The sequence below is a fragment of the Mucilaginibacter frigoritolerans genome, from assembly GCF_007830615.1.
Taxonomy (GTDB): domain Bacteria; phylum Bacteroidota; class Bacteroidia; order Sphingobacteriales; family Sphingobacteriaceae; genus Mucilaginibacter; species Mucilaginibacter frigoritolerans.
Genome location: NZ_VLLI01000004.1, coordinates 1 through 115,343, shown reverse-complemented (window position 1 = coordinate 115,343; position 115,343 = coordinate 1). Strand labels below are relative to the sequence as shown.

Annotated in this window: 82 protein-coding genes, 1 tRNA gene and 1 riboswitch; of the genes, 39 read left to right on the top strand and 44 right to left on the bottom strand. The window is 39.5% G+C overall.

Translation table 11 applies throughout. The annotated features are described in order from the left end of the window. Positions 1-242: 242 nt before the first annotated feature. From odhB to JN11_RS08105, 4 genes are all read right to left on the bottom strand, one after another. Positions 243-1,838 carry a 2-oxoglutarate dehydrogenase complex dihydrolipoyllysine-residue succinyltransferase gene (odhB, locus tag JN11_RS08120; RefSeq protein WP_144911495.1) on the bottom strand — a complete coding sequence of 532 codons (1,596 nt, stop codon included), beginning with the start codon at positions 1,836-1,838 and terminating at the stop codon, positions 243-245. A gap of 76 nt (positions 1,839-1,914) precedes the next feature. Beyond that, the gene (locus tag JN11_RS08115) at positions 1,915-4,719 is read right to left on the bottom strand and encodes a 2-oxoglutarate dehydrogenase E1 component (RefSeq protein WP_144911493.1); all 2,805 of its coding nucleotides are present in this window, start codon (positions 4,717-4,719) and stop codon (positions 1,915-1,917) included. Between the two features lie 396 nt (positions 4,720-5,115). After that, positions 5,116-6,453 carry a DASH family cryptochrome gene (locus JN11_RS08110; protein WP_144911491.1) on the bottom strand — a complete coding sequence of 446 codons (1,338 nt, stop codon included), beginning with the start codon at positions 6,451-6,453 and terminating at the stop codon, positions 5,116-5,118. 313 nt (positions 6,454-6,766) lie between these two features. Next, entirely contained in the window at positions 6,767-8,368 is a 1,602-nt protein-coding gene (locus tag JN11_RS08105; protein WP_144911489.1) for a glycosyltransferase family 39 protein, read from the bottom strand. Between the two features lie 329 nt (positions 8,369-8,697). Here JN11_RS08105 and JN11_RS08100 point away from each other — a divergent pair, with 329 nt between their 5' ends. The 6 genes from JN11_RS08100 to JN11_RS08075 all read left to right on the top strand — a co-directional run bounded on the left by JN11_RS08100 (position 8,698) and on the right by JN11_RS08075 (position 14,139). Continuing rightward, a complete protein-coding gene (locus JN11_RS08100; protein ID WP_144911487.1) occupies positions 8,698-9,360 on the top strand; it encodes a TetR family transcriptional regulator C-terminal domain-containing protein in 663 nt (220 codons plus the stop codon). Next, entirely contained in the window at positions 9,320-10,012 is a 693-nt protein-coding gene (locus JN11_RS08095) for an HAD family hydrolase (protein WP_144911486.1), read from the top strand. The genes JN11_RS08100 and JN11_RS08095 overlap by 41 nt, the downstream gene beginning before the upstream one ends. Before the next feature lie 7 nt (positions 10,013-10,019). After that, positions 10,020-11,342, top strand: coding sequence for an ABC1 kinase family protein (locus tag JN11_RS08090; RefSeq protein ID WP_144911485.1), 1,323 nt, complete (start codon positions 10,020-10,022; stop codon positions 11,340-11,342). 154 nt (positions 11,343-11,496) lie between these two features. Further along, positions 11,497-11,811, top strand: a complete 315-nt coding sequence (locus tag JN11_RS08085; RefSeq protein WP_144911484.1) for a Dabb family protein — start codon at positions 11,497-11,499, stop codon at positions 11,809-11,811. Positions 11,812-11,906: 95 nt separating this feature from the next. Continuing rightward, entirely contained in the window at positions 11,907-12,839 is a 933-nt protein-coding gene (locus tag JN11_RS08080) for a TIGR01777 family oxidoreductase (RefSeq protein ID WP_246138962.1), read from the top strand. Continuing rightward, positions 12,832-14,139 carry a cryptochrome/photolyase family protein gene (locus tag JN11_RS08075; RefSeq protein WP_144911483.1) on the top strand — a complete coding sequence of 436 codons (1,308 nt, stop codon included), beginning with the start codon at positions 12,832-12,834 and terminating at the stop codon, positions 14,137-14,139. Before JN11_RS08080 ends, JN11_RS08075 begins: the two co-directional genes overlap by 8 nt. Before the next feature lie 66 nt (positions 14,140-14,205). Here JN11_RS08075 and JN11_RS08070 read toward each other — a convergent pair whose 3' ends face one another. The 4 genes from JN11_RS08070 to ggt all read right to left on the bottom strand — a co-directional run bounded on the left by JN11_RS08070 (position 14,206) and on the right by ggt (position 18,346). Then, entirely contained in the window at positions 14,206-15,174 is a 969-nt protein-coding gene (locus tag JN11_RS08070) for an FKBP-type peptidyl-prolyl cis-trans isomerase (RefSeq protein WP_144911482.1), read from the bottom strand. Between the two features lie 80 nt (positions 15,175-15,254). Then, a complete protein-coding gene (locus JN11_RS08065) occupies positions 15,255-15,791 on the bottom strand; it encodes an FKBP-type peptidyl-prolyl cis-trans isomerase (protein WP_144911481.1) in 537 nt (178 codons plus the stop codon). A 283-nt stretch (positions 15,792-16,074) separates the two neighbouring features. Next, positions 16,075-16,521 carry a MarR family winged helix-turn-helix transcriptional regulator gene (locus JN11_RS08060; protein WP_144911480.1) on the bottom strand — a complete coding sequence of 149 codons (447 nt, stop codon included), beginning with the start codon at positions 16,519-16,521 and terminating at the stop codon, positions 16,075-16,077. Between the two features lie 184 nt (positions 16,522-16,705). After that, positions 16,706-18,346, bottom strand: a complete 1,641-nt coding sequence (gene ggt / locus JN11_RS08055; protein ID WP_144911873.1) for a gamma-glutamyltransferase — start codon at positions 18,344-18,346, stop codon at positions 16,706-16,708. Between the two features lie 321 nt (positions 18,347-18,667). Between ggt and JN11_RS08050 the strand changes: the two genes are divergently transcribed. After that, positions 18,668-19,177: a hypothetical protein gene (locus JN11_RS08050; protein WP_144911479.1), complete on the top strand. Its 510-nt coding sequence runs from the start codon at positions 18,668-18,670 to the stop codon at positions 19,175-19,177. Positions 19,178-19,185: 8 nt separating this feature from the next. Here JN11_RS08050 and JN11_RS08045 read toward each other — a convergent pair whose 3' ends face one another. Continuing rightward, on the bottom strand, positions 19,186-22,920 hold the full coding sequence (locus JN11_RS08045) for a S8 family serine peptidase (protein ID WP_170227716.1): 3,735 nt from the start codon (positions 22,918-22,920) through the stop codon (positions 19,186-19,188). A 420-nt stretch (positions 22,921-23,340) separates the two neighbouring features. Between JN11_RS08045 and JN11_RS08040 the strand changes: the two genes are divergently transcribed. The 4 genes from JN11_RS08040 (at position 23,341) to JN11_RS08025 (ending at position 30,583) form a co-directional block, all read left to right on the top strand. Further along, the gene (locus JN11_RS08040) at positions 23,341-26,469 is read left to right on the top strand and encodes a T9SS type A sorting domain-containing protein (RefSeq protein ID WP_144911477.1); all 3,129 of its coding nucleotides are present in this window, start codon (positions 23,341-23,343) and stop codon (positions 26,467-26,469) included. Positions 26,470-26,619: 150 nt separating this feature from the next. Next, positions 26,620-27,489 (top strand): helix-turn-helix domain-containing protein, encoded by an 870-nt coding sequence (locus JN11_RS08035; RefSeq protein ID WP_144911476.1) that lies wholly within the window; start codon positions 26,620-26,622, stop codon positions 27,487-27,489. A gap of 85 nt (positions 27,490-27,574) precedes the next feature. Beyond that, entirely contained in the window at positions 27,575-28,117 is a 543-nt protein-coding gene (locus JN11_RS08030; protein ID WP_144911475.1) for a YbhB/YbcL family Raf kinase inhibitor-like protein, read from the top strand. Between the two features lie 483 nt (positions 28,118-28,600). Then, a complete protein-coding gene (locus tag JN11_RS08025) occupies positions 28,601-30,583 on the top strand; it encodes a KUP/HAK/KT family potassium transporter (RefSeq protein ID WP_144911473.1) in 1,983 nt (660 codons plus the stop codon). A gap of 5 nt (positions 30,584-30,588) precedes the next feature. Here JN11_RS08025 and JN11_RS08020 read toward each other — a convergent pair whose 3' ends face one another. From JN11_RS08020 to JN11_RS07995, 6 genes are all read right to left on the bottom strand, one after another. Next, on the bottom strand, positions 30,589-31,284 hold the full coding sequence (locus JN11_RS08020; RefSeq protein WP_144911472.1) for a DUF5683 domain-containing protein: 696 nt from the start codon (positions 31,282-31,284) through the stop codon (positions 30,589-30,591). A gap of 117 nt (positions 31,285-31,401) precedes the next feature. Further along, positions 31,402-32,040, bottom strand: coding sequence for a response regulator transcription factor (locus tag JN11_RS08015; RefSeq protein ID WP_144911470.1), 639 nt, complete (start codon positions 32,038-32,040; stop codon positions 31,402-31,404). Between the two features lie 3 nt (positions 32,041-32,043). After that, entirely contained in the window at positions 32,044-32,829 is a 786-nt protein-coding gene (locus tag JN11_RS08010; RefSeq protein WP_144911468.1) for a sensor histidine kinase, read from the bottom strand. Continuing rightward, complete coding sequence (locus JN11_RS08005; protein ID WP_144911466.1) at positions 32,796-33,482, bottom strand: hypothetical protein; 687 nt, start codon at positions 33,480-33,482, stop codon at positions 32,796-32,798. Before JN11_RS08005 ends, JN11_RS08010 begins: the two co-directional genes overlap by 34 nt. An 18-nt stretch (positions 33,483-33,500) precedes the next feature. Continuing rightward, positions 33,501-34,400, bottom strand: coding sequence for a hypothetical protein (locus tag JN11_RS08000; protein ID WP_144911465.1), 900 nt, complete (start codon positions 34,398-34,400; stop codon positions 33,501-33,503). A 300-nt stretch (positions 34,401-34,700) separates the two neighbouring features. Further along, on the bottom strand, positions 34,701-36,596 hold the full coding sequence (locus tag JN11_RS07995) for a beta-N-acetylhexosaminidase (RefSeq protein ID WP_144911463.1): 1,896 nt from the start codon (positions 36,594-36,596) through the stop codon (positions 34,701-34,703). Positions 36,597-36,737: 141 nt separating this feature from the next. Between JN11_RS07995 and JN11_RS07990 the strand changes: the two genes are divergently transcribed. After that, positions 36,738-38,306, top strand: a complete 1,569-nt coding sequence (locus JN11_RS07990; RefSeq protein ID WP_211360697.1) for a carboxylesterase/lipase family protein — start codon at positions 36,738-36,740, stop codon at positions 38,304-38,306. Positions 38,307-38,343: 37 nt separating this feature from the next. Here the strand turns inward: JN11_RS07990 and JN11_RS07985 are convergent, their stop codons facing one another. The 3 genes from JN11_RS07985 to JN11_RS07975 form a co-directional block, all read right to left on the bottom strand. Continuing rightward, entirely contained in the window at positions 38,344-38,802 is a 459-nt protein-coding gene (locus JN11_RS07985; RefSeq protein WP_144911461.1) for a MarR family winged helix-turn-helix transcriptional regulator, read from the bottom strand. A gap of 160 nt (positions 38,803-38,962) precedes the next feature. Then, entirely contained in the window at positions 38,963-41,524 is a 2,562-nt protein-coding gene (locus JN11_RS07980) for a DUF5686 and carboxypeptidase-like regulatory domain-containing protein (RefSeq protein ID WP_144911459.1), read from the bottom strand. A gap of 10 nt (positions 41,525-41,534) precedes the next feature. Next, positions 41,535-41,873: a hypothetical protein gene (locus tag JN11_RS07975; RefSeq protein WP_144911457.1), complete on the bottom strand. Its 339-nt coding sequence runs from the start codon at positions 41,871-41,873 to the stop codon at positions 41,535-41,537. Between the two features lie 236 nt (positions 41,874-42,109). Here JN11_RS07975 and JN11_RS07970 point away from each other — a divergent pair, with 236 nt between their 5' ends. Beyond that, entirely contained in the window at positions 42,110-43,411 is a 1,302-nt protein-coding gene (locus JN11_RS07970) for an MFS transporter (protein WP_144911455.1), read from the top strand. A gap of 141 nt (positions 43,412-43,552) precedes the next feature. Next, complete coding sequence (locus JN11_RS07965) at positions 43,553-46,402, top strand: PAS domain-containing sensor histidine kinase (protein ID WP_144911453.1); 2,850 nt, start codon at positions 43,553-43,555, stop codon at positions 46,400-46,402. On the opposite strand, the gene JN11_RS07960 is transcribed toward JN11_RS07965, so the two are convergent. Continuing rightward, entirely contained in the window at positions 46,403-47,212 is an 810-nt protein-coding gene (locus JN11_RS07960; RefSeq protein ID WP_144911451.1) for a S1/P1 nuclease, read from the bottom strand. Positions 47,213-47,348: 136 nt separating this feature from the next. Continuing rightward, entirely contained in the window at positions 47,349-48,848 is a 1,500-nt protein-coding gene (locus JN11_RS07955) for a catalase (protein ID WP_144911450.1), read from the bottom strand. A 311-nt stretch (positions 48,849-49,159) separates the two neighbouring features. On the opposite strand from JN11_RS07955, the gene JN11_RS07950 reads away from it, so the two are divergent. Next, positions 49,160-50,095 carry a hydrogen peroxide-inducible genes activator gene (locus tag JN11_RS07950; RefSeq protein WP_144911448.1) on the top strand — a complete coding sequence of 312 codons (936 nt, stop codon included), beginning with the start codon at positions 49,160-49,162 and terminating at the stop codon, positions 50,093-50,095. On the opposite strand, the gene JN11_RS07945 is transcribed toward JN11_RS07950, so the two are convergent. Continuing rightward, a complete protein-coding gene (locus JN11_RS07945; RefSeq protein ID WP_144911446.1) occupies positions 50,092-50,622 on the bottom strand; it encodes a peroxiredoxin family protein in 531 nt (176 codons plus the stop codon). The two genes, JN11_RS07950 and JN11_RS07945, sit on opposite strands and share 4 nt — an antisense overlap. Positions 50,623-50,777: 155 nt before the next feature. On the opposite strand from JN11_RS07945, the gene JN11_RS07940 reads away from it, so the two are divergent. From JN11_RS07940 to JN11_RS07915, 6 genes are all read left to right on the top strand, one after another. After that, entirely contained in the window at positions 50,778-51,416 is a 639-nt protein-coding gene (locus JN11_RS07940; RefSeq protein ID WP_144911444.1) for an MBL fold metallo-hydrolase, read from the top strand. Positions 51,417-51,551: 135 nt separating this feature from the next. Continuing rightward, positions 51,552-52,727 (top strand): FtsX-like permease family protein, encoded by a 1,176-nt coding sequence (locus JN11_RS07935; protein ID WP_246138961.1) that lies wholly within the window; start codon positions 51,552-51,554, stop codon positions 52,725-52,727. Between the two features lie 12 nt (positions 52,728-52,739). Next, on the top strand, positions 52,740-53,105 hold the full coding sequence (locus tag JN11_RS07930; protein WP_144911440.1) for a hypothetical protein: 366 nt from the start codon (positions 52,740-52,742) through the stop codon (positions 53,103-53,105). Between the two features lie 122 nt (positions 53,106-53,227). Then, positions 53,228-53,599 (top strand): 30S ribosome-binding factor RbfA, encoded by a 372-nt coding sequence (gene rbfA / locus JN11_RS07925; protein ID WP_144911438.1) that lies wholly within the window; start codon positions 53,228-53,230, stop codon positions 53,597-53,599. A 10-nt stretch (positions 53,600-53,609) separates the two neighbouring features. Next, positions 53,610-54,314 carry a peptidoglycan DD-metalloendopeptidase family protein gene (locus JN11_RS07920; protein ID WP_144911436.1) on the top strand — a complete coding sequence of 235 codons (705 nt, stop codon included), beginning with the start codon at positions 53,610-53,612 and terminating at the stop codon, positions 54,312-54,314. A 290-nt stretch (positions 54,315-54,604) separates the two neighbouring features. Then, positions 54,605-56,569, top strand: coding sequence for a glycoside hydrolase family 97 protein (locus JN11_RS07915; RefSeq protein WP_144911434.1), 1,965 nt, complete (start codon positions 54,605-54,607; stop codon positions 56,567-56,569). 94 nt (positions 56,570-56,663) lie between these two features. Here JN11_RS07915 and JN11_RS07910 read toward each other — a convergent pair whose 3' ends face one another. From JN11_RS07910 to JN11_RS07890, 5 genes are all read right to left on the bottom strand, one after another. Next, a complete protein-coding gene (locus JN11_RS07910) occupies positions 56,664-58,052 on the bottom strand; it encodes a Gfo/Idh/MocA family oxidoreductase (protein ID WP_144911433.1) in 1,389 nt (462 codons plus the stop codon). A gap of 48 nt (positions 58,053-58,100) precedes the next feature. Then, positions 58,101-59,312 (bottom strand): DUF2252 domain-containing protein, encoded by a 1,212-nt coding sequence (locus JN11_RS07905; protein ID WP_144911431.1) that lies wholly within the window; start codon positions 59,310-59,312, stop codon positions 58,101-58,103. A gap of 36 nt (positions 59,313-59,348) precedes the next feature. Then, the gene (locus tag JN11_RS07900; RefSeq protein WP_246138960.1) at positions 59,349-60,011 is read right to left on the bottom strand and encodes an MgtC/SapB family protein; all 663 of its coding nucleotides are present in this window, start codon (positions 60,009-60,011) and stop codon (positions 59,349-59,351) included. A gap of 181 nt (positions 60,012-60,192) precedes the next feature. Next, a complete protein-coding gene (locus JN11_RS07895; RefSeq protein ID WP_144911429.1) occupies positions 60,193-60,606 on the bottom strand; it encodes a VOC family protein in 414 nt (137 codons plus the stop codon). A 44-nt stretch (positions 60,607-60,650) separates the two neighbouring features. Then, a complete protein-coding gene (locus JN11_RS07890) occupies positions 60,651-61,898 on the bottom strand; it encodes a Na+/H+ antiporter (RefSeq protein WP_144911427.1) in 1,248 nt (415 codons plus the stop codon). 298 nt (positions 61,899-62,196) lie between these two features. Between JN11_RS07890 and JN11_RS07885 the strand changes: the two genes are divergently transcribed. Both JN11_RS07885 and JN11_RS07880 read left to right on the top strand, forming a co-directional pair. After that, entirely contained in the window at positions 62,197-63,744 is a 1,548-nt protein-coding gene (locus JN11_RS07885) for a DHA2 family efflux MFS transporter permease subunit (protein ID WP_144911425.1), read from the top strand. Positions 63,745-63,799: 55 nt separating this feature from the next. Continuing rightward, the gene (locus tag JN11_RS07880; protein ID WP_170227715.1) at positions 63,800-64,408 is read left to right on the top strand and encodes a TetR/AcrR family transcriptional regulator; all 609 of its coding nucleotides are present in this window, start codon (positions 63,800-63,802) and stop codon (positions 64,406-64,408) included. A gap of 31 nt (positions 64,409-64,439) precedes the next feature. On the opposite strand, the gene JN11_RS07875 is transcribed toward JN11_RS07880, so the two are convergent. Then, positions 64,440-65,849 carry a voltage-gated chloride channel family protein gene (locus tag JN11_RS07875; RefSeq protein WP_144911421.1) on the bottom strand — a complete coding sequence of 470 codons (1,410 nt, stop codon included), beginning with the start codon at positions 65,847-65,849 and terminating at the stop codon, positions 64,440-64,442. Positions 65,850-66,001: 152 nt separating this feature from the next. Continuing rightward, positions 66,002-66,064: riboswitch (Fluoride riboswitch) on the bottom strand. A gap of 144 nt (positions 66,065-66,208) precedes the next feature. Between JN11_RS07875 and JN11_RS07870 the strand changes: the two genes are divergently transcribed. Beyond that, positions 66,209-66,979, top strand: coding sequence for a hypothetical protein (locus tag JN11_RS07870; RefSeq protein WP_144911419.1), 771 nt, complete (start codon positions 66,209-66,211; stop codon positions 66,977-66,979). 2 nt (positions 66,980-66,981) lie between these two features. On the opposite strand, the gene JN11_RS07865 is transcribed toward JN11_RS07870, so the two are convergent. The 3 genes from JN11_RS07865 to JN11_RS07855 all read right to left on the bottom strand — a co-directional run bounded on the left by JN11_RS07865 (position 66,982) and on the right by JN11_RS07855 (position 71,141). Next, positions 66,982-67,743, bottom strand: coding sequence for a class I SAM-dependent methyltransferase (locus JN11_RS07865; RefSeq protein ID WP_144911417.1), 762 nt, complete (start codon positions 67,741-67,743; stop codon positions 66,982-66,984). Positions 67,744-67,754: 11 nt separating this feature from the next. Continuing rightward, entirely contained in the window at positions 67,755-68,621 is an 867-nt protein-coding gene (locus JN11_RS07860) for an aldose 1-epimerase family protein (protein ID WP_144911415.1), read from the bottom strand. 81 nt (positions 68,622-68,702) lie between these two features. Beyond that, positions 68,703-71,141, bottom strand: a complete 2,439-nt coding sequence (locus JN11_RS07855; protein WP_144911413.1) for a bifunctional YncE family protein/alkaline phosphatase family protein — start codon at positions 71,139-71,141, stop codon at positions 68,703-68,705. A gap of 249 nt (positions 71,142-71,390) precedes the next feature. Here JN11_RS07855 and JN11_RS07850 point away from each other — a divergent pair, with 249 nt between their 5' ends. Beyond that, the gene (locus tag JN11_RS07850; RefSeq protein WP_144911411.1) at positions 71,391-76,979 is read left to right on the top strand and encodes an alpha-2-macroglobulin family protein; all 5,589 of its coding nucleotides are present in this window, start codon (positions 71,391-71,393) and stop codon (positions 76,977-76,979) included. Positions 76,980-76,987: 8 nt separating this feature from the next. Then, complete coding sequence (gene pbpC / locus JN11_RS07845; protein ID WP_144911409.1) at positions 76,988-79,381, top strand: penicillin-binding protein 1C; 2,394 nt, start codon at positions 76,988-76,990, stop codon at positions 79,379-79,381. Between the two features lie 86 nt (positions 79,382-79,467). Here the strand turns inward: pbpC and JN11_RS07840 are convergent, their stop codons facing one another. After that, on the bottom strand, positions 79,468-80,955 hold the full coding sequence (locus tag JN11_RS07840) for a hypothetical protein (RefSeq protein ID WP_144911407.1): 1,488 nt from the start codon (positions 80,953-80,955) through the stop codon (positions 79,468-79,470). A 400-nt stretch (positions 80,956-81,355) separates the two neighbouring features. On the opposite strand from JN11_RS07840, the gene JN11_RS07835 reads away from it, so the two are divergent. The 4 genes from JN11_RS07835 to JN11_RS07820 all read left to right on the top strand — a co-directional run bounded on the left by JN11_RS07835 (position 81,356) and on the right by JN11_RS07820 (position 87,609). Then, a complete protein-coding gene (locus JN11_RS07835) occupies positions 81,356-81,640 on the top strand; it encodes a hypothetical protein (RefSeq protein WP_144911406.1) in 285 nt (94 codons plus the stop codon). A 100-nt stretch (positions 81,641-81,740) separates the two neighbouring features. Continuing rightward, positions 81,741-84,473: a porin family protein gene (locus JN11_RS07830; protein WP_144911404.1), complete on the top strand. Its 2,733-nt coding sequence runs from the start codon at positions 81,741-81,743 to the stop codon at positions 84,471-84,473. A gap of 55 nt (positions 84,474-84,528) precedes the next feature. Next, a complete protein-coding gene (locus JN11_RS07825; RefSeq protein ID WP_144911402.1) occupies positions 84,529-85,431 on the top strand; it encodes a hypothetical protein in 903 nt (300 codons plus the stop codon). Positions 85,432-85,875: 444 nt separating this feature from the next. Continuing rightward, positions 85,876-87,609 (top strand): ATP-binding response regulator, encoded by a 1,734-nt coding sequence (locus tag JN11_RS07820; protein ID WP_144911400.1) that lies wholly within the window; start codon positions 85,876-85,878, stop codon positions 87,607-87,609. A gap of 9 nt (positions 87,610-87,618) precedes the next feature. On the opposite strand, the gene JN11_RS07815 is transcribed toward JN11_RS07820, so the two are convergent. From JN11_RS07815 to JN11_RS07805, 3 genes are all read right to left on the bottom strand, one after another. Next, complete coding sequence (locus JN11_RS07815) at positions 87,619-89,484, bottom strand: ATP-binding protein (protein WP_144911398.1); 1,866 nt, start codon at positions 89,482-89,484, stop codon at positions 87,619-87,621. 233 nt (positions 89,485-89,717) lie between these two features. Continuing rightward, a complete protein-coding gene (locus JN11_RS07810) occupies positions 89,718-90,668 on the bottom strand; it encodes a C1 family peptidase (RefSeq protein ID WP_144911397.1) in 951 nt (316 codons plus the stop codon). Between the two features lie 456 nt (positions 90,669-91,124). Next, complete coding sequence (locus JN11_RS07805; RefSeq protein ID WP_144911394.1) at positions 91,125-91,553, bottom strand: protease inhibitor I42 family protein; 429 nt, start codon at positions 91,551-91,553, stop codon at positions 91,125-91,127. A gap of 142 nt (positions 91,554-91,695) precedes the next feature. On the opposite strand from JN11_RS07805, the gene JN11_RS07800 reads away from it, so the two are divergent. From JN11_RS07800 to JN11_RS07790, 3 genes are all read left to right on the top strand, one after another. Further along, a complete protein-coding gene (locus JN11_RS07800) occupies positions 91,696-92,031 on the top strand; it encodes a PadR family transcriptional regulator (RefSeq protein ID WP_144911393.1) in 336 nt (111 codons plus the stop codon). Continuing rightward, a complete protein-coding gene (locus JN11_RS07795; RefSeq protein ID WP_144911391.1) occupies positions 92,028-92,606 on the top strand; it encodes a hypothetical protein in 579 nt (192 codons plus the stop codon). The genes JN11_RS07800 and JN11_RS07795 overlap by 4 nt, the downstream gene beginning before the upstream one ends. A gap of 67 nt (positions 92,607-92,673) precedes the next feature. Next, entirely contained in the window at positions 92,674-93,561 is an 888-nt protein-coding gene (locus JN11_RS07790; RefSeq protein WP_144911389.1) for a CPBP family intramembrane glutamic endopeptidase, read from the top strand. A gap of 12 nt (positions 93,562-93,573) precedes the next feature. Here JN11_RS07790 and JN11_RS07785 read toward each other — a convergent pair whose 3' ends face one another. After that, positions 93,574-94,017 (bottom strand): DUF6702 family protein, encoded by a 444-nt coding sequence (locus JN11_RS07785; RefSeq protein ID WP_144911387.1) that lies wholly within the window; start codon positions 94,015-94,017, stop codon positions 93,574-93,576. Positions 94,018-94,163: 146 nt separating this feature from the next. Here JN11_RS07785 and JN11_RS07780 point away from each other — a divergent pair, with 146 nt between their 5' ends. The 4 genes from JN11_RS07780 to JN11_RS07765 all read left to right on the top strand — a co-directional run bounded on the left by JN11_RS07780 (position 94,164) and on the right by JN11_RS07765 (position 98,975). Further along, entirely contained in the window at positions 94,164-94,742 is a 579-nt protein-coding gene (locus JN11_RS07780) for a HupE/UreJ family protein (protein WP_144911385.1), read from the top strand. A gap of 93 nt (positions 94,743-94,835) precedes the next feature. Further along, complete coding sequence (locus JN11_RS07775; protein ID WP_144911383.1) at positions 94,836-97,238, top strand: M1 family metallopeptidase; 2,403 nt, start codon at positions 94,836-94,838, stop codon at positions 97,236-97,238. Between the two features lie 87 nt (positions 97,239-97,325). Further along, positions 97,326-98,192 carry a helix-turn-helix domain-containing protein gene (locus tag JN11_RS07770; protein WP_144911381.1) on the top strand — a complete coding sequence of 289 codons (867 nt, stop codon included), beginning with the start codon at positions 97,326-97,328 and terminating at the stop codon, positions 98,190-98,192. A gap of 72 nt (positions 98,193-98,264) precedes the next feature. Continuing rightward, a complete protein-coding gene (locus JN11_RS07765; protein WP_144911379.1) occupies positions 98,265-98,975 on the top strand; it encodes an SIP domain-containing protein in 711 nt (236 codons plus the stop codon). A gap of 24 nt (positions 98,976-98,999) precedes the next feature. On the opposite strand, the gene JN11_RS07760 is transcribed toward JN11_RS07765, so the two are convergent. The 5 genes from JN11_RS07760 to tsaD form a co-directional block, all read right to left on the bottom strand. Beyond that, complete coding sequence (locus tag JN11_RS07760; RefSeq protein ID WP_144911377.1) at positions 99,000-100,622, bottom strand: M28 family peptidase; 1,623 nt, start codon at positions 100,620-100,622, stop codon at positions 99,000-99,002. A gap of 88 nt (positions 100,623-100,710) precedes the next feature. Next, positions 100,711-102,525, bottom strand: a complete 1,815-nt coding sequence (locus JN11_RS07755) for a patatin-like phospholipase family protein (RefSeq protein ID WP_144911375.1) — start codon at positions 102,523-102,525, stop codon at positions 100,711-100,713. A gap of 191 nt (positions 102,526-102,716) precedes the next feature. Next, on the bottom strand, positions 102,717-104,912 hold the full coding sequence (locus tag JN11_RS07750; RefSeq protein ID WP_144911373.1) for an alpha-N-acetylglucosaminidase: 2,196 nt from the start codon (positions 104,910-104,912) through the stop codon (positions 102,717-102,719). A 110-nt stretch (positions 104,913-105,022) separates the two neighbouring features. Beyond that, the gene (locus tag JN11_RS24405; RefSeq protein WP_170227714.1) at positions 105,023-105,199 is read right to left on the bottom strand and encodes a hypothetical protein; all 177 of its coding nucleotides are present in this window, start codon (positions 105,197-105,199) and stop codon (positions 105,023-105,025) included. 105 nt (positions 105,200-105,304) lie between these two features. Beyond that, positions 105,305-106,306: a tRNA (adenosine(37)-N6)-threonylcarbamoyltransferase complex transferase subunit TsaD gene (tsaD, locus tag JN11_RS07745; protein ID WP_144911371.1), complete on the bottom strand. Its 1,002-nt coding sequence runs from the start codon at positions 106,304-106,306 to the stop codon at positions 105,305-105,307. Between the two features lie 193 nt (positions 106,307-106,499). Here tsaD and JN11_RS07740 point away from each other — a divergent pair, with 193 nt between their 5' ends. Further along, positions 106,500-110,927 carry a translocation/assembly module TamB domain-containing protein gene (locus tag JN11_RS07740; protein WP_144911369.1) on the top strand — a complete coding sequence of 1,476 codons (4,428 nt, stop codon included), beginning with the start codon at positions 106,500-106,502 and terminating at the stop codon, positions 110,925-110,927. Here JN11_RS07740 and JN11_RS07735 read toward each other — a convergent pair. The 3 genes from JN11_RS07735 to JN11_RS07725 form a co-directional block, all read right to left on the bottom strand. Next, positions 110,921-112,123 (bottom strand): bifunctional 3,4-dihydroxy-2-butanone-4-phosphate synthase/GTP cyclohydrolase II, encoded by a 1,203-nt coding sequence (locus tag JN11_RS07735; RefSeq protein ID WP_144911367.1) that lies wholly within the window; start codon positions 112,121-112,123, stop codon positions 110,921-110,923. The two genes, JN11_RS07740 and JN11_RS07735, sit on opposite strands and share 7 nt — an antisense overlap. A gap of 179 nt (positions 112,124-112,302) precedes the next feature. Beyond that, a complete protein-coding gene (locus JN11_RS07730; RefSeq protein ID WP_144911365.1) occupies positions 112,303-113,727 on the bottom strand; it encodes an LptF/LptG family permease in 1,425 nt (474 codons plus the stop codon). 99 nt (positions 113,728-113,826) lie between these two features. Then, positions 113,827-114,207: an START-like domain-containing protein gene (locus tag JN11_RS07725; RefSeq protein WP_144911363.1), complete on the bottom strand. Its 381-nt coding sequence runs from the start codon at positions 114,205-114,207 to the stop codon at positions 113,827-113,829. Positions 114,208-114,497: 290 nt separating this feature from the next. On the opposite strand from JN11_RS07725, the gene JN11_RS07720 reads away from it, so the two are divergent. Further along, a tRNA-Met gene (locus tag JN11_RS07720) sits at positions 114,498-114,571 on the top strand. A gap of 187 nt (positions 114,572-114,758) precedes the next feature. Here JN11_RS07720 and JN11_RS07715 read toward each other — a convergent pair. After that, positions 114,759-115,343, bottom strand: a 585-nt coding sequence (locus JN11_RS07715) for a transposase (RefSeq protein WP_144911361.1), incomplete at its 5' end; no start/stop codon positions are given.

Sequence of the window (115,343 nt, the reverse complement as noted above, 5' to 3'; positions counted from 1 at the left end):
TATCATATATAAAGAATCGATAGCTTATAGTTAAAATCTATAACAAGTTGTTTTTATTATCATTTTTACCAATATATTAAAAAGCATCTTTTTACAAAAGGAAAATTTAGACGTTTTCAAAAAAGACATGAAAGAATTGTAAAAAAGAAAATGCGGGTTGGTTCAAAAGCATACCTTATTACAAAGAAAGTAGTAACAAAAAACCCGGCTTTAACCGGGTTTTAATATTTAAAATCTTTTGCTTATACACCTAAAAGTAACCTTGCAGGATCTTCCAGTAATTGTTTTACCCTTACCAGAAAGCTAACTGATTCACGTCCATCAATTATACGGTGATCATAAGATAATGCCAAATACATCATCGGGCGGATAACTACTTGTCCGTTTACAGCAACCGGGCGCTCAATAATATTGTGCATTCCTAAAATAGCTGATTGCGGTGAATTTAATATCGGGGTTGACATCATGGAACCAAATACACCTCCATTAGTAATGGTAAAGGTACCGCCTGTCATTTCTTCCAATGTTAGTTTGTTTTCGCGGGCTTTAACAGCTAATGCTGCAACTGCCTTTTCAATATCAGCCAGGCTCATGCTTTCTGCATTTCGGATAACCGGCACAACCAGTCCTTTTGGAGCAGATACCGCGATAGAAATATCAGCAAAGTTGCTGTATACTACTTCTTCACCTTCAATACGTGCGTTAACAGCCGGCCAATCTTTCAATGCCTCACAAACCGCTTTGGTAAAGAATGACATAAAGCCTAAACCTACGCCATGTTTTTCTTTAAATTTATCTTTGTATTTACTACGGATCTCCATAATCGGCGACATATCTACTTCGTTAAAAGTAGTTAGCATCGCTGTTTCATTTTTAACGGCTACCAAACGTTTGGCTACTGTTTTACGCAATGAAGACATTTTTTCGCGACGATCGCCTCTCGGGCCTGTTGATGCAGGGGCCGGTGCAGGGCTTGCAATGCCTGGTTTCGGACTGGAAACCTGCAATTTCTCTGCATCCTTGCTAACCTGTGGATTTTCAGATACTTTTTCAGCAAGCAGCGCATCTTCTTTTGTTATGCGGCCAGCAACACCTGTGCCTGATACAGATTTGGTATCGACACCTTTTTCTGCCAATATTTTAGCAGCAGCAGGTGATGGGGTACCTGAAGCGTAAGTTGCTTGTTTTGTTGTTTCGGTAGTTGCAGTTGGTGCAGCTACAGGAGCGGCAGCTTTAACAGCCCCGGCACCTTCAATAGTACAAACTACAGCGCCAATTGGCAATACATCGCCTTCTTTGGCAATAGTTTTTAAAGTTCCCGCTTTTTCGGCAGTTAATTCAAATGTAGCTTTATCTGATTCCAGTTCGGCAATAGCTTCATCCATAGCAACGCTATCACCATCCTTTTTTATCCAGCGGGATAAAGTAACTTCGGTAATTGATTCGCCTACGGTTGGAACTTTCACCTGTAAAGAACCGCCTGCAGCTGGTGCAGGAGTAGCATTTACTGGTGTACCCCCAACTGGTGCAGGAGCCGGTGCATTTGCAACAACTTCTGGTTGAGGCTGTGCGGCAGGCTTAGCATCGCTTGCTGAGGCTGCGCCGCCTTCTTCAATCGTGGCAACAACAGCACCAATAGGTAAGGTATCACCTTCTTTAGCTACAGTTTTTAAAATTCCGGCTTTTTCAGCGGTAAGCTCAAAGGTTGCTTTATCTGATTCTAACTCGGCAATTACTTCATCCATTTTAACTGCATCGCCATCTTTTTTAATCCAGCTTGACAGGGTTACTTCCGTAATTGATTCGCCAACCGGCGGAACTTTGATAGTTAAACTCATATTTGAATTTTTGTATGTATTAGATAGCGACGCAATGTATTGCGCCGCTACAATGAAAATCTAATTAATTATCAAATCAATCGGCTCCAACATTAGCCATTTTTTCGGCTGTTTGTTTTACAGCAGCTTTTACCGCCTTGCCTGCAGGTGCTTCAAAGGCTTTTGAAACAATGTGCAATTGCTGCGCAGCATGTTGTTTAGCAAAACCTGTTGCGGTACTGCTACCCTCATGGCGAGAAATCACATTCAGGTTAATTACTTTATCGTTATGGAACTTGCGGCAAATATATGGCCATGCCCCCATGTTTTCAGGTTCTTCCTGTACCCAGAAAAACTCAGTGGCTTTGTTATATTTTGCTTTTATCTTTAATATCTGCACTACTGGTGTTGGATATAATTGCTCAATTCTTACTATGGCTACATCCTTACGTTTATCAACCTGTTGTTTCTCAAGCAGATCATAGTAGATTTTACCTGTGCACAGCAATACGCGTTTTACTTTTTTAGGATCAGCATAAGTATCATCAATTAACTCGTGGAACTTACCTTCAGTAAACTCTTCCAGTTTTGATACGCACTTAGGGCTACGCAATAAGCTCTTTGGTGTAAAGATGATCAGCGGCTTACGGAAATCCCGCAGCATCTGTCTTCTCAAAATATGGAAGAAGTTTGCCGGGGTAGTACAGTTAGCTACCTGAATGTTACTATCGGCACAAAGCTCCAGAAAACGCTCAACACGTGCCGATGAGTGTTCAGGACCCTGCCCCTCATAACCATGCGGCAATAACATTACCAAACCATTACCGCGTTGCCATTTAGTTTCGGCACTGGCTATATATTGGTCAACTATAATTTGTGCTCCGTTAAAGAAGTCGCCAAACTGCGCTTCCCAAATGGTTAAAGCGTTAGGATTTGCCAGGGCATAGCCATACTCAAAACCTAAAACACCATATTCAGATAGTAAAGAGTTGTAAATACTGAATTTAGCTGAATCTTCAATGGTATCAAATGGGGTATACTCATCTTCCGAATCAACCAGTGTTAATACGGCATGACGATGAGAGAAAGTACCACGTTTTACATCTTCACCACTTAACCTTACCGGGTGGCCTTCTTTTAATAAAGTACCATAAGCAAGCAGTTCGCCCATGGCCCAGTCAAACACGTGGGTTTGGGTAACCATTTTATTGCGCTCTTCAAACAGCTTTTCAATCTTTTTGAAAAACTCTTTTCCCGAGGGCAAAACAGTTAGTTTTTTACCAATTGCCAGCAGCTCTTCTTTTGCAACGGCAGTATCAATTGGTGTAAAAAACTCCCTGGTACTGGCTATGTGCAAGCCATGCCAGGCACCTTCAAACATTTGAATGGTATCGGTAAACCTGTCTTCGGCTTTTGACTCGTCTAATTTTTGCTGTAACTCGGCGCGGAAAGTTTTTTCCAGCTCTGCTGCATAGGTTTCATTGATACTACCCTCGCTCAATAATTTTTGCTTGTAAATTTCAAGCGGGTTTGGATGCGCTTCAATCGCTTTGTATAATAAAGGCTGGGTGAACTTAGGCTCATCAGCTTCATTATGTCCATATCGGCGGTAGCATAAAATATCAATAAACACATCTTCATGAAATACCTGGCGGTACTCCATTGCAAGGTTCACTACGTAAGCCAATGCTTCAACATCATCACCATTTACGTGAAACACGGGAGATAATACTGTTTTTGCCACATCGGTACAATATGTACTTGAGCGGGCATCTTTAAAGTTAGTAGTAAAACCTATTTGGTTATTTATAACAATATGGATTGTACCACCTGTTCGGTAGCCATCCAGTTTTTCCATTTGCAACACCTCATATACAATTCCCTGACCGGCTACTGAAGCATCACCATGAATAAGGATAGGAGCAATTTTAGCATGATCGCCTTTGTATTTGAAATCAACTTTTGAGCGGGTTAAACCTTCTACAACCGGATCAACTGCTTCCAGGTGACTTGGGTTAGGGCAAAGGCTTAAGTGTACTTTTTTACCGCCAACAGTTACCACATCGGTTGAGTAACCCAGGTGATATTTTACGTCGCCGCCAAATGGAGTATCTTCGTCAAAATTTTTACCTTCAAACTCTAAAAAAACCTCTTTGTAAGGTTTTTCCATAATGTTGGTTAGTACGTTCAACCTTCCGCGGTGAGCCATACCAATCACAAATTCCTCAATGCCCAGTTCTGATCCATTCTCAATAACAGAATCAAGCGCAGGGATCAAAGCTTCAGCACCTTCAAGCGAGAAACGTTTTTGACCCAGGAATTTGGTACCTAAAAAGTTTTCGAACACCACTGCTTCATTCAGCTTATTCAGCATCAGTTTTTTCTCTTCAACTTTGAATGATGCTGTATTGCGCTTGCTTTCCATCCGGTCTTCAAACCATTTTATTTTAATGGGATTACGAATGTAGCGGTATTCGGCGCCTATCGATTGGCAATAGGTATCTTCCAGTAACTGGCGGATATCGCGCAGTTTGGCAGGGCCCAGGCCAACTTCAACACCCGCGTTAAATACGGTGTCCATATCGGCATCGCTTAAGCCAAATGTTTCCAGTTCTTTGCCCGGGAAGTATTTGCGTCTTTCGCGAACGGGATTTGTTTTGGTGAATAAATGGCCGCGTGTACGGTAACCATCTATCATATTCAGCACATTTATCTCCTTTAAAAAATGCTCGGGGGTACCTGTATTTTGAGCAGCGGGTGCTTGTGCATCACGACCAAAATCAAACCCTTCAAAAAATTTTTGCCATCCAAAGTCAACCGATTCAGGGTCTTTTTTATAGTCTTCGTATAAGGAATCTATGTAGGCAGCGTTTCCGCTATTTATATAATTTAGACGATCCATGAGAAACCAATCTTTAAAACGGTACAAAAGTAAGCATATCGGTTAACAAACTTTATAATTTATTCATAAAAGTTAACCGGCTTTTTATTTGATACCTTATTGTTACAACTGTTTAACGAATATTCGCTTTTAAAGGTTAAAAAAAGTGTACCAGATGTGCCACCTGGTACACGTGGCACAGTAAATAATTTTACAACACCTTTAATATTTTGAGTAATTGAAAAGCACGGAAATATATTCCGCCTTTTTAGTGAAACAGTTTGTGCAGGAAACCGCGCAAGTAGGAAATCCCCTCAAAAAGAACGGCCAGTACACCTATAATCACTGTAAATTGTTCAAATGGGTTCATAATACTTATTTGACGCTTATTTAAAAATAAAGTTACACTTTAACCTATTATTTAACTACAACTGTGTCAGAAAAATCCTGGTAATCAACATTCTTTACAATGGGCAACCAGGTATCAATATAATCACTTCTTATTTCAAATTCAATAGCGGGCTTGGCTACAATAGCATATTTACTTTCGCGGGCATCATTCACACCTGCAATAAAAGCCCAATTACCCCAGTTACTGGCAGGCGAATAATCAATTAGCTTTTCTTCAAAGTAAGCGGCTCCTTTTATCCAGTCAACCTTAAGGTCATTCACTAAAAATACCGCCACTATCTGCCTGGCGCAATTATTAATAAAGCCGGTAGCGTTTAGTTCATGCATAACAGCATCAACCAATGGCACTCCGGTTTCGCCGTTTTTCCAGCTTTCAAAAAGCTCATCTTCACTAATAGTCATTAAAGCCTGTTCATCTTCATTTTTGGCGGCTATAAATTTCTGTCCATGTTTTTTAAACATAAACCTGAAATAATCGCGCCATAAAAGATCGAGTACCAAAGCATTAAAGTAATTAGCAGGGGCCGAATGCTGGTGTTTATGAATTTCCCAATAAACCTGCCGCAAAGAGATACAACCCAAAGCTATCCATGGTGACAATTTTGACGAAGGCCCTGCAGCTGATTGATTGCGATTTGTTTTACCATTAGTATACTGAAATCCAGCTGAAAAAACCTGTTCCAGCTGAGCCAGCGCAGTTGTTTCGCCGCCTATAAAATTGGTGGTAACCCTGACATCCTCAAAAACATCATCCAAACCAAGGGATTGTAATGTGGGCAATTCACCTGCATCAGCAATTTCCGGAGTATAGATCGCATCCGGTGTTCCTATGCAAGGGCGCACGTCACTATCACGCTCCACTTTCTTTTTAAATACAGCAAAACTATCCGGAATGTCTTTTATCGGGAAAGGCAGATCTTCTTTATGATATAAGGTATGGCCAATAAAATGCTTTAAGTTAAGCTTCATCTTCCATAAAGCAGCTTCTACCTGTTCAGATATTGCAGTTTCTTCATAGGCAACCTCGCGGTGATGATAAACCTCATTTACATGATATTCTTCAGCCAGTTGGGGCAATATCTCGGCGGGATTACCTATCCGCACAATTAGGTTGCCACCTATTAATTGAAGGTTCTTCCGAAGGTCGGCAACAGACTCTAAAAGGAAACGCGCACGTACATTGCCTGTTTTTGAATTGCCGGAAGCGTTTTTCTTGAAATAATAAGGATCGAAACAATATACAGGCAATACTTTATCTGCTTTACGTACCGCTTCTAACAATATTTCATTATCACGAATACGTAAATCATTTCTAAACCACACCAATATCGTTCTTTCACTCATAGTAAATTCAAAGGGATTAAGTGAACGCAGCGTACAAATTTGCGATTTATTTATTTCTTAACAACAATTGTAAGCAATATTTGACGCCGGGTAAACATTTTGTTTGATTTAGCATCAATAAAAGCCCTGTTTAAAAGCAATAAAGATAAATCATCCTCCATTCTGTTTACGTATGGCAGCAATTATGGGTTTTAAATATATTCATTTAGATTGATTGACATCAACAGGTTTATATATTCAATAAACTTGTTTAGTGATTAAGAATGAAGCAGCAAGCCCGTGTTTGATATGGTTGATATATTGTAAAGTTTATTTAGTTTTCCTTATTGCTGAATAATGAGGTTTTCTGCCTTGCAGATTCGTAATGGCCTTTCCAAATCTTCCTGAATTTTTGGCTGGGTTGTTTTAATAAGATTATATAACTGCCAAATTCACGTGAGTACCGATTAGTAATACTGTCAATTACAGAAGCAGATTCAAACTCTCTTATAAAGTCCGCGTGAATTTCGTCACGATCATCTGTAACTATAACAAATGTATCTCTATCATAAAAATCCGTCAAAGGTGTCCAGAATAAATAGCTTGCGCTCTGTCCGATAGGCGATCCAATGTGATACAGCGGGCCATAATGATCAATTGCAGCACCTTCCCCATAATTATCGCAATCAATTACGAATTTATTTTTCACCGAGTCTGGTAAAATATTACGAACCCTCGCAACTTTTGCTGTCATTTCTTCCCATCCAAGCATATCTGCAAAATCCTGGGGCAAGGGATGGGATTTCCGGTCTTCCCATGTAAGGAACCCTAATTTCCTGAATATACTGTTGTGCACGTAATATGTGACTAATTGTTGTGGTGGAAGAAATGGGAGCGTAATTGTATTCAGGAAACAGCCAATCAATACAGCGTAACCTATAATAACATAGCGCATGTATTTAAACCGGCCGGTAGTTAAGCGTTCAAGGAAAACCGCTCCAAAGCCAAACAACACCGGATAGGCACTCATTCCATAATAACCTTTACCCTGACCCATCACAAAAATTGCCATTACAATTAAAAATGCCCAGCCAATAAACCTGTATTGCCTGCCGGCACTTATAAAAAACAGCCAATATAATCCTGATAGCCATGTGAATATGCAAGGAATATTATACAATAATTGAAATTTCAAAAAATCGATCCGGTTTACGTTTTGAAGTTGCTTATCCTGTAACTCTTTCGCTTGGGTAACGAAAGGGAACCCATGTAGATATTGCCAGATAAGATTAGGCAAACAGATGATCAAGCCAATAAGCAATGCATAGTAAAAATGTTTTTTTAGCAATATATTCCGTTCAGTAGTCAATAATAATCCTATCAGCAAACTTATTGCGAAAAATACAATTGAATATTTACTCATTATACCCATGCCTAACGCAATACCTGCGATGTATAATCCACTTGTTTTTTCAGTTTTTATATAAAGAACAAGGCCATAGGCCATAAGTGTCCAAAAAAACATGTCTAAAAAATTAGGCTGAAACATAAAATGAACATGCATAAAATATCCAAACACAAAAGGCATAAAACCTGCAATAACGGCAAACAATTGCCCCCCGAATAAAAATATGAGGCGTGCAACAAGGATATAAGTGAATGCTCCGAAGAGAGAGGGCCATAATTTGATCCAAAAAATACCACCGCCCATAATATTGGTGAGGTAACCAAATACCGACATCAGTGGAGGTACTTCAAGATATCCCCATGCCATATGATGGCTTTCAGCAAGATATAAAAACTCATCCCTGTGCGGCTCGTATACCGGGTTTTGGATGAGGTAAGGAAGAATAAATTTTATTAAAGCCAATAAGTACACAAGGTTCACCAGATTTTTTTGCTTTGAAAATACCGAAGAAGATAGTGCTGAATTCATACAATGTATTTTAATTGTTTAAAACCGTTGATAAAACATTTATTTAATAAGAGGTAACTTAGAAGGAAACGTTGCATGATTTTGTTGTTTAGGAGGTTTTTACGAACATTCTCATCAAGTGTCTGCTCTTGACTGTGCCATCTTTCAGTGATTATGCATGATCTTTTTCCAAATTATTCTATTTTTTTACTAAATATCTCAATCGCTAAACACCTTCAATTAATACTTTTTGTACTATCGCTCAAAACCAATCGTTAATTATAGATAGTAATGACATTTTCATTGTGATAATGTTATATTTTTATAGTTATCATTAAAAATCTCTTTTTATGGCTACTGTTGAGAGCATCCGGAAAGCATATATAGACTTTGTACTTACAGAGGGCCAGCAGCCCAAGTCGGTTTATATTTTTGCTAAAAAAAACAAAATGACAGAGGAAGAATTTTACCAATTCTTCTCCTCGTTCGACGCGATTGAACAAAATCTTTGGACAAATTTTGCGGTAAAAACCATCACTGAGATAAAAACCCAGGAAGTTTGGTCGCAATACACCTCACGCGAAAAAGCACTGTCGTTTTTTTACAGCTTTTTTGAGTTGATTAAAGGTAACCGGAGTTTTGTGGTTTACAGCGTAAAAAAACAACCCAAAAGTTTTTCAACTCCGCAAACATTTACCGGAGTGAAAGAAGTTTTTGAAAACTTTTGTCAATCGCTTATTGCAGAAGGTATTGAATCGAATGAATTGTCCGAGCGTAAATTCTTTTCTAACCGCTATAAAGATGCCCTTTGGGTGCAGTTTGTTTTTATCCTTAACTTCTGGATAAACGATAATTCTACCGGGTTTGAAAAAACTGACGAAGCCATTGAAAAAGGCATCAACGTTACTTTTGATCTGTTTCAGCGTTCTCCTATCGACAACCTGTTTGAGTATGGTAAATTTTTAGCCAAACATGGCGGTCTTAAAGAAAGTATGGGATTTGGAAGCAACTAATACATTCGCAGTAATTTTTGATATGGATGGGACACTAATTGATAATACACCATATCACTACAAATCATGGCAGGCACTTTTTAAAAAGTACGATAAAGGTGAGCTAAGCAAAACAACTTATTACACCGAAATAAGCGGAGTACCAATAAAGGAAACCCTGAAAAGGCTTTTTAATACCGATGATGAAGCAACTTTAAAAGCGCTGCTAAACGAAAAAGAAAGTTACTACAGGCAATTGTATGCACCCTTTGTTACCGCAATAAAAGGTTTGGAAAACTTCCTTTACGAATTAAAAGAGGCAGGCATAAAAATGGCCATGGCAACTTCAGCAACAGTTGAAGACATTAATTTCATACTGGATAGGGTACCCATAAGAAGCGATTTTGAAGAGATTGTAAATACAAGCATGGTGAGCAGGCCAAAGCCCAATCCTGATATATTTTTAAAAGCTGCCGAAATGCTCAACGTACCGCCTGAAAAATGCATCGTATTTGAAGATTCATTAGCTGGCCTTAAGGCCGGTAACAGCGCGGGTATGAAAGTTGTAGGCATCACTACCGGGCACCCGGCAGCCGATTTACAGCCGGTAAACCTGGTGATAAATGATTATACAGAGTTGAGTGTACAAAGGCTCGCTGCATTATTTGAATAACAGAAAGATGAGTGATACACCGAAAGAACAAAACAGCATACCTACCAGCAAAGTTCAACGCTCTGCCAAGTTTGTAAAAACAGGGATAAAAGTGGGTGGCAATTATATAAAGCATTATTCTAAAAAACTGTTTAATCCGGATATGGATAAATCAGAATTGAATGAGGATAATGCAGCCGATATATATGAATCTTTAAGTGAACTGAAGGGCAGCGCACTTAAAGTAGCGCAAATGCTCAGCATGGATAAAAACCTGCTGCCGCAAGCTTACACTGATAAGTTTTCGCAATCGCAATATAATGCCCCGCCACTATCAGGTCCGCTGATTGTTCAAACATTTAAAAAGTATTTCGGTAAATCACCCGAGAAGATTTACGATAAGTTTAACGTTCGCTCATCAAATGCAGCCTCTATTGGGCAGGTGCATGAGGCAGAACTGAATGGCAAAAAACTGGCTGTAAAAATCCAGTATCCAGGCGTGGGCGATTCCATATCATCCGATTTAAAACTGGTAAAACCTTTTGCTTTCCGCCTTTTGGGCATGAGCGAAAAAGAACTGGATATTTACATGCGCGAGGTAGAAGAGCGCCTGCTGGAAGAAACGGACTATGAACTGGAAGTGCGCCGTTCCATTGAATTTTCTACCGCATGTGCCAATCTGGATAATGTGGTTTTCCCTAAATATTATCCGGAGTTATCCAGCAAGCGCATCATCACTATGGATTGGCTGGAAGGACAGCACCTGCGTGAATTTTTAAATACTAATCCATCGCAGCAATTAAGAAACACCATTGGTCAGGCGCTATGGGATTTCTATAATTTTCAGCAGCACGAACTACGCGCCGTACACGCTGATCCACATCCGGGCAACTTTATGATAACGCCCGAAGGCAAACTGGGTATTATTGATTTTGGCTGTATTAAAGAGATGCCCGAAGATTTTTATTATCCCTTCTTCTCGCTTACCTCAACCGGTTTGATGGATAATAAGGACGAAACCATAAAAGCCTTCCGTCAGCTGGAAATGATCCATAAGGATGATACCCCTGCACAAATTGAGTTTTATTATACCATGTATAAGCAAATGATTGGCCTGTTTGCCAAACCTTATATTAATGATCGTTTTGATTTTAGCCAAACTGCTTTTTTTGAAGAGCTATATGGCTTTGGCGAAAAGGTATCAAAAATGCCCGAGTTTAAACAGGCACGTGGTGTAAAGCACTTTATTTATGTAAACCGCACCAATTTTGGTTTATACAATATTTTACATGAGCTAAAAGCTGAGGTAAAAACGGATACTTTTAAGCCACATGTGGTGTTGGCGTATTAACGGACGGTTGGTTTCGTTCCCATTTTTAAGGTATAGATGAAGAGGTTAACAGTAATATAGATATTAATCTGATAGTAAAATTTCCTTTACCACCGAGCCGCTATTGTAAAACGGCATTATTCTTAGCATCTTTCAGCAATAAAACCACCGTAACATGCTACTCCAAAACACCTTCGTACACCACGTACATTTATGGCTGAAAGATAAAGCCGACAAACAAAAATTAATTGAGGGATTATACACCCTGGTGCCTATTACCTACATCCGCGATATTCATATCGGTGTTGCGGCCGAAACTTTTCGCGATGTGGTTGATCGCTCCTATGATGTATCTCTTTTAATATTATTCGATACTCCTGAAGCACAGGAAGCCTATCAGGATGATCCTATCCATTTATTATTTGTAGAAAACTATGCAAAACCGCTATGCAGCAAGGTTGTTGTATCTGATAGTGTGAACGTTTTTTAGTTAATGGCGTATTGATAATAGTTCATAGCAGCTACAATTTATTGATATGAGCACACCATATTAAATTAAGCAGACAATAAAACAATCATCCTGCCATGAACAATGAACTACCGGCTATGAACCATTCTCAAAAAAGCATCCTCCTCACCGGTGGCACGGGTCTTATCGGCCTTAGCCTTACCAAACAATTATTGGCAAAGGGCTATAGCGTGAGCCATTTAAGCCGCTCACCGGGTAAAGACGCAGGGGTGAAAACTTTTTTGTGGGATATTGACAAGGGCCAGATTGATGAACACGCTATTGATGGGGTTAATATCATCATTCACCTTGCCGGGGCAGGTATTGCTGATAAACCATGGACGGATGCTCGCAAACGGGAGCTGGTTGATAGCCGTACCAAATCCATTAGTCTGATTTATGAATTACTGCATGAAAAACCTCATCAGGTAAAATCGGTAATTTCTGCATCGGCTATAGGTTATTATAGCGACAAGGGGGATGAATTGCAAACCGAAGAAAGCCCCCCTAATACCGATTTTATGGCACAATGCTGCCTTGACTGGGAAGCCGTGGTTGATGAAGGTAAAAGCCTGGGTCTGCGTATAGTAAAATACCGAACCGGTGTGGTGCTGGATACAGGTGGTGCGCTGGCAAAACTGGCTATGCCTATCAAACTTTGGGTAGGCTCGCCATTAGGCAATGGCAGGCAATGGGTGCCCTGGATCCATTGGCAGGATGTGGTTGACATGTACCTGTTTGCTATTGAGAAAGAAAACCTCGAAGGTATTTACAACATGGTTGCCCCTAACCCGCTTACCAATAAACAGCTTACCCAGGCAGTGGCCAAAACTTTGCACAAACCTTTATGGGCGCCCAATGTACCTGCATTTTTGTTAAAACTGATTATGGGCGAAATGAGTACCATTGTTTTAGGCAGTACTAAAGTATCGGCACAAAAAATAGCAGACGCCGGGTTTAAATTTAAATATCCTGAAATAGTACCCGCCTTAAAACAGATTTATGGATAATGCAATAGCGATATTCTGGTTCAGGCGCGATTTGCGTTTGGAGGATAATGCCGGTTTGTATCATGCCTTAAAAAGTGGATTACCTGTATTACCCATTTTTATTTTCGACAAAGAGATACTCAAAAACCTTGAAGATAAAAGCGATGCCCGGGTAACCTTTATTTATCAAACTATTAAAGCACTTAATGAGGGGTTGCAAAAGCTGGACAGTAGTTTATTAGTAATTTATGATACACCTGAAGAAGCGTGGAAAAAGCTTTTAACTAAATACAACATCAAAGCGGTTTATACCAATCATGATTATGAGCCATACGCTAAAAAACGTGATGAAGCAGTTGCCCAAAATCTAAAAAAACACAATATCAGCTTTAATACCTTTAAGGACCAGGTTATTTTTGAAAAAGATGAAATAGTAAAGGATGATGGCAAGCCCTATACAGTTTATACACCTTATAACCGCAAATGGTACAGCAAGCTTACCCCATTTTATTTGAAGCCCTATCCCAATAAAAAGTATTTTGCTCATCTTTTTAAAACAAAACCATTCCCGCTCCCTGCTTTAAAAGACCTGGGGTTTGAAAAGAGCGATCTTGAATTTCCTGCCATTCACTATAAAGAACTGATACTTGATTATGCCGAAAAGCGGAACTTCCCCGCTATAAAAGGAACCAGCCATATCGGCTTGCATTTACGCTTTGGTACGGTTAGCATCAGGGAACTGGCAAGCACCGCCAGTACTTTCAGTCAAAAAACATGGCTCAATGAACTCATCTGGAGGGAATTTTATATGATGATCCTTTATCATTTCCCCCAAACAGCCAATCATGCTTTCAGGCCAGAATATGACCATATTAAATGGGTGAATGATGAAAAACAATTTGAAGCCTGGTGCAAAGGCGAAACGGGTTTTCCATTAGTAGATGCCGGTATGCGCGAGTTAAATGCCACCGGTTATATGCACAACCGTGTACGGATGCTGGTAGCCAGCTTTTTAAGTAAGCATTTGCTCATTGATTGGCGCTGGGGCGAACGCTACTTCGCCCAGAAACTGCTGGATTATGAAATGGCCAGCAACGTAGGCGGCTGGCAATGGGCGGCCGGCTGCGGTACAGATGCGGCACCCTATTTCAGGATATTTAGCCCGGATGCGCAGCTCAAAAAATTTGACCCCGAACTTAAATACATCAAAAAATGGGTTCCGGAATATGCCGACATTAGCAAATATCCACAACCCATTATTGATCACGCCTTCGCTCGCGACAGATGTTTAAAAGTTTTTAAAGAGGCCCTGACTAAATAAAAATGGGTTTTGAATAGCTGCCTCAAAGCAATTACTAAAAACCCATTAATAACTTTTTATTTAGCCCTATGGCGTTACCGTATCAATAATAAAGGTAAACCGCATACAGCTGTTAGCAGGTATGGTAACAGAGTTATTATTTTGATCTGTACCGGTACTTGAAGTTGTTCCAATCCCAAGCGCTGACGGAAGCAAAATTGAAATTTTAGTACCTACACTTGCCTGGCTGGCATACATTGCTTGTTGTATACCTACATATAAATTGTCAACGTCACCAGAATTAGTGACACCTGATACATTCTGATTATTAAAAATAATACCATTTAACAATTGCCCGGTTGCAGTATAAGTAATGGTTTTTGAAGAATCTATAATATCAGTACCGGTTGGCACTGTTAATACTTTATAATAAGTACCTGCACCTGTGCCTGTGGTAATTTTAGTATAACCTGTAAGGCTGTTATTCTTCATGTAATTGTTAATTACCAGATCATCGTATACCGGTTGGCTATCCACAACATTAATATAATAATCAAGGCATTCATTACCCGTAATACGATTGTTAGCCACCTGCGAGCTTCCGGAACCTGTACCGTTAACACCATAAGCCAGATGCGATGGTATTAACACACGCATACGGCCACCGCTATATTTCAAATCGTTTATCAATGCAGTTTGCAAACCAAGTGGTAAGTTATCAGTAGCTATATGACCCAAATAATCATAAAAGTGATTATTAATAGTATCAATTGATGTGTATACACCATCAAGTGTACGAAGCGTGTACACTAGCGAAATCAAACTGGGATATTGCAACCTATGAGCAGTGTTTCCTGGCGAAAGAATTTCATAATAAATGCCGGTAGTATCGCCACCAACGGTATCGCGTACCATATTGGTTAAGCCATGTACCTTTATGTAATTTAGTATTTGCTGCTGATCGTACTGTTTAATGGTAGGCTCAATTTTGTCTTTGCGGCATGATAATAACCCTATAACACAAAATAATAAAAGAATAAAAGTTGTTTGTTTCATTTGTAATAAATTGTTTTTAAACGGCTCCTCAGCCCGCATTGCTACTATCTTTTATTATAGTTTTTAATATGCTTTATTTTTTAGTTTGTTACGTTATACACTTTAATATGAAATATCAGCACCGCATTGGCAGGTAACCCTACTTGTGGCTGGGCATAAGGCCCATAAGCATACTTTGACGGTATATACAACGTAAAAGTACTCCCAATTGGCACCTTTGCCTGTTCAAAACCTAAGGCCCATCCCTCAATCACCGCCCCTAAAACGTACGACGGATGAAAATCAGTTGTTGCCGTTTTTGTTTGCACAAATGGTGTAGCAGCTACCGTTCCGTTTGTATTTAACAAATAACCTGTATAACCAATGGTAACCTGGGTTGAATTAGTATACAATGGTGTTACTCCTGTTCCAACCGTATCAATGGTATAATAAATACCTGTAACAACATTTGCCGAGTCTACCTCTTTTGCAGTAATATTATTAGCTTGTAAATAATTCGTAATTATTTTGGTATCTATAGCTAATTGGGCCGCCACCTGGTCTGCACCTGTGGTAGACTTACTGCAACCTGATAAACCCGCAGCAAAAAGCAATAAAATTAACAATATCCGGTTCATCCGTTTTCTTTTTCCAATTCAGTTAATTTTGCCTTTTGTAAACCCGGTTGCATCATTTTAATCTGCTATTATGCAAAGCTGTTTCAATCGGCAAATTTATTCTTTTATATGTCAAAAACAGCAGCTTAACATTTTTTAACAATTAATATCTGCATCCGGCTATAATTTGACATCAAATTCAACCAACTAACGTATAATTTTCAATAAACGTGTACTGATTTATGATTTGTTACAGGTAATTTAAGTCTGATAAGACTCAGCTTAACAGAATATTCACGCTTAACTACTCCGGTTTATAATTGAGCGTAAGCTGATTTATTTTTTTAAGGGTTTTTACCAGATATTCCTTATCTGCCTCGCTGATATGGTTGTTGAGGTAATTATTAAATTGTTTAACAACCGTTCGGGCCATTTGTCGTTTTTCTTTTCCTAAGGCAGTTAAATATATTTTAACCGAACGTTTATCTCCCTCGTTTGATTCCCGATAGATTAATCCTGATTTTTCCAATTGGCGCAACATCCGCGATAAACTGGTTGATTTAAGACCAAGCAATGCAGCAGCCTGGGAAACTGTAGTACCTTCTTTTTCGTCGATATTAATAAGCAAGTAGCCAATTGATTGGGTTATGCCAAAATCTGTCACTAACTGGTTATAACGGTTAGCAACTGTTTGCCAAACTATTTTCAAAAAATAGTCAATTGTTTCCTGATGTTTTACGCTGCCTTGCATAACCAACAAACTTAAACTACGAAAATTGAATATGCAAGCGGAAAATTAGTCCATAGTCCATAGTCCATAGTCCATAGTCCATAGTCCATAGTCCATAGTCCATAGTCCATAGTCCATAGTCCATAGTCCATAGTGAGAATTGGCTGCAGGATAGATTGTTTTATCTATTTACAAATTTTATAACCTAAAAGCCCAGCTTGGTATCATCTCCGCGGGGGTCGGCGCCGCCTTGATAATAACCATCACCAGTAACCAAAATAGCATCAACCCGGCCAATGTTACCGCGCGAAATTACTTTATATCCTTTTTGTTGTAGTATATTTATAGTAGCGCTATCTAAAGCATTTGTTTCTGTTTCTACATCATCGGGCAGCCATTGGTGATGAAAGCGTTTGGCGGTAACAGCCTGCTGCATATCCATACTAAAATCAATAACATTCAAAATGGTTTGAAATACTGATGTTATAATGGTTGACCCTCCAGGAGTACCAACAACCATAAACAGCTTACCATTTTTTTCAACAATGGTAGGTGTCATAGACGATAACATGCGCTTATTGGGCTGAATACTATTTGCTTTTCCGCCTACCAGGCCAAACATATTTGGTACGCCCGGTTTGGAACTAAAATCATCCATTTCGTTATTCAACAAAAACCCGGCTCCGCTAACAAATATTTTTGACCCGAATGAATCATTTAAAGTAGTGGTAATGGATACCGCGTTGCCATCTTTATCAACAATAGAATAATGGGTAGTCTGATCGCTTTCATACCCTACAAATTTACCGGGCTCAATACTGGTGCTTGGGGTGGCAGCACTCCAGTTAAAGCTTTTCATACGGGCATCTATATACGCCGGATTAAGCAAACTATCTACAGGCACTTTATAAAAATCAGGATCTCCTAAATATTTTGACCGGTCTGCATAAACCCTACGCTCTGCTTCTACTATTAATTGTACAGTTGAATCGGTATTATGTCCCCATCTTTTTAAAGGATATTGCTCAACCGAGTGTAGCAATTGCAATAATGCTATCCCTCCGCTGGATGGCGGTGCCATTGTAATAATTTTATACCCTTTATAATTACCCGTAATTGCTTTACGCCAAACTGAATGATAATTATCCAAATCAATTTGTGATATTAGGCCATTGCCTTGGTTCATTTCAGTTATTAATTCATCTGCAACTTTCCCTTTATAAAAGCCATCTCTTCCATTATCACGTATCAACTCCAGGGTTTTAGCCAAATCTTCCTGTACTAATAAATCGCCTTCTTTCCAGCCATCATCCTTCAATAAATAGTTTTTACCAGCATTCAGTTTCATAAACTGGGTACGGTTATGGTTTAGTGCTGAAGCCAGTTTGGCGGTAACTTTAAACCCGTTACGTGCCAGATCAATGGCAGGCTGTACCAGTTCGGCCCATTTTAGCTTACCATAGTTATTATGAGCTTGCACCATTCCGTCTACCGAGCCTGGCACGCCCGATGCCTGGTGGGTTGAAATACTCATCCCTGGCACCACATTACCCGCGCTGTCCAGGTACATATTTTGACTGGCCCTGGCAGGAGCCTTTTCCCTAAAATCAAGCGTATTGGTAATACCTTTTGCAGAACGGTAAACCAAAAAACCACCACCGCCTATATTACCGGCTTCGGGATGGGTAACTTCCAAAGCAAACTGCACGGCTACAGCAGCATCAATAGCGTTACCGCCTTTTTTCAAAACATCAAGCCCCACTTTTGATGCATTGGGAGTAGCACAAACAACCATCCCGTTTTTATAATGGTCATCTTGTGCCTTTGCCACCTGTATTAAAAGCATTACAGGCAAAATAAGGCATGCTACCTTTTGAAAACACTTGAAAAATTTGCGGGTGTTAATTACTGACATTTGCGAGGGGGGGTAATTCATGAATTTCTAATTATATCCACGAATTTATCATTTTCAACCGGATAATAAACATCATTAATAATTATTAAACATATCTCAAACCATACTTGAACGTTGCCAAATGTATCCTTTTTGTTACAAATGCATATTATTTACTTGTTGATAATCAATTATTTACAATTTAAAAACTATTCCATTTTGATTAAAAGGTCATAAAAACGCAATTTCGCCGTTCAAGTTCAAATACATTCTATGAAAAAAACATTCTTAAGTTTATTGATGCTAATCTCTTTTTTATTGGTTAGCAAGCATTCTAATGCGCAATCAAATGGTGATTCTTATACAGGCGCTGTAGGTTTTAAATTTGGCGGATATGAAGACGGCATAGCCGGAAAATATTTTACCGACAAGGATATTGCCATTGAAGGTGAATTAGGTTTCAGACAACATGGTGTAGTAATAACCGGGCTATATGAATTTTACCAGGTAGCATTTAATGTACCCGAATTAAGATTTTACTATGGCGCAGGTGTCCATATTGGCGCCATCGGCAGTGGCGTATATCAACGTTTTGGCGGCGACAATGAAGTTTATAACACCGGCCATTTATTGTTAGGGGTTGATGGTGTTCTGGGTCTGGAATACATCATTCCACAATCACCTATAGCCGTCAGTCTTGATCTTAATCCGCGTCTGGAGCTGGCTACCGGCCCATTCGGTGATATAGCCCCCGCCATAGGCATCAAATACGTTTTTAAATAACGAGAAATTTATCTTGCAATGATAATTTTATTGTTATAAGTCTTTTCACCAAGTATTAACTTTAAAATATAGGTTCCGGGCGACTGGTTAGATACATCAAGCGCTGTATTAAAGTTTCCGGCGGCAACAATTTGTGAGCTGCTGGAAACAATTTTACCTGCCGCGTTTATAAGCGACAATGTTAAATTGCTACTTGTTTTTGCAACAAAAAGAATATTCAACTGACTGTTTGCCGGAACCGGAAACAATACTAAACCTATATCAGTATTATTTGCTGAACTACCCTGCACTAAATCATACAAAGTATTTGATATGAGTTGACAACCGCTCACCAGATTTATTTTAGTCTGATAATTCCCGCTCTCAATTGGCCGGTAAGTGGCGTTAGTTGCCCCTGCTATAGGTGCACCATCCAAATACCATTGATTTCCTGAGGAAAAATTGGAACTAAGCACTGCACCGTTCTGGGTTATTACAGGGTTAGATACTATTACTGCCTGCCTGGCAGTTGAAGCACAGCCTGCGCTTTTCAACTTTATATCATAAAAATAATAGTAAAAGCCCTTATAATAAGTTGTATCTGTTGATGATGTTGCCGTATTGCCTGTAATACTAAATACATCGCCAGCGCTGAATGGATAACCGGTAACTCCTGCATTACTCCGGTAAAGTGTTGCTGTGCTGTCAAAAACAGCGGTAATAGTATAGGCTCCTGCAGCAGGTAGTAATAAATTAAGGTTGTAAACTACACCCTGATCGTTTGGATCATCGGCTTGTGCGGAGGGCTGCGGATGTGAGCTGGTGGCCACTGCGTTTATAGTGGCTTGGGATACAATTTCACCATTGGTATTAGCTACCTGAAACGTTACCTTACCCGAATTACCAACATATAAACGGGCGCTCTCAATAATAACCGGAATATTGGCACTTACATTAATAGATGGGGTAAACTGGTTGTAGCCGCCCCCAGAAAAAGCAGTCTTAGTAGCCGGGCCAACTGTACCGCTAAAATCATTTACACCAGCGTAATAGGTATTATTGACAGGAGCTTTGCTTGTCAATGCAGTTGCCCCGAAAGCTATAGGAACATTATCAGTTATATTTTGATACCATAACAGTTCACTATCGCCCGAGCCTGATAACTGATATTGATTGCTGTTATTACAATAATAAGCCGTTAAATCTGATGCCGAAGGAGGCAAACTTATCAGAACGGTTTCACTAACCTGGTTATTGGAAGTGTTGGGGTCACCCGGCAGGTTACTGGTTGCCGTAATATGATAGGTTGCACCCGCAATAGCATTAAAGGTACCGTTAAGCGTAAAATCTTCCTGCTCCAGCGGAGCTAATGAACCGGTATAAGTTTGTTGTAAAGTAGTTGTGGTGTTATCTGGCGCAGTAACAGTTACTGTAACCGGGATATTATTTATCGTCGCGCTCCCAAAATTCTTTAGTGTTACCGTTACCTGTGTGGCTGATGAACATGAACCTGTAGAATCAGGACTAACAATGGCTATTACTCCTGCATCGGTAGTACTTTGTAAAAATTGAACCCGGTAATCTTGTGTTTCGCCTTTGCCATAAGTACCGCATGCTTTTATGGTTGATGTATCGCTTGTTTCGTTCAGCACCACACGCATTAAACTGTAATTACCTGCAATTACAGATGCCGGTACAGTAATATTAGTATTGTAAGTTCCGGTGGTATTCAATATAGAGGTGGTAGCTACCAATTCGTTAGCATCAAACACACCGTTGCCATTCCAGTCAATAAAAACTTTGGCAGCTTTATTAAAATTAGCACTACAGGTACCTAACGTTAAACTCAGCGGATAGGTTTTGCCTTGCTCTAACTGCACAGTTAAGTTAGTGAGATTGGTATAACTGGTACATCCGGCAACTGGAGTATAATTAATATTGGCAAGCGTTACATTATTAATACGGGAATCGGCATTTGATAAGGGTGCAGAAGTGCAATAAGCTGTTCCGCCAATGCCAGTGGCTATAAGCGAATAAGCCTGTGATCCTCCTGTTAGCGTCCCTTTGTGCGAAACAGTTATGGTATAAGCCTTACCCGGCACAGCTCCGGCGATATAAACCTGTTCAATATTATCTACAATATTATCACCAGTTTTGGCAATAGCCGATGGATTATTAGGATCCAGTATCCAGGGCATAAATGTAACTGTCCCATCACTTATCCTTATATCAAGATCATTAACCAGTTTGGGTGTACGGCTATTCACTGTACCGTCGGGTGTTTGTGTCCCCATCGGATCTGTCCATGATATAGTGGCTGATAAAATACCATCACCCGATGCAATAACGTTATAGGTTTGCTGCTGTCCCTGTTGCAGGATGCTTTCTTTGATTATACTTTTTGATCCGTTATTAGTTATAACCTGCGCAGCATTTCCTGTATTGAGCAAACCCCATCCATAAATATAATCGGGGCCAGTATTTCCAGCATCAACAGCTGTATGACAGGCTAAACCTTTTAAAGTTGCCGCGCGCATAAAACTGCCGCCATTTTTTTCGGCATAATACTCCTGCAATAAATATAAGGAGCCGGTAATATTTGGTGCCGACATGGAAGTACCTGACATGGTTATATATGATTGAGGTCCAGACGTTCCAGCTGAAAGAACATCTACTCCATCACCTACAATATCCGGCTTAATACGACCATCATCTGTTGGCCCCCAGCTGCTAAATGATGCAATGGAAATAGATGAGCTGGTTGCAGGGCCATACGGTAAAGGGTTTACCGCCCCCACTGTAAGTATATTTTTAGCATTGCCAGTGGTACTTATTACATCGTATCCTGTATTGCTGCTTATACTGGCAGGCCTCGGTCCTTTATCAACCAGTGTTTGATTGGAGGCACTTGCATAACCGTAATAATCACTCCCTACTGCCGGGCCCGGATATGCATGTGCATTACCAGCCGATTCAACAATCAAGTAATATGGGGCATTAAACGCAATCTGATCCCATTGCTGAGTCCTTTGCCCGTAAAAGCCAAAGTTATAATCAACCGTATCTCCGGGCAAGCCATACCATTCCCAACGGTTGGCTAAATCGTTAAAATCCCAGCCTGCCACATCACCATACGAATGATTAGAAAGCAACAGATTTGATGCCGCGGAACTCATCTTAGTTATATCATTATCGAAATAATAAGAATGTAGGGTAGTAGCATTAAAAGCCATCCCTTTTGCCGGTGCATATATCCCCTTAGCTACCATGGTACCCGCCACATGCGTAGAATGGTCAAGTATTGATACGGTATCTTCAATAGTAATTGTTTTTCCCGTAAATTCCTGATGCCCCTTATACACCGCCCCGCCATCCCATATGGCTAGTTTATTATTTATAATATTACTAGACCCGGAAAGGTTTAACCCCAATATTCCTCCCGGTTGTACGCTATTTGTACCTGTTGTTGCAGCAGCAATGACATTGTTATCCGTTACAAGGTACACCGGAAAGCCCAAACTGTTTACTCCCTGCAACAACACCAGTTTTCCCATTTTCGTTTTACGAACAACGGGCCATCCATGAATATTGGCCAACCCAAGCGCCTTTTGATGGTTATTAAGAAATAGATTATTAAACCTTGATGAAAGGCCTTGCAGTTCTTTCTTGTTTGCTTCCGTTACCAATACCTGCTGACCATAAGTTTCAGCTGATATACACAGTAATAAAAGTAATCCGGCAACGGGCGAAAAAAGCTTACTCAAACAAAATTTACACATAATTATATACCGGACAAGGGCTTTTGAAGGTAATTATCACGGAAACAAGTTAGCATATTTTATATCGCTATAAAAAATATGTTTTATTTCCAATTAATTACAAACTGCCTCAAAAAAAGTTCCGTATTTATTAAAATTTATATTAATTTAGAAATGGCTATATAATTTTAATATTAACTATTAAGAACTGCAATATTTAACCTAAAGATTAAATATTTCTTAATATTACAGATATGAAATAATTGAAACTATGTTATTAGGGCAAGCGTAAAAGACCTCGGCAATGTATACTCACTACATTTTGGAATAATAACAGACACATAGTTATCAAAAAATATTAAATAAGTAAAAAATAATATAATTATTACAAAGCGCACTATTAATACACCCTAAAAATTTAAACTGTTGAAAACACAATTATTGTCCATTGTATTAGTTTTTTGTAGTATTATTATGTTTAATAATACTGCAGGTGCAACCACCTACATCTGGAATGGTGGAGCAAGTGGCAGTTGGACTACCGCATCCAATTGGTTACCAAATACCGGCTACCCTGGCCAATCAGCCACAGATGTTGCTAGTTTTATCACCAGTAACGTTACTGTAACATTACCAAGCACTATTACCATAGCATCAATGAATACTGCTTTTTATGGTATTAGCGGTATCACTGTTAATGTAAATTCCGGAAGCACGCTTAATATCAGCGGCGGCATAACCACGGCTCAGGCAAGCAGTGCAGCAAATGGCTTCACATTTTCAGGTGCCGGAACCACAAAAATAAGCGGAACAATAACTGCAGGTTATCAAGCATCATTAACTATAGCATCAGGTGCTACTGTCTACTTAAATGCTAATGCTATAGCAGATTGGTCAAATAGTCAAAGTACTATAACTAACAATGGAACACTGAATATACAGTCAGGATGCACTTTTAAATTTGGCTACAGCTCCTATATGGTTAATTCAGGAACCGTTAATTCCAACGCTTCAACCTATAACTTTACGGGTGGTAGTTCAAACTATTCCATTAACAATACAGGCGCTTTCACAGATCACAAATCTTCATTCAATATAACCGGTCAAAATGTAACCTTAAACAACAGCGGATCGGGCAACTTCCATGGCAGTGGCACTACTATAAGTGATTCTACCAATGGTAGCAACTCCTTTTCCATTAATAACTCAAGTGCCACATCAATAATGAAGCTTGATTCTGGTTCATTTATAAAGTTATATCAACAGACTGATGCCATTAACAATACCGGATTTTTCTATGTAGGCACATCAAACTCATCCTGTTTATTAACCATGAAGGGTCAAAGTTCATACATTGCCAATACAGGTACATTCAGTGTTGGTTCAACCTCTATTATCAGCCCATACGGAACTTCTGTTACAATAACCAACACCAGTCCGGGCACTTTCACTTTCCAATCTGATCAATATGGCACTGCATCGTTATTGGCAATGGCTTCAACAAGTTCTACCACTGGCATTTTTAACGTTCAGCGTTATTTATCAGGCGGCACGCTTAAAATAGGCACCAGATGGGTATACCGTAATTACCGGTTAATGTCATCACCAGTAAATACCTTTAGTGTAAATACTGGCTTAGCAAATCAATATGGCATCAATTTGCAATACCTTGCAAACAGCGCAATTGTTACTGGCGCTAAAGGGGGTTATGCCTTTCCAAGCACTTTTAATTCAAGTACAGCTTATGGAAATCCCACAATATATTTTTTCAGGGAAGATATAACACCTAGCAACGCATCCTTTACCGGCGCTAATTTTACTGGAGTAACTGACCTTACCCAAGCCACTACTATAGGACTTTCTGATGGAACTTCGCCTAAAGTATCTGTAGGAAACGGTTTTTTCTTCTTTTTCAGAGGTGATAGAATTAATAACGTAGGCACTAACCCTGGTAAAACTACCAGTCCGTTTGTTGCGCCAGAGGGTGTTGTTTTTACAGCTAACGGATATTTAAATCAACAATCTTACCAGGTGCAAAACTGGGTAGTAGGTGGCGGAAGTTTAAAATATGAAACAAACCCAACCTACAACGGTATATCAGAAAACAATGCAGCTGTGCGCGGATTTAACCTGATTGGTAATCCATACCCATGTTCAGTTGACTGGGAAACTTATGCAACATCAGGCGCCACAGGTATAGTGGTAAATACTACATCAGGTGTACCTAACGTGGCACCAACTATTTGGGTTTTCAATCCATTTACCAATCAGTATAACACCTACATGAAAGGTGACGGAGGTGTAGGAAAAGGGCTTAATGGAACAGCTACAGGCAACACCAGTGCCAATATTATTGCCAGCGGTCAGGGCTTTTTTGTAATGGCAGTAAACCATGCTTCAACAATAACCTTTACCGAATCTGCAAAAACATCTAAACAACCATCATCAAGCTATTTACTGATGGGCGCACCTCCAACTACCAATGTATCCCAATACATGCGTTTGGTTTTGCAAACAGACTCTGTCAATAACGACGATATGCTGGTTTTCTTTAAATCAACAGCCAGTACAGGTTACAACCCTATGGAAGATGCCAAATACTTCCCTGGTATGAGCGCACTTGAAAGCCTGGCAAGTATATCAAGCGATAGTGTAAAACTGGCTATCAACCGTCTCCCTTTCCCTAATCAAAAAGCACCTTTAACTATAAGGCTATCTGCAAACGTTGCTACAAGCGGACAGTACACCCTTAAACGTTACGAATTACAATCTGTACCACAATTATATGAGGTATGGTTAATGGATAAGTACAAAAAAGATTCATTAGATCTTCGTGCCAATACCAACTATGTTTTCAATGTCGTTCTTACAGATACCGCCAGCTTTGGGAATAACCGCTTTTCGATAGTAATCCGTCAAAACCCGGCATTAGGTGTTCACTTGTTAAGCTTTGCTGCTACTAAAGAAACAAGCGGATCAGAAGTTGTATGGAAAACTGAAAACGAAGAGAATTACACCAACTTTACTGTTCAGAGAAGTACAGATGGTGGCGTAACTTTTGTAACTATTGGCGGTGTAAGCTCAAGCTCATTATCAACTTACAGTTTCCTTGATAAAAATCCGGTTGCCGGGGCAGATATCTATCGCCTGGCAATAACAGATTTAAACGGAACTACAACCTATTCAAATACAGTTAAATTGATTTATGGCAACGCTACCAATGTTGCTGCAAGTAATCTGAGTGTATACCCTAACCCTTCTAATGGCATTATCAATTTATCTATACAAGGCAGTAACAGTACTACCAATTCATCCGGTTTATCTTTATTACAAAGCGTTAGCAGTACGCCTACATTGGCCAGCACATCAACCACTTCATCATCATACGCCATCAAAATTATAAGCCTTGCAGGTGCTGTTGTAAAAACCGCTACTTCATCAACAATAAACTGGCAGGATAATGTTAGCAATCTGGCTCCAGGAACTTATATAATACAAGTTGTTAATAACAGTAACCAAAGTCTGGTAGGCAGAAGCACATTTGTGAAGCTATAAAATACCAGCTAAAAATAAAGCTTAACGCCCCATAAGTAAATTATGGGGCGTTTTTTTATGGACAATTTAAAAGCAAAATAAATGCAGGTAATATAATACTCCGGGCCTTTATATTATATTAGCAATCTTCATTTATATAAATAAACAATTATGACCAGCGTTTCTGTACCTGCGGCTATAAGGCATCATGAACAAATTATAGCAGGTGATATTTCTTTTATATGGTATTCTGAGAAAAACAATCCGGATAAGCAATTTGATAAAAGCCTGGTTATTTTCGAACAAGTGATTGTTTCCTTTGTTTTGAATGGGGTAAAGGAAATCTATCTATCAGCAGAGCGTGCTGTTATTACACCTGGCTTTGGTATTGTTATCCCGGCAGGAAACTCCATCATGGCCGAACACAGTAATAATGATAAACCATACAACAGTTTGCTGGCTGTTTTCCCCGTTCAGTTCATTATTAACTTTTTAAATCTGAACCAAAAAAAATCGCCAAATAACCATAACCCTAAAGCAAAACGCGACTTTATCCCCTTTAAGCTAACGGCCTATCTAAATGAATATGTTAAAACCATCCAGGAGCTTATTCGTCAGCAGCAACAGCTTTCTTATACCATTGCTAAGCATAAGCTGGAAGAACTTTTATTAGTATTGTATGAACTCTATCCTGATGAACTGACAGCTCTGTTTATTGCTGATGCTGACCAGCAACAACAATCATTAAAAAAGATAGTGGAAAATAACCTGATGAATAACCTGTCGTTAACCGAATTGGCCTTTCTGGCTAACAGGAGCTTATCATCTTTTAAACGCGATTTTGAAAAAGCTTACGGCATAGCCCCACAAAAATACATCAGGGAAAAGAAACTGGAAGCTGCCCGGCACGAAATAAGCAAAGGGAAAAGAGCCACAGAACTTTACATACCCTATGGCTACGAAAACCTGTCTAACTTTAATACAGCCTTCAAGAAAAAGTTTGGCGTAACACCCGCTCAGCTTAATAAAGCTGAAGTTTGAGCTTTACGCACCACCATATGAACCGATAGCAATAAAAAAGCGATAGCATTTGCTTCAACTTTGCAATAACAAAATCGGTTATATTATGAAAAAACTATTCGTATTTTTATTAGGCATGATGATTACGCATGCCACCTTTTCGCAAACTTTTACCTTAAAAAGCAATTCACTTGGCGGTCAGTTTACCAATGAGTTCACCGCAAATACCTTTGGCTGTACGGGCAGTAATAGTTCACCGCAGCTAAGCTGGGTAAATACGCCTGCAGGTACACAAAGCTTTGCTGTAACTATGTATGATGCTGATGCCCCAACCGGAAGTGGTTTTTGGCACTGGGTAATTGTAAATATACCAGCCGGCGTAACGGAGCTTAAAGAAGGTGCAGGAGATGCAAAAGCCACAATAGCTCCAAAAGAAAGTTTACAGACTATAAATGATGCCGGATTCCCAGGTTATCTAGGCCCATGTCCACCACAGGGAGACGCTGCACATAAATATACGATTACTGTTTATGCCCTTAAAACTGCTGTACTCGGAACATCGTTGTCATCAACCGCCGCATTAACAGGCTTTATGCTTAATCAGCAGGTTTTGGCAAAAGCTTCCATAATAGCTTATTGTAAAAGATAGTAGCTAACACCAACCCCGCCCTTAAACAAAATAGGCTGTCTCAAAATGAAGGGCGGCCTATTTTGTTTTGTGTGCTATAGTATTCCATCTTAGTTTTGCTGTTTAATTCTGATTTATCTTACCAGTTTTGTGTATATTTATTGCCATATTAACAGTAAAACCATTCTATTCTGCAATAAAAACAGCCAAATCAAATTCTATCAAAATGATAGCACACTATCATTTTGATAATCACACTATCATTTTGATAGGATAAAATAACAGTGTAATATTTACACTATCTATTTAAATATCTTATAATCAATTAATTAATTACACAAATTACATCATGCGGCTTTATGGCATGTGTATTGGCTTGCACTATTCACTAGTTACAAATAATTGATTTTTATTTCAATGATTCATATCTTTCCATTAAATCTCACATCGCTTGAGATTTACGCTATTCCCGTAATTAACAAACCGTTTATTTTATCCTGATTTATGCAATCACACATTAAAAAACTAACAGCTGCGGGTGCATTGATCACTCTGGGTATTATTTTTGGCGATATTGGTACATCGCCACTTTACACATTTCAAACCCTAATGATTCAGGGTGGCAAGGTTGATCAGGGGCTGGTGTTCGGCGCAATATCCTGTATCTTCTGGACCCTCACCTTACAAACAACATTCAAATATATTTTAATTACCCTACAAGCAGATAATCATGGCGAAGGCGGTATATTTTCTTTATATGCATTGGTTAGGCGTTATGGTAAATGGCTTGCTATACCTGCTATAATTGGTGCAGGCACCCTCCTTGCCGATGGTATTATAACCCCACCTATTTCTGTATCATCAGCTATTGAAGGTTTAAGCAACGTACCTGCACTGGCGCAATCATTTGTACCAGGAAGCAAGCTTATATTAGGCATTGTTATTGGCATTATGGTGGCGCTGTTTTTCTTTCAGCAATTTGGGACCAAAGTGGTTGGCTCAGCTTTTGGCCCTATAATGTTACTGTGGTTTATTATGATAGGTGCTTTAGGTTCATTGCAACTTGTTCATAACCCTGGAATTTTCAAAGCATTAAATCCTTATTATGGTTACAGGTTATTAATGGATCATAAAGATGGCTTTTGGCTTTTAGGAGCCGTGTTTTTGTGTACTACGGGAGCTGAAGCACTATATTCTGACCTTGGTCATTGCGGGCGCAAAAACATTCAGGCAACGTGGATATTTGTAAAAACCACCTTAGTATTGAACTACCTGGGGCAAGGTGCATGGGTACTGGCTCAGCCATCGACAACTAAATTTGCTGATATTAATCCTTTTTATGCTATTGTTCCCAACCCGCACCTATTAATGATACCTTGTGTAGCTTTGGCTACCATGGCAACCATTATAGCCAGCCAGGCATTAATAAGTGGTTCGTTTACGCTGATCAGCGAAGCAGTAAGCATGAATTTTTGGCCTCGAATCACCATCAAATATCCTTCAAACATCCGCGGTCAAATTTATATTCCAAGCATTAACTGGATATTGTGTATAGGATGTATCCTGGTAACACTATATTTCCAAACTTCTGAAGCGATGACAGCTGCCTATGGCTTCTCTATTACCATAGCTATGCTGATGACCACCATATTAATGTCGTACTTTATGCGGTATGTTAAGCATTGGCCACTTTGGCTGGTGGTTATTATTTTATGCGTATTCCTTACAGTTGAGTTCTCTTTCTTTGTTGCCAATGCAGTGAAATTATTAAAGAGGCTGTTCTTTGTGGTGTTTGAGATAGGCCTGATATTTACCATGTACATTTGGTTTAAGGCGCGTAAAATCAACAACCGTTTCCTTAATTTTATCGACCTTAAAGACCAAATCCCACTGTTAAACGCATTAAGCGCCGATGAGTCAGTAAGTAAATACTCTACCCACCTCATCTATCTTACAAAAGCCAATAATGCTAAACAGATAGAGGAAAAGATTATGTACTCCATTATGAGCCGTAAACCTAAAAGGGCTGATACGTATTGGTTTATCCATATCGAAACCACAAACGAACCATATACCATGGAATATACCGTTGATCAGTTGGATCCTGGTAAAATAATAAGGGTTGAGTTTAGGTTAGGATTCAGGATACAGCCAAGGGTAAATGTATTATACCGCAAGGTAATTGAGGACATGGTAGCCCGCAACGAGATTGATATAACCAGCCATTACGAATCATTGCATAGGTTTAAAGTAAACGCCGATTTCAGGTTTGTGATAATGGAAAAATTCCTTTCTTATAACAACTCCTTCAGTGTAAAAGAAGGGTTTATATTGAACAGTTATTTTGCCATTAAAAAACTGGCCCAATCAGAAGCGAAAGCTTTTGGTTTGGATACCAGCGAAACCTATGTTGAAAAAATACCTCTGGTTGTAAAACCGGTAGGCAATATTATATTGAAGCGAGTGGATATCGCATCAATACACTAATTGGCCTAAAAGGCCAAAGTAATTTTCACAACCGGTATAAATGCTGCACCAAAATTGGCGGCATATACCGGTTGTGTTGTTAAAGACGGACTTATTTTAATGCTTAAATTATTATCCATTGAAAAAGAATGGGCAAACTTAGCATCAATATAAGCATCTATCATCTGTATCCCCCACACTGCTGCTAAGCCTAAAATACTCAACTGAAAGTAACGCTGAGAATCATCAGCAGCACCTGCAACTTCAGCCTGACTGATGTTATCCTTTAACAGTTTTTCGAAATAAACATAGTCCCGGGTTTTAATGGTGATTTTGGAAATATCATTATAGTAATGATAAAGTCTTAAATACCGTTGATAATTGCGATTATTATAAATAGCGGTAACTGTAAGCGAGCTTAATGCACCATAAATCAATGGCACTTTCCATATGTTATTATTATAAACCTGCCCCAAGCCTGGTACAATGGCCGATTTTAATATAGCCTTAGCTGGACTATGCGTACTATCAGGATGATATAATTTTTCTTTTTGAGGTATAGGTACATGCTTAATAAACACATCGGTGTCGGTGGCTCTTTGATTAGTATCCGGCTTAACTACTTTGAAAACGAGATTTTTTTGTTGCCCCGAAATTTTTAATGTAAAAGTGAAAAGGGGAAATAAAGTACAGATAACACTACGCGAGACTGAAAACTGCATTTTTAGTTGATATATAAAACAATGAACTAAAAACGTAGTTTTGTAGATTTTAATATAGGGGCTGATTAATATTTACTCATTGAGGTTAACGCCTGATACCAGAAAGTACAAGAAGATTTAAAACTTAAATATTTCGTTCTGAATGGCATAAAGAACCAGGCCTGTACGTGATTTAAGGTTAAGTTTTAGGAAGAGCGCTTCCCGGTAATTATCAACAGTGCGGGGACTAACAAACATTAGGTCAGCAATTTCTTTATAGGTTAATTCGGAGCAGCATAATTTTATGAATTCTAATTCTTTTTTCGATAAACCAGGATGTTCGTTACCAGAAACAGATCGGATTAATTTACCCGAAACCAGTTCATTAATATAAACCCCTTTTTGATTAATGGCTATTATTGCTTCCAGCAATTCTCTGGGTTTTGACTCTTTCAATACATACCCTCCTGCTCCTGCTTTAATCATTCCAATAACTGCCTGGTCATCCTCAAACATACTGAGTGCCAAAACCCTTATTTGTGGGTAATTTTCCTTTAGCCAATGGGTGGCCGCATAACCATCCATTCCCGGCATATTAATATCCATTAGTATTACCTGGGGCAACGGATAATTGCCAATTATTTGCTGCAAATGTTGTCCATTTTCGGCTTCAAAAATTACTTTTAGCTCATCAAATTCGCCCATTAAGGCTGCAATACCGCTTCTGAAAAGCGTATGGTCATCAACAATTGCTATATTTATTTGATCTGTTTCCATGGTTTAAGGATAGGGTATAAAAACTGTAACATTGGTACCTGCCCCCGGGTTTGAAATAATGCTGGCTTCGCCGCCAATAATTCCGGCCCTTTTGTGAATATTGAACAGGCCCATGCCTCGTTGTTCAGCAGGTATATTGCCCAAAGCAAAACCAACTCCGTTGTCAGCAATTTGCAGTTTCAGTTTCTTATCAATATATTCTAAATCAATATATATCTGCGATGCAAATGCATGTTTAATAATATTGTTCAGCACTTCCTGTAAAATACGGAAAATAATCAGGTCTTTATCCGCATTCTTAATCAAAGGGATATCATCTGCCTGTGTATAGGTTACTTCATATTTACCAGATCGTTCCATCCAGTTAATTTCATGCTTTATAGCCTCTGATAATCCCATAGCAACCAACTGGTCGCCCTGTAACAACTTCCCCAGTAGGCGCATTTCTTTTATAGAACGAAGTACCAAATCAATTGATGCATTTATTTTCTGTTCCGCCTTTTCCATCTTATCCAACTCTATCGAGTTTAAAGTTAATGAGGTAAGACTTAATAGCTGTCCAATATTATCATGAAGATCAGCACCTATGGTTTGCATGGTTTGTTCCTGCACTTCCAATTGGGCCTTGGCTATCTCCGCCTCAAACTTAAACTGCATCTGTACCTTTTCTTCAATATGCTTCTTTTTTCGCCTGTTATAGACAGAAATATAGGCTATAATAAATGCGGGGGCAATTAAAAATATAATTGTGGTAATTAATACAAGCTCTTTGATGTCGTAGTCAGCCATTTTCTGCAAATAAATGAATAGCTCCAGCAAGCATATAGTAAAATATTAAGTGCATTATAAATATAATAAGTTAAATAATGCCTAGGAGTAACTACCACTAATGAAAGTTTGTAATAAAAAATATTGCAGGCTGTTCTGCCAAAATAAAAAAACAAAACACCAGAAACCCACCAAAACGCTGGTGAATTCTTTAAAACGATATAATCGGCGTCGTTATTCAGCTGGAAAAAATAAAAGAGACTAAACAATACAAACAACACCGACATGGTGGTAGTAGTAAGATTGTGCTTTTCAAAAACGCCGTGTATACATATTTCAATAACATACATTATAAAAAGAATAGCAAGCCCACCTATAATGATAGGCTTGCTATTGATATATTTATTTAACAAGTGCGAAAACATTAGCGATGTAAACCCTGCCTGGAATATAATTAAAACGTTATATATCCAAATATTGGGTCGTACGTGTACCGTATCAGCCAGATATAGTTTTTTAATATAAATCCCTGTCAGTTCTGTAATACATGTAATCAATAAAAACAGCACCATGCTTCTCCATGCAAGGCTTTTATCTTTTATTAAACAAATAAATGCTATTACAAAACAAATGATTTCAGCACTCGTATTTAGGGTTAAATATTCTGATATCATGGATACTGTATATAATTATTAATTCGGCCAGGTTATTCCATTGCAATTAGTTGGGCATTCTTCGCCATTATCAGCACCGCCTGTAAAGAAACGGTGAGGGTGGCCAGGTACCGGTATTGAATCTAAACATCCGTAATAATCAACATGAATTTTATTGGTAGCAGCTGTTGTTATTAATGCAAATCCGTGTCTGTGAATAGTATCGGTTGGGGTAACTCTATGCGGATTTAAATGTCTTGCATAATAAATCCGTAAACCATCCCCATGATATGTTTTAAGCGATTTTACCAATGCTTCAATTAACGTAATTTCATACCATGAGCTGGTAACATTAATCGGATCACTTCCATAATAATTCACCATTTTATAGCCTTCATTACAGGTTATGTAGTGAAACAATTTAGGGCAGGTATCGGGTGTGGAAGGGCATGGAGATATTTTAGAATATAACAAAGCACCCTGCGCTGGCGTTGTTAATCCTAATTTTCCTTTGGCATCAACATTTATGGTATCCACCTCAAAAAAGTCGGCATGTATTTTCCTTTTTGTAACTGAATCAATGCCGCCATATTTAGTTGATACAGCAACAACTGTATATTTATGATTCTCAATAGTTCTGGCAAAATAAAATCTTATGCCATCAGCATTGGTACGTAACAATGTTTGATACATAGAATCAAGTGCTGCTGCGGTAAACCACACGCAAGTTTGAGAAGTATCTGTATAGCTTCCCGGGTCCTTGATGAAAAGATTAACCATTTTGTTGGCTTTTTTAAACGGTATACCATTTAAAGTATAGCTATTGGAATCAATTTTATTGGGCGTTGCAGCTAAGGAATTTGTTTGACTACCACCACCTTGTTTACAGGAAGCATAGATCAATACGGAGCACATCAATAGTAATACGGTCTTTTTCATTTGGTTAAGGATTTAAAAGAAGATGAATAACTTATATATTAATTCCTTCTAAATTAATGCATAAAACACGACATCCAATAACGCTAATGTGCCTTTTTTAATACCGTAAAAACACCTTATAAGAAAAGGGAATTTTACGGCAAAAATATTTCTTATTTCTTCCCAAATTTACTTTTAATAAAGCAGAGCAGGGAATGTTTAAGTGTGGTTAAAAGACAAACTCCATGCGTTATGTCATGGAGTTTGTCTTTTTAAAGGATAAACTAACTTTTATTAAAAAAACCAATCCTTTATTAAAAATCAATGCTTTCCATATTTTCTATCAACCCGTTGTTGTAGTTCTGATACAGGCATAGTGATCATGCGGCCTATAGGCTCTTTACCACGATAAGTAATTACCCTAAGTTGAGTCGCATCCTTAGGTACGGTTAAAGGCCCGGTGTATTTAGGATAAAACCTATCCGGATAAGAATTATCAAAACTATAATAAATATCCAAACCAGGAATTTCATTAGTCAGTTCAACCACCAACTGATTGCTGGCATCAGGGCGGGCGGTAAAACTTGGATCATACATGCTTGGGGCATATTTAATTTCAGCCTCATTAAAGCGGGCAAATTGTTTTTCAACCCGTGGGTAAAAATCATTCCAGTTCTTTTTCTCTTTTGGCGACCAAACAGACTCGGCAATGGCAAATCCACGTGGCCAAGTCATATATTCCACCTGCCTAAAGTTAAATACCTGTTCGGTCCATAAGTTGGCCTGTCCGCCAAGTATCAGTTTAGCATCAACACTATCAGGCACCGGCTCAAACTCATAAGTTGTATTTAAGCGAAGTGTGGCATATACATGTGGCTCCATAATGCGGTCGCTTTGCATATAATCAAGGTAAGCAAAGGTGGTTGGGCTCATTACTACCTCGTGGCCTAGTTTGGCCGCAGTAATGCCACCCTGTATGCCGCGCCAGCTCATCACAGCTGCATTGGGGCCTAAACCACCTTCAATAATCTCATCCCAGCCCATAAACTTTTTACCTTTTGCTTCAACAATCTTTTCTACACGTTTTTCAAAGTAACTCTGTACCTGCTCATAAGTGGTTAGGTTTTCGCGTTTCATTAGGGCCGTTACCGAGTCGCTTTTGGCCCAGTATGATTTATTGCACTCGTCGCCTCCCATATGGATATATCCGAATGGGAACAGCTGCGCAACTTCGGTGATTACCTTATCCAAAAAATCATATGTTTTTTCGCTCGAGGGGTTCAGGGTATTATCAACTGTCATCCTTTCGCCCGACCGCGTCTGATATTGATCAGCACCTGGAGTACATGATAGTTCAGGATACGAAGCAACAGCAGCAAGGCTATGACCAGGGACATCAATTTCGGGCATAATGTTCAGGAAACGTTCCTTACCATATTGTACCAGCTCTTTAATATCATCCTGTGTGTAAAAGCCCCCATAAGTACGTGGTTCATCTGGCGTAGGTGCCGAGAATCTGCCAAACTCACCTACTTTTTTCACATTATAGGCCCCAACGGTAGTCAGTTTAGGCAAACTCTTTATTTCAACCCGCCAGCCCTCATCATCAGTAAGGTGCATGTGCAACAGGTTAAATTTAAAACGCACCATTTGGTCAATGTACTGTTTAACTTCATCCTTGGTAAAAAAATGCCGCGAAACATCAAGCATCAAGCCTCGCCACGCAAAACGCGGATAATCTTTTATATCTACACAGGGAACAACCCATTTTACACCGGTTACAAGCTCATTGCTTTCAACCTGTTTAGGCAATAGCTGTATAAGCGTTTGTGCACCATAAAACAAACCGGCAGCTTCATTAGCTCTTATAATAATGCCTTTTTTAGTTACCCATAAATGATAACCTTCTTTACCAAGTACAGTATCCGCTTTAGTATTTAAGGTAAACTTTATAGTAGTTGGCGTCGAAAAAGCACTTTTAACAGTTACTAAACTACCTGCCGAAGTGGTTAATTTGTTTTTAAGATAAGTGGTAACCAGCCGTACATCAGCTTGTGAGGGAGCCGCAATTAATACACGTTTAGGCAAAATAAAATTACCTTGCTTAGCTATTAAGCTTACAGGCTCGGGTATTATTGCCACAGCCGTTTTGCTGGCCTGGCCAAATGACAGATAAGCTATAAAAATACAACTCGCTGCCAGGAATATTTTTTTCATAATGGAACAATAAAGGGTTTATATTGGCGATAACAGACTGCAAATTATACTTTTTAAAGAATATTAAAAAGTATAAACCATAAAATCATTATTGCTAAATTATTATATTGCATAAGCCAAAAGTATTATAAACCCAATATCATGAAAAAAATGTCGTCAAAAGCTGTTTACACAGCTTTTGTAAGTATTCTTGTTATTTGCTACTCTTTTAAATTATCAAAAGTTATCAGTAACAACTCTGATACAGTGAGAGTTGAAACAGGTTTAATATCAGGAATTAAAAATGATTCGAGTGATGTTATTGCTTATAAGGGTATTCCATTTGCCGCGCCACCTGTTGGCAATTTAAGATGGAAAGCGCCGCAGCCTGCAAAACCATGGCAGGGTGTAAAAGAATGTGATGCTTTTGGCCCAAGCCCTATGCAGGCAAAACCGGTTCCGTTTATGGTGTATACACCAGAGTTTTTAATCCCTGAGATACCCATAAGTGAGGATTGTCTATATCTTAACGTTTGGACAAAAGCAAAAAGAGGGGCAAAAAGGCCTGTTTTTGTTTGGATTTATGGAGGAGGCTTTACCAGCGGCGGAACAGCAGTACCTATTTATGATGGTGAAGCAATGGCCCAAAAGGGGATATTATTTGTTTCTGTTAATTACAGGGTAGGTGTATTTGGTTTCCTGGCACATCCTGATCTGACTAAAGAATCGCCCAATAATGCCTCCGGTAATTATGGTTTGCTTGATCAGATTGCGGCTTTAAACTGGATAAAAAGAAACATCAATGCTTTTGGTGGCGATCCGGATAATGTAACCATTGCAGGCCAATCGGCAGGCTCTATGAGTGTAAATTGTTTGGTAGCCTCGCCTTTGGTAAAAGGACTTTTTAACCGGGCCATTGCCGAAAGCGGCTCTTTATTTTTAGCCAACCTTACTTTAAAAACAAATAATCTGAATACGGCAGAACAGCAGGGTGTTAAACTGGCTGCCGCTGTAAATGCATCAACTTTAAATGAATTAAGAAAGGTATCGGCGGAGGATTTAATGAAGTTTCAGGGTCGTTATTCGCCAATTGTTGACGGGTATGTATTGCCTGAACCTGTGGCGCAAACTTTTGCCGAAGGGAAACAAAATAATGTACCGGTGCTTACTGGCTGGAATGCAGATGAAAGCTTTGTTGCTTCATTTAAAAACAAAGATGAGTTTAAACAGCAGGCAAAAGATCAATATGGCGACGATGCCGATGAATTCTTAAAATATTATCCATCTAACACAGATGAAGAAGCCATGCGGTCGCAAATTAAGTTAAGCAGGGATATGATATTTGCTGCATCAGGATTTAAATGGGCAAGCTTACAGAGCGAACAGGGGAAAGCACCAATTTATGTTTATTACTTTGCCCGCAAATTGCCAGCAACGCCAGATTATGTAAAGTATGGCGCATTTCACACTGGCGAGGTTGCTTATGTAATGGATAATTTAAAGTTCCTGCATCGCCCGTGGCAGGTTGTTGATTACCAATTGGCTAATGTAATGAGCACTTATTGGATAAATTTTATTACTAACGGTAATCCAAATGGAAAAGGCCTTCCGGTTTGGTCGGCATTTAACACACAAAATTATCCGGCAATGGTATTTAACAACGGTGCCATAAAACAGCAACTACCCGATAAGGATGAATTACAATTTATGGTAAACAAAGCATCAAAATAAAAATCCTGATTCGGATAATTTATTTTGACTGCCTTTTTTAATTGAGCGCTATTTTAGCATGCTCTTCGTGGTAGTTAATTAGTTTCTGCATTACATCAATTGCAGTTTCGTAGTTTTTGGTGCCTACTATTTTTTTATATTCTTTCTCTAATTCCTGCATCTGGTTACTAATGTGATTATACAATTGTATACCATTATCAGTAAGCGACAATAACATTGAGCGGCCATCGGTGCTGCATTTCTCACTTCTAACCAGGTCCAGCTCTTCCAGTTCTTTAATTACTTTACTGGCAGCCTGCTTGCTTACGTTAAGATTTGATGCAAGTTTACTGTTTGAAATTCCATTGGTACCAATACTCATAAACAATGGCAGCTGTGCTTTATTGAAATCTGTACTGCATGAGCAGCATAATCCTGTTTCAATCCAATCCTCTAATGAACGTTTTAATAAGTATACCAGTTTGGGCAATACTTTTGGAGCTTCATATTTTTCCATCTCTTAATTAAGATTAAAAATCAATATTTAATATTAAACGTTAAAATAGTCAACTTAGTTTACGAATATAAAAATAATTTGTCTTTTTTAAAAGTTTAAAAATGTAAATATGGCACCATGTGTTTTATTTATAGGTAGATGTAAAGCAGTTTAAATCAGGTTAAAATTGCACTAAAACGCGGGCACGAACACCCCATTTCGGTGCATCCGGGTGATCAAGATAGGTTAACCTTCTAACCACATCCACTCTCAGCACTTTAAAAATATTTTCGATACCTGCACTGGTTTCCATGTAAGGGCCATTATTAAGCGTGTAGGTAATAGGCTTACCATCGCCAGCCACAGGGAACTGCAATAATGATGGATCGTTTGCCGGGTTATTTTCAGACCGTACACCGCCCCATAGTGATTTAAAGGATACTACTTCCCTTAACTTTAGCTTTTGCAACAGCGGCACTTTGTTAAAAAAGAAACCATTAAAATGATGATCAATATTAACACTGGCATAATGGTCACTCACAAACTCCAGGTAGTTCATCATGTTATAAGAGTCAAGCTGTAAAGAATAGCTCTGGTTGGCATGGTGAATATCCAGCAATGGATAAGGCAATTTGTTAAAGATATATCCGCCTTCAGCATCCACATCGGTAAAACCAAGTTGTGATAAATAAAACCGTTTGGTAATATTGGCAGTAACCTGCTGATAGTTATACTGACCCTTAAACAAGCCTTTTATACCTTCCTGGTAACGCAAAGTAAATATAGGATATTTGTCAGGAATAGGAATTCGGTACAATTTACCCTGATAAAATTTTTCGTGCGGTGCATAACGTAACTCGGCCATTACCTCGGTTGTTTGCAAATCGTTGATTACGTTTGGTGCTCCATCCAATGTATTATGGAAATACAAAGCGCCTGCAGGTGCCTGGTTCCAGCTCTTTAATTCTATTTTATAAGAGAAATGGCTCAGATATTCGTGCACATAATCCAGCCTGAAGACATCATTATAAGTATAAATTTCATTGAGTCCGCGTTTAAATGACATCAGGAAATTATCTTCCTGCACAAACTGCGATTCCAAACCCGGAATTTTGGTATCATGTTGAATACTGGCCCTTACATAATCTTGCGGAAATGAATAAATAGATTTATCGTTGATAGAATAAGTGCCGCTCAAAAAGTACTTAAATTTATCATCCTTAAAACCGTAAGCGCCATAAGTTTCAAGGTAATATCGTTTGCTTAAGGTTGTAGTGGTACGTCCACCCAATCTTAGCCTGAAACCTTCTACCGGGTTATATTGATAAAACGTATTTACTGGCCCTACTTCAAACGGACCCAAGTTATCATAACCTGCAACAAACAAGGTAATAAGCTTCATTGTCCGCTTAAATGACGCAATAGTTTGCAGGCTGTCAATATTTTTGTAAATATTTGCTTCTTGTGGTTTCAAGGTATCCGGGCGATTTGCTTTCCAAAACTCATCCCCTTTTTCGGAGGCGTTAAAAGCAATCATTTGCGCCGGGCCGTTATAAACATACTGCGGACGGGGCTTATTAACTTCAAAATTATTAATGAGCACTACCCGTTCGCCATAAACACCACCACCTTTATTTTTGTTCAGCCCAAAATCCATCTTCAAATCGCTTTGGCTTAACCTGTATTTTCCTGTCTCTGTTTTTTCAAACGCCAAAGTAGTTTGCATCTGGCGCACAAAGTTTAGGTTGATGTTTTTATTTACCGTTAACACTGCTCTTTGCACAGCATAATTGCCGTCCATGGTAATGTATATCCGTCCCTGGAACAACATATCACCAGTATTGCGGGGAGTAAAGCTTAGTTCAATTAATTGCGGACTAACATCCTTAATAGTATCTGTTATAAAGAATTTGTAAAAAGCCGGGGCGCCATCAGCAATAGGGCTTAATAACTCGTTACCCAATAGCGGAATATTGTTATCATAAATTTCAATATCCATATACATCCGGTTAAAATACGCTTTAAGACCTTCGTTATCTACAAAGTTTTCATCATATTTCACCTGTTTGTTAGCCTGTATAATTTGTTTTTTTGTATATGGAGCCTTGCGGAAATAATTATCTGACAGCTTTTCTTCCATATAAATAGGCAGCAAAATTTTACCACCCATTGCATCAGAATCCTGTTCGGCAAACAGGAACTGGTAATTTTTGAAGATCTTTTTTTGTTTGAACTTCTCAGTAAGGTCACTCAGGTAAAACGACATTTTCTCATACTGTTTGTATTCAGCATAGTCATAATTCTCAATCCGGTTTTGATTTTTATGGGCAATAACCTTGCGGATCAACTCAACAGCAGGATTATTTTTATTGGTATACTTTGCTCTCTTAGCACTCTTTACTACCACTTCGGCAAGCACCTGATGATCAGCAGCCATGGCAATATTAATGGTTTGAACCTTGCCCGGTACAATTTCTTTAACAACGGTTTTATAACCTATAAAAGAAACTTTAATACGGGTTACCGGCTTATCAGCTATTAAGGTATATTTTCCATTATTATCGGTACTGGCGCCAATAGTTGTCCCCTCAAAATTAACCGTCACTGCCGACATGGTCTCGTTGGTACGGGCATCAGTAACAATTCCTTTTATCTCTGTTTGTTGAGCAAATATTACTGACGGAATTAACATCAGCAGCAATGCAATTATTTTAACAAAGGGTTTTATGTAAAGAGGTTTCATTGTAATAGTATTAGGCCGCCATTTCTGGTAAGTGATAGGATGCAGTTTGTGGTTTCATTATTTTTTCAATTAAAGTGCTGTGAACAACAGCATCTTTAGCTGATATGAAATAGCCACCTATCAGCATCAATAAAAGCTTTATTTCAATATCGGCTCCAATGGCTTCTTTGATAATTGCTTTGGTAAGCAAAAGCATGTAATGCTCCATATCATGTTTTGAAAACTTAAACGAAAGAAGTGCATCAACCCATTTGGTGTTAATAAGGTTTTTGTTTCCTAACTTTTCATAAACTATGCTTTTCACCATATTTATTGCTGAAAGGATTTCGTTTGCGTATTGTGTTTTCATAACCATTGATTTGATAGAACAAAGGTAAACTAAGTTGACGATATTAGTCAATCAAGTTTACTATTTTTTACTCAAAACACTACTTTATGACACAAAAATGAACCTGCATGACAATTGGAATAAAATTGCTGACCCGTCTTGCTTTTATATGACAATTCTTTTGTAGAGAATTATAAGTTGAGGCTAAATTTGAGTATCAGACTGCTAAATTATAATGGATAGCGTACCTTCACTTTATGCCAGGTAAACCCTCAAACAGATCATTATTGTTTCCAATATTGCTGGTAAATTTTATCGGCACGCTTGGGTTTAGCATTGTGCTTCCGTTTTTGGTGGTTATTGTTTTGAGGCTGGGGGGCAATGCCATAGTTTATGGATTATTGGGAGCTACATATTCGTTTTTTCAGCTGATTGGTGCCCCAATTTTAGGCGCATGGTCTGATCGTTACGGCCGACGAAAGATATTACTGGTTAGCGAGGGTGGAACATTTGTTGCCTGGCTCATATTCCTTACGGGCTTAATGATCCCCAATACCTTTATGAATATTCATTTGGGCACTGTTCATCATTATATTTTCAGTATTCCACTGGTACTTATATTTTTAGCAAGGGCCGTTGATGGTATTACCGGCGGCAATATATCCGTAGCAAATGCTTACCTGGCAGATATTACTGCAAAGGATGAGCGGAAACAGAATTTTGGTAAAATGTCGGCAGCATCTAACCTAGGGCTCATATTCGGCCCTTTGCTTGCCGGTTTACTTGGGGCTACACATTGGGGCAGCATATTACCCGTAATAGCAACAGCCATTGTCTCGTTACTGGCCGTAATTGTAATCTATTTCCGTTTGCATGATGTACATGTTCAGTCAAAAGTATCTTCTATAGAAATAAAACCATCAGTCAAGCTGCTCAGCCAGCAGTGTAAAGATTGCTCGGGATTAAAAAGTAAAAACACAACTGGCTTTTTCAGCATATTAAAACTGCCTTATATTGCCCTGTTTATGGTACTATATTTCCTGATATTTTTAGGATTTAGCTTTTTTTATGTGGCATTTCCGGTTTATACTGCAGGTAAATTACACTGGTCGGTATTACAACTGGGTGTTTTCTTTGCATTTTTAAGCGGATCATTAGTGTTGGTGCAGGGTCCGGTATTAACCTTTATGGCTAAAAAGTTTTCAGGCGCTATACTGGTTATCGCCGGAAGCGTATTGCTGGCGCTCAGCTTCTTCTTGTTCAGGTATAATTATCTTCCTTTAATTTATGCTGGGGCCCTGTTTTTTGCATTAGGTAATGGCTTAATGTGGCCATCATTTATGGGGCTGATGTCCTATTTAGGAAATGAAAATACCCAGGGAGCTATCCAGGGTTTTGCAAGCAGCGCTGGTAGTATGGCCAGCATTATTGGATTAATAACCGGCGCATTACTTTATCATCAATTTCAGGAAAATGTATTTTTATTAGCCAGTATATTATTGTTATTAATAGCAATTGTTTCGCTCAGGCTAATTAGTATTGAAAAAGAAATCATTTAACAGATTGCTTTTTTCTCACAAAATCAAACATTTATTTCTTTATTCATGTTATTGTTTATCTAAAAAGAATATTTAATACTTAAATAATTCTAAACAGAAATAATATCCCATAATTGAGAAATTTTATAATTTAATTTTTTAGTGGAAAACCCTAATAACTCTATTTCAGAAATAAAATATAGGTTTCTCGCCAATGGAGGCGAAATGGGAATGTTAATGCGTACCAAAAACTGGGAACAAACGTCTCTTGGCGATCCCAGAGAATGGCCGCAAAGTTTAAAAACTACCATAAGCATCATCCTCAATTCAAAATTCCCGATGTTCCTATTCTGGGGTTCAGAGTTATTATGCTTTTACAACGATGCTTACCGCACCATTCTGGGAGAGGATGGGAAACATCCTTTTATTTTAGGAATACCCGGAAAAATTGCCTGGAAAGAAATTTGGGATTTTATTGATCCTTTAGCAGCAGAAGTTCTTTTGGGCGGAGCAACATGGAGCGAAGATCAGTTGGCACCAATATATCGCAACGGCAGGGTTGAAGATCTTTATGCCACTTATAGCTATAGCCCTGTGATAGATGAAACAGGTTTTCCGGCAGGTGTAATGGTTACCGTTACCGAAACAACTGACAAAGTTATTGCCAAAAGAAAAACGGAAGAGAGCGAGCGTAATTTGCGTTTCATTATAGAACAGGCACAGGTAGCCATTGCTATATTCCGTGGACCGGATTATGTGGTTGAAATAGCCAATAAACGCGCATTGGAGCTTTGGGGGCGCCAGGATGAATTGGTAACCAACAAGCCTATTCTTGAACTGATGCCTGAACTGGAACCACAGGGGATAAAACAACTACTGGATCATGTATATCAAACTGCAGAGCCTTTTTCTGCAACTGAATTACCGGTGGAGCTTTTAAGAAACGGACAATTAGAAACGGCCTACATTAATTTTGTATACGAAGCTCTTTATGATGCCGAAGGTAAAGTTAATGGTATTATAACTATAGGGACAGATGTAACCACATCGGTAATAGCCAGAAAAAAGATTGAAGAAAGTGAATCCCGTTTTCGCATCATGGTTAAAAAAGCACCTGTTGCTATTGCTGTAATTAATGGCCCTGACCTTATTTTTGAATCCGTTAATGATGAGATGCTAAAGCTGTTGGGTAAGTCGGCTAATATTATAGGCATGCCTTACGCTAAAGCGCTTCCGGAGATGTCCTCTCAGCCTTATTTACAACGGCTTCACGATGCTTATACAACAGGCAGGATGGTTGCCGAAAACGAAGCAAAAGCACAATTGGAACGTGGTGGTAAACTGATTGAAGGTTACTACAATTACGTTTACCAACCAATAACAAATGATGAGGGCCATACCACTTCAATAATGGCTGTAGCTACAAACGTTACCGAACAGGTTATTTCCCGCATTAAAGTACAGGAATTGAATGAGGAATTGGCCTCCATGAATGAAGAGCTATCCTCATCAAACGAGGAAATCAATGCGGCTAATGAAGAGTTAAACCAGTCGCAAAAGAGTTTACAGGCGCTTAATGATGATTTAATAGAAAACGAAAATCTTTTAAGGGGACTGATAAAACAAGCACCGGTAGGCATTTGCCTTATAAGGGCCCATGATCTTGTGGTAATGGAGGTAAATGATAACTATCTTGAACTGGTAGATAAAAAACGTGATGACATGGAAAAACATGCTATATGGGATGTTCTTCCTGAAGCTGCTGAAACCTACCGCCCAATTATGGATGCGGTTATTAAAACTGCAGTGGCCTTTAAAGGCAAAGAGCATGAACTTACACTGACACGTAACGGCAATTTAGAAAAAGTTATTTTTGATTTTGTTTACGAGCCTATAAAGACAGATGATGAAATTATTGAAGCAGTAATGGTTTTGGCAATTGATGTTACAGATAAAGTTAGAGCCCGGCAAAACATTGAAGAAATGGAAGAGCGTATTAGGCTTGCCGTAGAAGCAGCTGAAATAGGCACTTTTGACTTGGATATAGTTAACCAAACCATGCTTACGTCCTCCCGCTTCGATAATATTTTTGGGTTTGACAGTCATGTTTCATGGGAAACTTTCAAATCAGTAATTCATCCGGATGACAAGGAAAGCCGCATAGCGGCGCATGAAATAGCACTTTTAACAGGCAAGCTTTTTTATGAAGCAAGGGTTATTTACCCGGATAGCTCTATTCATTGGGTAAGGATACAGGGGCAGGTTTATTTTGATAACAACAAAACACCAGTAAGAATATTAGGCACCCTGCTTGACATAACTCAATTTAAACAATTACAGCAGCAAAAAGACGATTTTATAAGCATTGCCAGTCATGAGTTAAAAACACCCATCACCAGTTTAAAAGCATCATTACAATTGCTTGAAAAAGTGAAAGACAGGGCAGCGCCGGGTTTATTGCCAAAATTGATCAGTCAATCAAACAAAAGCATGCAAAAAATAAGCATGTTGGTTGAAGACCTTTTAAATGTAAGCCGTGCAAGTGAAAAGCAATTAAAACTCAATAAAACAAGGTTTACCATTGCCGAAATGCTGAATGCATGTTGTAACCATATCCGGATAGCAGGTAAATATACTTTAATTATAAAAGGCGATGAAGACCTTCAGGTTTATGCTGATGAACATACTATTGATCAGGTAATGGTTAACCTGGTGAATAATGCTGTTAAATATGCGCCTGATTCGCTCGAAATCATCCTGACTGTTGAAAAAGAAGTTGATGCGGCCAAAATATCCGTAACCGATTTCGGCCCAGGCATTTCTGCTGATAAACTCCCTCATTTATTTGAACGGTATTACCAGGCAGATTCATCAGGATTTCAAAATTCCGGTTTGGGGCTGGGCTTATATATCAGTGCCGAAATCATTAAACGTCATGGTGGTCAGATAGGTGCTACAAGCGAATTAGGTAAGGGCAGCACTTTTTGGTTCACGCTGCCGTTTAAACAATAATTACTTTCCGGACTGGCTGCCGGCATTTGGCGCATCAAAAATAGCATTCAGTGTTCCAGCCAACCTGATACCACCTTTTTCTATCCTTTTTTCAACAATAGAAATGTGTGCTTTATAATATTCTTCATCAAAATCGGGATTATCTGCTACCTCCTTATACAAAATAGTGCTGATCTGGTATGATTCCCATAACCACACCATCAAATCGTCACTTTGCCATTTAGCAATCTCTGCAGGTGTAGCCGTGTCGTAGGTAGAAGCCATCTGCACATAGGTTAATCCCTGATGAGATATTAATCCGCTATCCCATAAACTGTGCAGATTACCATCTATCCCCATAAACTTTATGGCAATATCATTTCCGCCTTTATCTTCGGCTTTGCTTACATGCATAGGCTGATGTAAATCGCCCACAAAATGTACAAGGAGTTTTAATGCCGCAACTTTTTGTGCATTTGATTTATCCTGATTTTTCAAATCACTCTCACAGCTAAGTACCATTTTATAAACATTATCCTGTGGCATGTTACTCACTTCATGGGCAAACTGCTCAAAAGTAAGTCCCGGCGTAATATTTACGTAATGCCAGGGAGTGGTGTATTTAAATGCCGGATCTTTACGGATCTCATCAGCATAATTGCTCACATCAGCCAAAGACTCACCCCCCAAAAGGTTTTTAACAGCCAATTTTGTCGCAGGTGTCAAATGATTTTCAGCTATCTGACCAACAGCCCGGTGACCTATAGGGCCCCACGATGCTAAACTAAATAAGCATAAAAATACAAGGCCCGAAAGGAAATATTTCTTCATTTAAATTTTGATTATAAATTACCCGAACGGATACTGCAGTGGGTTATTGCCAATTCACAAAAAAGTTAAACGCCTGTAATATTAATTTAACATTACAGGCGTTCGGTGTGTTCTTATAATTTAATTAACAGAAAAATCAGGCATGTACAGCCATATTTTTCATGGCTTCATCCATATCTACCTGCAAGCCTTTTGCAATAGCCATGCCCAAGCCAATATCAGCCCTGAACCAGTGGCAAAGTTGCCTGTTTGTAATCAGCTCTTTTTTAGGGCCATCAATACCACTCATGGAGTGAACAATATTTTTCACCAGATCATATTTAGCTTCTTCCGTCATTAAACGGTACAGGTTACCAGGTTGAGTGTAATGATCATTTTCTCCTTCGGCATTACGGTCATACCAGTCAGCAAGGCCTGTTCCTAAATCCCAGGCTGGTTCTTTGTAGCTTTCGTCGGCCACAATATCATCAAAGCTATTAGGGAAATAGTTGGGTCCTGAGCCATGGTTGCCATCAACACGCATTTGTCCATCGCGCTGGTAGTTATTTACAGCAAACGGGCACCTGTTTACCGGAATCTGCTCATAATTACCACCCAAACGATGACGATGAGCATCCGGATAAGACAATAAACGGCCTTGTAACATTTTATCAGGTGAATAACCAACCCCATCAACCACATGTGCAGGTGCAAATGCAGATTGTTCAACGTGGGCAAAATAATTATCAGGGTTTTGGTTTAGTTCCAATACACCTACATCAATTAAAGGAAAATCGGCATGGGGCCAAACTTTGGTTAAATCAAATGGATTCCATTTATAGGTTTTTGCCTGCTCTTCGGTCATTACCTGTATTTTCAATTTCCATTTTGGAAAATCACCTTTATCAATGTGGGTTAAGAGGTCGTGCTGAGCGAAATCAGGATTGGTGCCACGCATTGCTCCGGCCTCTTCATCGGTAAAGTTTTTAATTCCCTGTTCGGTTTTAAAGTGGAATTTCACCCAATGACGCTCATTATTGGCATTGATCATTGAGAAGGTGTGGCTACCAAACCCATCCATGTGGCGGTAACCATAAGGGGTACCTCTATCCGACATCAGGATAGTTACCTGGTGCAAGCTTTCCGGATTTAACGACCAGAAATCCCACATCATGGTTGCACTTTTGCAATTGGTATAGGGATCACGCTTTTGGGTATGGATAAAATCACCAAATTTTTTCGGATCTTTTATAAAAAATACCGGTGTATTGTTACCTACCAAATCCCAGTTACCTTCTTCAGTGTAAAACTTCAGTGCAAAGCCGCGTGGATCGCGCTCAGTATCAGCAGATCCTTTTTCACCACCTACGGTAGAAAAGCGAAGAAAAGTTTTTGTTTCCTTACCTATAGTATTAAACAATTTGGCACGTGTATATTTAGAAATATCATGTGTAACCGTAAATGTACCATAAGCACCCGATCCTTTAGCATGAACAACGCGTTCCGGAATGCGTTCACGGTTAAAGTGTGCCATCTTTTCGTGCAGGATAAAATCCTGTAGTAATATCGGACCGCGAGGACCAACAGTCATGGAGTTTTCATTCTCTGCATACGGTATGCCTGATGCCGTAGTCAGCTTCTTTTTATTTGTTTCCATATAGGTTTTTTAGTTTAATTCAAACTTCAGAATAATAAATCAATAGAAAAAATCAATAATTACTATATTTGAATAGATAAAAACTATATTAGGGACATTAAATCAAGGCTCGTAATAAAAAATCAATTTGGCAGAATCTGGAGCCAGCAGGTATAAGCCAAGGTAATAAAAAACTTAAACGAATTGACTATAAAAACAGTATAATCTGTTGATTTTTTGTCATAAATAATCGTTTATTTTATATTGCTTTATTCCTGCCCCCGATTGTTGAATCTTTGTCCCCGGCTACTAAAATTCTAAATTTCACTATCATGACTATTACCCAGCTTGAATATATTGTTGCAGTTGATACTTACCGCAGTTTTGTATTGGCCGCCGAAAAGTGTTTTGTTACCCAGCCTACATTAAGTATGCAAGTACAAAAGCTTGAAGACACTCTTGGTGTTAAATTATTTGACCGTAGTAAACAACCGGTAACCCCAACAGAAATAGGCACAGAGATTATTACGCAGGCGCGGATACTGTTATCAGAAAGCGAAAAAATTAAAGAGATCATCACCGACAGGAAAAAAGAATTGTCGGGCGAATTGAAAGTGGGCATTATCCCAACCATTGCGCCTTACATTTTACCAAAAATACTGCATGGCTTTATTGAAAAATACCCACAGGTAAAACTGGTTGTTTGGGAGCAGACTACTGAGCAAATAATTCATGAACTAAAACTGGGGATGATAGATTGTGGCATACTTTCAACCCCGCTTCATGAAAGCAACCTTACCGAGCTACCTGTTTTTTATGAAAACTTTGTGGCTTATGTATCTAAAAACAGCAATCTATCCAAAAAGAAAACCATCAGTCCAGATGATATTGATATGGAAGAGATATGGATATTAAATGAAGGGCATTGCATGCGCGAACAGGTGCTGAATATTTGCCAACGCCGTAAGTCTACCCAGGGTTTTAAACATTTTGAATACAATACAGGCAGTGTTGAAACCCTTAAACGCATGGTTGACCAAAATAACGGTGCTACTATTTTACCCGAACTGGCACTAACCGATCTGACCGATAAACAACTGGATAAAGTGCGTTACTTTAAATCGCCGGAACCTGCAAGAGAGGTTAGTATAGTGATACAACGGAATTTTTTAAAACGCAGGATGATTGAAGCCCTAAAAAATGAAATCCTCGATTTTTTGCCTAAACGGATGAAAACCAAGAAAAAGAAAGAGGTGATGGATATTTAATGATCGGGCAGTAGGGTAGCCAGTAGCTTATAAAGCTCATTTTTGCGCAGGTTTTTGGCAATGACCTTCCCTGTGTTGTCAATTAAAAAATTGGCTGGTATAAAATCCACTTTAAACTCTTTCAGGTATACGCTTTTCAATCCATCGCGGTCTATCAAGTGCAAAAATCCGGATGTTCCATCCTCTTTTATGGCTTGTTGCCAAAAATCAACATTTGAGTCGACTGATACTGACATGATACCAAAACCCTGGCTCTGAAATTTATCTAACGCTTTAATAAAATAAGGATTCTGTTTTCTTGATGCCCTATCCCAGCTTGCCCAAAAGTTAACCAGCAGATATTTATAGTTCGACTTATTGGCGTCAATATCATAGCCATTAATTCCAGGCAAAACAATATCCGGCGCAATGGAGTTTATCAAAATCCCCTGATCATCAGCAATAAAAGAATTAATTGAAGTTGATTGAGCTTTAGTTGCAACTCCAACAAGCGTTATTAAACACAAAATCAAGATTGTTTTTTTCATGATGTTAGTCACAAATCGGATAATAAGGCTAAGCTTTTATTAAATCAATGATTAAAGTTAATAAACTTTACATTAACCATCAATATACTTTTTTTGAATTTTGTTTTAATTTAAAATGGAAAATTCCAAACTGATAATTCTGTATTTTTACCGCCATGACTAACATCCGATCTTTTGTAAATAACCCATACCAGGAAAACACTTACCTGCTATATGATGAAAGCGGTGAATGTGCCATTATTGATCCGGGAATGGAAACCGCGGCGGAGCAGAATAAAGTAGTGAACTTTATAAAGGAACATAATTTAAAACCGGTTTTATTGCTCAATACCCATTGCCATATTGACCACGTACTAGGCAATAAATTTATTTTTGATCAATACGGATTAAAGCCACAGTTTAATAAAGGCGAACAGGAATTGCTGGAAGCAGTTATAGCCTACGCACCTGCCATGGGCATACGCTATGAGCAATCACCTACACCAGACATCTATTTACCTGAAACCGGTACCATAAAATTTGGCAATACAGAACTTACGCTCATTTTTGCACCTGGCCATTCGCCGGCACACTTATGTTTTTATGCCAAAGAAGCGAATATATTAGTAGGCGGTGATGTGTTATTCAGAAATAGCATTGGTCGCACTGATTTACCGGGCGGTAACTTTACCCAACTGGTTGATAATATTGAACAAAAACTATTTACTTTACCTGATGATTGCACCGTATACCCTGGCCATGGCCCTGAAACTACTATAGAATACGAAAAACAAAATAATCCTTTTTTAACTTAGTCCATTAATCCACCTGTTCAATAGTTCATTGGTTAAAAAACCGGTCACCTATTAAATTCAATCAATTAAAAATTCACCCACCATTTGAACACTTCCGTTTACATAGCAAAAAGGTATTTATTTTCGCTTAAGAAAATGCATGCCATTAATATCATCTCGGGCATTTCCATGCTGGGGGTTTTAATTGGTAGTGCAGCTTTAATTATTATTCTATCGGTGTTTAATGGCTTTGAAGAAGTGATTCTGTCCCTGTACAGCAACTTTACTCCTGAAATAAAAATAGAACCACGGCTGGGTAAAACGTTTAATCCAAACACCGTATACTTTAATTCATTGCATCGTGACCCCAAAGTATTTTCCTATACCGAAGTTTTACAGGAAAAAGCGCTGATCAGGTATGATAACAAGCCATACATCGGAACCATAAGAGGCGTAAGTGATGAATTTTTAAAAAATCCACAACTGGATAGTACTATTCAAAGCGGTTCATTTACGTTAAAAGCCGAAGGGAAAAACTACGCTGTTATTGGTTCAAACATACAAAGCAGCCTGAGTATAAACATACACGACCAGTTTGCTCCTTTAGAGATATACGCCCCCAGGCGGGATTCGCGGCCAGGTACCAATCCGTTGGATGAGTTTGTGGTACGTTCCATTTATCCATCGGGTGTATTCGCCATTGAACAACAATTTGATGATAACATCGTAGCTCCAATTGGCTTTGTACGCGATTTATTGGGTCAGCCGGTAAATGTATCATCCATTGAGATTGATTACAAAAAAGGCACTAATATTGATCAGGTGCAGCTTTCCATCCAAAATAAAATAGGCACAGATTTTACCGTAAAGAACCGAAGGGAGCAGGATACCGAACTTTATAAAACATTAAACTATGAGCGCTGGTTTATATTTATGATATTAACTTTTGTGCTGATTATTGCCATATTTAATATCATAGGCTCATTAACCATGCTGGTAATTGATAAACGGAAAGATATTGCCGTTTTAACCAGTTTAGGAGCCAACAAACAACTTATTCAGGGCATATTCTTTTTTGAGGGGATGATGATATCCATAATAGGATGTATTGCAGGTATAGTTTTAGGTTTGATATTTTGTATATTGCAACAACGTTTTGGTTTGGTAAAAATGGGTTCGCGGATGACAGTAATGGATGCATACCCCGTAGCATTAAGACTTTCGGACTTTGGCCTGGTATTTTTAACCGTTGGTGCAATAGCTGTTATTGCATCAGGCATAAGCGCAAGGTTAAGTATCAAAGGACTAAACGACATTAAACAGGATTTATAATATTTCTATCTTATGCAATTAAGGCCTGTAAAATATTTACTATTTATAGCACCTATGGCTTTTTTTGCCTGCAAGGGCAATTCTGGCAATGATAAACCGCTTATTTATAAAGGGGTTTATAGTTTTGGGCCCGAAGTAAAATCATTTAAGGATTGCGATAACGGCACCGAGTTTTGGGTAACGGATAGTTCACGCCAACTGGAATTAAAATACTCTCAATTAAATTTCGAAAAACCTTATTTGCCGGTTTATGTTGAGGTAGAAGGCGTAAAGGTAAAATCGGGCAAGGACGGCCTCGGATCAGAATATGATAGTACGCTGGTAGTAAAAAAACTAGTAAAAATAACAAAAGTAATTCCGCAGGATAAGTGTAATTAAGCGGATCACTTTTTGAACTGAAAGCTGGAAAACGGGAATAAAAACAAAAGAATTTACAAAGAATTACGCGAAAGATATTAGCTTTAAGCTTTCTGCTTTTACCTTTCAGCTCAAAGAAAATCATGGAATCAAAACGTCAGCAAAAATTTGCAGGAGTAATACAACAGGACCTTGCAGCGATATTTCAGCGCGAAGGGATTAACTATTTACCCAACACACTAATCACCATTACCAAGGTAAGGGTTACGCCGGATTTAGCTATTGCACGGATATTTTTAAGCTTTTTTAACAATACCAATTCGCAGCTGGCCCTGCAAACCATTAAATCACATTCATCCGAAATAAGGTATAAACTAGGTGCCCGTATAAAGGACCAGGTTAGGGTAATTCCTCAGCTGGAGTTTTTTGTAGATGATACCGGCGAATATGTTGAGCGCATGGATAAAATATTTGAAAAAATAAGCAAGGAAGACCGGCAACCAGACACAGAATAGTTATAATTTAATGGATGCCCACGTTCTGCTAAACCAATACCTAAAGACTAACCCGCAACTTGTTGGAAAAGTAGTTGATTTTGACGCAACTACTGATAGCTTGTACCATTTCAATTTTACCGCAAGTAATACTGAATTAAGCGCCGAAACTTTTGGTGATACAGCTAAATTCAGTATTTGGATTGATGAGCAATTGCAAAAAAACAATTGTAAATATGGTATTGGCGGTTACATGGAACATCGCACCATTTACGCCCGCAGCAAACATTTTGACACAAGCGACGAACCTCGCCGCCTGCATTTAGGTGTAGATATATGGGCTCAACCAGGTACGCCCGTCTATGTACCCTTGCAAGGTAAAGTGCATAGCTTTAATGATAACAATAACTTTGGCGACTACGGCCCTGCCATCATCTTAGAACATAACCTTGATGGTTTAAAGCTTTACACTTTGTACGGCCACCTTAGTCGTAAAAGCCTCGATGAATTGAGTGTAGGCATGCCGGTAAGCATCAATCAGCCACTGGCAACATTTGGCAATATTTCCGAAAATGGAAACTGGCCGCCGCACCTGCACTTTCAGCTCATGTTTGATATGGAAGGCAAAAAAGGCGATTATCCCGGCGTTTGCCGTTACTCTGAAAAAGAAAAATATCTTCAAAACATTCCCGATCCGCAATTGATATTGAGATTTCCGGCGACGGTTAATGAGTGATTATCGCTTGTCTTCTCTGGCGCATAGCTGACCGAACATCGCTTCGCTCGTTCACCCTCTACGACAAGTCATAAAGAGGGCTGGGAAGATTTACTTTTTTTTATTTTTTCCTACCCTCTTTGCGGCTTGCCGGAGAGAGGACAGGTCCAGCGAAGCGTCGACCGGGTGAGTCGACTATGCGAGCGCAAAATCCTGCTAAAAAATGTCAAAATTACATTATATAATATAGGGTAATTTATTTAGTTTCGGTTTTAATTATAAACCACGATTAAAACCTCAATTATTATCAGATGAAATTTAAAGCTATTGCACTGATCTGCACCTTTTTTCCTTTCGGGATGGTGCTGGCTCAATCAAACAAAACCTTTTCTGTAAAATCGCCGGATGGCAAAACAAATTTAACGGTATCCACGGGTAGCGCTATCAACTGGTCAGTTAAGCACGAAAGTACCGAAATAATCACGCCATCGTCAATAGCCATCGACCTGGCTGATGGAGAAGTATTAGGTAAAAATGCAATAGTAAAAAAATCAGCATCGGTTTCTGTAAGTGAAACAATCAATACGCCCATATATAAAAAAGCTTCGGTAAGCAACAACTACAATCAGTTAACTTTAACTTTTAAAGGCGATTATGGCCTTATTTTAAGAGCCTATAATGATGGTGTAGCCTACAGGTTCTTCACCCAGAAAAAAGGAGAGATCACTATTATAAACGAAGAAGCGAATTTTAATTTCAAAGATGATGACAAGGCCTTTTTGCCATTTGCTAGTGATTATCGCAACAAAGATAAATTCAACAGCTCGTTTGAGGCGCATTATGATAATATCAATTTATCAGCAATTAAAAAAGATACACTGGCATTTTTACCGGTACTGGTTGATGTTGGGAATTCTATAAAGGCTGCTATACTGGAAGCCGACTTGCAGGATTATCCGGGTATGTATTTAACCCCCGGAGCAGGCCAAAATCTACATGGGGTATTTGCACCATACCCAACTGAAGAGTTTTTAAACCGCATCAATTATTCTGTAAAAAGCCGCACAAATTATATCGCCAAAACCAGTGGAACCCGCAGCTTCCCATGGCGCGTGGTGGTAATCAGCACCGAGGATAAGCAACTGGCTGATAACGACATGATGCAACGTTTGGCTGAACCATCAAAAATCGCTGATTTATCATGGATTAAACCGGGCAAAGTAGCCTGGGACTGGTGGAACGACTGGAACCTTACCCATGTTGACTTTAAAGCCGGCATTAACGTGCCTACTTATAAATACTACATTGACTTCGCGGCAGCAAATAAACTGGAGTATATTATTATTGATGAAGGATGGTCTGACGATGGCGACCTGAACAAATTGAAGCTGGATGTGCAACAAGTAGTTGATTATGGAAAGCAAAAAAACATAGGCGTTATTTTATGGTCAACCTGGTATGGCATTACTCGCGACACTGAAGGTTTGTTTACCAAGTTTGAGCAAATGGGCGTAAAAGGTTTTAAGATTGATTTTATTGATCGCGATGATCAGAAAATGGTGAGCTCATTATACGAAATTGCCCAAAAAGCTGCTGCTCATCATTTAATGGTTGACTACCATGGTATGTATAAACCAAGTGGTATACAACGCACCTGGCCAAATATTGTGAACTGCGAAGGCGTAAAAGGTTTGGAAAATATGAAATGGGGCGTTGATAACCAACCCGGTTATGATGTGAGCATTCCTTTTATCCGTATGATGTCGGGTCCAATGGATTATACCCCGGGTGGTATGCGCAATGCATCAAAAAGTAATTTCAGACCTGTAAATTCAAACCCGATGACACAAGGTACACGTAGTCATCAGTTGGCTATGTACGCTATATTTGAGGCTCCGTTGCAAATGCTGGCAGACAATCCGACTATTTATCAGCGTGAGCAGGAAAGCACCGATTTTATAGATGCTATACCTACCACTTTTGATACTACCGTTGCGTTAGATGGTAAGGTTGGTGATTTTATCAGCATGGCCCGTAAAAAAGGAACCACCTGGTATGCCGGTGCCATGACCAACTGGACCCCACGTGAAATAACCGTTGATCTTTCATTTTTAGGCGATGGCAATTATAAAGCCACTGTATTTGAAGACGGCATAAATGCCGATCGTGATGGTACTGATTATACCAAAAAGGTGGTCACCGTAACTGCCAAAGACAAACTGACCATCAAAATGGCATCAGGCGGTGGCTGGGCAGCGAGGTTTGAGAAGCAATAAGCCTCACCTAAATCCTCTCCGGGAGGAGAGGACTTGAGCTTCACGCTTCGACAAAAGGCGAAAGATTTTCATAGATCCTTCGCCTTTTGTTTTTTTAAATCAAGCGCATATTCTCCGGATCCCAATGGATCACTTTGTTTTGGAAGTAACTATCGTTACAAGCCAAACATGGTGCTGCGGCCCTAAAACCGAAAACTGCATCCTCCACAACAGGCTTGCCATTACGAATGGAATCCATAAAATTGGCAAAATGATCATTTGATGAATTGTACCCTGCCGGCGATTGATAGGTTACCCCCGGCAACACCGGCCTTTGCTTATCAGCATCTGAATATTTGGTATTATAATTATCCAGCAATTGTTTCTGCATGGCTTCGGTAAAGGTGCCTAGTGAATCCCACCCGCCTATACCGGGAGCTGCCGCCATTTTATTTTTGTGGATGGTAAAACCCTGGTCATCATCCAAGTCGATCACTCCTTCAGAGCCTATTATTTTTGTGGATGAACGCTCACCTTCACCACTGATAAAATTAACCCGCAACGCTACCTGGAATGCAGGATGTTCTTTTGTATTGGGGTATTCAATAACGGCAGTCATCACGTCCGGAACATTTCTCCCATCCTTCCAGTAATAAGTACCACCAATGGAATAAATTTTATCCGGCCCTTTTGAGTCAGTTATAAAATGAATGCCCGATAACAGGTGCACAAATAAATCGCCGGCAACACCCGTACCGTATTCGCGGTAATTGCGCCACCTAAAAAAACGGTTGCTTTCGTAAGGCAGCTTTGTTTTTTCCATCGCCTGGAACCGGTCCCAGTTAACCGTTTGCGGTGAAGCATCCAGCGGAATGGTATATTGCCAGGCACCTAACGCATCCTGGCGGTTAAAAGAAGCTTCTACAGAATTTATTTGTCCTATGGCTCCTGCCTGGTATAATTCCTTTGCCTTTAAAAATGCTAAACTGCTTACCCGCTGGCTGCCTACCTGAAATATAGCCTTGGTTTCTTGCTGCGCTTTAATCTCGTTTAATCCTTCGCTGATATAATGCACCATGGGCTTTTCGCTGTAAACAGCTTTGCCTTTATGCATGGCTTCAATAGCAATGGTACTGTGCCAGTTATCGCTAGTGGCAACAATTACGGCATCAATGTCTTTTCGGTCCAAAATCTCCCGATAGTCTGACGTGGTGAAGATATTTGCACCAAACACTTCTTTGGCATGCTGCAATCTCCCCTGGTACAAGTCGCAACAGCCCACCAGTTCAACACCGGGGCAGCTTAATGCAGCGCGGGTATCATTATTGCCCATAATACCCATACCAATAGTGGCTATGCGTATTTTATCGTTTGAGCTAATCCTTTTTGGGGCTTGTAATATTCTCCTTTCATGATCTTCCATAGCTGCAAAGCTTGAAAGTGCGGCAGAAGAAAGCACAACGGTGCCCCCCAACTGCTTCAAAAACTTTCGGCGGTCTGACATAATTCTAAAAAATTAAAAAAACAAACTATAATCGGTTAATTGGTTTCCCTAGGTACCGGCAGAAGCCGTAATACTTTTATAATCAGCCATAAACTGATTATAATCTTTAGTAACTTGTTTTGAATAATTAATGGCATAATCCAATAAAGGTTGCTGCCATGTTGTTTGTTTGCCAAAAGCCATCAACTCATCAATTATGGCTGAGTGTTGAATACCGCCGCTGCGGATCTGTGCTGAAGCAGTAAGTAAAGCCATATCTTTAATTACCAGTTCAAGGCAATCATTTTTTGTTGCTATAGATTCAAAGCTGATTTTATCAGCAAGCGGCTGCATCTCCTGCAATACGTAAATATCACCATTAAAAACGTTAGGGCTCAACAATGCCGGCGAAATATTTTGCATCCGGTGTTTTAACGTTACCACCCGCTCGGCCTGCGATGCCCAATCGGATTGATTAACAATATTATAAGGGGCGAGAGATGATGGAGCAGCCTCTTTCATTTCTACCAGCAGGTACTTCTTTTTATTTTTATTGCTCTGTAATAAAAACATATAACGCTTAAGCCCGATACTACCTGTACCGGCTACACGGAAAGCGGCATCTTTCACGGTATAATCACTAGCCCACCCGTTTTTACTTTTCAGCCATTCTGTTAAATGGGATATCAGTTCAGCCCGGAGTTTTTTGTCCAGCTCAAAATGCGTACGATTATCAATTTTTATTTTGAATTGATCACCTTTTTCATCGGCAATCTTTTTAATCAGGTCACTCTCCTTGCGTTTCTTAATGCTCTTTAAAAAGCTTCTGACTATCCCTTCGGCAGTACGCGGATCAATGTAATAAGCTTTACCACAAGCCAGTATTTCGCTATAGGTTGAAAGGAATAATTTTGCTGTTTTTTTCGCTTCCGCCTTATCAATCTTCAAGGTATCAAAAGCCACAAAAATACTGGTCAGTACCCTTACCACTTCCCAGGCTGCCGGAGCCAGCATGGCCTCATCAAAATCATTCAGGTCAAAATAAACCATGCGGTTGTTGCCCTTAAAACTCCCAAAGTTTTCGAGATGCAAATCACCGCTGATCCAGGTATTGGGCGATGATGGAAAGTCTTTTGCCTTGCTCAAATCTTCATAAAACAGGTGGCATGTACCTCTCAAAAAGCGGAAAGCACTTTCGGCCATGTGCTTGTATTTAAGCTGAACCATGGCAGGTATTAACTTGTCATTAAATGCTTCCAATCTTTCAGCGAGTGCAGACATATTTTATTTGTGATTTAATTTAATTACCAGATTTGTTTACCACTCAAAGGAAATGACCATCTTATTTTCCAAGAGCCATTTGTTAAAGAAATGCAGATTAAATTCCTTGCCAGATACTTCAAATTCAATGGTTATCTGGTTATCCTTTCGGTAGAGTTTTGTTTTATGAAATTTGATACTGAGTGATTTTGCATATTCATAAAATGTCTCAACCTCTATTTCCCGTGTAAAAACAACAGTGTAATTACGATGTTCAAACCGGTAATCAATCCGCAGCTGAACAAAATCCAAAACATACAAGATGATTAAAGAAAATCCAGCGGAAATAATAGCAAGCAGGTAATCGCCAATACCGATAAACATACCAATAGCTGCGGCTACCCATATAGATGCAGCCGTGGTAATACCCGAAATAGAGACATTGGTACGGTATATAACCCCTGCACCCAGAAAACCTACACCGGTAAGGACGTTGGCAGCTATCCTGTCGCGGTTATCTTCAACACCTAACAGATAGGAACATATGGTAAAAATAGTGGCACCAAAACATATTAAAGCAAGCGTACGGAAGCCTGCTGACTTGCCTCTTATTTCGCGTTCAAGACCGAGCGTGCAGCCGATGATTACCGAAAGGCTAAGTTTCAGTAATTCATTACCATAAATGTTTTGTGTAGTGCTTACGTTAAATAGTGAGTCCAAGTTAAGGGTTAAATATTGGTGAAGTTTTTGTAAATTTAAATGTAGGAAAATTTATCAATGCAACGCAATAGCTGTTAAACTTGAGCAATAAAAAACCGGGTATAAACCCGGTACGATAGATTATTGTTCTTTCGAATTCAAAAAAAGCGGCTACGCTGGATTTTATAAATAACGAACCGACTTATTTAATATAACTTAACATCCACTGAATACCGAACTTGTCTTTTACCATCCCAAAATAGGTAGCCCAAAACTGTTGAGCAAGGGGCATCATTACAAAGCCGCCTTCAGCCAATCCGTTAAATATTTTGGTAGTTTCGTCTTCGCTTTCGGTTTCAAGGGTTATCATAAAATTATCTCCCCGGTTACTCTGCGGGCGGCCCTGCGGAATATCCATTCCGTTTAAAACGGCACCGCCAATAGGTAAGGCTACGTGAAGAATTTTTTCTCCTTCCGCGCCTACAACAGGCTCCGGACCTGGTATATCCTTCATCCTCTGTATATGAATAAATTCTCCGCCGAAAACGGATTTATAAAAATTAAAGGCCTCTTCTGTTTGGCCATTAAAGGTCAGTGTAATGTTTACTGCTTTCATCTCGTAATTGGTTTATAGTAACAAATATACTTACTCCAATCAGGTTATTTAATTTTCAATCGCTTTACCAGCCAGGGCAAAGTAAGCCCCTGTCCAATCAATGTAAAAAGAACCACTATCACTGAAATGAAAATAATGGCAGAACGCTCAGGAAATGGTGTACCATCACTTAACGTAATCGGCAACCCTATGGCAATGGCTAAGGACACTATTCCCCGCATGCCCGACCAACTGATGATCAGACTGTTTTTAAAATCGAGCAGGGCATCCTCGGTTACTTTTTTACGCCCTTTTTTAAAGGCGCGCTGAAGATTTATTTTTTGCAGAAATACACGAGCCATTCTTAGCAATAAAGCCGTTATCGTTATGATAAATGCATAGCCAACATATTGCAGCAGTACATAATTACTATGGATGCTTTTAACCACAAAAGGCAGTTGTAAACCGATTAGGATAAAAATCAACCCGTTCAGTAAAAAAATAATGATTTCCCATATTGATTTGGACTGTTGCCGTAAACTAACCGGTACCTCTTTATTTTTAACCCGTGCCATTATTAAACCCAGAGTAACCACGGCTATAACCCCTGATACATGCAGATCTTCGGCAACCACATAAGTAATGAAAGGCTGCAAAAGCATAAAACTGATAATAACCAAGTTATTTTGTTTTACCCTATCCAAAACAAAGGTTAATATTTTAGCCATTACATAGCCAACCAATAACCCACCCGCCATCAGCCCTACAAATTGGATGGAAGCTTTCCATAATACAAATGTAACACCTGTTACTGCTGCCACAGCAAACCGGTAAGCCACTAATGCCGAGGCATCGTTCACCAGGCTTTCGCCCTCCAGTATGGTAATGGTTTTATGCTGAAGGTTAAGTCCTTTGGTAATGCTGGTTGCGGCTACGCTATCAGTCGCTGATAATATAGCACCCAAAACAAAGGAAAGCGGCCAAGTCATGCCCGGAATCATGTAATGTGCAGCAACTGCTATACCCACGGTTGTTAAAAACACCAGGGATATGGCCAACGTGCCAATGGTGTTAATATTAGTTTTGAATTCGCCAAAGGATATGTTAAATGCGGCCTCAAATAGCAATGGGGGTAAAAAAATCAGGAAGATAATTTCCGGATCTAGGGATATATTGGGCAACCACGGAAAAAAACCTATAGCTATACCTCCCAGTACCAATAATACCGGGTAGGGTAACTTTATCCTTTCAGCAAGAGCCGAAAGACTGATCATAATGGCCAGTATAATTAATACAATGCTATAGTTTCCCATATTGTTTATTTTTTTATAAAGCCGGATATAAAGTTCGTTCGTCTGTCCATCCCTCTTCTCATTTTGCCATCCATTTATTACCAGATACTTGAATAAGCAAAGTAAATAGAAACTATCATTAATCTTAATATTCATAAAAAACACTCTTGCTCCATTTGCTGAAAGGTTACTCCCCGTTATGCTTCGTCATAAAAATGCCATAAGTCCAATCGATTGATTCAAACAGTTGTTTTAATTAATCGATTGATTAATTTTGTTTTTGTTTTTAAAATGAATATCAACCGAAATACATATTAAAATGGCTGAAACCGGATTTAGAAAATGGATTATTACCATTACTGTAATTACAGCTTCGCTGCTGGAATTAATTGATACCACTATTGTAAACGTCTCTATCCCTCAAATACAGGGAAACCTTGGCGCCACACTAACCGATGCGGCCTGGGTAGTTACCGGCTACAGCGTGGCTAACGTTATTATTTTGCCCATGTCGGGCTGGCTGGGTAGTTTTTTTGGACGAAAGAGCTATTTTTTAGCTTCCATCATTTTATTTACCATTGCTTCTTTTCTATGCGGAAATGCACATAGCCTTACAGAACTTATCGGCTTTCGTGTATTGCAGGGCTTTGCGGGCGGTGGTTTACTTTCAACAGCCCAGGCTATTTTGTTAGATACCTGGCCGGCCGATCAGGTTGGTACAGCTACAGCTCTGTTTGGTCTTGGTGCGGTTGTAGGCCCTACCATCGGTCCAACTATTGGTGGCTATATTACGGATCATGCTGCCTGGCGCTGGATCTTTTATGTAAATATCCCCGTTGGATGTTTGGCTGCAACGTTCACTTACCTATTTGTGAGGACAACACCCAGAACCGGCAGGGATAAGCCGATTGACTGGTGGGGAATTGCTTTATTAGCCATAGCTGTAGGCAGCCTGCAAACTATATTGGAAAAAGGTGAAGATGAAGACTGGTTTTCAACCAACTATATTATTGTACTAACAGTTACTGCGGTATTGGGCCTGTTGCTTTTTATCTGGCGTGAGTTGAGCACCGACCATCCAATAGTAAATTTTAAAATTATGCGGAACAGGAGCTTTTCCGCCGGGATGTTTACCTCCTTTGTTTTGGGGGTAGGTTTGTATGGATCGACTTTTGTATTCCCGGTATTTTGCCAGAGCTTACTGGGTTTTACGGCACAGCAAACCGGCGAAATTTTATTTCCTGGTGGGATGTTTACTGTACTCACGATGCCTTTTATCGGTATTATGCTCAATAAAGGTGTACCTGCTCAATTTATGGCAACTGCGGGTATGATTTTATTTTTTATTTTCTCCTCTATGCTCAGCCATTCAACACTAGCTACCGGCACCGGCGACTTTTTCTGGCCCTTAGCCATAAGGGGTATTGGTTTAGCCTTGCTATTTGTACCACTTACCACTTTGGCCATAGGTGGCTTAAAGGGACATGAAATTGGCCAGGGTACCGGCCTCAACAATATGATGCGCCAACTAGGCGGGTCATTTGGTATTGCAGGCCTAACTACACTAATACACGTCCGCTCAGCTACACACCGTAATAACCTTTTAAGTTATGTTAATATTTATAATCCTTATTATACTGAAAGATTTAATGGCTATGTACATGCTTTTATGGCTAAAGGCAAATCCTTTCTGGATGCTACCAATTTAGCTTACCGCGCTATTGATGGTGTTGTTAACCAGCAAAGTGCATTACTGAGCTATAACGATGCTTATTGGGTTGTTGGTATAGTTATGCTCATCAGCATTCCACTGCTTTACCTGGCTCCATTCAGAAAAGGCCAGAAAGCCATTGCAGATGCTCACTAGCCTCAAATTTATTTAAATGATTATTTGTTCTGCAATAATTAAATTTGAAATAATTATGACAGAAGCAACAGACGTTTCAACAGAAGAAAGAATAAAGGATGCAGCCAGAATGATCTTTACAAAAAAGGGATTTCTGGCTACTACCATTCGGGATATTGCTACCGAGGCTGATATTAATGTGGCTTCCATTAACTATTATTTCCGCAGTAAAGAAAAACTGTTTGCCTTTATTATGGAAGAAAGCATTCAGAAGCTATTTAACAAAGTAGAGCCTGTATTAAATGATGAAAACACCTCCCTGTTTGAAAAAATAGAAGTTTGTGTTGGCTACTATATTGACCAGGTGTTGGAAAATCCAGACTTTCCGTTTTTTATGGTGAACGAAGTGATGGCCGGCTCAACCAAATTACCTGTAATCAGTAACATAAAATTATTGGTCAATTCACATTTTGCCAAACAACTCCGGGCTTTGGAAACAGATGGTAAAATCAATTTCCACCCCATAAACCTGGTCTGGAATATTTCGGGCATGATTATGTTTCCATTTTTAACCCGGCCACAGTTGCTCCAAACCGGAAATTTTAACAGCGATGAGTTCTATCAGCTGATGCAGGAGCGCAAAAAATTAATCCCCATATGGATGAAACAGATTATGAATATTTGACCGTCTTTAAATCTCCACAGATATAAGTACATTAACTATTCCCCAACCCATCACTTTTTTTAAATGAAAGACGGTATCTGCGAAGCTTTTGGTGCAGGTATCCCCTCCGCTTCATAGCTTCTGCCAGCGAGGATTCATCCATATAACCATCATCCGGCACTTTAGGAACACCGATACGCTGTGCACTATAAATGCCCGAATGCCCGCTAAAAATATAAGCTGTAAAACAAGCCACGGCAAATAGCAGCACATGTTCGCCACCAAAAAGTTCAACCCCCATAAAGGTACAGGCTAATGGCGTGTTGGTAGCACCCGAGAATACGGCAATGAAACCCAGTGCCGCAAAAAGACTTACCGGCGCATTTAATAATTGCGATAGTGTGTTACCCAATGTAGCACCAATATAAAACAAGGGTGTTACCTCCCCACCTTTAAACCCTGTACCCAGCGTAATAGTAGTATAAATGGTTTTCCATAGCCAGCTCCAGGTATCAGCACCTCCTGCACTGAATGCAGATGGAATGGTTACGGCTCCCGGATGCTCTGCATCAACCCCTAAGCTTAAATAATCGGGCTTGCCAATAAGCAGGGTAATGCCAATAATCACTAAGCCGCCAAAAACAGGGATCATCCATTTATACTTAAACAGTTTAATGCAAACAGCTTTTATTTCGTGCACCATACGGGCGAATAAAAAACTGGCCAAGCCAAATGCAGCTGATGAGATAATTACCTTACCCAACAACAAAACATCGAAATGAAAAAAACCAGTGAATAAATTAACACCCGGTGCTATTGGATCAATATGGTATTGTACATGGGTTACGTGCCAGGCTTTAACCGTTAAATCGCCAATTACGGCTGCAATTAAGGCCGGGATGAGCGCGTGGTATTGAATCTTGCCAATGGTTAGTACTTCCATAGCAAATACGGCTCCGGTGACCGGCGTACCGAAAACAGCCCCGAAACCGGCTGCAACCCCAGCTATTAGTATGATGCGAATGTCTACGCCTTTTAGTTTAAACCATCTGCCAAACATTGCGGCTATGCTGCCGCCAATCTGCACTGCCGTACCCTCGCGCCCGGCAGAACCACCGAATAAATGGGTAATAACGGTAGTAATTAAAATAATGGGCGCCATCCTTTTAGGTATACCGCCCCCCGCCTCATGAATTTGTTCGGTGATGAGGTTATTGCCTTTTTCGGATGATTTACCTACCGATTGATAAATAAAATGAATTAATAAACCCGCTAATGGCAACAAAAACAACAGCCATGGATGACTGAACCTGAAATGAATGGCCGTACTAAGTAGCCATAGAAAAAAGGCTACCATACTGCCAATAGCTATGGCAACAGGGAATACTAATATTGTCCACCGTACTAGCTGTTTAAAAATGGCAATATGCTCTTTAAATGAAAAGGAATTATTTTCAGTCATTGCAGATTATTATTTGAAGGTTATAAGAAAGGCTGTTGAAAACATGGGGTAGCGGGATAGAGTTTCCCGGTAAAAATAGTGTCTTGTTTGAATAATTGTTTAAAAATTTCACCTGCAAAAAAAATTGTCCAACAGATTTATTCCTGTGGAGGGGTATTGCAGGCGCCATCAGCAAACGCGGTTTTTAAAAGGAAGACACCATTTCCTGCTGCAAGGTAGGTTTTATTTTTATAAAAAACCAATTAGCGTAAGTGAACAATTTACTACACTATTCACATCCCCTCCAACTAAAACATATCGCTTAATGCGTTATTTTTTTATTTTTGGATATTATTATCACAATAATATAAAACTAACAGATGTTTTTCAACTACGGATCCTATTACTATTTGATTATTGCCTTGCAGATTTATTGTGCTGTACACAGTTACCGCAGAGGCACTTTAAACAACTGGATTTTTTTCATTATATTTTTACCTCTTTTAGGTAGCGCATTCTACATTTATAAAGAAATACTTTCAAATCGCAGAAGCTATATAAAGCCAACTATTAATGTAAATGTTAGCGAGGTTTTGAACCCAGGCTTAAAGATCAAAAAGCTGGAAGAGCAACTGCGTTTTTCTGATACTTTCGCTAATAAGATAAGTCTTGCCGACGCTTACCTGGCAGCGGGCTTCACAGATAAGGCCATTGATTTATATACCGGCAGTCTTACCGGCGCTTTTGCCGAAAACGAGCATGTTATGGCGCAGTTAATAATTGCTTATTTTAATCAGCAGCGTTATAGTGAGGTAATCCCACTAGGGGAAAAATTATATAAACTACCACAGTTTGCCCGCTCAAAGGCCCATATTGTTTACGCACTTTCGCTGGAAAATCTGGGTGAATTGGAACAGGCTGAAAATGAATTTAAAGCCATGAAGGGTCGCTACTCCTATTACGAGCCGCGTTATCAATATGGCTTGTTTTTAGTTCGGGTTGGCCGCGAAAAAGATGCCTGGCAAGTTTTTAAAGATATGCTGGATGAAGAATCCCAGTTAGGTGCTGTTGAAAGAAAAGCCAACCGTACCTGGTTTAACAAAGCTAAAGAGGGAATCAAGAAAATACCTGAAACTGAAAGAACCGCTTGAGCTTAAACTTCGCCCATGTAAATTTCTGTTTGGTAATGAAAGCTTACCTGCCCGTTTTGATTATAGCGGTCAAAAACATCTTTTAACAGTGTTCTGAATTTTCCTCCTTCTTCGCTTCCTTCAGCCGGAACATAGGATGAGGAGAATGTCCGCCCAAAAAGTCCATCCAAATCAAAAACCTGTTCATTGGGAAACTTGGTTACCGAGTAATTACCATCTTTAAAAAAGCGCTTAAAATTAATTTCTCCTATTTTGCGGTGATTAACTTTGTTATAATCGATAGCATCCTGCTTCAAAAGGTTTTCATAAGCTTTTGAAAATTCATCAGCATCGGGTAAACGATTGTTCCATACCAGGGCTGCCTTTACACCTGTTTTCAATATTCTTTTAAACTCAACTGCTGTTTTTTCTTCGTTAAACCAATGGAATGCCTGGGCACAAACTATTAAGTCAATTGTGTTTATAGGCAAGGTTGTTGCCTCGGCAGTGCCATTTACAGGTATAAATTGGGAATTATTACCATACTGATCAATAGCCGCCTGCAACATGGCCTCATTTGGCTCAACAGCATAAACTTTATAGCCTTTATTCAACAGCAAACCGGTAAATATGCCGGTTCCCGCGCCAACATCAGCAATTACCGAATTACTGGTTAGCCCGCATTCCTTTTGCAGATAAGAAATCACTTCATCAGGATAGTTAGGGCGATATTTTACATAATTATCAACCCTGTCAGTAAATCTTTTGGTTGGGTCTGAAATCATGAATTATTGACTTAAATACTGATAAAAAATGCGGCTTCAAAAACATGCCCAGGTGCCAGTTTCTGGATATCTTCTTTTTGGCTGATGTCTACATGTTTACCGGCGGTGTCTGCACAACCCAGCCAGGGCTCAATGCAAACGAAATCTGCACCGCCTTTGGCCCAAATTCCCAGGTAATTAAAGTGTGGAAATTCTACTGAAAGAGACTGGTCATGTTTATCACTTTTAATGCAAACCTCTCTTGAGCGCAGATTTTTAAATACTAATGCATCGGCATCAAACAGATTACGGGTTAGGTAAAGCCTGTTTTTAGGAGTAGGCACAGGATGAACCTCGCCATTAAAAAAGCCTTCTTTTGATAACAGGTGTGTTTCTAATTTTTCGTCTGTTTCAAATTCAATATAATAATCTTCATAGTTTTCGCCTTTGTTAAAAGGAACATTGAAGGCGGGGTGCCCGCCTACCGAAAACCAGATGGTTTGTTTATCGTGATTGATCAATTTGTAGGTTAACCTCAACGCATTATCAATAAGCGTGTATATTACCTGAAAATCATACTTATAAGGATACACCTGTAAAGTATTTTCAGAATTAGGTAGCGAGAAAATTGCATGCTGATCATCGCTCTCTAACAAAATAAACTCCGATTGCCTTGCAAATCCGTGGCGCGCCATATGATAAGTCTTTCCATTAACCAGCAGTTCATCATTAATTAAACCACCTACCACCGGGAACAGATTAGGGGCATGCCATGGCCAGATATTTGCATCGGCCTGCCACATGTGTTCGGTTTGGGTTGCTTTGTTGTGAAGGGAACTTAATTGCGCTCCTTTTGTGCTGATCTCTACCTTTAAAAAGTCATTTTCTAATACGGCCATAGGAAAAAGGGGTTGGTTATAAACAACCGTCTAAATTATGAATTTGTTTTTATTTAAAATCCAAAGACATCAAACTAGAAATTAATCATCGTCATCCTTTTTCTTTTTTTCCAGTATTACAAAAGCACTACGTTTTGGAGCCGGTAAAGTAGCATTTTCGCCTTTTACATATTTCCATATTACCTCGTTCAATAAAAGATCGGGTACAGCGTCTTCTTTCGCCAGGTTAAAAGATTGTGATTTTTTGCTGCTTTCATTTACGGCTACGTTACGTTGCTCCAAGTCAACCTGCGCAGGTTTAGCCGTATAGGTTGAAAGATCGGGTGTATTGTTAAAGCAATCATATAGTGGAACAGCAGCAGCATCATACTGGCTCATTGGTGGTAAGCCAAGGATAAGTTCGATGGTGCGTAGTACTCCGGAGGTAGAATACATATCGTGAATAACAGCATTGCGTTTTACAAATGGGCCGGCAACAAATACGGGCGAGCGGTGTGCATCGATATGATCGGGGCCGTTTTGGGCGTCATCCTCTAAAATAAACACTACTGATTCTTTCCAGATAGGACTTTTTGACAAGTGCTCCAGGAAAAGACCGATGGCCTGGTCATTATCACCCACGGCAGCAATTGGCGATATAGCACCGCGATGCTGGCCGCTGGTATGATCGTTTGAAATGCGCACAGTGCTTAACTGCGGAACGGCGTTGATATTTACCAGTGAGTCAAAATCGTGTTCCCAAATTGCCTCGCGTTTAATGTCTTTAATATTGAGGTCGAAGCTAGGCGATTGTACACAATAGTGGCCTTCTAAAACTTTAATATTTGGCTTATAATCGTCGGCAAATTCACCATAGGTGCGGTAGCTTACACCTGCTCTTTTACAATAATCCCAAATGTAGCCATCGCGCGGATCGCCTGCTCGGCGGGTACCTTCAGAATCGTAATTACCACCGCGACCGCCATAGCTGGTGGGCCATGTTTTTTCAATAAAATCTGTCGCATAGGCGGCGGTGCTCCAGTTGTGGCCATCGGCACTTACCTCGGCGTCAACATAAAAATTATCCAGTAAAACAAACTCGTTGGCTATAGCATGGTGATTGGGCGTAACCTTGTTACCGAAAATACAAAGTGAAGTATCGCCGTTGCCCTGCGGCATATCGCCCAAAACCTGATCGTATGTGCGGTTTTCTTTAATAATATAAAACACATGTTTAATAGGCGATTTATCGCCTACACGACGAGGGATAGGATTACCTTCTACACCAGCTGCTAAAGCGGTTACTTTATCGTTAAAAGGCGTATTGGCATATACCTGTTTGGTATAAACTTTCAACTGTGCTTCTTCAGGTGCATTGATAAATGACAGCGTGCCTTTAAATAAACCGCCGATATATTGTTCCTTGCTGTTCACTGCTCCTTTTTGATAGCCACTGTTGTCGGCTTTCTTTATTGGTTGTGGACCTTTTGGATTGGCCATTGAGGTAAAGCCTTTGCCATTTGCAACCAATATTTTACTACCCAGGGCTTTCACTACGGTTGGGTACCAGCCCACTGGGATAAACCCACGGCTCTGGCTACTGCCTGTTTTGCTTACGTCAAATACTGCAAGGCAATTATTATCGGCATTGGCAATGTAAAGTGTTTTGCCATCAGGGGAAAGCGCCAAACCATTGGTGGTTGATCCGGTCAACTTTGTTGGATACAACGCTGTAGAGATAACCTCAATAGTTTTATGCGTTTTTGTATTGATAACCGACACCGAATTGTCATTAGCGTTGGCCACATATAAAATTGATCCGGTTTTGTTTAATAATAACTCGTTAGGATGACTACCCGCTTTCATGTTATTCATTTCGCCGGTTTGGGTGTTATAGCAGGTTACTTCACTGCCACCCCATATAGAAATATAAAGCGTTTTTTCATCGGGCGATAGGATGCAGCTATAGGCTTCGGCAGCTAATTTAACCCGGTTTACTACTTTTAAGCTAGCCGGATCAATAATATATAGCGCACTATCTTCTTTAGTAACGGTATACAGTTTGGTGTTTGATTTATTTACAGCGATACCGGTAGGGCAAATTTTATTTTGGGGCCACGGGTTACCCAATTTAATAGTATCGGCCCTGCCTATTTTATTGTTCTGTAAGTGAAAGGCCACAATCCAATTATCATTGCCTCCGGAAGCATATAGTTTGCTTTCATCACGACTAAAAGCTAAACCGTACCACGATTTACCTACAATTTTCTCATCCAGTTGCTCTTCGCTTTTAGGGTCAATTAATTGTATGGATTGGGTGCTTTGGCCATTATTGGTTACTGCCATCAGTTTGCCTGAGGCAGAAAGCTGCATATTAAGGGGCAAATCGCCTAGCGGAAGTGATTTATATCCGGCAGGGCTCAACTTCCATCCATTAGGTAATAACACCTGCCCGGTTTCGGCAATTTTCCCCGGAGTTTGAGCAAACGAATTTAACGTAACGCCCGCAGCAGCAATGCAAAGAATCAGTTTTAATTTCATATTGAATTAAATAGAAATCAAAATTACTGATTGCTTATCATGGATTAGGCTAGTTAACAGAAACTTAATGTAACAAATTTGAGCTGTAATATGAACGCTTGGAAAATTTAAGTTTTGTATGTTCTATCTATGCTAAAAATCACTGGTAATCAGTCGGCATAAAGGCAAAAAATATATTTTCATACAATCGTATTATTCGTTAAACATTGTGGTTAACATCATTATATTTGAGTGAACATCCCACTCAATATGAACCTTTTCCCAAGCCTTAATTTATCGCGTAAACAGCTTACCAGCGCTGCTGTAGTGTTTATTATTTTTTTAACTGCTATTACTTTACTGGTAAAACGCCAGCATAAAACCAGCGTCAATCCGGCGTTTAGCAAGTATATTGAATCGTATACTTCGGGTATTGTTTCGCGGAAGGGTATCATCCGCATAAAGCTGGCCAATGAAGTTAAAACCAGCCATGCGCAAAACGAACCACTACCTGATGGCTCCTTTAGTTTTTCGCCTGCTGTGGCGGGAAAAGCTTATTGGGTTGATGCCCAAACCATAGCCTTTAAGCCGGAAACAGAAATGGAAGCCGACAAATTTTATGAGGCAAAATTTGACCTTGGCAAGGTAGCCAGCGTACCTGGGGATCTGCAGCATTTTAATTTCTGGTTCCAAACCATTAAGCCCGATTTCACCATTGAATTTAACGGATTACAAACCGCAACCAGCACTTCACTTGATAAAATGAAGCTAAGCGGTGTTATTAAAACTTCAGACACTGAAGATCCAGAGAGGGTTGAAAGGATAATTACCAAAAAATACCCGTCGGAAGTAACCGTCACCTGGCAGCACGATAATGCCAATAACACCCACACTTTTACTATTGATAATATCAGCAGACCGGCATCCGGTTCTTCGCAATTACTGGTATCCTGGGATGGCTCAACATTAAATATGGAGAAAAGCAGCAACCAGGCATTTGATATCCCTGCCATTGGTATTTTCAGGGTGCTCGATATCCGTGCCGTGCAGGATCAGGATCAATATGTAGAAATACAGTTTTCTAACCCGATAATGGTGGGCCAGGAGCTGAATGGCCTGACAGGAATCCGGAATATTAACGATGCCGCTTATACTATTGATGGCAGCAAGGTGAAGGTTTATGCCCCCGATCATTTGCAGGGCGATTACATTGCTTTTGTAAATGAAGGTGTTAAAGACATCTCCCATAATAAAATTAACGCGCCCTATTTGGCTAATTTGTTTTTTGAGAACCGTTTGCCCGAAGTAACTATTCCGGGCAAAGGGGTAATATTGCCTGATTCGGGCAGGTTAATGCTGCCGTTTGAAGCAGCTAACCTGAAGGCTGTTGATGTAAGCATTATTAAAATATATGAAAGCAATGTACCCCAGTTTCTGCAAAACAATGATCTTTCGGGCGAGCAGCAATTAAGGCAGGTTGCCAAACCTGTGGTACAAACTACCATCAGGCTGGATGATGATAAAACCCTCGACCTAACCAAAAAGAAGCGCTTTATGCTGGATCTGGACCATCTGATGCATACCGAACCGGGGGCTATTTACCGGGTGATTATTGGGTTCAGGAAAGAATATTCCCTTTTTAACTGCAAGGTTAAAGTTAAGGCTTCTGATAACAGCAGCAGTACAGTGAGTGATGAAGAAGGCGAAGGTTATGAAGGAGATAATGATTCATACGGCAACAAAATAGATGAAGATGATGCCTTTTGGAGCCGTTATGACAGCTATTATCCGCAGGGATATAAATGGGATGAAAAAGATGACCCTTGCAGTACTTCTTTTTACACTAAAGATAAATGGGCAAGTCGCAACATCATTGCCTCCAATATAGGCCTGATAGCGAAATATGGCAGTGATAACCATATGCTGATTGCCACAACCAATATTATTAACGCCTCGCCAATGGCCGGAGTTGAACTAACCTTGCTTGATTATCAGAAACAGATCATCACCAAAGTGAGTTCTGATGATAATGGTTTTGCCAACTTCACTATTAAACGCAAGCCGTACCTGTTATTAGCTAAAAAAGGCGAAGAACGAGGCTATTTAAAACTGGATGATGGCAGTGCCCTTGCCCTGTCAAAATTTGATGTGGGCGGCGAGCAGATTCAAAACGGACTTAAAGGATTTATTTATGGCGAACGCGGCGTTTGGCGCCCTGGTGATTCCATTTTTGTTTCATTTATTCTGGAAGATAAATTAAAGACACTTCCGCCAGATCACCCAGTTCAATTTGAATTGTACAATCCGCAAGGGCAATTGTACCGGCGCATTATCCGCACCAGCGCCATTGATGGCTTCTACAGTTTCCACACGGCCACTACTACCGGTTCACCCACCGGCACCTGGACAGCCAAAGTAAAAGTTGGGGGCGCCCAGTTTGAAAAGCCCATTAAGGTAGAAACCATTATGCCTAATAGGTTGAAAATTGACCTTTCTTTCGGTGGTAAAACTTCACTTACCAAGGGTAGCGGTGCAAATGGTGTATTGAAATCAACCTGGCTGTTTGGTGGTATAGCCCAGAATTTAAAAGCAAAGGTTGATGCCTTTGTGAGTGCACTGCCTACCAGCTTTAAGGGGTTTAAAGATTATGTTTTTGATGACCCAACCCTTGCATTCAATACCCAAACACAAACCGTGTTTGACGGGCGGCTTAATGCTGAAGGTACAGCGGCCATTGATGCAAATATCCATGTGGAGAAGCAGGCGCCCGGACAACTGAGAGCCAATTTTTTAGTAAAAGTATTTGAACCAGGCGGCAACTTCAGCATACAACAAGTGGCGCTTCCTTACAATGCTTACACCGGTTATGTAGGCATTAAAACACCCGAAGGCAGCGAATATAGCGGTATGCTGAATGTAGATCAGGATAATCCTATTGATATTGCTGATGTTGATGTAAATGGCAACCCATTTCCGGGTAGCCGAAGCGTAACCGTTGAGCTATACAAAATACAATGGCGCTGGTGGTGGGATCAAACAGGTGATGATCTGAGCAACTTTACCCAAAACCAATATAACAACCTGATAAGTACCCAAACGGTAGATCTGACTAACGGTCGCGGTACATGGAACCTGAAAGTAAAACAAGATAACTGGGGCAGGTACCTCATCAGGATTAAGGATCAGCAAACAGGGCACTCCACAGGTAAAATAGTTTATGTTGACTGGGCCGAACGCCTTCAGCAAACTAACGCTACCAACGCCACCATGCTCTCTTTTACATCCGACAAAAAAAGCTACAAAGTGGGTGAAACCGCAACGCTTACCATCCCGACAGGAAATGATGGTCGTGCTTTAATCAGTTTTGAGAATGGCAGTAAGGTGCTTAAGTCGGTTTGGGTTGATACGCACCAGGGGCAAACCATTTATCAGTTTAAGGTAGATGGCAGCATGGCGCCAAACGTTTTTGTAAACGTAACCATGTTACAGCATCACTCACAAACTGTAAACGATTTGCCTATACGCATGTACGGCGTAATTCCTTTAACAGTGGATGATCCTGCAACGGTTTTAAAACCGGTTATCGGCATGCCTGATAAAATAAGACCGGAAAGTAAAACATCCATCACCGTATCAGAGGCACATGGTAAAGAGATGACCTATACCGTAGCAATTGTGGATGAAGGGCTGCTCGATCTGACTAATTTTAAAACCCCTAACCCGCACCAAACCTTTTATGCCCGCGAAGCCCTTGGCGTTAAAACCTGGGATCTGTTTGATTTTGTAATCGGCGCTTATGGTGGCGATCTGGAACGGATATTGAGTATCGGTGGTGATGAATCACTGGGTAACAATAAAAATGTATCTGTTAACAGGTTTAAACCTGTAGTAAAATTTCTGGGACCATTCCATTTAAATGCGGGCGAAAAACAAACACATAGCTTCACGCTGCCTCAATACATAGGCTCTGTAAGAACAATGGTTATTGCAGGTCATAATGGCGCTTATGGATTTAGTGAAAAAGCCGTGGCCGTTAAAAAACCTTTGATGCTGCTGGCTACTTTGCCTCGCGTTTTAGGTCCTACTGAAAAAATCAAGTTGCCGGTTACGGTATTTGCTATGGAGAACAGTATTAAAACGGTTACTGTACAGGTTCAATCAAACGCATTCAGCAATTTGCAGGGCAGGGACAAGCAAACACTTACCTTCAATGCCCCTGGCGATCAGTTGGCTACTTTTGATCTGGATGTGAAGGATTTTGTAGGTATAGGCAAGGTTAAAATAACAGCAACAAGTGGCAGCGAAACCGCCAGCTATGATGTTGAATTGAATGTACGCAATCCGAACCCGCCGATCACCAAAATAACCGGAAAAGAGTTAAAACCGGGTGAGGTTTGGAGCGAAGCCTATGCACAGATAGGTATGGCGGGCACCAATAAGGCTACACTGGAAGTATCATCCGTACCATCCCTTAATCTGGCTAAACGCTTATCGTACCTGATTGATTATCCGCACGGTTGTGTAGAGCAAACCACATCAGCAGCATTCCCGCAGTTGTATTTGGATCAGCTTACCGATTTAACCCCACAACAAAAAGCATCCGCCGAGCGCAACATAAAAGCAGCTATCAGCAGGTTAACCAATTTCCAGACACCATCTGGCGGTTTAAGTTACTGGCCAGGCGAAAGCGAGGTAGATGAATGGTGCACCAATTATGCAGGTAACTTTATGCTGGCGGCACAGGCAAATGGTTATAGCTTGCCAGTAGGATTTTTAGATGGATGGAAACGCTATCAACGGCAAAAAGCGGTAAACTGGGCACCTGATACCCGTAGTTTTTACGGATCAGATTTGGTGCAGGCTTATCGTCTTTATTTACTGGCTCTGGCCCGCGTACCCGAACTCGGTGCAATGAACAGACTTAAGGAATTTAAATATTTAAGTCCGCAGGCAAAATGGCGATTGGCGGCAGCTTATAAACTGGCTGGGCAACCAGAAGAAGGCCTACAAATGATTAATGGCTTGCCATTAACTATCAAACCTTATTACCAGCTATACGGCACCTATGGGTCTGACTTACGTGATGAGGCCATGATACTGGAATCATTAACCTTATTGGATCAGCATCAAAAAGCGGCCGGCATGCTGCAAACAGTGGCGTCCCATTTATCGCAGGATGATTGGTACAGTACGCAAACCACAGCTTATGCCTTATTGGCTATTGCAGAATATTGCGGACAAAATAAAAATGGCAATAAGCTGCAGTTTATTTATGGAAATAGCCCGGTTAACTCAGCCTCTTACTTGTGGCAAGCTAATCTGCCGGTTAACGGAGGCAAAGCGTCCATTAAAAATATCGGTAAAAATATTTTATACCTGAGGCTCATCCAACAGGGACAACCTGCACCGGGCCAGGAACCGGCAAGTGTTAATAATGATGATATTTTAAAGATGAAAGTAAACTATATCACCATGAAGGGCCAGCCTATAGACATCAATAACCTTAAACAGGGAACTGATTTTGTAGCACAGGTAACTATCGCCAACCCAGGACACCGGGGCAGGTATGATAACATGGCACTTACACAGATCTTCCCTTCGGGATGGGAGATATTGAATACAAGGATGCTGAATAATGACGAGGCGTTTAAATCATCCGCATCAAACTACCAAGACATAAGGGACGACAGGGTGAATACTTATTTTGGGTTAGACGAAGGACAGCAGGTTACGTATTATGTAATGCTGAATGCTGCCTATACCGGCCGCTATTATTTACCAGCTACCTATTGCGAGGCGATGTATAATTCAACTATCAACGCTCTGCAAAAAGGCCGTTGGGTTGAAGTGAAAAAGTAATTGAGAGCATGCGTTTTTCTTTTAAAAAACCGGGTTGGCTAAGCAGGCCAAGGAAGGTGCTTATTGCACATGCTTTAGTTGCATCTATATTATTTTGGTTTTGCCTGCCCCGGCATTTGTTTAAAACCCCAACGTCGTACATTATTGATGACGACCAGGGACAGCTATTAGGTGCCGCCATTGCTTCCGACGGGCAATGGCGCTTTCCGTATGATTCCATTGTGCCCGAAAAATTCAAACAATGCATTATCGCTTTTGAAGATAAACGCTTTGAGCATCACCCGGGAGTTGATTTTTTGGCTTTCGGACGTGCCATAAGGCAGAACATAAAGGCCAGGCATGTGAGCAGCGGCGGCAGTACCATTACCATGCAGGTGATCCGCATTGCTACACATCATCAGCGTACTTTTTTCAATAAGCTTTTGGAGATGATTATGGCCATGCGCCTGGAACTTACCCACAGCAAACAGGATATTTTGGCCATGTACGCCAGCAACGCCCCTTTTGGCAGCAATGTGGTTGGATTAGATGCTGCTTCATGGCGATATTTTGGCCGCGGGCCCTCGCAACTATCCTGGGGAGAGATGGCGGCCTTGGCGGTACTGCCTAATTCACCTTCACTGGTGCATCCGGGGAAAAACAGGGCCATTCTCCTCAAAAAACGTAATTTATTATTGGATAAACTGGCACAACAAGGTATCATTGATAAAAATACAGCCTACCTGTCCAAACAGGAACCAATGCCTGATAAACCGGTACCATTACCCCAATTGGCGCCTCATCTGCTGGAACGGTTTAAAGAAGATTGTCAGGCCGGAAAATATAAGGGGCCAACGCGCATTACCACCACTATAAAAGCAGAATTGCAGCAACAGGTAAATGACATTTTGGAACGGCACCACGCTGTGCTGGCTGCCAATCATATTAATAATATTGCTGCTGTAGTATTGGATGTGGAAAGCGGCGCAGCACTGGCCTACGCAGGAAATATTTATCACCCGGAAGACACCCTGATGCAAAGCAGTGTGGATATAGTGAACGCACCACGCAGCCCCGGCAGTACGTTAAAACCTTTGTTATATACTGCCATGCTGCATGATGGGTTTATATTGCCCAACAGCCTGATGCCCGATATCCCTACGCAAATAGCCGGTTACCATCCGGAAAATTTCGATTTGGGATATGATGGCGCGGTACCTGCATCACGGGCGCTGGCCCGCTCACTAAATGTGCCTGCTGTAAAAATGTTGCAGAAATACAAGTATGAACGCTTTTACGATCTGCTGAAAAAAGCAGGCATCACAACATTAAAGCAGCCTGCTGATTATTATGGCTTATCGCTGATTTTAGGCGGTGGCGAGAATTCTTTGTGGGAACTCTCCGGCGCATATGCGGATATGGCCCGAGTGCTGGATCATTATAAAAAATACAATGGCAAGTACAACCCGGCGGATTACCATTCTCCAGTTTATGCCAAGTCTGAAACCCAAAAGCCTCAGTTAGAGTCCGCAGGATTATTAGATGCTGGCTCCATTTATTATACCATGCAAGCCATGGAAGAAGTAATGAGACCGGGTGAGGAAATGCTGTGGCAGCAATTTGGATCAACCCAGCGCATTGCGTGGAAAACAGGCACCAGCTTTGGCTTTAGGGATGGATGGGCCATTGGTATAACCCCCAAATATGTGGTGGGAGTTTGGGTGGGCAATGCCAGCGGTGAAGGTCGCACCGGGCTAACGGGCATCAATACTGCGGCACCGGCCATGTTCGAGATCTTTCGCCAATTGCCTGTTACGCGCGACTGGTTTGATATGCCCGCCGGTGAAATGGTAAAAATTAAGGTTTGCCATGAGAGTGGCTACCGCGCGGGTGAATACTGCACCAATACCGACGAAATGCTTGTACCTGCGGGCGGCGCACGCTCACCGGTGTGCCCGTATCATCAGTTGGTACATCTGGACAAAAGCGGACAGTGGCAGGTAAATAGTGATTGTGTACCGCCAGACCAGATTGTAAATAAAAGCTGGTTTATTTTGCCACCAGCCATGGAGTATTATTATAAAAGTAAAAACTACCAGTATCATACGCTACCTCCCTTCAGGGTCGATTGCATGAATGCAGATAAGGGGCAGCCGATGGAGCTTATTTACCCAAAAGATGATGCCAAAATTTATATACCGCTGGAAGCCGATGGCAAACGCGGACGCATGATTTGCAATGCCGCACATCGTCAACCGGGCATGAAAATTTTCTGGCACCTGGATAATCAATATATCAGCGTCACCAAAGATTTCCATCAGGTGGCACTTAACCCGCCGCCGGGACATCATACCTTAACCCTGGTTGATGGAGATGGCAATAGTTTGCAGGTTAAATTTGAGGTCTTGGATAAAGGGAAGTAAAGATTTTCAACCTGAAATATAGAAAAAAGCTGTCTGTGACATTTGGGATGCAAAACCTCAAATATCACAGACAGGAAATTACAATCTTATTGTGATTGTGCTGTTGCCGTAGTTTGGCTTGCACCAAATAAGCTCAAGCCAATAGCGAAACCGAGCCATGGCCTGCCCTGGTAAGAAAATTGATAAGCATGATCGCCCGCGAAATCCCATCCAATAAAAACACCCATTTGGAACTTAGCATACTGAAACATTACCCCTCCCGATAGTGAAACCGCGGCAGTTGATGTAGCTGTACCAGCCGGAGCTGTTGAGGCATTATTTAAAGGAACATTAACAACCGACAGTCCGCCAAGATAATTGAGTGATACGTCATCAATACGTTGAAGTTGTTGTTTGATACCGGCCGTTAAACCGAAATTTAAATTCTGTTCAAAGTTAAAACGACCGCCGCTAAGTGAATTATCAAAACGCAATTTTATAGGTAAGGTGAGAAACCCCCACGTAAAGGTATAGCTCGTAGGATAAAACACTACCGAATTGGCTGAAAAATCCTGTGCACTCATAAAAAACGACCAGCCATTACCCCATGAGTTTACATATTCTAAGTCGGCAAACGCAGCATACGGGCTGGCTGGATCAGCCGGAGTATCTGCTTTCTCGCCTAATTGCTCTTTTGTTCGTTTATAAATATTAGGATCTGCCAACGGAGTATTAGTCTGTGCAGCAGCTACTGCAGCTGCCTTAGTTTGCTGTAAATCTGAACGAAGTCCCAATAGGGTTTTTGTTTTAGTATCTACTTCACGTGTGGCTTCGTCCAATTCGCTTTTCAGGTCATCGTACTGCTTTTTAAACGCTACATATTCTGCTTTCGAGTTTGCCAGCGTAGTGTCAGGTATAACAGATAGTTTTAGCACAGCGCTGATAAGGTTAGCCTTTATTGACGGTGCGGCATCGCCTAGTTTCAGCTTAGTTTGTGCATCCACAAAGTTGGCAACCTCAGGTTTAGCAACAGGTTTTGGGCTATTTCCCACAGGCTTCGGCGCCAGCGTTTTTTCCGCATTTACTTTTAAGGCCGTGGTTAACAGCTTTGTTGAAGCACTTGAAACCATTTTTTGAGCATTTGCTAGGTTAACCTTCAACGTATCGGCTTTTTTTGCCGCGGCGGCAGAATCAGCAACGTTTGACTTAATGGCCTCCTTTTTTGTGGCGAGTTTTGCCGCCAAGGTGGAATCATTTGTTGCTGTGCGTCCTTTTTGAGCCTGACGCAGACTGGCGTAAAAATTTTCGTGAACAGTATCGGTATCATTAAAGTCCCAAACAGTCACTACATATCCGGTAATAGTATTTCCAACAGTTATTTGCTGATTAACATAAAATTTGGTTCCTTTTTTTATCCTGAAATGGATGGATGAATCTGTAGGTTTTGCGGCCCGTTCTAAATAAGGATTTACAGAAACATCGCCGGTTGTAATATAAGAGCCATGCAATGTTACTGTTGGTGATGTTACTGATTGGGCGTTGCACCAATGGGCCAATATCATTGCCGATATTGCTAAGAGTAGTTTTTTTTTCATGATGAAAGTTTAGGTTAATTAATATTTATTATTACTGCTTTGATAAGTTATCTAGTAAAACTAATATTATATAATAAACTTTTAGACAGTATTTTAACTGTATTTTACTAAGTAGAATTACGTTTCTGTAATTGCCAGGATATTTATATAACAGAGCCAAAACTTAATTTACACAAATTGATATAAGGAAGAGAATCGGCATTATTCTCGTCCACGCATTACATTTTTGTTAAAAACAGCATATCTACAACCACTTTTTTTACGAAAAAAATAAAAACACTTTAATTAACTGAAAATGTTGATTTTAAACTTTCATGTACTTATATTTATTAAAAGTTAACGACTTAATACAGGGGCTATGTAGTATTTAATTTTTAATTACACTTAAATCATAAAAACCATGAAAAAAGCAATCCTAATCCTTTTTTTAGTAATCGCCGCTTCGGCCATTACTAAAGCAAATGCACTAACCGCAAAAGTGTCAGCACCAGTATCAGGTCATAATTATGCCGTTAGTGAATTATTATCTGCTCATGCCACAGTTCAATATGCTGCTACTTTAAATAATATTGCAGCCATTCAATTGCCTTATGGATACGTTACCGATGGCGATGGCAATATAATAGGCTACTGGGTTTATGATCCAAGTTCGGGTGTTCTGCTAATTGTTCTTTACGCTCAGTAATAATTATTTCTAAAATCTGGCGTCGTTAACCTAACCAATACCTACATAGATCCTGTTTTTTATCGTTGTAATTAAGTACTTTTAATCAAAACCTTTTTTATTGAAACACCACTTGATTTTATTGTTTTTTGCGCTTTTTTTTTCGGTTAAATTATTTGCGCAGGAAAAAAAATCCATCAGCCTAAAGATTATACAAAGCAAAAACAGTAACTTATCTTCAGGTAAATCACCTGTTGATTTGCAGATTTATGCAGATGCCATATTAAAATTGACGTTTAACCATCTTACAACTGATACTTTGATTAAAATTGAAGGTGCAACAAATGTGCTTTACCGTGCAGTAGTGTACAAAGCAGGCTACCACCTGACCGATTTTTACTGGCGCTCAGATACCTTGAAAAACAACACCACTAAAGTAATTTATATTGATGAAGCCCCATTTCAATTAAAGGATGTGACCATAAATGCACAGCGTGCCCCTTATAAACGCGGCGATACATTGGTGATACCGGTTGATAGTATACATACCCAGCCACATGCCAGTGCTACTGACCTGGTTGATAAATTACCAGGCTTTTCTGTAGGCAGTGCAGGCAACGTAAACGTACTTGGTAAAAATGTGGATAAAATAAAAGTGGATGGCGTTGAATTATTCGGTGGAAATGCGAAAGCCACTCTTGAAAACCTACGAGCAGACATGCTGAAGGATGTTGAAGTTTTAAATTTAACCGGTGAAGGAGAAAACGGGGTTGAGCTGAATTTAAGATTAAAGAAAGATAAAAAAGATGGTGTTTATGGCGAAGCATATGGCCAGGCCGGGACCACTGGCCGTTATAATACAGGCTTAAAATTTAACCAGATTAAGCCTGCCGGTTTTTTAACGGGCTTTTTTAACTATAACAACCAAAATCAGCAGGTATTATCACCCGGCGAATACCTGCAGTTGGTAAATTTCAATAACGACAATACCAATACTTTGGGTACACAAAAACTATATTATGATGCTAAGGTTGAAGATCCGCTAAACAGTCTTAATCAAATTGGCGACAGGTTTCCGTTTTTTACAAAGGGCATTCATCAAACTGTATCCGGTGGTTTAAACTTCAGTAAAAAATATAAAAAAGTTGACTGGAACTCTTACTTGCTTACCAGTTATGATAAAAGTAATATTAATGAATATTCAAACACGTTGAGCAGTCTGGGCGAGCTTATAAGCCAGGATACTAAAAACACATTAACCCAAAACAGTAATTACAACTTTATTGGTCAAAGTGCTCTTAAATGGACACTTGATGACAAAAACAGCATCAGTGCTAAACTGGTATTACAAGAGGTTAATAACCATGCAAATCCTTCGGATCAATCTGCTAACTCGTTATATAACCACACTGACACTCTTGTTAATAATGCCGTTATCGACAATACCCAAAAAATCACCAACAAAAATAATTTAGTTTTTTTGAAGGGCGAATGGGAACACCGTTACCCTAAAGCTGCCGAAAAAACAACCCTTTCCGCAGGCTTGTTAATTAATAATACTAACTACAATAACCGTTACTCCAATCAGGATTTGAGTGATGATTTGCTTTCAAATAATAACCAAATATTTCAAACCGGCACCAATTACAATTACTTTGCCGCTGCACAACACAGCACATCGCTTAGCCACAGGTTACTGGTTGATTTCAGATTAAGCACGTTGCTAAGCAGCAGTACCATCAACCGCACCGGCCAAAACGTAACTGATAACGGTGTAGATATTTTTAGCGCCCCTTTAAGCGTTAATGATTTCCGTATTCAAAATAATCAAACCACGGTTCAGGCTTTCTTATTTTACAAATCGGGCAACCTGAGCATTATAACAGGTGTAGGAGCGTTAAATACTAATTGGCTGGCTCGTTCGGCCGATACCGTTTATAACAGTTTTAACCGGGTATCCTTTTTACCCGGTATTTATTTAGGTTACATTTTTAATAAATCAAAAATATCGTTCAGGTATATAAAGGAGGAAAATACGCCGCCAACCAATAATTTATTACCCGTTACGGATAGTAGTTCGGTGCAGCAGGTTTACAGGGGCAACCCAATGCTTAGTCCATATCTGAGCAACAAATACGAACTTAATACCGATCTTTTTATACGCGGAATTGGTTCTGTAGGCTTATTGCTCAATTATGCAGTAACTAATCAACCGGTAATAGACAATTACCTTTTTACCGGAGGTGAATTCCCCTTACAAACATCCACTCAATATAAAAATGCTCAACAGGTAACCGGTACCCTTTCTTATTTCAGGTTTAATCCAGGCAAGTTGTTCAATCCATATTTCTTCCTGTTCTATTTATGGTCCAAACAATATCAACTCAACGAACAAATTGTTACGCCGCTTGAATTAATGGCAATAAGTCCGCAGGTTGGTTTAAAAGTAAACATCAGTCGCGAGCATAGCCTTAATTTAAGTGTTCAGGCCATTATTAACAAAACATCTTCTGCTACAACTTATGCCGGCTCGTCCAGTCGTTTCAATTTTGAATTAAAGGACGATAGTAAGCTTACAGATGGCCTTTATTATAAATTTTCAACCAAATGGATTTACCTGTACACCAATGCCATGGGAAGCACTATTAAGCCGGTTACCAATTTTTATTTATATGAATACCTGGGTAAAGAAAAGCAATGGCAAATTAATGCTGGCGTAAGCAATTTATTCAATGTTGATGAAATTAAGCTGATCAATGTGGGGATCACACAAAAGACAACATCATCATACAATTATTTGCAGCGATATTTTAACGTGGGATTTACCTTTTACCCCGAAAAATGGAAAAAATAAGCGCATATAAGTAATTACAAATGAAACCGTTTAACAATAAAACATTTAAAACAAAATGAAAACTGCCTTAACCTTTGTTGTATTATTGATGTGGAGTTTGCTCTCCTTTGCACAGAATCAGGTTTTTAACCCCAATTTAAATACACTTGGAGGCAATAAAATCACCTCTGTAATAGAAAGCACAAGCCACGCCAGCAGCCCCATAGCAGTAGGCGACAGACCCGCTGATGCTGGTCAACCGAAAGCAAGTTCAGGGCCTGTAAAAAACGTAAAAGCAACTTGGGAAACTGTTGTTGAAAAGACATCCGACAATGGTTTTACCGTTTCAAAAAAACTAAAAAGGATTCAGCTTGCCGTAGATGGCCCGGTAGGTTTGGAGAAGTATGATTCTGACAACACATTCGAATCAACCGATGGCACCCAAAACTGGGTAAAAAGTTATGTAGATGTGCTGGATAAAAAATCGACACATACGGTACCTGCAACAGGCGAAGCAACGGCTATCAATAAAACGGATAAAGTTTGGAATAATGATTTGCCGGTTTACGAAAGCTCCTTTTACTGGAACGGCCTGATATTAAACCCTCCTGCATCCATAAAAATTGAAAAAGATGCCCATTGGAACGAAGTTGTTGAGCTAAATGACCGCACCATACAAACCGAATTTATTGTTGCAAACATTAATGGAAATAGTTTTTCAATATCGATAAAAAGTACAGAGCTATATAAAAAACAGAACAACCAGCTCAATGCCCAGGGCGCACCGGATGGTTTAATGCTTGGTTTAAAGAAAAGGCAAAAAACTTTTGAAGGTGCGTTACAAATTGATGCCAAATCCATGCTGATTTTAAACGGAACATTTAAAACAGAAACAATTTCTGATCTTTCTGTTAACGGCGATACTTCTGAAAGCAAAACCTATTCAACCATAACAATTACTAATACTATTGAAAAATAATAATTTATAAAAGAGGTTTGATATTGTGATAAGGTTTAGTATACCTAGCAAATATTGGGTTAATATTTCCACTCACACAACCCGTGTTTTAACAGTATTTGGATGTTGATAAGCAGGGCTGTATTTAAGAAGGCTCTTTTATCGTCTTTGTGAGGAACGCCTGTCCCGAACTTATTTCGGGACAGCAATCTCTAAACTTGCCGAATTTTTTAAAAAAAACAAACTGCGCCAGGTACGCCACCCTGCTCACGTGGCGCAGTAGCCCTGTTTACACATATCTTCTTTTCTTGCTTCACTCTTAAATATTTCATATATTATAATAGTATATTACTTAATAGCTGATGATATTATTAAATATACTATATGTAAGTTATCTTTATATTTGTTGCCCTTATGCTAATTTATACTTAGCCGTTAAAAAAATTAAAAAAGCAGAACCTCAAGGTGGGAAAAATCACAGATAAATATCATCAGCAGGTTAAACACGGCCATAAGCACCTCGATCCGCTTTTCGACATAAAAGAGGTACCCAAACGCACTTATCAGCTCGGTGTAGCCATATTGCTTACCGGTATTATTTTGTCTTTTTATGATGCCGGCATAAAAATGTATGTGTCATCATTCCTGGTTGCCTGCTTTTGCTTTTCTATCCTGATGTTTATGCTGTTAAAATATAATGGCGATATTAAGGATTTAACCATTGCTATTATTTCAATGGTGTGTGCTCTATTGGTCTTTTCGGCTTGTTTAGAGGGTTTGCAATCTGATCAATATTTATATTTTTTCCCCTTACTTATCTCGGTGCCATTGCTTATCGATCTTAAAAAAACGCCGTTCAGCAAATCGCTCATTTTCCTTTCCATCATCATTGCATCTTTTATTATTTGTATCTGCATTGGTAAATATGTAAAACCATTGGAAGATTTCACATCTGCCCAAATAGGGAAACTGGCACTGATGAACCGGGTAGCTGCTATTTGCTCAACTATTGTTTTTGCCACGTTGTACACTTTGTTCGAGAAGAAATATATTGATGAATTGGTGGAACAAAGCAACAAGGTTATCAATACAAAAACACAGTTTTTGGCTACTATGGGGCATGAGTTACGTACTCCTCTAAATGGTATTATCGGCGTAGTTAGTTTGCTCAAAAATGAACCTGATGTGGTTAAAAAGGAAGAGTATATTGAAATCATCAGATCCTGCTCTGATGACATGCTACTACTGATAAACGACATTCTTGATTTTAACAAAATTGAAGCAGGTAAACTCGATATTCACTCAGAAAAAATTAATCTCCGTCAATTACTTATCAATATAAGCACTCCATTTATTGCTTTGGCCAAAGCGAAGAAGGTTGAATTAAAACTTGAAATTGACCCTCAGGCAGATGTTTTAATTTTTGCTGATGGCACATTGCTGGGGCAGGTTTTAAATAATCTTTTTATTAACGCCCTTAAGCTTACTAACCAGGGCTCCATCAAATTGAAAGTTAAATGCCATAAAAAAGACAGCAAAACTATTAATGTAAAATTCAGTATTCAGGATACAGGTATAGGGCTTGATAAGGCTGATAAAGAAAAAATATATGAAGGCTTTTGGCAGGTGTATGATGAAAATGCGAAGCAACTTACCGGCACCGGATTAGGACTCAGCATTAGTACCCGCCTGTTAAAATTAATGGGCGGAACGCTTACTTTGGATAGCGAAAAAGGCAAAGGAAGTACATTTAGTTTTGACCTCACATTTGATTATACTCTTGACCTGCAAGACATTACTGAGACACCTGTATTTTCAGAAGATGACCTGTCGGGTATCAGAATATTATTGGTAGAGGATAACAAGATTAACATGATGATTGCTAAAAAAGTATTAACCGACTTTAAAGCATTTGTTACCTGCACTAATAATGGACAGGAAGCACTCAATAGCCTTACAAACGACCATAACTACCACATTATATTAATGGATTTGGAAATGCCGGTGATGAATGGATATATAGCCATTTATGAAATGAAAAAAACATATCCTCATATTCCGGTTATTGCAGTAACAGCCTCGCTTGTGGATGAACAAATGCTTGCAGATTTGCTAGCGAGTGGCTTTAGCGATTGTATACTAAAACCATTTCAACCTCATGAATTACGTTTAAGTATTCAAAAACAATTAAGGCATTAAGCTCGTTGACTACTTTTCTAACGCTGGTAATTCTACATAAAAAACTGAGCCCTTTTCAGTTTCGCTCTCCAGCCAGATTTTACCTTTATGTGCATCAACAATCTGTTTGCTTATAAACAAACCCAGGCCAAATGGCTGCTCGCCATTAGTGCCATTGCGTTTGGCGGTTGTAAACGGATCAAATACTTTACTTTGAATATCTGCAGGTATGCCCATTCCCGTGTCTTTTACAGCTATTATTACATTATTTCCTGATAATGTGCTCTCAACATAAATTTCACCTTCTTCCGGACTAAACTTCATTGCATTAACTACCAGGTTATTAATTACCCGCCAAAGCTTCTCACGGTCTCCAATAATATTTACCCCTGCCTTAGCATTCAATATCAACTGCTGATTTTTATCTTTAGCTCTAAAGTTGAGCAGGCTCAGGCATTCGCCAAGCAACTCATCTATATTAAGCACTTCCATTTTAAAATGCTGCTCCTGATCAAAATCAGTTTGCAATAAATCATTAATAAGGTCAATGCTATTTTTACTGCTTATCCGTATCAGGCCCATCAGCTCTTTCATATCGGCAGGCAATTTTTCATCCGGCTCTAGCATATCACTGATGCTATTAATGGCGCTGATTGGGTTTCTAAGATCGTGTGCTACCACTTTAATTAGCCTTGCATAGTTTTTATTCATCACCTCAAGCGCCTCCATGGTATCTTCAGATTGGTCAAACTGTAGCCTTAAAGCACCCGAAGTTTTGCGCAATTGTTTCCAGCTACGCCATAAAACCAGCAGAATAATGATGGTAAGCATACATACTAGTACTGCCAGAAATAAAAACCATAACTCATACTTAGATTGTACACGTGCTGATTCCAGTTGTTGATCTTTCAAGGCGTATTCTATAAAATCAACACCCGAAGCATTATCTACTTTTTCCTGCTCTTCATGTAATTCAATCAATTTCCGGCTATAATAAAACGCCTGTTTGATATCGTTTTTTGATGCATAAAAATTGTATAGCTTTTTCGATATTAATTCGTTATAAACCCTGTATTCTTTTTGCTCAGTAATATTAAGACCTTCTTTATAATAACTTACCGCAGTAGCAGAGTCGGTTGGAGCATACAAATCGCCCAGCTCAATCAAAATATCAAGGCTCATATAGTATAGCTTGCTTTTTATCGCGTCCGAAGCAGCTTGTTTTAACAAGGTTATACCTTTGTCATGTTGATTATCTTTAATATAGGTATCGGCAGTTAACTGTTCAATGGCCAGTAATACCCTGCGGTCTTTATATTTTGTGGCAATTCCTTTGGCTTTGTTAAGGTAAAATGGAATAGAATCTGCTGGTATGCTACCGCGATATTGTATCAGATAATTATAGTACAATATGGATAGGATGGAATCTCGGCTCAGATTTGAACCCGTGGCAATAGCTTTTTTGTATTCATTTATTGCTTTCTGATTTCTGCCGAGCTCCTGATAAACCATAGCAATATTCATAACGGCCTCTACCATATTTGCCGTATCATGAATATTTTGGTAGCGGTTGTAGGCATTATTGTAATACCTGAGGGCCAATTGCAAATTGCCCTTCATATCGTAAACTATGCCAAGATTATTGGCAGCATCGGCCAAACCTTTTGCATACCGCAGCCTGCTGGCTATATTGCGGGCCTTTTCTGTATAAAAAAAAGTAGAGTCAACATTATTCTCATAGGATAGCATTGCCAACCTGTTCAACGCATCAACATAACGTAGGCTGTCGTTAATAAAAGGTAGCTGTTTTTGCAGTTTCCTTATATTTTCAATTTGTCCGTAACATAAAGCGCCCCATAACACCAATAAAGAAAAAATTGAAACCAGTTTTTTCATTGTATTGATTATGTTTTTGTTACAGCAATATAACAATAACGTTAATAATAGTTTTAATGATCAAGTATTTAATCAGGTCAAATTTATTTAAAATTTAATTTATTTCCCCAATTGAAACATTCCCCACGGGAATATAATGAAAAGACATTCCTAAATCGGCCCTAAAACTTAAAAAATGGTCATAAAAAGCCGGGCATAGGCATGCTACCCCGGCTTTTAAGGAATTGAGCTTTTTATAAAGTTGCGTAATAAACGCCCCCTTGCGGTACAATCTTAGTACTGCTGAATACTGTATAAGGCATATAATAAAACCCGTTAAGCCCCCATGAAGCACTCCATGAGTTTTGAACCAGGAATGCTTTTTTGGTATCATCATAGCCAACAATTGGGGTTGCATGGCCACCAAGAAGGGTTAAGCCCTTAACCAATGCACCGGTACTGGTTAATGGATTGTAGGTGTAACTTGTAGTATTCAGGCCCTCAAAGTAAGTATAGCTTGAATTATCATAAACATTCAGCCCCATCATAACAGGGATGTTATTTCTGATGCAATTTTTAACAGCTGCTGTATCACCCGTATTAATTAGGGTATAACCGCTTATTTTGTAATTAAGGGCATATGAAATTGCAGCCGCGGTTGGAGGTGTTTTATAGGCTGTTGATACATCGCTGCTTGGATACGGCATCAGGGCTTCTGAAGTAATACCATATTTAATTAAAGCCTGGTCAATATTAAGCATAGTAGCGCCATCATCAACAGTTATTTTTTCTCCCAATATGTTAACCCGTTCTTCGTAATAAAGAAAAGCCGGACTTACAATTGGTGGAAACGCCCCATATTTGTAATTGTACAGAATTTCATAAGCTTCTGATCCGCAAAAACCAGTACATGATCCGATTTGACCCTGATCACGCACAGCGGGTGTGGCCAATGATAATACCGCTGGTGCCGGTGTTGTTGCATAAGCATTAAACTTTGATTTAAACGCGTCAATAGAGTATTTAGGTACACTATTATAATCCTCTGGCGCGGTTGGTAACAAACCATACACATGATGGCCAACAACGGCAGTAGTGGTTGGGGTTTGCTCAGCAGGTTTAATCTGGTTTTTAGAGCATCCGTAAAGCATGAACATTGCAGTAACTGCAGTCAAAACTGAGGTAAGTTTTAGGTGAGTTTTCATTTTTTCACATTTAATGATTAATAGTTAATTAAATTGACATAAATTATTGATTATCGATAATATTTTATAATAATAAGCAATTTACTCGAAATTAAAAAATATGAAAATTTCAATTTTAAAATGAATTATTTAAAACAAACAACTGATTGTGAACATTTAAGAAAACAAAATTGATTACTTATCAGAAAAATACTGTCAGATTTATAATATTTAATAAATTAACTATTAAACAATATACTTTTTTTACAAAAAAAACTATTTTGCAATTTTTCCGTTACAAAACAATATCTACTTTTCAATATTTACTTGTGTTTTTTCTAAAAACAAAGGTATTAAGTACAAAATCAGGATTATTTTACCCCTAAATCATTCCAAAATAATGTTTTCAGGTAAAATAATAGATGATCGAAAAAAAAGATATTTTTTTGTTTTTTTTTGATTTTGGGCCTTTCTAAATCATCTAACCATAACCGTATCAGAGAAAACAGTAATAGAATCCGCTTTTTTCCATGGACGGCTTATGGTAATTTTGACTATCGTCTTACCTTTTTTAAGACCGATAAACCACCATATGGCTTGTCCCGGCTTCCCCAAAGCTTCACCGGCAGCAGGTAAATGCTCAACATGTTTGTCCACTTTTAAAATTGTAGTATCAAATTGTATCTTATTAAAACGGTAACCTCCATCAATTCTATCAGGAAGTGTTAATGTAAATTGCTGCCCCGTTAATAAGCGCAAGGTTTTTCCCGAATCTTTTTCAGTAATACTCGTGGCTTGCCTTTTCTGCTCAGAAATAGGTTTCTGGCCGCAGAAGATCAACATAAAAGCAACTGTAAAAAACACAAACAGTACTTTATAAAACACATTTAACTGTATACCATCCATAAGCTTAGTTATTCAATTAGTGTTTTAAAATCAAAATAGCGTTTCCCTTATCCAACCTAAGTTAATGATTAGCGTCGATTTTTTTATAAAAAAAGCATAGCAATGTATTGTACATTGCATAACTATGTATTATATTTGTTATATGAATATTGAATTTGTGCAAAACTGGTTCTCCCAGGTAAAAAAGGGAACGCTATCCTACATCATCCTCATTATTTTGGATGAAAAGGAATATTACGGTTATGAATTGGTGCAGGAAATAAAAATTCATACCACACTGGAAGTTGCCGAAGGTACCTTATACCCCTTACTCAACAGGCTAAAAACCGACGGTATCGTTGAATCAAAGTGGATAGAGCAGGAATCGGGCATACCCCGTAAATACTATACATTAACTACTGAAGGAAGGGAAACCTTGCAGGAAATGAAAAAGATATGGTCAACCTTAGAAACAGCTATCAATAAACTTCAAAAATGAAAAAACTAAATTTCACTACGCCTACCGCTCAAAAAATTTATGATGATTACTTTAACCGTGTAACCCGTTGCACACGTACGCTTCCGTTAAATGATCAGCTAGAAATAATGATGGAAGTAAACAGCCATATTTATGAAGCTACTCAAAATACTACGCCTCAAACAGAAGTAGAAGTACTGGTAAACGCGTTGCAAAACTTTGGGGCTCCTGAAGAAGTATTACAGCCTTTGGTAGCCGATAAAAAAGTTAAACAGGCAACCCGCACTTTTAATCCGCGCCATATTATACAGGCTTTGTATCTTAATATATCAAATGGGATAGGCTTTGTATTAGTTGCTATTCTTTATTTATCAATAACAGCGTTTGGCATTTTAATCATTGCTAAACTAATCTATCCGAATCATACAGGCTTGTTTATTGGTAATGGCCATCTCTTTGCTTTTGGCTTTATTAGTGATTTGCCAAACAACGCGGCCGAATTATTAGGCAATTGGTTTATTCCGGTTGTAGCCATATTAATCGTCATCTTTTATTTTTTAAATACTCTGCTATTTCGTTTACTTAAACGTAAATAGCTTTTTTTTGATAATACACATAGCTATACTATGTATTAAGCACTACTAATTAAAGTAACTAAAAATCATGAACATACAATTAACATTTAAGCCATTGTCAACAGGTAAAATTATCCTGTTTACAATATTATGCATCCTTATTTTCGTATCGGTGGCCGTTGTTTGCAATATACTTACTTCGTGGATCCATTTTGGTGTACTTAAAACGGTGGTAAGGGAGCTTTTTCTGAAAGTTCCGTTAACCATCATTTCGCTACATTTTTTTGCAGGAAAAGTAATAAAAGCTTACAATCCTACTGTTATTTACGGCAGGCTAAGGCTGATTAATATTTTAAAATGGACAGGTATTAGTTTTTTGCTGCCAATAGCTGTATTGCTATTTTATTACCTGTTTCATTTTATTACTCCGTTTAATCACACAGTTTCATTAAGTGGCAGCAATAAGTTATTTATTTTTATAAAATGGATTTCTGTTTCGCTGGCGGCAGGATTAACTGAAGAAATATTATTCCGCGGCCATTTATTTATGATCATTAAAAGCAAATACTCAACTGCGTTAACCATTTTTATAACCTCGCTGATATTTGGGTTAGTACACATTACTATGCTATCCTCATTTGATCCTTTTAGTATTTGCATAGTAGTTTTGGGTGGTATTATAGCTGGCGCTATGTTCTCCTGGATCTATTTTTATACCAAAGTGATATGGTATGCCGCAATAACCCATTTTATATGGGATATTTTTTTCATTGGTAAAATCATCTCTATTTCATCAACACAGAAAGATGCCAATGGTTCTATCTGGGCGTTTAAATTAATCACACATAGTTTTCTGCTTAACAGCGAGGGTTTTGGCATTGAAGCAAGTATGCCCGTATTTGTTATTTATCTAACTGTGATTGCTATGCTCTATTATTTGTATAAAAGCCGGATGGTCAAAAAACTTTTACATTAAACCAAGATATCTTTAAAACACCTGTTCTATTTTTTTATCTGGATAATCCAGTTTTTCGCTTTTGCGTACCCCGTTTACTGTAATATGTACAATATTAATCTGATCATCAAAAAGGTTATGCAGCAGGCTCACCTCTACAGCCACCTTTTTAGGCGATGCTGTTTTTTCCGATTCCAGGTAAATATCTGTGGCTTCCCGGTTAATCTCGAAGCCCAGGTAGTTTAGCTTTGAAGCATTGTCGCCAGTTTTGATATGTAAATTTTGCTCCAGATAGCTTTTCACCAAAGCATCCATCGCTGCGTGCATTTCGGCTTTGCTTAAATCAGTTTTTGCATGGTATTGCTTAGCCAAAGCAGCTTCAAAATCGTCTGTAAAAATAGTGCAGATTACTTCCAGCTTACCATCCTGTTTATTGTATTCAACATTGGTAGTGCTTACATGTATAGGGTGAAACACCTTAGTTTTATGATTTACAGGCGCAAAAGCTCCCCAAAATATGTAACAATATAATAGCGGTTTATAAATTATGGCCCACATAGCGTATCCCTGTTTTTATAGTAAAAAAATCGCCTTAAATTTAGGCTTTCAATGGTGAGTTCGCAATGTCCGATTTTCTTTTTTATTTTAAGATGGGCTGGGAACATATCATCAGCAAAGATGCTTTAGATCATCAGCTGTTTATCCTGGCCCTGGCATGCGTATACACTATTGGTGATATTAAGCGTGTATTGATCCTGGTTACCGCGTTTACCATCGGTCACTCCTTAACCCTGGCGTTGAGCGTGTATGATGTTATCCGTTTTTCCAGCAAATGGGTGGAGTTTTTAATTCCCTGTACCATTTTTGTTACCGCCCTCAACAACCTGTTTCAGGTAGATAGGGAAGGTAAAAGTGCAAGGATAAATTATTACCTTGCTTTGTGTTTTGGCCTTATCCACGGAATGGGTTTTGCAAATGCCATCCGTATTATGCTGGCTCAGGATCAAACTATTGGCTGGGGCCTTTTCGGCTTTAACATTGGGTTAGAGGCCGGGCAAATATTTGTAGTGGCTATTATTTTAATAACAGGCATATTATTTTTAAATTTTCTGAAAGTAAAAAGAAGGGACTGGATTTTTTTCCTGTCATCGGGAGTATTTGCACTCGCTTTAAAGATGGCGATGGAAAGACTTCCATTTTAATTCGTTTGAGTAATATAGAAGGACTACACTCCGGAGGGTGATCTTTATCAACCTCTGACATTTAATTAAAACTGATCTGATAACAATAATAAAATGAAAAAAGTTTTTACAGCACTACTCATCACCTGTACAGTTACAGGTGTTACGGTTGCCCAGGACATTCATAACAACCCAGGCAGCAATCATGGTAACAAGTTTGAGCAATTGGGTACCATCCTGCCTACGCCAAACGAGCAGCGTACCGCCAGCGGAGCGCCGGGAGCAAAATACTGGCAACAACGTGCCGACTACGACATTAAATGCAGCCTGGACGAAAAAAAGCTGGAGCTTTCTGGTGCCGAAACAGTTACCTATTACAACAACTCGCCAGATCCATTGGATTATATCTGGTTACAGCTGGATGAAAATCAGCATAACAATTTAAACAATGCCAATTACCAAACTAGCACAACTATGCCAAAGGTGGCCGGTTCTGCACAATTGGAAAAAGCTGAAATCAATACTACCGATAACGGTTATGGTGATAAAATATTAAGCATTACCGATGCTTTAGGAAAAAATCTTCCTTACATCATTAACAAAACCATGATGCGTATTGATTTGCCTGCGGCTTTAAAACCAGGTCAGCACATGGTGTTTAATATTAAATGGACCTACAAAATATCCGACAGGCTTACTCTTGGTGGTCGTGGAGGCTACGAGTTTTTCCCTGCCGATGGCAACTACCTGTTCACCATGACACAGTGGTATCCACGCCTTTGCGTTTACAGTGATTTTCAGGGATGGCAAAACCATCAGTTTACAGGTCGTGGCGAATTTGCTTTAACCTTTGGTAACTTTAAAGTCCAGATGACTGTTCCTGCCGATCACGTGGTTGGTGGCACCGGCGAATGTATTAACTATGCATCTGTTTTAACTCCCTCACAATTAGCAAGATACACCCAGGCAAAAACTTCAAAAGTACCTGTGGAGATTGTTACTTTAGCCGAAGCTCAAAAAGCAGAAGCTAATCCAAGCAAAACCACCAAAACATACGTTTTCCAGGCAAACAACGTGCGCGACTTTGCATGGACATCATCACGTAAGTTTATATGGGATGGTATGGGCCAGGATATTGATGGCAAAAACGTAATGTGTATGAGCTATTATGGTAAAGAGGCTTATGGTTTATACCGTAAATATTCAACCCGCTTAATAGCACACACTATAAAAACCTATTCGCACTTTACATTCCCTTACCCTTACCCGGTAGCACAAAGTGTTGAGGCATCAAACGGGATGGAATACCCAATGATTTGCTTTAACAATGGCCGTACAGAAAAAGATGGAACTTACAGCGAAAGCACCAAAAATGGTATGATCGGTGTAATTATCCATGAGGTTGGGCACAACTTCTTCCCAATGATTGTTAATAGCGATGAGCGCCAATGGTCATGGATGGATGAAGGCTTAAACTCATTTGTTGAATACTTAACCGAAGAGCTTTGGGACAATAAATTCCCAAGCAAAAAAGGTGCTGCTTATACTCAGGTTGATTACATGAAGCTGCCAAAAAATGAATTGGAGCCTATCATGACCAACTCTGAAGATATTGTAAGATTTGGACCAAACGCTTATACCAAACCAGCAACAGGATTAAATATTTTACGTGAAACCATTATGGGCCGTGAATTATTTGATTACGCATTTAAAGAATATGCCCGTCGATGGGAATTTAAGCACCCTACACCGGCGGACTTTTTCAGAACGATGGAAGATGCAAGTGGCGAAAACCTGGATTGGTTTTGGAGAGGCTGGTTTTACGGAACCGACCCAGTTGATATCTCCCTTGACTCTGTAAAAGTTGCTAAAGCTGATATCAATGGAGATATTCCTGCTCAGTTTGGCAGAAGACCAGCTGCAAATAAAGTAGCTGCGCCGATAGTTAACAACTATGAAGATATCTCAAAGGTGAGAAACCGTGAAGATAAAACCATTCAGTTTTATGTAGATAAAGATACTTCGGTACGTGACTTTTACTGGAAATATGACCGTGGACTGGCAGCCACCGACAGCTCAAAATTCAGAGACATGACCCTGGCAAAAACCACTGCTAATGCTGCTCCTGAGCCATTTACGGACGAAGAAAAAGCAAAATTTGCGAACAAATATTTCTATGAGCTTAACTTCAGCAATAAAGGTGGTTTAGTAATGCCAATAATTGTACAGTTTACTTATGTTGATGGCACCAAACAAATTGACCGTATCCCAGCTCAAATTTGGCGCCTGAATGAAAACCATGTATCTAAATTTTATGTACAGGACAAGGAAGTAGCCTCTATTTTAATAGATCCATTCCGTGAAACTGCTGATATTGACGAAACCAATAACTATTGGGGTAAATTACCTGAACCTTCAAAATTCCAGGTATTTAAACAAAAAGTAGGTGCCGGCACTGCGCGCGGCCAATCAAGCGGTGTAAACCCTATGCAAGTATCAAACGGCAGCGGAAAATAAACCATCCATCTGCTTAAAATAATAACCCGCTGGTCACATTTAAAGTGATTAGCGGGTTTTTTGTTTTGGATTGATAGCTTTGTGTTTATGAATCAATCTGCATCAGTAAAAGACATCCCTATCCACCAACTGAATGACAGGACAAGCGGCGGGGTAGAAATAAAATATTTCAAAAAAGATGAAGTACAAAAAGAAGAACCATTAGGTGCTCATCGCGATGATCATTACATCTTCTTTTTGATGGAAACAGGCAATGCCTCATTAATGATTGACTTTGACGAGTTGTTCTTAACTCCTGCTTCCATTTATTATATCCTGCCCGGGCAGGTACATTACAGGATAAGAAACGGGGCCGCTGCAGGATGGTTCATCGCCATCGATCCGCTGATTATACCACCCAGTTGCCGTAATGTATTTGAAGACCATCTTTTACTTCAAAAACCAATAGCACTAAACGAAGAGCAGTTTGGCCAATGCAGCAGACTACTACATTTACTTGAAGAAAAATACAGGGAATGCAACGAAAACCCATTTTATAATGCTATTGTTCATTCTTTATTAAAAGCCTTTTTAGCAATAGCGGCCAGTTACTTTAATTGTGCAAGCAATGCTATTGCCAGGCCATCCCGGCCGGCTCAGCTGTCGCAGGAATTTAAGAAATTATTGGTTCAAAATTTAAAAACTATAAAAAGCCCGTCAGAATACGCCGAACTACTTAATGTTTCTGAATCTTATTTAAACGAAGCTTTAAAAAAGATCACCGGATTTACCGTTAGCTACTGGATCACTTATGAAGTAATGCTGGAAGCCAAACGCCTTTTATATTACAGCCAGTTAACCGTAAAAGAAGTAGCCCACTCGTTGGGATATGAGGATCATGCGTATTTTTCGAGATTATTTAAAAGAGCCGCTAACGTAACTGCGCTCGAATTCAGGATACGTTACCGTAAATAGTCCTATCATTACCGGGAACAAGCCATTGTTCCGGGCATTCATCTGCTGTTTCTTTGTAATATAAAAAACCACATGGAAACATCTACCTTAAACAAATTAAAGAAAAAAGCAGGAGCGCTGTTTGAGCCTACTCTGCAAACAGGCCGGGTTTTGGAAGTCCGGTACTGGGAACCATCAACCTTGCTGGAAGTTGATTTGCATCTTCCTTTTGCAGATATGAGTCAATGGAAGGAAATTCCTTACATTAAATTTAAAGTAGGCGATTTTGCTTACCGAGATTATACTCCATCAGGCTGGGATACTGAAACCTGTACATGTACACTATTTATTGATGCCGCGCACAAAGGCCCCGGCAGCCAGTGGGCTCTAAGTCTTAAAACAAATGACACGGTATCTTACTTCAAAATAAAATCTACCGAGCATGCACCTGCCGAAACACCTGCCGTTATTGGCCTGGGCGATGAAAGCAGTATTGGTCACTTACTGGCCCTGCAGCAAATGGTATTACCTGCCACCCGGTTTTCAGGAGCTATATTAATAAACAATGAGCAGCATCGGGATCAGTTCAATGAGTATTTCAGGTCACCTTTAAAGCCGATACCTGTTAATGACACCTATGGGCACAATAGCCTGATGCAATGGGTTATTGAACAGCAGTACACACTTGATAATACCGTTTTTTATATTGCCGGTAACCATACCATGGTTTTGCAACTGCGCAAACTGCTAAGGATGCAGGGATATAACTCAACACAGGTAAAAACACAGGGCTTTTGGAAATAGCCTTGTGCTTTTAACCTGTTAATTTTATTTCACTTCAAATATATCTCCTGTATTCCAAACCGGCTTTTGCGGATCCTGCGCTATCAGGTAGCCTATCAGGAAATTAAGCTGCGCATATTTTTTACCGGCGCCAAAATCAAAAATTCCGTTAATATCATCCTGCGGTTTATGGTAATATTTGGCACGCCAAACAGCAACCATATCATTCAGGTTATTTTTCCCATCGGCTGTTTTGCTGCCATATTTTACGTGTATAGCCGGGATACCCTGTAAAACAAAGCTATACTGATCACTTCGTGTAAAGCGAGCCTGCTTAGGTTCGGGATCGGGTTCAACACTTAGCCCTAAATAACCGGCAGCTTCGTTTACCTGGTTCATCATTGATGAGTGTTCGGCACCAAGGGCGGTTATTGATAACAATGGTGCAATAATGGTGGGCATATCTGTATTAACATCGGCTACCATACTACCTGCAGGTACGGTTGGATGTTTGGCAAAATAACCAGAGCCCAAATCACCTAATTCCTCGCCGGTTAACAACACCAGCAACATTGACCGTTTAGGTTTCACTTTGATATTTTGGTAGATCTTTGCAATACTTAATACACTGGCCACGCCCGAAGCATTATCATGTGCGCCATTATAAATCGAATCGCCCTTAACAGGGGTACCAATTCCTAAATGATCCAAATGGGCGCTGTGTACAATGTATGTCTTTTTTAATTCAGAATCTGATCCCTCTATTTTTCCAACAACATTATAGCTGATAATATCCTGATAAAAGGATGAATAGGAAACATCGGCACTAACCGGCAAACTGAACGATGCTGGCTGCCCTGTTTTTAGCTGTGCGCTTATTGATGGGATAGATTTGCCATTATTCAGCAACAAAAGGTTGAACAATTTATAACCAATTGCGCCAAATATACCAACCTGTTTGGAATAATAAATACGCGAAACAGCAACGCTACCATCTTTATCCATCACACTAAAAATTCCCCTGCTGGTATTTGGCAGGCGCGAAGTCGAATCGGTAGAAGCCATGATAACACCAACAGCTCCGTGTTCGGCCGCCACTTTCAAAATCTGGGTGGTATTCATGGTGTGAGCCGCAACAGATGATGAAAATTTATCCGGAGCACCACGCATCACCAAAACTATTTTACCCTTTACGTCCAAACCATCATAATCATCATATCCTAATGATGGCTCGCTGATGCCATAACCTGCAAAAGCCAGCGAAGCGTTTAATCTTATCTTTGGCAATTCGGGATTGGGATAAATAATATAGTCGGCACCAGCTTTAAGATCTGGTTGCCCTGTTAAGGTTAAAACTACGTCTTTAGTAAATGCCTTACGAAGCTTCACCTGCTGAAGCCAGGTATTATTTTCGCCAGCAGGTTTAACATCCAGTGCCTTTAATTGTTCAATCACATAGTCAACAGCCATCTGAAAACCTTTAGTACCCGGTGCGCGCCCCTTTAGCTTATCATCCGCCAAATAAGTAATATCAGCCTTTATTTGTGCAGTATCAACCAGTGTTAAGGCATGCTCAACATCTTTGCTTAATTTTATTTGCTGTGCAAAGGCTAAATGAACAGCCGACGCTAAAAAAACGGTAGAGAATAATTTGTAAAATTTGCCCATGCTTATCAATGCTATTTAATAGCACACAAGATATTAAAAAAGTATTCAACCGCCCGTCAGGCAATAATAATGTTACTCAATCCTTTGCTTAAGCCATCCAACCAGGTTGCTGTTTAAATTTATCCCAATCGGTCAACAGCCTAGTCTTCAAATCTTGTAACGAAGGGTCGGTTTTCCATTTATCATCCATCACTTCCAAACGATAAATTCTTTTTAGCAGATTATAGCACATGGTAAACTGTCCGCAGGCAACAATAGCATCGCGCATGGTTTGGTTGCCGGGTTCAAACCACAGGGTGGTGCCCATGCCGGTAGCGGTAGTGGCCATTTGCTGCATCACAGCGCTTGGCGACAACCGATCAGCAACTGCGGGCCACCAGGCTACATCTTTAGTGTTCAGGTTAGCAACACGCGTAGCATCGTGCTGGGCCGAAAACTCATAAATATAATTGGATAACACCCTGTCTTTGTAAGCCGGCATATTGTAAAACTCACTGTAATACTGCCTCCTTATCTGTTTCAGAAACAAGCCGGATGTAACCATTAAAATTGAATTTAAACGGGTAGCCAGCATTTGCTGTACATTATTTAAAGGTGTTTTAAAGAAAAAGCCAACCACCTTTGCTATGGTTTTCCCGAAGGTGGTTTGCAGACTAGCCATTGCGTTATTGAATGAGACAACTACCAGCACATATAAAATGGTATAAATACCAGAGCTTAATAGAAATAATAAACCCAGGCGCCGCCATATATGATCTGTTAAACAAACCAATAATGTACTGATGATAAAAACAATTACTCCTATGGGTAGCAACTTTTTGAATTTATCAACGCTGAGATTCCGCCACCATGCATTTAGTTTCGGGGGCGTTTTGTAGGCAGTATTAAAATAGCTACCCACATCACATACCATCATCAGGTCGAACTGTTTTTTAGGCGGATGATCAGCGCGGTAAGTATCTTCCATCAGCATACTATAAATCCCCTGATTGTCCACCACGCCGCCATCAACCATGCAAAATGGTTCTTCAATAATGGTATCGATGGTTAAAGGGTTATTGTTTTTATAGTCGATAGCTTTCAGCATCTGGTTAACATCTGTAAGGCCCGGATGGATGTAGTCATTCGGATAAATCATCGGCTCAAACCCACCCGGAAAGCAGGATGATGTAGCTGCAAGGTCACCAAGTTTTAGCTTGCGAGCAACATCCGCATTATTAAAGTGCAGGTAATAGTTACCAACGGTTCGAATGCTATCGGTATCCCCATTGGTTTGAAAACGGAACGAAATACCGTTATTTAATTCGGTAGCATTAAAACAAACGGTTTGCAGATGAGGATTTTCTGTTTTATCAAAATAAACATCAAACAAACCTTTATTCGGATTCTGGGGGTCATTAAACAATAATTTATCATAAGCCTTGGCAAATGAATTAATAAGGTTGTGTGTCTTCTCTACCTTTTGCTTCACTATTTTACCATTCAGGTTAACGGTTTGCTCACCAACTTCGTCCCATCTTTTTGGATCATTCAAAATGGCACAAACTTCCTCCAACAGGCCTTCACCATCCATAAAATTTTTCATGTTATTATAAAAAACATCAAAAACAAAGCCCGGCTTAAACAGACATGAAGTATAATAAGCATTGGCCAAAGTGCCCCCAGAGGTAGAGGTAATAAAAGTTACATGTTTAAGCAAGGTATTATCCTCTGTGTCAACCCAGCCACGGTTTAAGTAGGATATTGCACCCAGGCTAAATGCCGCAGCTCTAAAACCACCACCAGAGAGGGCCAGCGCCATATTGCCAAAAGGAGTTTCAGGAAGTATGGTAATCAGTTTGCGGTCGATGTCCTGTTGCGGAGCCTGCCGGGCAGGCTGGGTTAATGAATTAGTGGCTGACATGATGCTTCATGTTTAGGTAATTAATAAGGTTAATTAGGCGAGATTAAAATTACAGAATATTTTACAAGAAAAAATAACGTAGAAATACGGTATTTTAAGGCAAGTAATAGTGGTTATTACGTGGAATTACATAGCAAAAATAGCGATGAGTTTAAAACCCATCGCTATTCAATAATCTATATTTAAGCTATTTAATAAGCCTGCTCAATTTTTTTATTATACTTTTCAAAAATAAGGCTTGCCACTTCAACAGCATTACCGTTTGTAGTAGCAACATATTTGTTATGGCTGTTTACCCATTGCCATTCCCAGTCTTTCACCTTATTTTCAAAAGCGTTATTATCAAGCGGTGTATTGTTTATTAATGACTGATGTAATGCGGCAAAAAACATTTCCCAACGGGGCTTATAAAAACCTTTTATCAGGCCGTTCCATTGACGGTTGGAATATTCGTGCAGCGGGTTATCTCTGCCGCCCCAAAGGGTTACCAGGTCACGGGCATTAAATTCATACAAATCACTTTCCTGCGGAGTTATGCCATTTGAGCGGGCATCGCTGATCCATTTACCCAATAAAAAATCCTGCCGTGTACCTAGTAGCTGATCCATATCATCCATCAGCTGTAAAAATTCGCTGCTATACTTTTTAAACCCAGCGGTATCTTTTAAGGTATAAGCCTTAATAATTTTAGGCTGAAGGATATTGGCATAATTAGCCAGCACCTGCCGGGTAATATCAACCACATCATATTGAAAACCATCGCTCCCTTTTAATTCATCTGCCGATTGGATGAACAAACTCCAGGCTTGTACCAGTTTTTTAGGATCATAGTTCATGGTAGTGTCTACCCGCCAATCACTGCCGGCGTTTAAAGCTGGCCTGCCGCAAATAATGGAACAAGGCCCGCCACGATGCGGAACGGTGTCATAAACGCTTTTCAATAACAAGCCCCAGGCATCATTAATTTTCTCATTGTTTTTGCCATATCTTCTTTCGGCATAATCATTTAACCAGTCTTTAGTATCTATAGCGTTATTGCGCCAAACGTTGCTCAGCATTAATTCATACAATGCCGGGTTTTGCTCAATGGCCTCGGGAGTAAGACCTATGCCCACCATGTTTTTTGAAGCATTTAAAGCCTTTAAAGGATCGTTACTTACCACCGCCATCCGGCCGTCCATACTTACGTTACCACCAAAGTTTTGCAGCATGTTCCAGATCCATGGTTTACCGTAGTAATCATTGGTTCGGTTATATACAGGGTGTTCTTCGGTATACAGATCAAGAATTATCATCTGGTTATCCGGAACCGCATCCAGCAGGGCCTTTATTTGCCGCGGCTGCCAAAATGCACTTGCATTATAAAACAACCAGCCCTGCATTACCCAAACAGCTTTAGTATCAGCAGCGGTCATCGACTGAAATATTTTTTTGCTCACCCCACTTAAAAAAGTAGAATCATTGGTAGGCGGTGTATTCTCGTTAAAGGTATCGGATGAGTACAAATGATCTGTACCGTATTCCTTTGTTTGTGCTTCAATAAACTTCTTGCCTATTTCGCCAAACATAGGGTCGGCAGCATCAAGTAAATAAACATCATTAAAACCCTGGCCCCAATTGGTTTTTTTGAGCTTGGCATTAGGGAATTTGTCTTTAAATGATGGCGGCACATGCCCGGTAAAGGCCGGTAAAACAGGTGTCATTCCTAAAGCGCGCTCACGCTGCAATATCATTTTTTGTAAGTCTTTATGGCTGTCAATCCAATGTTTTGGGAGCGGACCGCCCCATCCATCCAAATTGCCCATCCATAACCATGAAAAATAAGCCGGACCACTAAAAAAGCTGTCCAGATCGGCATCGGTAAAACCCATATTGTGGTAAACATCGCGCCAAATAGCTTCTTCGCCGGTTATGGCCAAAGGCATATTAATGCCATTCAGGGCCATCCAGTCAATCTCTTTTTGCCAGCGGTCCCAGTTCCACCAGGCCATGCTATAGTTAAAGGTGCAGTAATTAAGATAGTAACGGTAGTTATAAGGAGTAGTATGATGTATTTTACCTTTTATTACAGGCAATACAGTAGGGAGATGCGTATTATTGCCGTTCCAACCAAAATCATCATGACAAAAAAACTTTAAATAATAACCCAATGCCGAAGCTACTGAAAGTGCCTTATTTCCGCTCAGTATAATTTTACCATCCTTACTTTCCAGCTCAAAAACATCTTTACCATTTTCGGCAGGGATCTCGTTTACTACAAAACGATCGGTCACAGTAGGCACTACCCGCTTAATTAAGGCCTCGGCAGCCTTCTTATCTAATTGGGCATATGCAGAAAAATAAAATACAGAAAAAGCTAAAAGCAGTAAAGATTTAATTGGTTTCATGGTATCCGGTTTATTTTGGAGATTGAATTTTTAGGAATACAGGAAAATTGATTTTATAAACTTATAAAATTCCTGCAACTCTTCAAACCTCTAAAACAACCGGAATAAACCTAAAGTCCTTTAGTTTTCCAGTACATGTAAGCAATGGCACCAACAACCATTATGGCCAGTATAATTAAACCATTTTTGCTATTGCGTTTATTTTTATCCTGGCGCATCAGCCAAACTAAAAACACAACAAATGGCAGTACAAAAATTGCCCAGAAAATAAGAGATGGAGCGTTCATATTTTTTTATTGATAGTTTATGGTCGGTGACCCATAGCCTATTTCAGTTTTAATAATTATTGTATTCTTAATAACTATGGACTATGGTCCATGGCCTATCGACTCTTAAAGGGGCATTCTTGCCAGCGGTGCAACGTCCTGGCTAACGAACTCTCCTTTTAAATATTTATGATACCCGGCAATAGCTATCATGGCTGCATTATCGGTACAGTATTCTAGTTTAGGGATAAAACTACGCCAGTTATTTTTCTCGCATAAGGCACGCAAGCTTTCGCGTAGGCCGGTATTGGCCGATACTCCGCCTGCCAGGGCTATGTCTTTTATACCGTATTCTTTTGCAGCCTTGCTTAATTTATTGAGCAGGATAGTTGCAATACGTTTTTCAACCGAGGCACAAATGTCATTTAAGTTTTGCTGAACAAAATCAGGGTTAGCTGCAACATTATCCCTTATAAAATAAAGGATGGCTGTTTTTATCCCACTGAAGCTAAAATCAAATCCCGGAATTTGCGGTTCAGGGAACTGGTATTTATCCGGGTTACCTAAACGGGCATATTTATCAATTAACGGTCCGCCGGGATAAGGCAAGCCTAATATTTTGCTGGTTTTGTCCATTGCTTCGCCAGCAGCATCATCAAGTGTTTGGCCGATAACTTCCATATCAAAATAATCTTTTACCAAAACTATTTGCGTGTGCCCCCCAGATACGGTGAGGCATAAAAAAGGAAATTCAGGCTTATGATCACCGATAAAATGTGCCAGTACATGGGCCTGCATGTGGTTAATATCAATAAGCGGTATGTTTTTTGCAAGTGCAAAAGCCTTGGCAAATGATACCCCAACCAATAACGAACCTAAAAGTCCCGGACCGCGTGTAAATGCTACTGCATCAACGTCATTTTTGTTTACTTTTGCGATTGACAATGCTTGGTGTACAGCAGGAACAATATTTTGCTGATGAACCCTTGAGGCAAGCTCAGGGACAACGCCTCCGTAAGCTTCGTGTATGGTTTGATTGGCAATAACATTGCTTAAAATCACCCCATCAACACAAACAGACGCTGAGGTTTCATCACATGAAGATTCGATTGCTAATATTACAGACAAGTTTGAATTTATTAATTAAAGTATAAGTTATTAATTATTGATATTTATTGTTAAACCATATTGTTGTAAATGTTGTTTAATCATTCACTAACTCAATTATTCAGTAACTCAATAATTAAACGACAAAGTTATTAAAAAACTACTCAAAATAGCGCTAAGTATAGTATTGGTTATCTTGCTGATATTTAGCATAGTGCTGTTAATATTCCAATACAAACCTGTACAAACCTGGGCAGCTAAAAAAGCTGCGGACTATTTATCCGAAAAACTAAACACAAAAATCGGCATCAAAAGCCTGTATATCAAGCCATTTTCGGAAGTAGTGGTGGAAGGTTTTTATGTATTGGATAAACAAAAAGATACTTTGCTAAGCACTCCAAAGCTTGCGGTTAATCTGAACGAACTCTCTATTTTTAATATCTCAGATCATCGGACAATTGACTTTAAGCTGATACAACTGGATAATGGATCAGCTTATCTTAAAAAATTAAAAGACAGCAGCTCCAATCTTGATTTTATAATAAACTATTTCAGTTCGCCCGATACCAGTAAAACTAAAAGTAAACCATGGAAGGTGATTTTTGAAAAAGTAGCTATTAATAACTTCCACTTCCGTTATAAAAACAGCCTTGTTGATACGGTAATTAAAGGCGTAAACTTTGATGATGTTGACGTTAAAAACTTTAGTGCTGTAATCAAAAACATGGATCTGGTTAATCACCTTTTTAAAGGAAATGTAAGTAATCTTACCCTGCGCGAAAAGAGTGGCTTTTATATTAAAAACCTTAATACTGCTGCCACGGTAGATACTAACCAGATACTGGCACAAAACCTGTTCATCTTAACAGAACACTCCAGCATTAAAAATTATTTCAGGATGAAGTTTAAAACCTTTGATGATGTAGGCTCGCACATTGAAGATAAGGTTTATATGGATGGCGATTTCCATAATTCGCAAATATCATCAACCGATATTTCTTTTTTTACCGATGGACTGGATCATGTTAAGTTTGATTTAGGGGTTGACGGCCGCATTAAAGGCTATGTAAATAACCTGAAGGCGAAAAACCTGTTGGTAACCGGCGGTAAAGCAACTTATATAAAAGGTGACTTCAGTCTGCGTGGCCTACCCGATTGGGACAATACCTTTCTTGAGTTAAATTTCGATCAAATTGCAACCAATAAAGCTGACATGGATTACCTGTACAGCAGGTTTACAGACACCCATAATGCAAAGGTGCCTGATATCATTTCAAAATTTGGCAATATTAACTTTACCGGACGCTTTACGGGTTTGCAAAATGATTTTGTGGCATATGGTACATTTAAAACTAAGCTGGGCCGTTTTGATTCAGACATCAACCTAAAAATTGATAAAAAAGGAGTCCCATCCTATAGCGGAAAACTGAATACTTATGCATTTGATATTGGCGGTTTGCTCGATGAGCAAAGCCTTGGCCGTGCTACTTTAACGGCAAACATTAAGGGAAGCGGTGATGCCCTAAAAAACCTCAGCGAAAATTTAAATGCACAAGTACAATCGGCTGAATTTAATGGATATAACTATCAAAATCTTACGATAAACGGCACCTTTAATAAAAAAACAGCCGACGCCAAAATAACTATCAATGATAAAAATGTTAAGCTGGATTTAAGCGGCAATGTAGATTTAAATCCTACGTTACCAGTTTACAATATTACAGCCAATGTAACCAATGCCAGGCTGAATACACTAAAACTCAGCAGCGATACCATCATGTTTACCTCGCAACTAAAAACACATTTTGCAGGCAATGATTTAAGCAATATAGCGGGGAACGTTGAGCTTAGGCAAATACGGGTAGTTGACCCAAGAAACAATTATGTGGTTGACTCCGTTTTGGTAAATGCAAAAGGCACAATACATGATCGTGAAATCACCCTAAAATCAGACATAGCGGAGGGCTCAATAAAAGGGGATTATGACCTGGCAACTTTACCATCATATTTTAAAACAGTTGTAAAAAGATACATCCCATCATTAAAAACCACAATAGTTACCCCTAAACCACAAAACTTCACCTTCAATTTAACGCTGAAGAAAACGGATCCTATTTTGGCCATTTTGATACCTGATCTGAAAATCCCCGACCAGGGTACATTTTATGGGCAGTTTAACTCAGAAACCAAAACAGCTGTAGTTAACGCGTATGTCAAAACCATAAAATATGGGAAAATAGTTTTCCATGATTTTATTATTGATGAAAATACAACTGATAATTCTTTGGGACTCAACTTGTCATTAAGTAAGGTAGATATAACGGATAGTTTAGTTATCAAAAACATAACCATCAGTAATTTTCTGAACCAAGACAGCTTAAAATTCAACGTCAAATTATCAGATAAGAATGCAGTTAACCAGCTTGACCTTTACGGTTTGGTGAATTTTGGCCGGGATACCACAGCAAAGGTGGAATTATTGCCTTCAGAGGTAATATTGGAACATGAATATTGGCGACTAAAGGAAAACGTAAGAATAAGATTCCTAAATGGCAAAACTGAAGTTTCGGGCTTTGAGTTATCCAATGGTGCTCAGAAAGTGAAGATAAATGGTTTAATTTCTGACAATCCTGATGATATTCTGAAGTTATCATTTGATAAATTCAGCATGGCCACTTTTAATCAGCTTACCCGTACATCCGGAATAAAATTAAAGGGTACACTAAACGGAGATGTTAAATTTTCTTCCATTGTAAATTCACCAGGCATTGATGCTGATTTAGGCATTGATTCTTTGACAATGAACAAAACCCTGGTTGGCGACGTTAAGCTTAAATCTGTTTTAGGATCGGACCGTACACAGGCAAGCGTTAAGTTAAATATCAATAATCATGATTTGGAAACCATGAATATTGATGGTATCTATCACATAGGAAAAGACGTGGACGACAATCTTGACTTTGCTGTTAAAATGGATAAAACAGAAGCCATTATTTTTGAACCTTTTATAAAGGATCTGGTATCGGATGTTAAGGGTACCATTTCAACTAATCTTAAATTAACCGGACCACCATCAAAGCCTAAGCTAAATGGAACGGTTATACTGGATAATACCGGGGTAACGGTTATTTACCTGAAAACACCTTATACAGTTACCGACACCCTTCAAGTTGACAATAGTGTTATAAAAATCAAAAACATGGTACTACAGGATAATAAGAAGGGCACTGGCGTTGTAAACGGAACGGTTGACATGAATGATCCATCCAACCCGGATATTGAAGCGGTGCTGAACGCCAAGAACCTGTTGGCGCTAAACACTACATTTAAAGACAATCACGTTTATTTCGGCACAGCCTATGGAACCGGAAGATTTAGTTTTAACGGACCTGTTGACAATATGAAGATTGATATTAAAGCCAAAACTGAAGCAGGCACCATATTTAACATCCCTTTAAATACATCTTCAACTGTTGGTGAGTACGATTTTATAAAATTTGTTAGTCATAACGATACTACCAAACAAAAGCCATCACTGGATAGAGCCTTTAATGGTGTTACGCTGAATTTCGACTTAACTGTAGATGAAAAAACCACTGTAAAAATAACAACAGATTATGGGGTGCTGGAAGGCAGCGGCCAGGCTAACGATTTAAAACTGAATATTAACAGTCTGGGTGATTTTGAAATGTTTGGCGATTTTTTAATTACATCAGGCAAGTTTGAGTTTACAGCAAAAAACTTTATCAGTAAAAACTTTACTGTTAACCAGGGCGGTACCATTCGCTGGACGGGCAACCCCTCAAACGCAAGCATTAACCTGAATGCCATTTACGAAGTAAGAACAGATATTTCACCACTTTACCAGGCAGCAGGTTCACAATCACCTAAAGGACATTCTCTCGAATTAGTGCAGGCGGAACTGATATTAACCAAAACACTTTTACAACCCGACATTAACTTTGATTTTAATTTCCCACTTGACCCTTCAATAAAAGATGATTTGAGTACTTATCTGGCCGATAATAATAACCGTAGTCAGCAGGCATTAAGTATTATTGTTCGACGCAATTTTTCAAATGGAGCCAATAGCAACTTAACCAATCAGGTTGTCAATACAGCCGGAGAAGTAATAAGCGAATTTACTTTCAACAAGTTAAACAGCTTTATTGCACAGTCAAACATTAAAGGCTTTGACTTAAACATCCGCTCCATTAATGATTTTAGTGCTTCCTACCATGTTAAGGACAGGCTTGTATTTACAGGAAGCTTGTTTAATAGCAATATTGGCAGCAATGACCTTTTCCAGAATAGCGGAGGTACTTTATTCAACTCCAATTTCAATCAACTTACAAAGGATTTTGAAGCGCAATATTTGATCCAGAAAGATGGCAATTTAAGTGCCCGGTACTCCTATCGTGTATTAAACAGCACCACCCTGAATACATTGCAGGATCAGTTAAGTGTACAGTATGTTAACGGATTAGGTTTGGTTTATCAGCGCGATTTTGACAGCTTTGATGAGTTTTTCAAAAGTATCTTCAGAAAGCAAAAGAAAAAGCAGCCATTAAAACCAAACCCAATACCTACCCCCGGAGCTTTAAATAATAATGATATTAAGCCGGTTGATGAAGATCAATGATCAAGCATAATAGCATGATCCATTTTATCTCTTTTGGTTCTTAAATAAGCTTCGTTATGTTTGTTAGGTGCAATTTCAATAGGCACGTTTTCAACCACTTCCAATCCGTAACCAATAAGGCCGGCTCTCTTTTTAGGATTATTGGTCATTAAGCGCATTTTTGAAATGCCCAGGCTACGCAATATTTGTGCGCCAACGCCATAGTCGCGTTGATCCATTTTGAAACCAAGCTCCAGGTTTGCTTCAACGGTATCCATACCGTTTTCCTGCAGGTGGTAAGCCTTAAGTTTATTAATAAGACCAATGCCACGGCCTTCCTGGTTCATATAAATAATAACCCCTTTGCCTTCGCGGTTTATCATTTCCATGGCCTTATGAAGCTGTGGCCCGCAATCACAACGGCATGATCCGAATATATCACCGGTTACGCAAGAGCTGTGTACGCGTACCATTACAGGTTCATCAGGTTCCCAACTACCTTTTACAAGTGCCAGATGGTTATCGCCATTGTCAACCTGGGTATAGGCTATCATATCAAAATCACCCCACTCGGTTGGCATTTTTACCGAAACATCCTTATGCACCAATGATTCTGTTGCCAAACGGTATGAAATAAGGTCTTTTATAGAAACAATTTTTAAATCAAATTCTTTTGCAATTTCCAACAGGTCAGGTAAACGGGCCATTTCGCCATCTTCTTTCATAATTTCACATATCACACCGGCAGGTTCAAGACCGGCCATTACAGCCAGATCAATAGCGGCTTCTGTATGGCCTGCGCGACGCAGTACGCCACCATCTTTTGCAATTAATGGGAATATATGTCCCGGCCTCCCAAGATCTTCAGGCTTGGTTAAAGGATCAATAAGGGCAAGTGTTGTTCTTGACCTGTCAGATGCTGAAATACCGGTAGTACATCCGGCCAGTAAATCAACAGATACCGTAAAATTAGTTTCGTGCGAGGTGGTGTTATGACTAACCATTGGTTCAAGCTCCAGTTCTTTAGCGCGTTTTTGTGAAATAGGCGCACAAACCAAACCACGACCATGGCGAATCATGAAATTTATAGTTTCGGGGGTTGCATTACGGGCTGCTGTTAAAAAATCGCCTTCATTTTCGCGATCTTCATCATCAACCACAATAATGGTTTTTCCGGTTTTTATAGCTTCAATTGCTTCTTCTATTGTATTTAGCATACTGTAGGTTAATATCCCCGCCTTTACAGGGCATATTTAATTTTATTTATATACAAATTTAAACTATAACAATGTCAATCTGGTCTTCACTGTGTAAATAAGTACCGGGTTATAATAGAATGAGTTGCCCCACCCCTATAATTTAATTTTCACCCCAATAAATACAGCGAAAAAACTGGTTACGTTGTAGCTTTCCGTTTAAATAATTTATTAAAAAAGCGTTTATATGATTCCATATCAAACAATACAGAATCCGTTGCGGCCTTATAGGAAAGGAAAAAACCAATTGGCGTTATAATGAAAATAGCTACCCATGAACCAATTATTGGAGACAGGTCGCCATCCTTGGCAGATTTTTCGCCAATGGTTGATATGATATAATATATCAGGAAAAATACAACTGATACTACTACAGGTAAACCCAATCCCCCTTTGCGGATGATGGCTCCTAGTGGTGCGCCTATCAAAAACAAGGCAATACATGCGGCAGATAAGGTGAATTTTTTCTGATACTCCAATATGGCCCGGCGAACGCTGTTAGCAAGATCTTTAGTCCTGTCTGCCCTGCTTTTAACCAGGTCCTGGATAGACCTCGCTTCGCTTGATGCATTTTGCAGGGCGCTTATTTGCTCATTGGTTTTTAAATTTGCAAGCGGATAGCCAGTAGAGGGAACATATTTTTTTACGCTTTCCGACTTAGCAGGCACATAAAAATATTTGATGTAGCTGGTCATCAACTTAAAGCCCGCTTGTACCGTACTGTCTCCCTGTCGTCTGCTTAAATTCTCAACATCTTTTAACTGCTGCAAATTCATCATTTGCAAAGCCGATTTAAACTCACTTTCATCGGTACGATGCAATTTCATACCCGAAATATCAAAGCGCTGTTCTGTTTCTTTAAACCTGCGGCGTATTAAACGCTCCCTTACATTATAATTTGAATTGCCAGGCGTTTCAGTATAACTCACTCCATCTTCCAGTTTTAAAACCAAAAATTGTCCGCTAGGGGTACGGTACATCTTGCCTTCTTTTGCCAAAAGTACATCTGTATTGTTTTGCGCAGCATTTTTGGTATATATCATTATATCATGCAGCGTTTGCCCGTCTGCATCTTTTCTTTTTACCCTGATAGAATAACCCGGAAAGCTAGGGCTGAATATCCCCTCGGGCAAAAAATTTGCTGATTTTTGCTGCCGGGCATCATACAATAAAGAATAATATTTAAGGTTTGCTATGGGCAGCATATAATCTGAGAAAAGAAAGGCCGTAATACTCAATAGTGTTATAACCAGCAACATTGGCGCCATTGCCCTGCGTAATGAAATCCCGGCTGATTTAATAGCCACCAGTTCATAGTTTTCGCCCAGGCTGCCATAAGTCATAATGGAGGAAAGCAATACTGATAATGGCAAGGCCATAGCCACATTGGTGGCTGAAGCATACATCATTAACTCCAATATAATATACCACTCAAACCCTTTGCCTATCAAATCGTCGATGTATTTAAATAAAAACAACATCAACAAAACAAACATTACAATAAGAAAGGTAACCAAAAAAGGCCTTATGAAAGCTTTAAGTAATAAGAGATGTATTTTTTTCATTTAAAACGCCTTGTTTGTACCATTAACCCAGCCATATATTAACAGCAATAACGGCACAACATGTATTTGCGGTACAAAAATAGGGATAATTAAATTTTTTTAGGCTCCCAAAACGCTTATCAGGTACTCCACCTGGTTATTCCAGATGAGTTTGCGTTCGCTTATGGCATCTTCTGCAGCAAAATCAGTTATGGCAAGGGCTACATCATTGGTTAATTCATCCTGAAGAATTTCCATCTCAAAATAGAACTGCGGGTCATCATCAACCCACCTGAAGCGCACCAATTTGTTTTCTTTCAGCAGCAGCAGCTTGGCTTTTTGCTGTTCACCGTCCCAGGTAAAGGTGTAAAGCTGATCTTTAATATTAACATCATCAGCAAACCATTGCGTAAGCCCATTAGGTTCATTTAAAAAGCCATAGAGTATCCGTGGAGACGATTTTATTTCATATTCGATAGTAAATTTCTTCTTTTCAGACATGGGCGTTTATAATTGAATACCAGTAAAGATGTAAATGTTAACATTTTTTCTAAAGAAAACGAATTTATCCTATATTTGCAAACCTTTTTAAAACGGACCCGGCTTTAATTAATGCAAAGGTGTTATTGAAGCATTAGCAAAGGGTTTGTTAAAAAATGGAACCATAATAAATAAATCCGCCACAAGGCGGATAGCTCAGATGGTTAGAGCGTAGGATTCATATCCACCTAAAGGTGGACGGCAGTTCTGAAAGTAACCGTAATTGAAATATAACCATAATAATAAAACCCGGCGGGGTAGCTCAGATGGTTAGAGCGTAGGATTCATAACCCTAAGGTCGGCAGTTCGATCCTGCTCCCCGCTACATTTTAAAAGTTAAAAGCCTTGAGTCGAAAGATTTGAGGCTTTTTTGGTTTATAATAGTCACAGACTACAGGCTTATAGCATCCGAAGTCGGAGACTATTACTGTCCGGTAAAAACAGGACTACAATTTAAATGTATGAATAAATCACAATTTGGCGGTTTTATAGGAATATGCTGATAGCAGGCCCTATGTAATAAAAAGCAGTTGTTGGGATTTGGCGGATTGGGTGTTTGAAAATTTGCTCTGCAATGCTTTTTCGGGTGATTTTAGAAAGCCACGTATATCTATATACGTCATAAGATGCAGGCGCATCATTGCAGCCAGATTAGCGAAAGACCATTTAGCGGCTATTCCTTTCTTAATGATCTTTAATATTAAGTCTGCTATCAGAGCGCACCATATTTGTAGCTTTATAGCATTCTCCGAGTCACCAAGAAAGTATTTAATCGGATAGTTTTGCTTCATTCTTTTAAATAACAGCTCTATTTGCCAGCGTTTTCGATATAACTCAGTTATAGTTATCGCACTCATTTTCATATTATTGGTTAGGAACTCGTACACCTCTCCGCTCTCAGGGCTTTTGAATTGCACGATTCTGCCTAAAACGCGATTGCTGCCCCTGTAACCCAAGCGGATACGTTTGTCTGCAATAACCCCTTTTTCTTTATGCGGATTATTCAATTCTTCCAGGACATCATAAGCGGACCTGCTTCGCCTGCGTGTCACCCATGTTACCCCTGACGCTGAAAAGCTGTTAAGCTTTATGTAGTC

Excerpts from the sequence above, each read along its gene's own strand:
- odhB (WP_144911495.1), bottom strand. The coding sequence starts at position 1,838 with ATGAGTTTAACTATCAAAGTTCCGCCGGTTGGCGAATCAATTACGGAA.
- JN11_RS08115 (WP_144911493.1), bottom strand. The coding sequence starts at position 4,719 with ATGGATCGTCTAAATTATATAAATAGCGGAAACGCTGCCTACATAGAT.
- JN11_RS08110 (WP_144911491.1), bottom strand. The coding sequence starts at position 6,453 with ATGAGTGAAAGAACGATATTGGTGTGGTTTAGAAATGATTTACGTATT.
- JN11_RS08105 (WP_144911489.1), bottom strand. The coding sequence starts at position 8,368 with ATGAATTCAGCACTATCTTCTTCGGTATTTTCAAAGCAAAAAAATCTG.
- JN11_RS08100 (WP_144911487.1), top strand. The coding sequence starts at position 8,698 with ATGGCTACTGTTGAGAGCATCCGGAAAGCATATATAGACTTTGTACTT.
- JN11_RS08095 (WP_144911486.1), top strand. The coding sequence starts at position 9,320 with ATGGCGGTCTTAAAGAAAGTATGGGATTTGGAAGCAACTAATACATTC.
- JN11_RS08090 (WP_144911485.1), top strand. The coding sequence starts at position 10,020 with ATGAGTGATACACCGAAAGAACAAAACAGCATACCTACCAGCAAAGTT.
- JN11_RS08085 (WP_144911484.1), top strand. The coding sequence starts at position 11,497 with ATGCTACTCCAAAACACCTTCGTACACCACGTACATTTATGGCTGAAA.
- JN11_RS08080 (WP_246138962.1), top strand. The coding sequence starts at position 11,907 with ATGAACAATGAACTACCGGCTATGAACCATTCTCAAAAAAGCATCCTC.
- JN11_RS08075 (WP_144911483.1), top strand. The coding sequence starts at position 12,832 with ATGGATAATGCAATAGCGATATTCTGGTTCAGGCGCGATTTGCGTTTG.
- JN11_RS08070 (WP_144911482.1), bottom strand. The coding sequence starts at position 15,174 with ATGAAACAAACAACTTTTATTCTTTTATTATTTTGTGTTATAGGGTTA.
- JN11_RS08065 (WP_144911481.1), bottom strand. The coding sequence starts at position 15,791 with ATGAACCGGATATTGTTAATTTTATTGCTTTTTGCTGCGGGTTTATCA.
- JN11_RS08060 (WP_144911480.1), bottom strand. The coding sequence starts at position 16,521 with ATGCAAGGCAGCGTAAAACATCAGGAAACAATTGACTATTTTTTGAAA.
- ggt (WP_144911873.1), bottom strand. The coding sequence starts at position 18,346 with ATGCTTTTAATACAGGTGGCAAAGGCACAAGATGACCATTATAAAAAC.
- JN11_RS08050 (WP_144911479.1), top strand. The coding sequence starts at position 18,668 with ATGAAAAAAACATTCTTAAGTTTATTGATGCTAATCTCTTTTTTATTG.
- JN11_RS08035 (WP_144911476.1), top strand. The coding sequence starts at position 26,620 with ATGACCAGCGTTTCTGTACCTGCGGCTATAAGGCATCATGAACAAATT.
- JN11_RS08030 (WP_144911475.1), top strand. The coding sequence starts at position 27,575 with ATGAAAAAACTATTCGTATTTTTATTAGGCATGATGATTACGCATGCC.
- JN11_RS08025 (WP_144911473.1), top strand. The coding sequence starts at position 28,601 with ATGCAATCACACATTAAAAAACTAACAGCTGCGGGTGCATTGATCACT.
- JN11_RS08020 (WP_144911472.1), bottom strand. The coding sequence starts at position 31,284 with ATGCAGTTTTCAGTCTCGCGTAGTGTTATCTGTACTTTATTTCCCCTT.
- JN11_RS08015 (WP_144911470.1), bottom strand. The coding sequence starts at position 32,040 with ATGGAAACAGATCAAATAAATATAGCAATTGTTGATGACCATACGCTT.
- JN11_RS08010 (WP_144911468.1), bottom strand. The coding sequence starts at position 32,829 with ATGGCTGACTACGACATCAAAGAGCTTGTATTAATTACCACAATTATA.
- JN11_RS08005 (WP_144911466.1), bottom strand. The coding sequence starts at position 33,482 with ATGATATCAGAATATTTAACCCTAAATACGAGTGCTGAAATCATTTGT.
- JN11_RS08000 (WP_144911465.1), bottom strand. The coding sequence starts at position 34,400 with ATGAAAAAGACCGTATTACTATTGATGTGCTCCGTATTGATCTATGCT.
- JN11_RS07995 (WP_144911463.1), bottom strand. The coding sequence starts at position 36,596 with ATGAAAAAAATATTCCTGGCAGCGAGTTGTATTTTTATAGCTTATCTG.
- JN11_RS07990 (WP_211360697.1), top strand. The coding sequence starts at position 36,738 with ATGAAAAAAATGTCGTCAAAAGCTGTTTACACAGCTTTTGTAAGTATT.
- JN11_RS07985 (WP_144911461.1), bottom strand. The coding sequence starts at position 38,802 with ATGGAAAAATATGAAGCTCCAAAAGTATTGCCCAAACTGGTATACTTA.
- JN11_RS07980 (WP_144911459.1), bottom strand. The coding sequence starts at position 41,524 with ATGAAACCTCTTTACATAAAACCCTTTGTTAAAATAATTGCATTGCTG.
- JN11_RS07975 (WP_144911457.1), bottom strand. The coding sequence starts at position 41,873 with ATGAAAACACAATACGCAAACGAAATCCTTTCAGCAATAAATATGGTG.
- JN11_RS07970 (WP_144911455.1), top strand. The coding sequence starts at position 42,110 with ATGCCAGGTAAACCCTCAAACAGATCATTATTGTTTCCAATATTGCTG.
- JN11_RS07960 (WP_144911451.1), bottom strand. The coding sequence starts at position 47,212 with ATGAAGAAATATTTCCTTTCGGGCCTTGTATTTTTATGCTTATTTAGT.
- JN11_RS07955 (WP_144911450.1), bottom strand. The coding sequence starts at position 48,848 with ATGGAAACAAATAAAAAGAAGCTGACTACGGCATCAGGCATACCGTAT.
- JN11_RS07950 (WP_144911448.1), top strand. The coding sequence starts at position 49,160 with ATGACTATTACCCAGCTTGAATATATTGTTGCAGTTGATACTTACCGC.
- JN11_RS07945 (WP_144911446.1), bottom strand. The coding sequence starts at position 50,622 with ATGAAAAAAACAATCTTGATTTTGTGTTTAATAACGCTTGTTGGAGTT.
- JN11_RS07940 (WP_144911444.1), top strand. The coding sequence starts at position 50,778 with ATGACTAACATCCGATCTTTTGTAAATAACCCATACCAGGAAAACACT.
- JN11_RS07935 (WP_246138961.1), top strand. The coding sequence starts at position 51,552 with ATGCATGCCATTAATATCATCTCGGGCATTTCCATGCTGGGGGTTTTA.
- JN11_RS07930 (WP_144911440.1), top strand. The coding sequence starts at position 52,740 with ATGCAATTAAGGCCTGTAAAATATTTACTATTTATAGCACCTATGGCT.
- rbfA (WP_144911438.1), top strand. The coding sequence starts at position 53,228 with ATGGAATCAAAACGTCAGCAAAAATTTGCAGGAGTAATACAACAGGAC.
- JN11_RS07920 (WP_144911436.1), top strand. The coding sequence starts at position 53,610 with ATGGATGCCCACGTTCTGCTAAACCAATACCTAAAGACTAACCCGCAA.
- JN11_RS07915 (WP_144911434.1), top strand. The coding sequence starts at position 54,605 with ATGAAATTTAAAGCTATTGCACTGATCTGCACCTTTTTTCCTTTCGGG.
- JN11_RS07910 (WP_144911433.1), bottom strand. The coding sequence starts at position 58,052 with ATGTCAGACCGCCGAAAGTTTTTGAAGCAGTTGGGGGGCACCGTTGTG.
- JN11_RS07905 (WP_144911431.1), bottom strand. The coding sequence starts at position 59,312 with ATGTCTGCACTCGCTGAAAGATTGGAAGCATTTAATGACAAGTTAATA.
- JN11_RS07895 (WP_144911429.1), bottom strand. The coding sequence starts at position 60,606 with ATGAAAGCAGTAAACATTACACTGACCTTTAATGGCCAAACAGAAGAG.
- JN11_RS07890 (WP_144911427.1), bottom strand. The coding sequence starts at position 61,898 with ATGGGAAACTATAGCATTGTATTAATTATACTGGCCATTATGATCAGT.
- JN11_RS07885 (WP_144911425.1), top strand. The coding sequence starts at position 62,197 with ATGGCTGAAACCGGATTTAGAAAATGGATTATTACCATTACTGTAATT.
- JN11_RS07880 (WP_170227715.1), top strand. The coding sequence starts at position 63,800 with ATGACAGAAGCAACAGACGTTTCAACAGAAGAAAGAATAAAGGATGCA.
- JN11_RS07875 (WP_144911421.1), bottom strand. The coding sequence starts at position 65,849 with ATGACTGAAAATAATTCCTTTTCATTTAAAGAGCATATTGCCATTTTT.
- JN11_RS07870 (WP_144911419.1), top strand. The coding sequence starts at position 66,209 with ATGTTTTTCAACTACGGATCCTATTACTATTTGATTATTGCCTTGCAG.
- JN11_RS07865 (WP_144911417.1), bottom strand. The coding sequence starts at position 67,743 with ATGATTTCAGACCCAACCAAAAGATTTACTGACAGGGTTGATAATTAT.
- JN11_RS07860 (WP_144911415.1), bottom strand. The coding sequence starts at position 68,621 with ATGGCCGTATTAGAAAATGACTTTTTAAAGGTAGAGATCAGCACAAAA.
- JN11_RS07855 (WP_144911413.1), bottom strand. The coding sequence starts at position 71,141 with ATGAAATTAAAACTGATTCTTTGCATTGCTGCTGCGGGCGTTACGTTA.
- JN11_RS07850 (WP_144911411.1), top strand. The coding sequence starts at position 71,391 with ATGAACCTTTTCCCAAGCCTTAATTTATCGCGTAAACAGCTTACCAGC.
- pbpC (WP_144911409.1), top strand. The coding sequence starts at position 76,988 with ATGCGTTTTTCTTTTAAAAAACCGGGTTGGCTAAGCAGGCCAAGGAAG.
- JN11_RS07840 (WP_144911407.1), bottom strand. The coding sequence starts at position 80,955 with ATGAAAAAAAAACTACTCTTAGCAATATCGGCAATGATATTGGCCCAT.
- JN11_RS07835 (WP_144911406.1), top strand. The coding sequence starts at position 81,356 with ATGAAAAAAGCAATCCTAATCCTTTTTTTAGTAATCGCCGCTTCGGCC.
- JN11_RS07825 (WP_144911402.1), top strand. The coding sequence starts at position 84,529 with ATGAAAACTGCCTTAACCTTTGTTGTATTATTGATGTGGAGTTTGCTC.
- JN11_RS07815 (WP_144911398.1), bottom strand. The coding sequence starts at position 89,484 with ATGAAAAAACTGGTTTCAATTTTTTCTTTATTGGTGTTATGGGGCGCT.
- JN11_RS07810 (WP_144911397.1), bottom strand. The coding sequence starts at position 90,668 with ATGAAAACTCACCTAAAACTTACCTCAGTTTTGACTGCAGTTACTGCA.
- JN11_RS07805 (WP_144911394.1), bottom strand. The coding sequence starts at position 91,553 with ATGGATGGTATACAGTTAAATGTGTTTTATAAAGTACTGTTTGTGTTT.
- JN11_RS07800 (WP_144911393.1), top strand. The coding sequence starts at position 91,696 with ATGAATATTGAATTTGTGCAAAACTGGTTCTCCCAGGTAAAAAAGGGA.
- JN11_RS07795 (WP_144911391.1), top strand. The coding sequence starts at position 92,028 with ATGAAAAAACTAAATTTCACTACGCCTACCGCTCAAAAAATTTATGAT.
- JN11_RS07790 (WP_144911389.1), top strand. The coding sequence starts at position 92,674 with ATGAACATACAATTAACATTTAAGCCATTGTCAACAGGTAAAATTATC.
- JN11_RS07780 (WP_144911385.1), top strand. The coding sequence starts at position 94,164 with ATGTCCGATTTTCTTTTTTATTTTAAGATGGGCTGGGAACATATCATC.
- JN11_RS07775 (WP_144911383.1), top strand. The coding sequence starts at position 94,836 with ATGAAAAAAGTTTTTACAGCACTACTCATCACCTGTACAGTTACAGGT.
- JN11_RS07770 (WP_144911381.1), top strand. The coding sequence starts at position 97,326 with ATGAATCAATCTGCATCAGTAAAAGACATCCCTATCCACCAACTGAAT.
- JN11_RS07765 (WP_144911379.1), top strand. The coding sequence starts at position 98,265 with ATGGAAACATCTACCTTAAACAAATTAAAGAAAAAAGCAGGAGCGCTG.
- JN11_RS07760 (WP_144911377.1), bottom strand. The coding sequence starts at position 100,622 with ATGGGCAAATTTTACAAATTATTCTCTACCGTTTTTTTAGCGTCGGCT.
- JN11_RS07755 (WP_144911375.1), bottom strand. The coding sequence starts at position 102,525 with ATGTCAGCCACTAATTCATTAACCCAGCCTGCCCGGCAGGCTCCGCAA.
- JN11_RS07750 (WP_144911373.1), bottom strand. The coding sequence starts at position 104,912 with ATGAAACCAATTAAATCTTTACTGCTTTTAGCTTTTTCTGTATTTTAT.
- JN11_RS24405 (WP_170227714.1), bottom strand. The coding sequence starts at position 105,199 with ATGAACGCTCCATCTCTTATTTTCTGGGCAATTTTTGTACTGCCATTT.
- JN11_RS07735 (WP_144911367.1), bottom strand. The coding sequence starts at position 112,123 with ATGCTAAATACAATAGAAGAAGCAATTGAAGCTATAAAAACCGGAAAA.
- JN11_RS07730 (WP_144911365.1), bottom strand. The coding sequence starts at position 113,727 with ATGAAAAAAATACATCTCTTATTACTTAAAGCTTTCATAAGGCCTTTT.
- JN11_RS07725 (WP_144911363.1), bottom strand. The coding sequence starts at position 114,207 with ATGTCTGAAAAGAAGAAATTTACTATCGAATATGAAATAAAATCGTCT.